This is a genomic window from Nocardia vinacea, assembly GCF_035920345.1.
GTDB classification, from domain to species: Bacteria; Actinomycetota; Actinomycetes; order Mycobacteriales; family Mycobacteriaceae; genus Nocardia; species Nocardia vinacea_A.
Map to the genome: position 1 here is coordinate 8781186 of NZ_CP109149.1, position 115343 is coordinate 8896528.

A 115343-nucleotide genomic window follows, 5' to 3' on the forward strand; every position below is an offset into this window, starting at 1 on the left:
TTCGACGTCCTCGCTCTCAACAGCGTCCTGAGATGAATGCCTCGACGAGAAGGCCTTCGACGTCTATTCATCGAGGTTCTGTCGTGGACACCATATACTGCCGTGTTGGGGGAGTACGTCGGCAAGCGTCCAGATTTCCTAGTTCTCGGGTTCGTCGAAATTTTCGGCTCGGAAACTGCGTGCATTGAATGATGGTGTCCCAGGCTCATGGAGTCGGGATGGATTGGATGAAGGATGATATATTCGACAAGGGCTTCATTCTCTGGTGACAGGAGTATAAGCGCCCCCGCGTCATGGTCTCAGCTTGGTATGTGGCGAACTATCTTGAAATCCCAGCCATACGATGGGTTCATGAATATGCGGTTCGCACTGCCAATCCCAAACGGATTGACCTATGAGGGTATAGTGCGGATACTCGTAGAGGTCGTCTCATGCCACGAGGCACTCCGAACAATTCACCCCACAACAACCGATGGAGAGCTGACTCAGGTCGTGGCGTCGCGTGGAGATCTGCAGTTAGAGATCATCGAAAATACGGTCGATGAAACGGCGCGTGAGCTCCTTGACGGATTTGTAAGCACGCCATTCAAATACGCAACTGAATGGCCTGTGCGCTTCGCAGTGTTGGTACGTGAAGGTCAGATCGATGGGCTGTTCGTCGTGCTATCGCCTCTCGCCATCGACTGGTATGCGGAGAACCTGCTGAAGCGGGAGCTCGCTTCGCGGCTGCGCGGATACCACTCCACGAAGGCAGAGGGGCTCCCACTACGACCCGTGGATCGAGCGCTCGAGGAACGCTCTCAGGCGGGCCGATCGCGTAACCGCCTCGCAGTGCAGCGGTGGTCCAGGTTCGTCGACGAGTTCGACGTGACCAACTTCCCGAGTCGGCGTGGCGATGACCGTGCTCCCCGGTGGACCAACGCCATACTTCGGTCCAGCGAGATGGTGGTCGCCGTCGGACAGCTGGCGGACCGCTGCCAGGTGAGTGTTCCAGCGGTCTATCACGCGGCCTCGGCTGTGATGATCTCTGCCTTGTCCGGGAAAGATATCGCCGTGATGCACAACATGGGTGCGAATCGGTTCTCGACAGCGGAGATGGCGTTTATAGGGCGACTCACGCAAGCATCCGCCGCGGCTGTGCGGGTGGCGAACTCTCCGTTCGAGGAGGTCATCCGGCGAGCCTCCGTGGCCGGCATTCGTAGCTATGCGATGGCTCACTACTCAACGGCAGACGTCGATGCGATCGTCGACGCGGACCTATTCGACTGTTTCCATAACAACCTCTTCGAAGACGGTGTAAGGCGGCCGACCCTCACCGCCCGCAGCCCTGAGTGCGGGCCCGCTGAGGCAACCTCGAAGATCGTCGACACCCAGACGGCGCCGTTCAGTACCCACCAATTCGCCGTTGAGGTGGCGCACCAAGGTAAACAGGCCGAGATGTCTCTGCTGGCCGATCATCGCTACCTGCCGATCTCGGACCCCAGCCGGCTCTTGATTGCGATGGATGCGCTCATTTTACGTGCGGCTGTTGATCCAATTGGGACGCCTGCAGTCGTGCTCGCGCACGAGACGCTTGGAGCGCAATCTGGCCGACTGGAAGCCGGTCGACAGCACATCGGGTGATCCTTCGGCATGAGGCGAGGGTGCCCGAGCGATGTCCAACCGGCGGGGATACCCAGTTGGACACGTCGGTCGAGGAGAACTTGTGGCAAGCCATTGAGACTGGCCCTCGAACCCGCATACGCCGCGTTGTGGTGTTCACCGTGTACTCCCGAATCTGCGGTGCCCAACCGAAGGAGCCGTCGCTTCCGCCCTGGTGCCTGTGCCCGACGGTCTGGTTAGGTGGCACGTGTTCATGGTTCTCGCCGACTCCCATAGGTATCCAAGGTCACCGCTCTCACCACTGATATCGATGGATTGAATTAGGTAGGAAACAATGTCGCAAAAGCCTCGAGATGCCACCGAGATAGAATTATGCTGCATCTGGCAGACAGTTTTGCGCGAGTATGTATCGGACATCGATCTGAACTTCTTTGTCGATCTCGGTGGAACCTCCGGCGCTGCAGTGCGGGTGATCATCGAAATCCAGCGGGTGTTCGGAGTTCACCTCAAGATCTCCGAGCTCGTGTCCGTGCCGACCATACGAATGCTGGCCAACAGATTGGCGGGGGAGGGACTCCAGGGCCGCAGCAGTCCGATCGTAAGCATCCAAAAGGGGGCCGACGAGACGCCGCTTTACCTCTTCCATCCGCTGCCCGGAACGCTCGTGAAGTACTGTGATCTAATTCGATCAATTGGATCGGCTCATACGATCTGGGGGCTCCAATCATTAGGGATCGAACAGGGTACCGTGCCGCTTGACACTATCGAGGAGATGGCGGATTCCTACGCCTCTCATATGCTCAAGGAGCATCCCGGTGGGCCTTGGCGGCTTGCCGGATACTCTATGGGCGGCAACCTTGCAGTTGAGGTTGCGAGACGGTTGAATCAGAAGGGGGAGGACATCGATCTTGTTTGCGTGCTGGACTCCGGCTTGTCAGCGGTTGACACCGATGTCGAGCCTGTCGACGTCGACCTCGTGAGGACCTGGTCGATATACCGGCTCGCGCATACAATGCTCGATCTCGATTTCGCCACAGAGGTTCTTGATGGTATGCCCTATCCCCGCCAGATCGAAGAAGTGGTCAAACGCGGACGGAACAGTGGGGCGCTTGCAAATGACTTCCATATCGAACAGTTCTTACGATTTGTCGATGTGCGGGTCCGAAACTATCTTGCAATAGTGCGATATCAACCTGAGGGCTTTTACCGTGGATCGATGGTCCTGATACGCTCGTCAGGGGCAGGCTCGCAGGACCAATTCAATGGATGGGCTGGGTCAGTCGGTAGCATCGAGTTGCATGAGATTCCGGGTGACCACTTCTCGATGATGTACCCTCCGGGCGTGCAGAGGGTAGCTGCGATAATCCGGAGCAAGTTGCTTCGCGAGGGCTTGTCTGATGTCTGAAGCTGATCCGTAGGAAGTCCGCGAACCGGGCAAGGGCGAAGTGGTGAGGCGATTACTGATCCAGGCGGGGATCGAGTGTTGTGATGAACACGTTTCACTGTAGGTAAGAGGTCACATGTCTAATGGTCATTGGGACAAAGTGCCACTATTTGCACACCTCGATGGGCCTGACTTCGGCTTGGGTATTGCTGATAGCGATGCTTCATCCATCGGAAATCGATCCCGCATAGTAATACTTGGAAAATGGGTAGGGTTCGTTAAGCGTGGGAGCGCTGAATCCGGCATTCTCGAGTCCTTCGGCCAAATAAAGAAAGCGAACCCCGGTACTCAGGTCTACTTCCCTTGGTCGGCATGTGACTACTTCCCGCGATTCTATGCCTCCATGTCGGGAAATCGGCAGTGTGAGGACTATGCACTCCGCATCAGGCGAGATGGGAAGCTGCATACTCCGACATCGGGTCATGCTGATGCATTGCTGTGGGATACGTCCAATCCTGAAATGCGCGAGTGGTGGGTAACGACGATAGCTGACGAGGTGCGGCGGGAGGGCTATGACGGAGTTTATGTCGACGGCATTAAACAGTTCGTGATGAGAAAGAACGAAGCGGCGCGGTACATCGGTGCTCGGTTGGCCCATGATCTCGCTGCCGGTGTCGATGAGATGATGGGAAAATTGCGGTGTGCGTTGATCCCGCTCGGTACCTCCATCCTTTATAATGGCGCTAAAACAAGTCCACAATGGCCGGACGGTGGGACACGATTCGCCGATAACGGTCTGGCGGACGGTGTGCTTTTGCAGTCGTTCGGAAGAAATTCTTCGCCCTCTCCAGAGCCGGCGGCGATGGCGGCGGACATGGATATTGTCGCGAGGCTCTCATGTCGTCGGCGAATTGTTGCTTTCACCGCAGGGCCGGACACGGTGCCGGAGTCTGCTGCCGCTCTGGAGTTCTCTCTCGCCTGTTTCCTGTGCTGTGCGGGCGAGGACGCCTATTTCCGATTTGCGGATCCGGGCCTAGACGTTCGCTCGTGTGCCATTTACGACCGCGAGTTGGGGCCGCCCGAATCAGGCGTTCAACTTATTGACGGCAAGATGCGATACGCGCGAAACTTTGAGAATGCGACGGTTGAAGCCGACCTCGTATCGCGCACGGCTCGCATCGTGTGGCGACACACCTAATACTGTATTTTCTGACAATCATCGACGAGAATGATAGAAGGCGCACCTGGAATTGCAGGTGACATGTGGCCGCCGCAACTCATCGCAGCTCCGGCCACCGCCGGTGACATAAAGTCATTCTGTTGCAACAGTTGTTCGACACCCTGAGAGAGATATTGCGATATGGTACACCTTGGCAGTCATGAGTCAGTGGCAAAACAGCGCGACACTCTCGCCATCCATGGTGGCACCCCAGTCCGTGCAACGAATCGGCGATGGCCGGCTTGGCCAATACCCCCGAAGCACGCCAGCGAGGCGCTTGCTGACGTACTCGCCAGCGGGAGATGGACTCTGACGAGTGCTGACGGCCACGAGCTCTTCGAACGCCGGTTCGCACGCATGTTCGCCGACTACGTCGACGTGCAGCACTGCATTCCGGTCGATCATGGGTCAAGTGCGCTTGTCGTTGCATTGGAGGCGCTCGGTCTTGACTACGGAACGCCTGTGTTGGTACCCGCGCTGACCTGGGTAGCCACTGCGAGCGCCGCGTTCCGCGCGGGGCTGCTGCCTGTGCTCGTCGATGTCGATATCGCCACTGGGTGTATCGGACCCGAGTCGATTGACCTTGACGTTGGTGCACGAGCGGTAGTACCTGTGCACCTGGCCTGTGTGATGGCCGACGTACCCGGAATTTCGGCGATAGCAGAGCAGCAGGGTATCGCGGTGATCGAGGACGCCGCCCAGGCGCACGGTGCTGAGTGGCTCGGTCGGCCCGCAGGGTCGCTCGGGCAACTCGGATGTTTCAGTATGCAGCAGTCGAAAGTCCTCGCCGCCGGTGAAGGTGGGGCCGTGGTCACCGACGACCCAGGGCTGGCACGGATTTTGGAAGAGCTGCGCGCTGATTCTCGGAGCTATCCGGCGGCGCCTCTGGGGGGCGGAAGGCTCGAACTCGTCGAAACGGCGACAACGATGGGTGCCAACTTCTGCCTAAACGAATTCAGCGCGGCGATCCTATGCGGTCAACTGCCAGAGCTGAACGCCCAGCACGCTAGGCGGAACAGCAACTATCGCCTGATCACGGACTTGCTGGCTCACGTCGATGGCGTCCGTGTGTTGCAGCCGCGCGCAGAGCAGACCCAGATGTCGATTTATCAGGGAGCCTTGATTTTTGATCCACTGCCATGCGGCATGTCGAACAGCCAGATTGCAGAGGCGCTTACAGCGGAGCTCGGTGTTCTCTTCCATGCCCCGAGGGACCCGCTTAACCGCAGTCGGCTATTGCAACCCTGGTCCAAGGCCGGAGTCGGACCACTCGCTCTCGAATTCCAGCAACTGCATAGAACTCGGGAATACCCGAATGCAGAGTACTTCGCCCGGCACGCAGTGCTAACGCATCACAGCTCCTTTCTTGGCGACGAAGAGGATATGGCGGATATCGCATCGGCGGTTGTGAAGGTGATCATGTCGAGCCGTCGCGCTTGACCGGTATCGAAGCACTCTATCGAGCAGGTGGTGAGGTATGCGCGAGGGAGCCCTGTTCCTTGCGAGCCAGGTACTAGCCTCGAATGGATAGTATCTATCTATATTGAAAGGCAAGTATGCGTATCGGTCATCTGCGTTCTTTCGGCCGATCGCAGATCTGAACCGAAAGTACAGGAGCTCAAGGTTTCAATGACTGACATCGACAGCGGAATCCCATCTCTTCCGGGAGAAGCATCCCTTATAAGCTATCGAGATGATTTCATGCGCCTTTCGGCGACTCGAACCGATAGTCAAGAGATAATCGTCAGCCGAGGTGTGCTGTCACCACATAATCGAGTATTGTCAGATCTTCTGGAGGGGCGCCGAAGTCTGTTTGTCGTCACGCCGTCTGTCGATAGATTCTACGGAGATGCACTTCGGCAATGCATCGATTCAGGACTATTCAATCGCGATAGCAAGGTTGTGTCACTGAATTCTACCGAGGCATCCAAAGACCTCGACGCGGTCGGTGACTTATGCAATCAGTTCAAGCACTTCGGGCTTGGCCGCAATGCGCCGGTAGTCGCCATGGGGGGAGGAGTCTGCCTCGACATCTCAGGGCTCAGCGCCGCGCTTTATCGCCGCGGTGTACCAAATATCAAGGTGCCTACGACCCTTATTGGTCTCGTCGACGCGGGGATAGGCACGAAGAATGCCGTGAATCACCGTGGCCACAAAAGCATGTTGGGTACATTCAGCACGCCCTTAGCATCGGTTCTGGACAGCACCTTCCTTGCGACGCTCCCGGCTCGGCACTTGCGGAACGGTTACGCGGAGATGCTGAAGATGGCTGTTATCGCTGATCACGCACTGTTCAAGATTCTGCGTGAGCACGGCCGCGAACTGATCCAGGGGAAGTTCCAAGGCTCTCATGGTTTGACAGACGAAGTCGTCATGAGATCGGTTGGTTCGATGCTTCAGGAGCTTTCACTCAACTTGTATGAAAGATCCGACTACAGACGTAAGGTGGACTTCGGTCACACGTTCTCGCCGTATATCGAGACTGCCTCTATGCATTCGATCCTTCACGGTGAGGCTGTAGCCATCGATATCGCGTTGTCGACGCAGCTTGCGTGGAATCTGGGCCTTCTGAATATCGCCGATCGGGACGCGATCTTGGAGTCCTTGAAGGCTGTCTCGCTTCCTTGTTTGTGGGAAGGCATTGACGTCGGTGGCATGTATTCATCGCTCCGGTCCATACGACAACATCGTGGCGGCAGCCTTCATCTAGTTGTTCCAGACGGGATCGGAAGCTGTGTCTTCATCGAAGACGAAGACTTCGATCCCCGTCTACTCGCTGCCTGCGTGGACCAATTGTCTAAGTCCGATCGCCGTTGATCATGAGAAGCTTTTGACGAGTGCAACGTGCCCGTCCGAACCTAGGATGTTACCCGTGTCTCATTCACTCTTTCATCACCCGTATTGGCTGTCGGCTACCGACTGCGACTTCGAAGAGTTCTGCTCCATTGTGGAGCGCCCGGTCGACATCAGCGAATTTCGGTTTGCTGACCGTGTTGAACGGCGAGTGCTGATTTATGGTGAGAAGTGTAATACTGGCGTGCTGACGGGACCGGATCGCTTGGCGATTCAGGCTGAGATCGCGAGGGCATTGGGCGACGGGCCCGGGATAGTCGTGTTCAAACATGCCTACGAACCTGCGGTATTGGATCGGGCATCGACATTATTCTTCGATCTAATCGACCGCCAGAAGACCCTCGACAGTGATGTAGGCGATCATTTCGGCAGCCCCGGTTCCAATGACCGGCTCTGGTCCGCTGTTGAGAAGCTCGCGGTTGAGGACGCCGAATTGTTCTGCGACTATTTCAGCAATGACGTAGTCGCCATGGTTTCTGCTGCCTGGCTTGGCCCGAACTATCAAATAGTATCCGAGCCGAACTCGGTCAACCCGGGGAGTCCACCACAGGTCGGGCACCGTGACTACCACCTTGGCCTGATGGACATCGAGTATGGATCGCGCTTTCCCGCCCATGTTCATCGGTTCTCGTCCGCACTGACACTGCAGGCAGCGGTTGCACATGTGGACATGCCTATCGAGACTGGGCCGACGAGATACCTTCCAAACTCCCAGAAGTTCGACGCAGGATTTCTCGCGATAAATCTTCCGGATTTCCGCCGCTATTTCGAGGATGAGAACACGCAGCTTTCTCTTGAGAAAGGTGACATTGTCTTTTTCAACCCGGCAGTCATCCATGGCGCGGGTGAGAATTCGACGACTGACGTCAAGCGAATGGCAAACTTGCTGCAGATATCATCGGGTTTTGCTCGAGCGGCGGCTACCGTCGACAACGAGAGCATTGTCTGCGCGATATACCCGGCATTGCGCAAACGGCGTGCAGCAGGCAATGACGTGAGAATGATAGATAATATTCTGGCCGCCGCGGCTGAGGGATATCCATTCCCCACGAATTTGGACCGCGACAGGCCTATCGGTTCTCTGTTTCCAGAGAGCCAACTCCTGCTCGTCAAGCGTGCGCTCGATGAAGACTGGGACGAGGCTCGACTCGTTGCCGAGCTAGCCGAGCAGGCATGGCGGAGGCGCAGCACGCTATCGAAGGACGACTCGCGTTGATTTCTGGACAGTCTCGCAGAGTTGCGATATTAATACTTCCACTCAAACTGGTCCTAACGATGAAAGGCAAATACAGTGCGGTTCGGAATAGTTGGGCTGGGGAGAATCGGCACCTTTCATGCAAATACGCTTCTGACGACACCGTCGGTCGGCGCACTGGTAGTCACTGACCTGGCGCCAGGGCGTGCCAAGCAGGCGGTGGAAAAGCTCGGCTCCGACCGCGTTGAGGTCGTTGATTCTATGGAGGCGCTGCTCGAAGCCGACGTCGATGGGATTGTCGTTTCAGCAAACACCGATTCGCACGCCGAATTGATTGCTGCGTGTGTCGATGCGGCGATTCCGGTGTTCTGCGAAAAGCCGCTGGCGAGCAGCTGCGCGGCCGGCGCCGTGCTCCAGAAACGTCTCGCAGGATCTGCCGTGCCGGTGCAGCTCGGGTTTCAACGGCGTCATGACATTGCCTTCGCCGCGGCGAGAACCGCAGTCAGGCAGGGCGAGCTGGGTTTCATCACCACCATCCGATCGACGACCCTGGACCCCGCACCGTATTCGCAGGAGTTCATTGAGTCCTCGGGTGGCATGTTCCGGGACTGCGGCGTTCACGACTTCGACGCCATCCGTTGGGTAAGCGGCCAGGAGGTGGTAGAGGTCTACGCAGTCGGCGCAAACCAGGGTGCTGCGTTCTTCAGCGATTACGGCGACGTCGACACGTCGGCGGTCGTTCTCACGCTGTCTGGAGGAACTCTGGCCCTGGTATCTAATACGCGCTACAACGGGCGCGGTTACGACGTGCGTCTCGAGGTGCACGGGTCGGAAGATAGTGTCGCTGCGGGAATCGATGACAAGTGGCCGATGCGGTCGACTGAGCCTGGTGCACGTTTCCCTGCAGAAGACCCTTATCCGTGGTACCTAGATCGTTTTCGCGACGCCTACCGAAGGGAAATCGAAGCCTTTGTGGATGTCGCAGCTGGAACTATTCCGTCGCCCTGCACGATCGACGATGGGCTCGAGGCCGACTGGATTGCCGAAGCATGCTTGACCTCCTATCGGGAGCGACGCCCGGTCCGGATCGACGAGGTGCGAATCTGAAGCCGGTGGGAGTTGCGCCTGTTCACCATCGCTCGAGTTGATTCCACGCCGTATTCAAATCTCTGACTGGTATATAAACTGAAGCCGGCACGGTGCTCGGACCCCCCAAATTTCCAGCATAGCCGCGGTTCGTTCGGAAAGATCGCATCCCCAGGTTCGTTTCGGGTATGTTGCGACACGTCATAGGAACTTCAATTTCATTGGATACCTCAATGCAAGAACAGCGGCTTGATACGTGCCTTCCACCCATCGTCTGTTGCATCGATGACCGTTATGTGCTTCCATTCTGCGTGTTGTTAGAGTCGCTGGCTCGCAGTAGCGCGCACTTCCATGGTGATCTTCAGATACTGGTTGTCCATGAGGTTCTGAGCGTTGATTCGAAGAAGCGAATCGACAGACATGCTAAAAGGCTCGGTCTGCGCGTAGAGTATTTTGCGGCGGATCCTGTAGACAACCGTTTCCCGACCGACGGTCCCCACCCGGGACAGTTCACGCATTCGGTCTATCTTCGACTGTTAATCGGTGACATGCTTCCCGCCGTGCCGCGTGCACTCTATCTGGATGCCGATCTTGTCGTATTGGGGGATATTCGGCCATTGCTCTTGAATCCTATGAAGGATCAGGCTATCGGCGCTGTTCAAGATCCAATCCAGTTGACTCTAGATCAGGGTTACGCCCTTCCAGGCTGGCAGGAAGAGGGAGTGCCCGGCGATCGCGAATATTTCAATTCGGGAGTGCTGCTCCTGAATCTTGAGGAGTGCCGCAGCCGCGGGCTGTTCGAGCGCGCGCTGAACTTTCTGGTTGACTTTCCCGAACGTGCCGCATGTTTAGACCAGGATGCATTGAACTGGGCATCGAACGATGAGTGGCTGCGCCTCGACCGTTGCTGGAACACGCTGAATTCCCAGACCTTCATTTCCTATTTCGGTAGTGACCATTTCGAGAATTCGGGTGCTGGAAGTGCTATCGAGTTGCTTCTGGAAGATGAACGGAAGGCCTCCATTCTTCACTTTGCCGGTCCACGCAAGCCGTGGAGTGCTGAATGCCCCGAGTCGGAAGCGGTATCTGTATATCGTCGTCTGCTACGCGTCGTGATGGAGAATGATCAGTGAACTCGGCGAATAATTCTCATGATCCAGCTGCTCCTCTGCGTTGGGGGATTCTCGGCGCCGCGCGGATCAACAAGGCCGGAATAGTCGAGCCTGCCCGGCTGGCCGGACATCGTCTCGTAGCCATAGCAGCTCGGGACCGCGTACGTGCGGAAGCGTTCGCGGGGTCCTTTGGTGTTGAACAGGTCTTTGACTCCTATGGCGCGGTTATCGACGCCGCGGAAGTTGATGCGATCTACAACCCATTGCCGAATGGGACCCATGGCTATTGGAATATGAAGGCCATTGCGGCCGGCAAGCACGTTCTGTCTGAAAAGCCGTTCGCCGCGAACGCCGTCGAAGCATCCGAGGTCGCCGCTCTGGCGCGTGCGAGCGGCACTATCGTCATGGAGGCGTTTCACTATTATTATCATCCGGTCGCGCGGCGGATGCGCGAACTACTCGCTTCGGGTGAGCTCGGCGAACTGCGCCACGTTGAAACGATTTTCGCGATCCCTGCGCCGAAGCCTGAGGATCCGAGATGGTCTTTGTCGCTGGCAGGCGGAGCAGCCATGGATCTCGGATGCTACTGTTTGCATGCGCAACGAATGTTGGCCGAGTGGGGTGGTGGCGAGCCAGTCTTGCTCGATGCCCGAGCTGGCTTGCGCGCCGGTCTCGTGGAAGTGGATGAATGGCTGGAAGCGGAGCTGCAATTCCCTTCTGGTGCCAGCGGCCGTGTCAAATGTGACATGGCAGGAACGCGGCGCCGCGCGACTTTTAAGATCGTAGGCTCGCTGGGATCGGCTGTTGCTTGCGAATTTGTTGAGCCGCATCTGGATGACAGGATCTTGGTTTCCAGTTCAGAAGGTGATCGTACAGAGCACCTGGGGACACGGGCGACCTACTCTTATCAGCTGGATGTGTTCATTGCAGCCGTGCGGGGATATGGCGATGTTCCGACGAATGTCGACGATGCAGTCGCCAATATGCGATTGATCGATCAATGCTACAGTGCGGCGGGAATGCGACCCAGACCTCGTTCGGAACCAGTAGTCGAGGGCTTGCGGGGCGCTTGATCGTGGATTTCAGGTCACAAACAGCGCTGTGCGCTGCCAGAGTTGAGAATCAGAAGCATTCTGGTCCAAATATTCACCGCCGAGAAATCAGATACCGCCGCTTACTCGTCGACTGCAACGGTTCGTGGCCTTACTCGACGCTCTGTAAGAGTCGGAATATTCGGCGGGTCTCGGGCCCGGGATGATGATGCGGACTGTACTAGATTGCAAGGTCCTGCGATATTCGATAAACTCTGAGGAGTTCGCAATGCCCATCACAGTCAGTATCCCGACGATTCTCCGTACGTACACCTCCGGTGAGAAGATCGTCGATGCTTGCGGCGTCACCCTGCGCGAAGTGATCGCAGATCTCGACGCTAACTATCGTGGTATTTCGGCCCGGCTGCTCGATGGCGGCCAGATAAATCGCTTTGTTCTAATTTTCGTCGATGACGAGGATGTTCGATTTTCGGGCGGCCTCGACACGGCTGTATCGGACGTTTCTGAGGTAGCGATTTTGTCTGCAGTTGCCGGTGGCGCTGTCGATGTCCGGAATCTTGCGGATTCCCTGCCTGCACACCTCCAGGGGGCTACCAGGGAGGATGAACGATGAGGTCCCTGCCGCCCTTGGTGGAGCCTGCGGCGGAGCTGACCCGGGACGAGGTCGCCCGCTACAGCCGCCATCTGATCATCCCGGACCTCGGTGTGGACGGGCAGAAACGTTTGAAGAACGCCAAGGTGCTGGTGATCGGCGCGGGCGGCCTCGGTTCGCCCGCGCTGCTGTATCTGGCCGCCGCCGGTGTCGGCACGCTCGGCATCGTGGAGTTCGACGAGGTGGACGCCTCCAACCTGCAGCGCCAGATCATTCACGGTGAGTCCGATATCGGTCGTTCCAAGGCCGACAGCGCGCGGGACTCGATTCTGGAGATCAACTCCGGAATCACGGTGGAGCTGCACAAGATTCGCCTGGAGCCCGACAATGCCGTCGACCTGTTCCGGCAGTACGACCTGATCGTCGACGGCACGGACAACTTCGCCACCCGCTACCTGGTCAACGATGCCGCCGTGCTGGCGGGCAAGCCGTACGTGTGGGGTTCCATCTACCGGTTCGAGGGCCAGGTCTCGGTCTTCTGGGAGGACGCCCCCAACGGTCGCGGCATCAACTACCGCGATCTCTACCCGGAGGCCCCGCCGCCGGGCATGGTCCCGTCCTGTGCCGAGGGCGGTGTGCTGGGCGTGCTGTGCGCGTCCATCGGCTCGATCATGGTGACCGAGGCGATCAAGCTGATCACCGGCATCGGCGACCCACTGCTGGGCCGGCTCATGGTCTACGACGCACTCGACATGAGCTACCGCACCATCAAGCTGCGCCGCGATCCCGAGCGGCAGCCGATCACCGAGCTCATCGACTACGACGCCTTCTGCGGCGTGGTGTCCGAGGAGGGCCAGGCCGCCGCGATCGGTTCCACCATCACCGCGCGTGAGCTCAAGGAGATGCTCGACGCGGGCAAGGACGTCGCCATCATCGATGTGCGCGAGCCGGTGGAATGGGACATCGTCCGCATCGAGGGCGCGACCCTGATTCCGAAGGACCGCATCCTCTCCGGCGAGGCCCTGGCCGAACTGTCGCAGAACACGCCGATCGTCTTGCACTGCAAGACCGGTATACGTTCGGCGGAGGCGCTGGCGGCGTTGAAGAACGCCGGCTTCTCCGATGCCACGCACTTGCAGGGCGGAATCATCGCCTGGGCCAACCAGGTTGACCCGTCACTGCCGGTCTACTGAGCGAGCAGATGCACCCACCTCATCGTCTCTGCGTATATCCGGCTTTGGCTATCGTCGGGTTGATACACACGCACAGTAGTCCGCTCTTGTTTCCCGGGAGATTGGACTGGCCGGAATTGATCGCGCGATTCGCGGGCGGTGGTCCCTTCGGGGCTCAACTGCGTGGCCGGGCTACGAATAGCGTTCCACGCCAAGAGGATCGATATCGCCGCATGCCTCCAAAGTAAGTCCGAGCGGCCCAACCTGAGTTTTATAGGCCGCCACCGCGCTGCGCTTCATCGCGAGGGAGTGTGCATCGAGTCGGCGATATCCTGACGGAGGAGTGGAAGAACAGCGAGACGCTAGTGCGAACCATTCTTCATCGATGCAATATGGCACCTCGGAATAGAACCTAAGGCTCCATTTGGTGTCATTTCTTGCTGCTAATATTCGGAGTGCTTCATTGACTGACCAATGGTCAGGATGGCGCGCCATGCCTGCTGGACCCCATACATGCGTTGCCGAATCTAGTAGAGGCTGGAGGATTTCGACGAACTCGGCAGAAGCTGCGGGCTTCTCTCGATACTGTGCTTCCAGAATATTCAGCCGGCCCGCCGACTGCGTACCGAGGAGGTCGAGTGCCTCGATGTCCTCGGTGATTCGTTCAGCGACACGCTCCGTGGAATCCTTAACCCCATTTTTCGCGTCCCACCAACCGATTGGGCTTCCAGGATCCGGGGCGCCCGCAAACACTGTCAGCACTTGGGCGGAATGATGGAGTATCGGCCAAGTTGACGATAAGACCGCGTCGTCCAGGTGTGGTGATACGACGATGTGCTTTTGGTGGGTTTCATCGAGCATAATGCCCTCCTCTGATCATTTCACATTGCCGTCGCGTCAAACACGGGCTTCAGGCAGTGTTCGAGATATGTGTATCGGTATTTCATGTTCAAGCAACCCTAGGTAGTCGTCTTGTGCAAGTCAATTATGTTTCCTTCATCTATCATGGATGGACGATTGGATGCTATTGGCATAATGTAATATGCGCCCGCTCGGTGTTGATAGTTATCACGCCGCGGTGGTAATGGCGCAATTGTCTGAGCATTGGAATTCGGGGACATCGATCGTGAGAGGGAAGCGGAATTGACGGCAGACAGAATGTTGGCGACCTGTTGGACAAGCGCCGGCAACACAGTGCCTGGAGGCGTCGACCAGCGCAGCCCCCTTCCACTGCTGGAACGGATCGAGGCCGCTGCCAGGGCGGGGTTCGTCGGCGTTGGTCTGCACTCGGTCGATCTCGATGAGATCGAGCGGACGTACGGACTGAACGGGACGCGGTCGCTGCTTAAGGATCACGGCATAGAAGTTGTGGAACTGGAGGGGATACCTGGTTGGTGGAGCGACGAACCGGCCTCAGATCGTATTCGCCGCCGAGTTCTCGACGCGGCTGAGACCTTGGGTGCTCAGCACATCAAAGTGACCCCGGACGATCGCGACCAGCCTTGGACTGTGGGCCTATGGGCGGATAAGTTCGCAAAGCTGGCCGCTCAAGCCGAAGGAGTGGGAGCTCGGTTGGGTATCGAATTCCTGCCATGGTCCAACATTAAGGATCTACATGCTGGCCTGCACTTCATCGATGAGGCAGGACATCGTAACGGCGGTTTGGTGATTGATATCTGGCACATGGAACGGAGTCACACCCCCGCGTCCGCGATCCTTGAGGTGCCACTGGCGCGCATCACGAGTGTTGAGCTGAGTGACGCGGCGGGCGACGTCGTGGGCTCGCTGTACGAGGACACGGTCCATCGGCGTCGCTATTGCGGCGAAGGGACCTTCCGTATCCATGAGTTCGTTCGTGCTCTCCGGCTCGTGGGTTGGCCGGGGCCATGGGGGATTGAGATCCTCTCAGAGGAGCATCGCGCCGCCCCGGTGCAGGCGGCGCTTGTCAGAGCATGCGAGACGGCTCGCCCGTTCGTCGAAGCACCGATCTGAGAAAGGTTGTCGGCTGCATGCTTGCTCCGGGCGTCGTGACACGTGCGTCGGATGTTGCCACGCCGGTGAGAAAGTAAGCGCAACAACGACCTTCGATGTTCCGCGGCATGCGACCAGCGAAAGCGCAGGCTAGCGCATCTTCCTCGCGCCCTGACGTCGTAACCGGTGCTGAGGGTAGGCCGACTGGGCTGGTCATCGGCCGAAAGGGCTATCGTGCACCGTGTTTCGGTGTTGCCAGGTGGCCGGTTCCGGTGACGTGCTTGGAGGCGGGTTGCCCTTGCGACGTTCGCTGCGTACCGGTTGGCTATGGGGTTTGATGCCGAGGACGAGTTGGCTTGCGAGCGTGTTGAGATAGGGCGTGCGAGGCAATGGGTCGCGTCACGGCCGAGCGCACCATGGCTGGTATCTGCGCTGAGGCCCGCAGGACTGCGGATCTGACCGTCAGGCCAGGTTTGGGCGCCGACTGGCGAGCGAATCGCCCTCCGCGCCAGTATCATTCCGATCCTGAGCCAGCGAGTTGTACATACCCTGGCGTTCGGGATACGTTCGAGTGGCCGTGGTTAAGGGGGATGCCGATGTGGCAGTTGTGCACTGGCAAGACGTCCGGGAACCCGTCGGTTGTCCGGCCTGGCGAGAGAATCTCCTGCCTCGCGCTGGCGGTTTGCAGACGTTGAGGTCAATGGTTGAGACCCATTCATCTAGCTCGCGTGTCCGTCTTTTCCAATCAATCCGATGAGCCTGGATCAGGCCCGATGCACGGGAGGCGTTCGACGAGCATGCGCGGAGTCCTCGGTTACCCAGGCGATCCCGACACAAGGGGGCCTTGGCGCTATTTTGTATGGCTGATCGCAGTGCAGTGGCAGCGGGTTCTGCTGGGAGTGACCCTCGTAAGCGCCTACATGATCTTGCTGACGCTACCGCCAAAGCTTGTCTCCCAAGCGATCGAGGGAATCCGGGAACGTGATACCACGGCGTTTCTTGGATACAGCGGGATCCTTCTCGGTATCGGAGTGCTGCTGTCTGTGCTATCGGTGCTTCAGTACCGGACGATGACGCTCGTTTGCGCTGACGCGTACATGCGGACCATCCGGCTGCTCACTCGCACTGTCACGCGGCTTGGACCTACGCTGCGCCAACAGATCGGAGCGGGTGAAGTCGTGGTCATTGGAAGCTCGGATGTTGAGCAGATCACCCAAACCCTGATGATCGCCGGTCCTGGCGTGGCGGGCGTCCTAGGCTACTGTGCGGTGGCGGTGGTCCTCGTGGGCATTTCTCCGATCCTCGGGGCTGTGGTGTTACTTGGTGTGCCATTGATGATGGTGCTGATGGGGCCATTGCTCCGGCGGTTGCAGCGAGCCGAGGTCACTTACCGCGACCATCAGGGGCGGTTAGCTGCGATGGCTGGCGATATCGTCGCGGGCCTGCGTGTGCTGTGTGGCATCGGTGGAAAGGAAGTATTTTCGGGACGGTACCGCATGCAATCCCAGCGGTTGCGCGATGAGGGATTTCGTGTTGCCGCTGTGACAAGCTGGATCGGTGCTGTTTCGCTGGCGCTGCCGATAATGTTCGTTGCTGTAGTGACCGGACTGGCCGCCCAGATGGCGGCGGCAGGTACGATCGGCGTCGGGGATATGGTCGCGGTGTACGGCTATGCCGTGACGCTGGCTGTACCGGTGAGATCTATCCTTCTCGGCGTCGATGATGTGGGGCGTTATCCTGTCCTGGCGCGAAGGTTGCTACGTGTCCTGACGTTGAAAAACACTGTCCCTGACGTTGGAGCCCAAGCATGGCCGGATGAGCCTGCCGAACTGTATGACTCCGTTTCCGGACTTCGAGTTCCAGAAAATGGCATGGTTGCCGTCGCTGCTGTGGACCGGGGCGATGTGGTTGCGTTGATGGAACGCCTCGCGCGGTTTAGTGACCCGGCAGCGATGTTGGGCTCGACGCCGCTGGAGGCCATACAGCTCGATGAGGTCCGAGAGCATATCGTACTGGTCGACAACAACGCATACCTTTTCACCGACTCGGTGCGTGAGATCATTTCCGGCTCGCGCGAAGTTGATGACTCGAGAATCGCTGCAGCTCTGAGGGTCGCCGCCGCGGAAGAGATAGTGGCAGGGTTACCGGATCGGGCGGCCACTGTACTCCCGGACCAGGCGACCACTCTGTCTGGTGGCCAGAGACAGAGACTCCGTCTCGCCCGTGGTGTTTATGCGGAGCCGGACATATTGCTGCTGATGGAACCTACCTCAGCAGTTGACGCTCACACTGAAACGTTGATCGCTACCCGGTTGTATGAAGCACGCCAAGGGAAGGTCACTTTGATTGCCACCACATCACCGATCCTGCTTGAGCGTGCCGATGTAGTGGTCTACCTTCCCCCAGACGGTTTCGCGATGGTCGGTGTCCACCATGAGTTGATCCGTGATCAGGCTGGGTATCGTGCCCTGGTATTGCGTGAAATGGCGGATGACGTGGCAGAAGCGACAATCAGGACACCGCAGTGACGGCGCGGTTGCCGATCGGCACTGCGGAGGCAGTTCGCACAGCAATCTTGCGGTTGATCCGGCGTGAACCCGGGGCTTTGACGGGCATTTTGCTCCTATACAGTGCCGCGGCGCTTGTTGGACTGGGCCCTCCGTGGCTGCTCGGATTGGTTGTGGACGGAATGCAGGCGGGGCGAGGGACCTCAGTGGGTTGGTTGCTTCCTGCGGTGCTCGGCTGTGCCTTGGCTCAGGTCGTGGTTACGCGATACGCGACCTACGCGGGACTCCGATTCGGTGAACGCACACTGGCGAGCCTGCGTGAGGATTTGCTCGACAGGGTGTTGGCGTTGCCGACGGCTGTGGTGGAGCAGGCCGGCAGCGGTGATCTCATGACTCGCACGACGACCGATGTGTCGCGGGTGGCCGTGGCGGTCCGCGATGCACTACCGGTGATGCTGATCGCAGTTGTGCGAGTCGCGTTTCTGATTGCTGCTGTGTTCCTGCTGGATCCGCTGCTCGGGTTAGGAGCGTTGACCGGCTTTCCATTGTTGTGGCTCGTCAGTCGTTGGTATCTGCGTCGTGCAAGGGCCGCGTATCTGGCAGAGGGCGCCGCAGCGACCGAGATCTCCGAGGCCTTGATGGCCACCACTACCGGGGCCCGGACTGTTACTGCGTTGCGACTGGAACAACAACGAATCAGCGTCGGCGACGCAAGCACAGCCTTGAGTCTCTCGGCTCAAATCCGCACGTTATGGCTGCGAACCTTTCTCTATTCGTTGAAAGATGTCGCCGGGGGTGTACCGGTAGCGGCAATTCTGATCGTTGGCGGGCTTTTGTTCCAAGCAGACGCCGTACCGCTCGGTGCGGTGGTCTCGGCCGCGCTTTACGTCCAGCAGCTTGCATCGCCTTTGGATACCATCGTCGGGCGCGCCGAGCAGCTACAGCGGGGCGGGGCGGCGATGGCACGATTGGTAGGCGTTCCGACTGCAGTTGCGCCTCAGCCGTTCGATGGTCGTGTCCCAGCAAACGATCTGGTGCAGTTGGAGGGGGTGCACTTCGCCTATCGGCCCGGACAAGACGTGTTGTCTAGGGTCAACTTTGACGTCACACCAGGGGAACGTGTCGCGGTGGTCGGACCGTCCGGTGCAGGGAAGACAACGCTGGCGCGCCTGCTGGCGGGAATAGAGCGGCCAACGGCGGGTGCCATCAGAGTAGGCGGGGTCAGTGTGTCAGACCTGTCGCCGGATGTGCTGCGTCGACAGGTCATGCTCGTCACACAGGAACATCACGTCTTCCTTGGATCGATTGAGGACAACCTCAATATTGCGGACCCGGCAGCGAGCGGCGATCGGTTGATGAACGCATTGATGGCGGTCGGCGCGGACTGGGTCGACGCGCTGCCCGACGGAATCCGCACCATGGTGGGACCCGGTGCTGTCGTGCTCGACGCGGCACAGGAACAGCAGCTCGCACTGGCCAGGATTATTCTGGCTGACCCTCGGATAGTACTTCTCGATGAGGCGACCTCGTTGCTAGATCCGCGCACCGCCCGGGAGGCCGAGAGGTCATTGGCGGCGGTACTCGCGGGTCGGACTGTTATTGCATTCGCCCATCGGTTGCATACGGCACGGGATTCGGATCGGGTTGTGGTCATTGAGAACGGGAAGGTAACAGAGATCGGCAGTCACGACGCTCTGTTGTCCGCCAACGGCGTATACGCGAGTCTTTGGCGAGCTCAGCACGGCACATGAGCTCGCTTGAGGTCGAACAGTTTGACACGATTTCGGCATTGGCGATCATCTCGTCGGGTGCCTAGGTCGAAGACCGCGCCAGAGTTGCGTACTACGCCTCGCGCTGAAAGCGGCGAGGGCCGGCCTCTTCCACGTAGGGTTGGAAGTCGATGTCAGCGAGGCACAAGACTTTGCGGATGCAGTAGGGCGAGCCGTGGATCTGGGCTGTCGTGGTGCCGCGGTTGCGCCTGCAGTGCTGATCGCGGTGCGGCGATCGGTCAGGTGCTCCTTTGCTGGAAGTCGTCCTTCCGGGCGCAGAATCATCCCGACCAGGTGTCTGTGATCGTGGTCGACAGCGAAAGATCTCTTCGTACAGTCGCATACACTTCCGAAGGTGCGTTCGCGAATTTCGGCACACTCGTAGCCATCGAACATATTCGATAATTCAGGAATAATCCGATGAAAGATTCCCGGCGGACGCTATTTTTCTGCTCATCTCGTGGGCCAATAATTGGTGATTTGAGCGAGAGTCAGCTAGGTAGGCGGTGTCGCAGCTATGTGACTCCTCGACAGTGTGCGCCCGCGCGAAGGCTGACTTCTGTCGTCTCGAGGCCAAGCGGTCAGATTGGCCCTTTCGCCACCAAGCGGTTCTTGGTCGATGTCGAGTGTGACGGCGCAACTTCATGCCATTGCGATTATCGGTCCGTCATTCATATGCTGATGACGGCGGTTCGCTAATCGAGCCGCAAGCCAAGGTGTCTGTGGTGCGGACAGGTACAGCTACGAACGGAGCTGCTTCAAATGTGCGACCGCTGACCTAGACGGTATATACCGGCGCCCTGCCATCGCGGTCATGAAGGGAATGTGATCACGATGCGTGCACCCGGGCGACGTTCCTGACACGAGCCTCGGGAGGCCGCAAGACTTGAGGACTTCCTTCCATGGAAGTGTCGATTGATGAGGAGGCGGATACTGATGCCCACGATAATCGAGCAGGTCCTTTCCAGCAGCCGAGGCACCGCTCTGATCGTCGACGATGTTCGCTGGTCAGGCGATGACCTGCTGGGCGCCGCCGGTGAGCTGACTGCTGCGATCTCACGCAGTCTCGGCGAAGCACAGATGCTGACTGTCGCCACGAGCAATGCTGCGCTGATCGTCACGGCTTTGACCGCAGCCGAATACCTGCAGGTCCCACTGCAGCTGGTTGACCCGGCTGCGACTTTAGGGTCGTCGGCATCTGTCGAGGATGTACTGATCGGTGAGAGCCTATCGTGCGGCACCGATGAGGCAGTGGCGATCAACGCCCAGCTCCGCTGTCACGTACAGCATCGAGAGAGCGCTCGTCGCCATTCGCTGCGCGGTCCGTCGTTACCGAGGGATGGCATTCTCTTTCAGACCTCCGGATCCACTGCGGCGCCGCGGGCAGTGGTGAAGCGGATCTCTGCCGTAATCCGGGACGGTGCTCGGATAGCAAATCATCTACACGGTGCTGAGTCTCCGCACGTCGTCTGCGCCGCGCCGGCTTTTCACTCCTACGGATTCACTCACGGTGTCCTGGCGGGATTGCTCACCGGGTCGGTGACCGCGTTCTGCCCGTCGTCGACGTTGCCACAGGCATTGGCGAAACTAGCGGCCCGAACTAACGCAGATACGATCATCGGGCTACCGATCCATGTCCATATGATCGCCGCAGCCAAGTCTCTCGATTTCGCTGGGTTGAAACAGATGGTCTCGTCCGGTTCACCACTGCGGGCCGATGCGGTGGCACGAATCCACCGTGACCACGAATTCCGCGTGCTCAATGCTTACGGTGCCTCGGAAGCGGGAACGATCTCCATTGCGACACTGCTCGAAGGATCGGCACCAAGCAGCATAGGCGAGCCATTGAGCGAGGTCGAGGTGCGCCTCGACCCTCAAGACGGCGAGCTGCTGGTCCGCAACGACTCGTTCGCAGTCGGCTATCTCACCGATGGCGAGCTGCGGTCCTTGCCGACAGTGGACGGTTGGTATCGCAGCGGAGATATGGTGGAACGCGATACAAACGGGCTCCGCATCACCGGCCGTCTGGGCGATGTGATCAATATCGCCGGGCGTAAGACACATCGTTCGCGTCTCGAGGCGGTCCTATCGCTGCACCCGGACATACTCGAAGTGCAGGTGATTACGGCCACGGACGAATTCCGCGGTGAGTACCCGGTCGCGCGGCTAGTGCTCAAACCCGGACACGCGCGGCCGGATATCCTGGACTGGAGCCGGGATAAGCTCGACGCTTTCGAAGTACCCCGACAGATTCAGTGGATGGATCGGCTACCGCGCACCGCAACGGGAAAGCTGATTTATGCGCCGACAGCGGACGATGTCGAAGGCTGACGAGGAATGGAACGGCATGCGTACGCGCGTTAGAATCTCAAGTTACGGCGCGCGTCGAAATGATCGATCTGTACGATACCAGTCGAGTTAAACTGCATTCCACGCGCCATCGTGAGATCGCCATGTCGGGCTATTGCCCGAAACGGTCGAAATTTTCCTTAGGATCGACGGATCGATCTATCGAGGGATAGGCTATCGGATATCGGACGCGGCATCTAACCCGATGGAGCCGGAAGAATTCATACGAGAAGATGCCGGTCGAGCTTGTTCGTTGAATACGTCTATGGTCCGATTCATGAAGTCGCATTTCGGGGTGACCGAACGATCGGGAGGGGTCAATGGGTGACATGGCGGAATTTGCTCGATATCTCAATGTACGGCGCCGGGAGTTGTCGGTGCCCGGCACCAGGCTTAGGGAGAAACTGACGAATCGTTCGGTGCTCGTGACTGGTGCGACAGGTTGTGTCGGAAGTATCTTGCTGGAGCAATTGTCAACGCTGAATCCAGCGGCACTGATCGGAGTCGGGCTAGACGAGCCAGTGACGCGTCAAGCGTACGTGGACTACGTGTTTGCCGATGTGCGCGCGGACTCGGAGATGGATCAGCTATTTGATCGATTCCGTCCTGATGTGGTGTTTCACCTCGCGGCTCAGCGAGATCCGGGGCTAGCCGAAAAAGACGTCGCCCGAACGGTGACAACGAACGTTCTGGGAACGGCAAACATCGTGGATAAGGCGCTAGCCTTCGGCGTGACGGATCTGGTGTACGCGTCGACCGGCAAGGCGATGCGTCCCTATACTCGTGACGTCTACGCGGCCAGCAAGAAGGTGGCCGAATGGGTCGTGTCGAGGGCGGGCGTAGAGGGCGGTCTATCGGTTACAGCGGCTCGATTCACACATATTGTGGACAACTCGATCGTGCTGGAAAAGTTCCGGGCGCTCTGCAGGAAGGGAAGTGTTCTGCCGGTCCACGATCCCAACGCTACCTTCTATGTGCAGAGTGCGATCGAATCAGCGCAACTATTGATGGCCAGCCTATTGGTCGGCCAGATGCATCGGCCGGCTGTCTGCGCAATCAACAACTTGGGTTGGCCTTTCCGTGTGCTCGACATCGCCGACGGCGTCATTCACGAAGTCGGCAATCGTGTTGCAGTGGACATTGTTGGCGAGGAACTTGGATACGAACAAGGCGTGTATCCAGGTTTGTTCGACAGCAAGTTGTCAGGCGACATCAGCCCTCTCATCAATGTGCTCGAGGCGAGATCACTGCTCGATGTGGGTCTACCCGAGATTGACGCCGCTCTGCTCCAGCCGCCATCTAGCTATATAATGGATAGTAACTTCGAGACGCTGCTCAAGTTATGCGCCGACAGCTCGTCAGACGATCTGATCAAAAAATGCATGGACGATCTGCTGTACGAGATGCTCGCGGCCACTCTGGCTTTGACACCTGATCACGTCATCAAACGGATGGTCAAGTTCTCGGCGCAGCCCCGTGGCAGCGCATCGACGCAATACTCCCATGCCCGGATCGACGAGCTTCTTCACGAGCGTGCCCGCGATTCGAAATCGGACCTAGTGACGCGGCGATGATACTTCTGGATCCGGAGCAGCCATCGACCGGGCCGCTAGAAGAACGTGCACTGCGTCGATATCAACCTCGACTATCAAGAAGACACGCGCAACCGTAGCTTGGCACCCGCGAGAGCGCATCCGCCTCGACGACCGCCGTCCTAGCCACCCAGAGATGCACATCTGAGCCGCCCGAGCCGCAGTCACCGCTTGGGTTGGCCGACAACGATGGCCCGCCGCTGGCCGTCGGACATCTTCCGCGTCCCCTGCGTCTCTAGTGATGGAACGACCGAGGCCTGCGGCTGAGCCCGCGTCACCGCGAGCCGAACCCTGTACGACTCACGACCGTCCGGCCGATCCACCGCTAACCTCCGACCGAACGTCATCTAGCACTCACTAAGCACTCAACCAGAAGCGAACGATCACCATCGCGAGTCATGAGTCATATGTGATATGTTTGTGGCACCGTCTTCGACTAGCAGTGGATGGCACACAGGAAAGTGTTCCGTCTGCCTCGAAACACCGCAGACGGTGAATGGCGCGCCAATCACACTGTATGCGTCTGAAGGGGACATCTACGGTGGCCGGCGCGACGAGATCCATTGTTCGGATTTGCAGTCAGATTTGGTACCAGGGTGGGGATGCTTGTGATAGATAGTCTGATGGGCGTGGGCGTGAGTCAACCAGCTCAAGAGCCAGATCCCTTCGCTCAGGGGAGCTCAGCGGCACTGGTCTGGCTGTCAGGGATACAGTCTGTACCAGTCGAGCAGACACCGATCAGCACAATTCGATCCGGCCTGCTCGTTCGCGAAGACGCGAGAACAAATACAGACCACGTTCAGGCCCTCGTGGAGTCGATAGCCGAGCTGCCCGCAATAATCGTGCATCGGCCGACAATGAACTTGATAGACGGTGCGCACCGCTTGGCGGCAGTCCGCGCGCTTGGCCGCGAATCGATCGGTGTTCGCTTCTTTGACGGCAGCGATGATGACGCCTATGCCCTGGCGGTCTGCTCGAATATCGGACACGGGCTGCCGTTATCGGTCAGCGAACGTAAGGCTGCGGCAATTCGGCTCATGGGTTCTCATCCGAGCTGGTCAGACCGCCTGATCGCTCGTACAGCCGGCCTGTCCCACAAGACTGTGGGTGTGCTGCGTCGGCGTACAAGTGGTGCCGGTACCCAGTCGGACAGTCGAGTCGGCAGTGATGGAAAAGTCCGTCCTATGGACGCAGACAAAGGTCGGCGAATAGCGGCAGACATTATCCGCGATCGTCCTGGCGCATCGCTACGGGAGGTATCCAAACTCGCTGGCATCTCGCCGAGCACCGTGGCGGACGTCCGTGAGCGTTTGAGCCGCGGCGATAGCCCGGTGGCAGCCGACGAGGGCACAGAAAGCGCGGCGGGCAGGATTCCAGCGAACGATCTGCCGCCAACGCAGAAGCCAGGGAGCAACTCGCAGGTTTCACCGACAACGCCATCCCAACCGGGGATGCGCCAACTCAGAGGTGCAGTGATAACGCTCCAGGGAAAGCTTCTCAAATCGCTGCAGAACGATCCGGCTCTTCGATTCAACGAAAAGGGAAGATCGATCCTTCGGCACGTGGCCGTGTCAGTTAACGAAATCGTAGCATGGCAGAAGTTCGCGGGCGATAGTCCGACGCACTGCAACGGAACACTGGCTCGAGTGGCACGCGCCAATGCCCAGTCGTGGACCGATCTTGCTGAGCATCTCGAGCGGTTGGAACGGGCCGATCGTGCCACCGGGTGATATCCGTTCAAATGGTTTCGGTATTCGACAGTTTTCTGCGCTGAGGCGAGATCGAATTGAGCGAGTAAGTCGTGCTGATCCGCGATTGATGTACTATTCTTTCCGGTCGCTCCCGCCGTATCTGTGTCACCATTAGGAGGGGAAATTTGTCTGCACGAATCGCTTCCATCGAGCGTCTAAATGGAGCGACTTCGCGCGCTATCCTGGGAATAGACTTCGCTGGGTTCAGATCAGGCGCTCAGCTAGAGGATCTGGCGGGTTTGATCAAGAGCAATGTGACACTCTACCGTTGTCAAACCGGAACCCACACTATGCTGTCGGCGGGCGACACACTCGATCGGACAGTCCGGGATATAGTCCAAACAGTTGCAGATTCGCTCTTGGACGTCCGCGCCATAGTTGGATACTGCTCTGGTGGGCATATCGCGGCGGAATTGGCCAAGGCATTCGAACAAACCCTTGGACGACGGGTGAAACTGATCACCCTCGATACCGTCTGGCTCGATCGGAGAATGCTAATCGATGAATTCCACAAAAGCCTCAACCTCGTCCGGCACTACGCCGATGAAGACGCTCTACTGAGAATTCGAATCGAAGACCTGGTCGCTGGCAAGGAACTGCACGAAGAGGGCGGAATTCTGATCGACGTTTACAGCGACATAGTCTCGAGAGTGGCGGAACGAGCATCGTTCAGTGCCCGAATCAAGAACGACATCATCGACATCTTTTCCGCCTATGTTATCTATCTAGTAATGGCAATCCATGCCCAGGGTCAGGCCGGCTTCGAGCGGGGAACGAATATCATATCCAAGGATTACGCCGAGCTGGGATACGCGGGATGTTTGTACTCCGAGAGCTCTCATGAGAATCTCATGGCATCTCGCGAAGTTGCCGAAATCGTACAGAACATCACCTTTTGACGAGGCCGAGAATTGGCCAACAATTTTAGTTTGAGCTTCTTTTGATGGGCGCAGGCGATTGACGGCCATCTACCTAGTCACCGATACGCTAAGCGCGTGCAGTCCAGCAGTCAGCCGCTGACATGCGCGTATTGGCGATCATCGGAGGGAAACGAACTTCTCGAGTGGCATATTGGTCCACTCGGGTACCGGAGACGAGAAATGGTAGAGGATGCAGACAGTTTCAAGAGCTCTGAACATTCTAAGGCTGCTTGCATCCGAGCCCCACGGGCTCTCACTCTCGGAGATATCGAGACGACTTAAGGTGGCACCTGCCAGTACTCATAGGATCGTCTCGGTGCTGGAGAAGGAGCTATATGTCACGAGATCCCACGTGACCAGAAGGATCTATCTCGGTCCGACCGCAAAGACTCTGACTGAGAGTTATCGCCCTCTCCACGCGGATAAGCTAGTGACACCCCATGCCTCGATCAGGCGCGCAAACGACGCCTGTGGTGAGACTGTATTTCTTTCTGAACGAGTTCAGAATCGTGTCATATGCCTCGCGATCGTCGAATCGCGGTTTGATACGAAGCCGGACATAAGAATCGGTCAGGAGCTATCCATCAACGAAACAGGGGCCGAGGCGATTCTTGCGTGGTGCGATGAACAGATCGTGCGGTCATTCGCTTCTGCAGAGTTTTCTTCTGAGACACAACCGATGACGGACTTCCTTCGCCGACTGGATGATGTGAGAAGACGAGGCTATGCGGTCGGTCCATTGGCCGCACACGCTCCATGGTCAGTGTCGGCACCTATAGTACGGTCAACGGGCACCGTGGTTGCATCGGTGACCATCACTGCTCCATATGCTCGAATGAGCGATACAAAGGGCCGGGAATGCGTGACGGAATCTGTACTGACGGCCGCTACAGAAATCGGATCCGATCTCGGTTGGACCGAGGAGTATCCAAATCCTTGATACCGTTGGATCCTCCGGCACTGCAATCCAAGATCAAGCATTCATCTACCTAATCGAGCTTGATGGGGTTTAGTCTGAGTCAATCGCAATCGGACGTCTGCTCATGATCCAGAAAAGGATCTGCTACGGTCCCGATCTATGCCTTGGATGAATTTCAAAGTCCAAGACGCGTTGTCTCAACAGTGATTCCTCCTTGTCAGTCCTGAGTGCGCATGATTAGCTTGGGAAATACTAGAAGAGGATTCACGGGCCTGAAAGGCGGTTGATGTGAAAGCGCTGATATCCGGGCAGCTCGACTTGATGGCCAGGCAGCACCCGGAACGCCCGGCAGTCGCCGAGGTAGGCGTCAAAATTGAAAATACATTGACGTGGCGTGATCTGGATCGGATTACCGCCGCACTCGCAGATCAGTATTTGCGAAGTATTGAGTTCGACGAAAAGTCGCTGATTATCGTCGAGGCGAGCAATCGCCTCGAGAGCGCAGCGGCGATCCTGGCGATACTTCGGGCGGGTATCGGGTGCGCTCCGATCAACGCTCGTTCTCCGCAGCCCGAGAGACATCGATTGTTCACCGCGGCAGCAAGAAGGTTTGCAAAAGTATATGAGCTGAACCCGCAGACCGGAGCGCTCGATTCTGCCTGTTTTGCCAGGGAGGACCGACCGAAGGCGTCAGAACCAAGTCCGGAGTACCTCTTGGCAGGCGGTGGAACGTCTGGAGTGCCAAGGCTAATCGATGGGTACATCGATGGTGGAGCGCTCGGGCCAATGGGAGGATATAGGCTTTTGCTTGAAGGGGCTGGCTGGACCCAGGGAATGCGGCAACTGATCGTAGGTCCGCTGTATCATTCGGCGCCCTTTAGGACCTTTCTGTCCGGAGTATTTGCCGGGCACACGATCATGCTACAGGGCACCTTCTCGGCGGAAAGAACATGGAACGTGCTCCAACGCGAAAGAATACAATGGGTCCAAGTCACACCTACACACATGAGGCGAATGATGGAGGGGGGCGCACCCCCGAAGAGTGCCGTGAGCGCACTACGAGGGCTTCTCCATACCGCTGCACCCTGCGATGTTAGAACAAAGAGATTCTGGCTCGACTATTTGGGGCCGGACCGACTATTCGAAGCCTACGGTGCGACCGAGCAAATAGGTATGACGCTATGCAATGGTCATGAATGGCTTGAGCGTCCAGGAACAGTTGGACGGGGCTTTCTCACTCAGGTACAGGTGCTCGGTGAGAATGGCACACCTGTGCCGCATGGTGAGCCGGGAACGGTTTACATGCGGACTGCGGCCGGCAAGGGCATGCGCCCCGCTCATCACGAAGCTGTTCAATATTCGCGATCGGGATTTCAGACGGTAGGTGACCAAGGCCGCCTCGACCGCGACGGCTATCTGTATCTCGACGGGCGGCGGACGGATGTCTTCTCAGTTGGCGGGGCAAATGTATATCCCGACGAAATTGAGGCGGCAATTCTTCGGGTCGGAGGAGTCGTGGACGTAGCTGTTTTCGCGGCAGAGGATCCTGCTTTCGGTGCCATCCCTCACGCGATGATCGTGATAGAAGGCGGTTCCTCGATACGGGCGCAAGAGATTCGTGAGTTCTGTCGGAGGGAGCTCTCGATTCACAAAGTACCGAAGAAGATCGAGATTGTAGATGCTATCCCACGCAACGAGGCCGGAAAGATTGAGCGGTCGAAGTTGTCGCTATCTAGTAAGATTCCGGAGAAAGGTCAACCGAAATGACGGTTGTTAGTGATGTTCTTGTTGGGATCAAAAGAGCCGCTATGTCGCATGAGGATGTCGCTGACGCCGAAGCGTTCGAGATCCTGAATCATGGTACTGTCGGTCTTGCTATCGTTCCAAAGTCCTTTGCGAACGCGGTAGAAATCCGCAACCATGTACTCGCGACGTCGAACGAAAATGAAGTGCTGACGACCGTTGCGCTTGTCGACAAGCTGCCCAGAGATACTCAGGGATATGCGAATCCTGAAGAAGTCGCGGCTATTGTAGGCCGTTTGCCTGAAACGTATCTTGCCGTCTACGAACCTGCATCGACGGATACCGAGAGCTCGATCATCTCCATGCTTGTGGCGGTGACGCGGACTCCGATTATCGGCATGAGGGACGACTTCGTTGACATCGGAGTCGACTCAGCCGCGGCGGTGCGACTCAGCTCTCTTCTGGAAGAGAAGTTCGGTATCGAACTACAACTCGGCGAAGTATTCCGCGCAGCTACAGCGAACGGACTGGCGTTTCTGATCGAGGACCATCGTCGGGCGCGCCCGTGTTAGCACAAGGTGCGGCAAGCGATACGGCGTTAGTGCTGCCGGACGGCACCCAGATCAAATACGGTGCACTCCGGGAGTCTGTCGATCGTGCGCTTCGGATGCTTGAATTCCTGCCTAAAAGATCGCTTATTGCAATAGGAGCAGAAGCCTCGGTCGATTTCGTTGTCCTGTATCTAGCGATACTGGAGTCGCAGCATGTAGCGCTACTTCTGCCGCCACGATTTACGGCCTCTCAGATTGCCGGCATAGCCAATGCGTTTGAACCGGAATTGTTTGCGCTGTCCTCCGCTTCTTCCGCAGTAGTGAGCGACTACCGTAACATCAGTGCTTTCGGACCCTTTGCGATTCTGAAGGGCCCGTTTGCCGACAAGAAATCGCTTCATCCGGATCTTTCCACCGTCCTGTTGACGTCTGGAAGTACCGGAAAGCCGCAGGGTGTGCGGCTGTCGTCAGCTAACATCCTCGCTAACGCCGAATCAATCTGTGAAGGCCTGCGTATCGATTCAGCCGACCGCGCGATTAACTCCTTGCCGTTGCATTACTGCTATGGGCTCTCTGTCCTGAACAGTCACCTCTTCGCCGGAGCGTCGGTGGTCATTACCGGCGATTCTCCAACCCAACCGGACTTTTGGCGCACGTTCTGTGAGCGGGATGCGACTTCGTTCGCAGGTGTACCGCTCGTCTACGATGCTGCGTGGCGTATGTTCAGCCGATCGTGGCCGGGCCGCCTCAAGACCCTGACACAGTCGGGAGGGCGCCTTCACGACGAGGTCGCTCGCCGCTACGTTGAGCTAGCCGATCGCCACGATGGTCGATTCATAGCGATGTATGGTCAAACGGAAGCGACTGCGCGTATCTCGTGTGTCGATATCGTCGAGCGGCCGGACCGTATCGGATCTGTTGGTAAGGCCATTCCGGGGGGATCGGTGACCGTAGGTCCCGCGCTGGACGGGATACGTGGTGGTGAAGTGATATATAGGGGTCCGAATGTCATGATGGGTTATGCATCGAGCCGAACGGATCTGGAAAAGGGGGACGAGCTCGGCGGTGTTCTACAGACTGGCGACCTCGGCGTAATTGAGGACGGTTTCCTCTATCTGACCGGACGTTTAAAGAGGATCTCGAAGATCCATGGCCGGCGTATATGTCTCGATGAAGTACAAGCTGCGCTAGCTATCGTCGGCGACGTGGCAGTTTCGGGCACCGACAATGAAATATTCGTGTTTCACGTCGCACCTTATGGTTCCAGACTCGCGAAGTCTATTGACGCTATTTGCGCGGCATTCAATATTTCGAGATCTGATATCCGCACTTCAATGATCGACTCGCTACCGGTAACGGCAAGCGGAAAGATTGATTATGGAACATTGCGGGATCGTGCGTCGATATTGCATATCGACCGTTCAAGAGCTCGATTGGATGACTAACCCTGATGGTGCTGAAGACGATTCCGGGACCGTCGGCCCGTCGGCTGCGTATATCGGACTTCTGCACGCGCCAGTCGTGCTTCGCGCCCAACCTATCCGTTTCACATTGTGATTGTGTCGACTGTCATGGGCAGATCTACACGGCGTGTAAGCACTATTCGGCGCGCGAAGGAGGCCTAGCCGATGCGTAACCGTGGTGAATCGTTCCCGGTAATCCGAGTGGGTCCATTGAGTCTCGCCCAACAACTTGTCTGGGTTGGACTACATTTTCGAGAGCAGGGCGAGCCCTTGCCCCCGCTTCATCAGAATTGGGACATCCCGGGCAGCCCACCTGTTGATGTCGTGCTTCGTGCCCTTGCGAACCAAGTGGGTCACCATGAAGTTCTCAGGACGGCCTTTGTGCAAGGCCCGGATGGAGTGCCTATCCAAGTGGTGTACGATGAGGAGTACTTTACACTACCTGTCTCAGTAGTCTCCTTGTCGGCTGTCGATGACTTCTCGCGAACTGCGACTATTCCCCTGGCGTCCGGTTCGATGTTCAACGGACCGTTATGGGATATCCGCATCTACGCAAAGAACGGTCTTGTACGCAGTATCGGGCTGCGATGCGAGCACATCGTCACAGACGGTCAGGGTCTACGCAATTGGCAGTCAGAATTGCTGGATCTATGTGCTGGCCGGAAAATTCCTAGTCCAACCCTGCAGCCGATTGACCGCGCGAATCGGGATGCTAAGCGCTCGACTGTTTGGAAAGCGTCCGAAGTAATGCCTCAGGCTGTTGTCCCTCAGATTGTCGTACCTCCAATCGATGTGGCGGATTCATCGAAGAGGTACGTGCTGATAAGAGCATACTTCGACGGGATTCTGCCGTTGGTTGACCACGCGGCGCGGGTACTTGCGATGTCGCGGGCTCAGTTGTTTCTGCTTATTTTCAGCTGGTTATTGAGCCGGTTTTCCGGCATGCCTTGGGTTTACTTTGCGGTGGTGCTTCACAATCGTTCGAAGGATGACCGCGGCATCGATTGTCAAATGCTACCTGTCGGTCTCGCGACTCATGTTCCTTCCGAGGGGACGATCCGAGAGGTGTCCGACAGCATCAAGCACAGTGTGACGGCTGCGTATCGGCGTCAGCGCGGATTCGATGCTGATGCGCAGTTCGGCACACAGATGAGCGCCTGCGCTGACAGAGGAATCGGGCGGCCGGTTCCGTTCATGTTCAATTTTCAAGGTGGACCGAATCCAGGCTTGGAGATCGCTACCGTTGATAGCCCGACTCCTCGGCTAAGATTCCAGCATTTAGACGACGCCGACGGTGCGCCGCAGCATAATTCGGTGTCGATCTACCTCGGTCCGGCAATCGGAAATGGCCGAGGAGATTGCATGGTCGAGGTAAATATCGATACCGCGCATATACCGGTTAGGACCGTCAACAGCATGGTAGACATCTTACCTCGTGTGCTCGCTCGGATTGTGAATAGCCCGGCTCTCACCATAGCGGAACTGGATGGAATGTTGCCGGCAGCGTTTCTGCGGCAGGACTGCGGGACGGCTACCGTTCGCAACTTGTGGGTACGACTGGAGGTGATTCAGGATATGGTCGATTCCTGCGTCGGCGTGAAATGGTCGAGGCTGGAAATACGGAACGATGAAGTTGTCGCTGTCGTCGAATTACATCCAGATTGGTCCCCGTTCGACGTGCACGAAATGCTTCTTTCGCGCCTGGCTGACAGAACGGACGTCTGTGCACCTCACCGATACAAACTGGTGAATAGACGCGACGACTCGCCTCTAAGCATGCAAGTTGTCGCCGAGTGGTGCCCCTCACAGGGCTGGCCGCAACTGACAGCGAGCACCCGAGGGGAGGTTGAGTTGTGCCGATCGCTGGAAAATGTGCATGGGGCGCCATTTGAGAACCTAGCGCTCACATATAGTCAGGCAGGTGGGCGACTTCTGTTGTGGCCTGCGGTCGTCGAGACTCTTCGTCGTCAGGGCCTGACCGGGTTGACTCCAGCACACGTTAGGAAGCCCTTGACACTGAGGCACATCGCTCGATGCCTGATTCATGTGTCATCTGACGAATAGATACCCGCAAAATTAAGCGCACGTGGTGGATGCGCAGCCCGACGGCCTCGAATCCTCGAAGTCGATCCGATATGTCGGGCTCGTGGATCTACCGGCGATCCTCGGCATTCAGTTCGACTCATCTCGATAACGGTGGGCACATGAGTCCTACTGGTGAGTCGATGCCGCAGTGTGAATGCCCTCGCCGGCCAGTGGCGGATGGTCGTTGGATAGGGCACTCGCAGGTAGAGTTGGCACTGTCGCGTTGATATGGGCGGCAAGACGGCTGGCTGAGGTAACAGGGTAATGGGGGAGAGAGTACTGTGCGTGCCTGATGAATCCGCTTAACCTTCAGCCTGTGAAATCTATGAAAGTTCTTTCGGCCCCTTCGTATCATCCAGCGTCTCGTATCGGTACGGTGGATATGTTACGAGGCTTCTCCCTCGGCGGAATCTATTTGGTCAATATCACCCAAATGAACGTTCCTTGGGGCCTGAGCGCAGGTCCGCTCGATAATACGCTGGTATTCGTATTCGTCGGAAAATTCTATCCTCTCTTTTCGTTCTTGTTCGGCTATTCGATTACACTGCAGATTCGTTCGGCGAACCGGGCCGGTGTTCCTGCGAAGTGGCGGATCATCCGGCGTTGCACGACGCTGGCGCTCATCGGCATCGCACACGCAGTGCTTCTGTTCACGGGGGACGTTCTCACTGTCTATGGCGCGGCTGGAGTGGTGTTACTGCTACTGAGCGCGATGCGGGCGCGTTTCGTATTGACGGTGGCGGGTCTGATGTATTCGGTGGTGATCGCTCTTTCTACGATCCTCGCTGTCCTCGGTGTATCTGCTGATGAGGGTCACCGTACAAAATCTGAAATGATCGGAATCATCCGCACAGGTGGTCTTCCTCTAATTCTCGCACGCTGGCAGGAGTTCACGTCTCATCCGTTCGCGCATCTTCAGTTCGCACTGCTCGTGTTGCCGCTATTCCTTGTTGGACTGGCGGCTGGCAAGATTCGGCTGCTGGAAGACCCGGTTCGATACCTCCCAATGCTTCCGCGCGCGCAGGTGATCGGTCTCGGACTCGGCGCGCCGTTGACGCTGGCGGCGATGCTGATCCACAAGCCTTGGGTCGTGGCGTTGTTCATGGTTGCTTCACCGTTACTCACCATGGCCTACGCGGCGACCCTGCTGCGCCTGGCACACTCGCGATATGCCCTGGTGACAATCTTCGCCCCAGCGGGCAGGGTTGCCGCGACGAACTACATTGCGCAGTCACTGATTGGTGCAATTCTCTTCACCGGGTATGGATTCGCTTTGGCAGGTCGGTTGCCCGAGGTTCTCCTGGTCGGCACCGCCGTCGTGATCTATGCGATCCAGCTCGGAGTTAGTGCGTGGTATGTCCGTCGATTCCAGCACGGGCCCATCGAGTGGGTTCTGAGATTGTTCACGTACGGCCTCGCCGGTGCGAAAGGCACTAGTGTCCCGACGGGGACAGGTCCTTCCTGACCTGCTCGTGTTCTCAATGGCGGCTGGTTTGAGAGCGTGCGTTCCACTGGCGACAGTCGAGTTGGCGGCGGAGCGGCGACGGGCATTGGTCACTGTGGTTGAGCGCATTCATTGCCCGCCCGGCGTCGTCGCCTCGCCACCGCGCGGCCCGCGTTGATGCTGTGCACTGAACAGATGCTGGCAGTTTGGATTCGATGTAGCCGTCGCACCGCGACCGATCTGGGCCTCACCAGCTGTTCCGGGCCACCCGCCGGGGCACAGCCTCCGGAAGAGCTGAAACGCGGTGACTCTGCCGACCGGCTCCTGTCCTCTCCCACCGCCCGCACGGGCCGTCTTCAGAATGGCCTTCGGCTACGACGAGAGGCAGGAAGAGGTCTCCCGCCTGTTCACGAACCCCGGCCGCGCCCGGAACTTTGACTATGAGCCCGATATCGATCGTCGCCGCAGCAACGTCATCTGCGGGGCAGGTGTGCTCGACATCCGGTTTGGCGGGGGGACGGCCGCTCGATGCAGAGGCAGTCACCACCCTATGAGAAGAGTCAAGAGAGTGTGGAAGCTGCATCGAGTGACCACCTCGACACGGGGCCGGGGCCAGCGCTGACCGGGCTCGACGTGCGTTGGCGAGTCGCTGATCGGGCTTCTCGTTCGAGCACTGCGGGTCCTCGAACGGCACCTGCCCGGCACCGGGCGCGGAGCAGAAGTCTGATTGCTGGCGCTGTACCGATTGCGGGCTGGCCCGGTGGTCGATGGTCATCACCGTGTTCGAGGCTCGGCGGGCGAACGTCTCAGGGGCTCGAACCGCAGATGCTCTCGAAAGTCTGTGCCGTCCCCGCACGTCAATCGTCCATATGGCGAGTAATGCGCCCCGCGCCTCAGCGGGAGGCGCCCACGTTGCCCCCGAGGGCACGCTGAATTGGGCTCAGTAAGCGAGTCGAACTCCGGCTCGCGACGGGTGCTCACGCCATGAGACAACACTGCTAAGGTCTCCTCGGTTTTCGTGCGGCGGAAAGAGACGCGGCGAAGATTTTCAGGACGACCAAGATGTAGGTGTGTTTCTTGTGCCTGGTGAAAAATAAGACCTCGCGCACAACATATGGCCCGAACGTTCTTCACCACTCAAACCGGGTCGTATAGCCTGGCTTTGGGGATTTACCCCGCCCGAAGTTTTCATTCGGGGGTGAAGTCGAAAGAGAGGTTGATTAACATGGGCGCAAACGTGAAGCGCGTGATGGAGGAACTGCGGGCAAGCGAGCGGGAGCATGCCTCCGATCCGACTATGGCGGACGAGATCCTCAAAACCGGCAAGGTTGCGTGGGTCCGGGCTTACGCGGTCGCAGTCTAATAGCCCTCTAAAAGGGTAGGCAGCCTGTCGACGCGAGTGCATGTAATGTCAGCCGACAGACTGCCTACTCATATAGGCGCCTTCGTTCACGTCGCGGGTCCGGCTGAATGCCCAGAACCCGCGCCTAGGCCTGAATCGAGACTGTTCCGTGAGTGACATCGTCGATAGAATTGAAGAGTGCTCTGATGGCAGCGGGGAGGTAAGCGATCAACAGCGCGAGAACAAAATCCTGTCTGGCGTGAGAGATCTGCTTGACGCGTACCTGAGCATTCGAGATGGTGACAGTTGCATTGTTGTGTACACGCCTCCCTGTCGAGAATATGCTGCATATCTGAAGATTGAGCTCGATAGTCGGGGCATTTCAAACGATGCCGTGGCTATGCGGCCGTACTCTGATCTGGGACTTCGAGAGGAGCTTGGGCGATTCCTTCCAGACTTGGCGCGGTCGCCGGGGAAGCTCTGTGTAATAACCCTCGAGGCCGAGGGTATCACGAATTCGGATGTATTCGAGGAGATCATTTCCGAATACGGAAAGAGCCGCGTCAAGCTTTTTCGTATTATCAGCGCATCGGACGAACTTTTCTATTACGGACTTAAATCGAGTCCCCAAGAAATCTCGCAGCGTAATGCCACACTGCTCGAGCTTTTTCGGTCCGAGAACGAGATCCGCGTCAGGAATACGGCAGGCACGGACGTTCTAATTGAATTCGATCACGACAGATACGATTGGGTGAGCGTACGGGGTGCCTGGCGGCCAGGAGTGTTCACCGTCCTCCCGGCCGGCGAACTGGCGACATATGCAAAAAGCGTCAATGGAAGAATAGTCGCTGACGGGGCAATGCGGGTCAATGTTGTCCATACACTGGATCCGAGACTCGAGGTCAACCCCATTTCTATTACCGTCGAGGACTCGCTAGCGACGCACCTAGAATGCGCTGACGACGATCTTCTCGAGTTGGCTCAAGCCTGCTTTCGCCGCCCACATGGAAACCGGGTTGGTGAGCTCGGGTTCGGCACGAATGCCGGGTGTACGACGTTCGCTGCACACAACTCGCATTTGAACGAACGCTTCCCCGGACTTCATATTGGATTTGGCAGTCACAATCAACCTTTCGAAATAGTTGACTATCTAACAGACATACATCTTGACGTAGTCACCAACGATGCCGAGGTGGAGCTGCCGCGTGCAGGTCGGACGATTAGGCTGTCGGAGCTCGCTCCGCGCCCGGGCATAATTCATCCCTTTATGACTCGTGATAACGATCTGGTCGGAGATTGCTGCAGCCGGGGCTGTCTTCCAACGCTGCAAAACGGCCTGCTTTTCAATGGTGCAACACCTTCCTGACATTAGATGGAGGGTTCTCCTTCCGACGGGCACCGCATAGTTGATAATATCCACATCTCCTATTGATTCGGAGTGGTTCGGTGAATAGAATATTGCGGCTATGTATCGAGAATCGCAAAGAATACGAAGGTGGGGTGCGCGGGTTGACGACTCATGCTCGTGACGACGCGGGGGGCCCTCCATGGTCTCTTGTTCACACATGGGAAGCGCCGGAGGGGCTTTCTATGTGTGATGAAGTTTAGCCCACCCCTCCGGGCTGCGGTTCTGGGCTTGTTACCGGCGAGCCTGTGACGCGTTGGTTCCGTTGTCGGGCAGGCCATTGCGAAACAGAGGATAGCGTATGAGATACGGGATAATTGGGCTCATCAGTTTATCGGCCATAACGGTGGTAGCAACAACCGATCTTCCGGGTATCGATCCCTTCGAAGCCGGTCCTGCGATTATCGCGATGCCGGATTCCCCGTGTCCTCCGTGTCTGCCCGACACCTCTCGGGATTAGTCTCTCGCTGGCATGGGGCCAATGGGACCTGTTCGGTCGCCGGCGCGATGCGTTGATGGAGTTGCGCGCAGCTTATCGATGTAGGGTCGCTGCTCGGACGGCGCGCTATTCGGTCTGGAAAAAAAATGTGTTCCTCGCCGACGTTTCGAGGAGACCTGTGGCGGGTCGTGAACGTACCATCCGTTCATGTTATACATTGAGTGATCTGGGGGAATGAGATGATATTCAGAGAATCTGGGATTTCCGCATGATAATTCGGCGTCCTAACATTATTGAACCAACTCCGGAATCTCCCAGAATTATCGGCGTGGGCTCCGCCGTCCCCGAAAATTCGTATTCACAAGATGAGATACTGGAGCTGTTCGGAATCGAAGATCCGCGAATTCGATCTATGTTTCATAACAGTGCGATCGAGCGACGCTTCCTTACCCTGCCTCCCGTTAGCTCGGACGGTAGACGACGGACGGAGACACAAGGGGAGCTGTTGGCGAAGCATCGTGCCCAGTGCCTCGACATGGGATCTCGGGCACTCGAGGAGTGCCTCAAGCAACTCGGCGCCAGCCTGTCTGATGTCCGATACCTATGCTGCGTGACCTCGACTGGCCTTCTCACCCCTGGGATCAGCGCGCTGCTGATCCGCGAAATGAACCTGAGTGCCGCTTGCGCCCGGTTGGACGTGGTCGGGATGGGATGCAATGCAGGTCTCAACGGTCTCGCGGCAGCTGCGAACTGGGCCAAGGCTCATCCCGGCGAACTGGCCATTCTGCTGTGTGTGGAGGCCTGTTCCGCCGCCTACGTGTTCGACGGCACGATGCGCACGTCGGTCGTTAACAGTCTCTTTGGGGACGGCGCTGCGGCCGCGGCAGTGGTGTCCGGACATGGCGACACCGACGCAGGCCCCGCGCTCGTCAAGTTCTCGAGCCTGGTGATTCCGGAGGCGATTGATGCGATGCGTTACGACTGGGACGACGAGCAGGGCAAATTCAGTTTTTTCCTCGATCGTGATGTGCCCTACGTAGTCGGAGCGAATGCCGAGACCGCGTTGGGGCAGCTTCTTGAGGCCACCGGGCTCGGCCTCCGTGACATCACTCACTGGTTGGTGCATTCCGGGGGCAAGAAGGTTATTGACGCCGTCAGCATCAACTTGGGTCTCACCGGTCATGACGTGCGACACACGACCGGCGTCCTACGGGACTTCGGGAACCTCTCCAGCGGCTCGTTCCTGTTCTCGTACATACGGCTGCTTGAAGAGGGCACGGCACGTCCGGGCGATTACAGCGTCCTCATGACTATGGGTCCCGGCTCCACGATCGAAGCCGCACTCGCGCGTTGGTAGCACTGGATATCGCAGATGGAGTTTGGCAGGACCATGCCCGTAGAAGAATCGGCCTCCCCTTTGAATCACGTCGTCGATCGGTGCCTCACAATCGATTGCACGGCCCCACTGTCTATCGCGCTCGTGGATCGGCTGAACGCGTTCTGCTCGTCGGCTGAGGGGACGGGCGCACCGCTCGTGTGCCTGATTCGCCTCACGGGAGCTGACACAGCGACCGCCGGTCAGTGGCCTGCCCCGGTTGAGATCCACCTGGTGAACAAGTGGGAGCTCGCATTGCGCCGCCTTGAGCGGCTCGATGCGGTGACTGTGGCCTTGGTCGAGGCGAACTGTGGGGGCCCGGCGTTCGATGTCGTGCTCGCCGTTGATTATCGGGTCGCCACTGCCGATGCCCGGCTGTACCCTCCTTCGCTCGCCGGCGACGTCTGGCCAGGCATGGGGCTCTACCGGTTGGCCAATCAGTTCGGAGTGGCGGCTGCTCGCAGGCTCCTGCTGTTCGCCGAGGAAATGACTTCTGCGGTCGCGGAGCGTATTGGTTTGATCGACGAGACGGGCGATCCGGTCAGCATCCTCGAGGCGCGGATACCGATCCTGCGTACACGGGCCGGTTCCGAGCTGGCCATCCGGCGGCGGCTGTTGCTCGATGCAACGTCCGTCAGTTTCGAGGACGCCCTCGGATCCCATCTGGCGGCTTGCTCCAGGGCATTGACACGTGGATCTGACAACTTGGGTGTGCTTTTTCCCCCATCAGCTGGCGAACCCGCCCGTCGTAGGTAGGCGACCGGTACCGGAACAAAGGAACTCACCAATGACCATTGGGAAGATCGGTCGATCCGACATCGAGCGGCATATCATGGCCCCTTTCATGTTCACAGGGGAATTCGACGCCGACACTGCTGCCGTCGGCACGCTCACCAGGGATGCCGATGCGCTGCTCGGACAGCTGCCGCGTAAGGCCCTTCGAACGCCGGAGGAACAATACACGGCCGAAGCCGTGCACCGGTCTGCCCGACTGGCTCGATCGGGCTTCCTCGCGCTGCACGCCGCAAAGGTTTATCAGCACCTGACCGAGGGAAACCGCATCTCGCTCCGATTGTCCGAGCTGGTGGCCAAGGCCGCCGAGGAGTTCCCCGGCCTCGTCCCCGACGAAGAACAGATGCGCGACGAGCAGACCAAGGCTCAACGCGACAAGGAGGGCCGGGAGATCGATCAGGCGATCTTCTTCCGCTCGGTCCTTACTTCACCTTTGGCGGGGCCGCACCTGATGGATGCCATGATGCGCCCGACCGACCGCGCACTAGCGCTAGTGCCAGAGTTCCGGCGCATCGGAAAGGTGGACCTGGGCGCGGTCCAGCTGGAACGCGCGGGTGCCGTCGCGCATCTGACGATACGCAATCTCCATTGTCTCAACGCCGAGGACACGCCGTCCGTTGCGGACATGGAGGCCGCTGTCGACCTCGCGCTCCTGGACGACCAGGTCCGGGTCTGTGTGCTGCGCGGCGATGTGATGATGCACCCGAAGTACCACGGCAGACGTGTCTTCAGCGCCGGTATCAACCTTCGCGATTTGAACGCGGGGCGCATCTCGTTCGTGGATTTCCTGCTCGGCCGCGAAATCGGCTACATCAACAAGATCTTCCGCGGCGTCCTGTTCGATAGCACAGCGAATTGGCCGGATCGAACGGTGCAAAAGCCCTGGCTGGCGGCCATAGACAGATTTGCTATCGGCGGCGGAATGCAGCTGGCGCTCGCTACGGATTATGTCATCGCCGCCTCCGACGCCTACTTCAGCCTGCCTGCGGCGAAGGAGGGGATCATCCCCGGCCTGGGCGGTTTACGCCTCGGCAGGCTGCTAGGGGCTCGGCTCTCGCGCCAGGTCATTCTGTCCGGAAGGCGGATCCATGCGCGCGACCCCGAAGCGAAACTGCTCTGTGATGACGTCGTGGAACCCGAGGCAATGGACGCCGCCGTGCTCGCAGCGGCCGAGCGTTTGTCTGAGCCAGCAGTGCTCGCCAACCGCAGGATGCTCAACCTCGCCGACGAACCGGCCTTGCATTTCCTCAGCTACCTGGGCGAGTTCGCACTGGCCCAGGCACTGCGCATCTATAGCTCGGACGTCCTCGACAAGGTTGGCGGTATCGACGCGTGAAAATAGAACCGCGCGTCCGGTATGAAAAACGGGATCACGTCGCGTACATGACGCTTAATCGACCGAATGCGCTCAATGCGATGGATCTCGCGATGCACAAGGAACTAGCCGAGATCTGGGACGACTTCGAGGCCGACGACAACCTATGGCTTGGTGTGCTCACCGGAGCAGGCGAGCGCGCCTTCTCAGTTGGTCAGGACCTCAAGGAACTCGACCGCCGCAATAGATCGGAAGAGGAGCCAAGCACATTCGGCAGCCGAGGCAGGCCGGGGTGGCCTCGACTGACCGAACGGTTCACGCTGGCCAAACCGCTGCTGGCTCGGGTGAACGGCTACGCACTCGGCGGGGGCTTCGAACTCGTCCTCGCCTGTGACATAGTCATCGCCGCCGACAACGCGGTGTTCGGGTTGCCCGAAGCGCGCCTCGGACTGGTGCCCGGGGCCGGTGGCGTATTCCGGTTGACACGGCAGATACCAATGCGGCAGGCACTCGGCTATCTACTCACCGGGCGACAGGTGACTGCGGCGCAAGCGTGGGGTGCTGGCCTGGTCAACGAAGTTGTGCCCGCCGATCAACTGGACGTCTGTGTCGACGGCTGGGTGCGGGACATCTTGAGCTGCGCTCCACTGGCGGTCCGCGCGATCAAGGAGGCCGCGTTCGCCTCTGCACACCTTTCGCTGGAAGAGGCGTTCGCCCATGAATACGTCTGGGAGGAACGCCGCCGCCGCAGCCGAGACGCCAAAGAAGGTCCGGCGGCATTCGCCGAGAAGCGCCCGCCCCGATGGCAAGGAGTCTGACCGAATTACAGCGACGCACAGTCTGGCTGACTTGGGGTGCCATGGTCTTGGGTCGGCCGCTATAGCGTTCGCCCGTAGCCTGTCGGCCCCGGAGAACTGCTTCGCGCAGATCCTAGGAGTTCGATCCGGTCGTGCTGTCGGAACCACGGGAACGCCGCCGCCGTCGATGTATTCAAACTCGTGCTGGCCGGATACACCGAGAAGCCGAAATCGAGACGACCGCCGCTGCCCAGAAGAACGGAGCAATCTCGTGAGCAACGAGACACAAACGAACGACGCAACCGCGATAGCGCGTCAATTGACCGCATGGGTCGTGGAACTGACCCCCGGATGCGACCTATCCGAGATCGACGACAACACCCCCCTCAAGCAATTCGCCGGATTCGACTCGATCGCCATTGTCCAGCTGCTCGCACGGGCTGAGGAGGAGTTCCACGTCGAACTGGCTGAGCTGGACCAAGCGATCGAAAGCGCAAGCTCGATCGGAGCCCTGACCGAGACCATCGTCATGCTGGGCGGCAGGCCTAGTTGACAGCAACCACGATGCGCGGACACGAAACCAGCATGAAGAACACAGCGGAGCTGATTCGGAACCGGTTCGCGTGTTCCTTGTCCCTGAACAGCGGTTTTGATGATAATTATCCCGAGCCGTCTGGCGCTTATAGGGCTGGACGGGGCTGTGCGCGAACTCTTGGCTCTGATATTCGGCGACCATCCTGCATCCACGTGGTCGCCAGCGAGCCCGACCTGGCGACCTTGCGAGGGGCAGCGAGTCTGTTCACCAACGCACCGCGCTTGGGCAGCTCCGGTGACGTCTGCTTGCTGGGACCGCGGCGCGATGTCATGGTCCTCCGCAGAGTCGCCGCGCCCGACGCGAGGCGCTTCGGTCGAGACGAAGCGCCGCAATTCTTGGCCGAATACGCGAGCTGGTTCGTCGGAACTCCCACCGTCGCAGGCTTACTCACAGGAAGCAATCCATGACGACTAGGCCCGATGTTCTTTCTTTCTCGGCGGGAAAGCCATACGCACGGCATACGACGGTCCGGGATGCGACTTTCGCGGTGTTGCGGCGGCTTGGCATCACGACGATCTTCGGCAACCCGGGGTCGACCGAGATACCGTTGTTAACCGACTTGCCAGAGAGTTTTCGCTACATACTTGCCCTGCATGAGGGATCGGTGGTGGGGATCGCAACCGGCTACGCTATGGGCAGGGGAGAGCCGGCGCTGGTTAATCTGCATACCGCGGCCGGTCTGGGTAATGCGATCAACGCAATCGCCAATGCCAGGGACTGTCGAGTGCCACTGGTGATAGTGGTCGGTCAGCAGGATCGTCGCCAGCTTGCGTTCGAGCCGTTCCTCACCGGGCGCGGGTTGGAGCGAATGGCCGAGGACTATCTTGTCTGGGCGAATTTCCCGGCGCGAGCCCAAGATCTGCCGGGTGCCATCGCGCGCGCCTACCACGAGGCCCGAAGCGGGCAGGGTCCCGCATTGGTCGTGGCTCCGATGGGAGATTGGGACGAGCATGCCGATGGCCTGGCCGCCGGCGCACCCGAGGTCGTGGTTCGCCCAACGGCGATTGGTGCCAAAGAGATGGCCCCGCTGCTGGAGTTGATTGCTTCATCATCGGCTCCCGCGATCGTAGTAGGAGCGGGCACCGCTGACCCGGAGACATGGGAGGCGCTGATCGAGTTAGTTGAGCGGGTGGAATGCCCGGTGTGGCAAGAGCCGTTGTTCAGCCGCGCTGGCTTCCCACACGACCACAGGCTGTTCGCCGGGCATCTGCCGTGGAAGCGGCGTTCGATGCGGGAGGCGTTGGCTGGACATGATCTGGTGCTTGCGGTAGGCACAAGCGCACTGCGCACTTACCTGTTCGATGAGCAAGCAGCGTTGCTGGAGCCGGGCACGGTGGTCGCCGTGCTTACGGATGACCCGGCTGAGGCGCATCGCAGCCCATGTCAGTTAGCCGTGGTGGCTCCGATCGCGCAAGCCTGCGGCGCACTATCCCGAAGCCTGCTTACCCGCGCCGCGAGGTCCGTTCCGCCCCGCGTTCCTACTGTTATGTCCGACGCAAGCAGTCCCGTCGACGCGTTGCGCGTAGGCCAGGTGTTCGCCGAGCTGGCCTCACGTCTGCCGGATGATGTGGTGCTGGTGGAGGAGTCCCCATCAAGCCGGCCGGAGCTGCTCGCGCACCTGCCTGCCCGCACGCCTCTAGGGTTTGTCGCTAACGGCGGCGGCGGACTTGGATTCGGTTTGACCGGTGCGATCGGACTGCGGTTCGCGTTGCACGATCGGCCGGTTGTGGCTGTACTGGGAGATGGCTCAGCGATGTATACGATCCAGGCACTGTGGACTGCAGCCCACTACGACATCGGGGTGCTGCTGATCGTGATGGCCAACGGCCGTTATGCAGTGATGGACGAACTGGCGCGCACTCGTGGCGGCGTCGGCTGCTGGCCGGCATTCGAGGCGGTCGATGTCGCTTGTGTCGCTGAGGGACTCGGCTGCGTGTCGCTGTCCGTTCGAACCCACGACGAGCTGGTCCGCGTGCTGAACGAGGTCGCACCGACCCTCCGTGGACGTCAACAGCCACTACTTCTGCAAGTCGAGGTCGAGTAGATTCTGGCAAGAGAGCTTGGTCCGCGTGGCATCATCGTGAATTCCGTTGCGCGGCGATACCTCACTGCCTAGCTGAATCATGGACTTGGCGAATCAGCGCGACCAAATCTGTCGCCGCACGCCGCTGGGTCGATTGGGGCGCCGTCCGATGTATTTCGCAGCCGTCCAGTTCCTGGCCTCCGAGTTTGCCTCGTTCATCACCGACCACGTTGCTCCGTCGAATGTGAAGTCGGTCGATTCAGAAGCGGTACTGCGGCATCTCGCCTCGAACGGTGACCCACTGCGACTCGGTGAAGGCTTCGAGGTTGGCTGACTGGCCGCCAAGGCGGGAACCGTTGCCGGAAGCACCGACACCACCGAACGGGATCGTGGGCTCGTCATTTACGGTCTGGTCGTTGATGTGGACAAGTCCGCTGGGAATGCGCTCGGCCAAGGTCATGGCCCTGGCTACATCGCGGGACAGGATCCCCAACGATAGCCCGTACCCGGTGTCGGAAGCCAAAGATGCGGCCTGGTCGAGGTCGTCGAAAGACACCACCGGGGCGACCGGGCCGAAGATCTCCTCTCCATAGGCGCGCGCGGTGAGTGGCACATCCGCCAGCACCGTGGGACGGTAGAACAGTCCGTCGTAGGTGCCGCCTGCAGCCAGGTGAGCACCCGCGTCGAGGCTGTCCGTGACCATCTGGTGGATGCGATCGCGCTGCCCTGCGTCGATAACCGGGCCGATGGCTACGTTCTCGCGGGCGGGGTCTCCGACGGGCAGCGCTCGGGCATGTTCCGCCAGCCGAGCGACATAGTCGTGGACGATCGAACTGTGCACGAGGTGTCGGCTACTAGCCATACAGATCTGGCCCGCGTGATGGAAAGACCCGAAGGCTCCGGCTGATACAGCTTTCTCCAGATCCGCATCGTCCAAAACGATCAACGCGGAGTTGCCACCAAGCTCCAGATGAACTCGCTTGAAGCTCTGCGCCGCGGAAGTGGCGATCGCGCGTCCTGTCGCTGACGAGCCAGTAAACGCGATAACCGGTACCTGCGGGTGGTCCACGATAGCAGCGCCCACCTTTGGACCGCCTGGCAGCATGTGCAGCAGGCCCGGCGGAAGCCCAGCTTCCTGGAAGATGCGGGCCAACAGAACGCCACCACAAATCGCCGTGCGGAGGTCAGGTTTGAGCACTACCGCGTTGCCCAACGCCAGTGCAGGGGCGACAGCACGGATAGCGAGCGTAACCGGTGCGTTGAACGGCGAAATGACGCCGACGACTCCCACCGGTAGTCGTCGTGAGAAGGACAGTCGGTGCTGCTGGGAGCGGAGTAGCTGTCCATAGGGCGCGGCAGAGAGTGCCGCCGCTTCGTAGCATTCCCCGGTGCCATCGCTGCGGGTTTGGTGTGTGGCGAAGGCCCGGATCGCCCCAGACTCTCGAATGATCCAGTCTTCGATCTCCTTGTGGTGCTTCTCGAACAGCTCTCCGGCCCGCCGCAGCACGCAAGCGCGCTCGATGTACGGAAGCGCCGCCCAATCCTGTTGCGCCTGCGTCGCTTGTTCGACGGCTGCCTTCACGTCATCTGCTGTGGCTGAGCCGACCAGACCGAGCGACTTCCCTGTGGCCGGCTCGGTTGCCTGGTAGTGCTCGCCTGAGCCGACGAACCACTCGCCCGAGAATATCCGGCCTTCCCAGGTAGAAGGGTCCAAAAGAGTCATAATGTCCACGTTTCTAGTCATTACGGTCGGCTCATAGCTCCCAGCTCAGAACCGGCTGAGCGCGCCAGCTCGGCTTTGACCACCTGGCACCTACGCCGTGTTGGGGACAATCTGGTGAGCTTGATTGTATTGATTCCACTGGTGATGAACGGATCTCCCACCGGCAACTGAATCCCCCGGCTTTGGTACACAACGGTTTATCTGTCTCCAGACGGTTGCTGGGCCAGGTACGCATAGTAGTCCGCCCCTGGGCTAACTGGCTCGCATAACTTGCATACCTTGTTGATGCCCGATGGATCCGGGTGCAGCTCGCTGGATCTGCTCGTGCTGCTGCACCTCACCGGCAGTCGAACCTCCGCCAAAACTGTCCTCCTGCAACATCTCTCAGTGAGCGGGAGTTGAGGTAAAGTGCGGCAGGTCCATTATCTTGATCAGAGGGAGGGGGAGGACAGTCATGACAGGCAGTATGAATGTCGATCTGGATCGAATTCGTGTACTGGCTTCTCAATTCAGCGACCACGTTGAGACTCTGGACGGGCTCGGTGGACACGATTCGGCAGACCATCTCGCGACGGGGCTCTCCGACACGGGAGTCGGATCAGCTTGCGGTGCAGCCGCTGATGCGACTCAGTGCCTGTGAACAAACTGCTCATTTTCGGGTGCGAGCCAGTCGCCGGGACATGAGGATGATCATGGACCAGGTGACCATGGCTTCGTGGTGTTCGGGGAGACGTTCGTAGTCGCGGACGCATCGTCGGCGTCTGGTGATCCAGGCCAGGGTGCGTTCGACGACCCAACGTCGTGGTAGGACAACGAATCCCGTGGTGTCGTCGCTGCGTTTGACGATCTCGAGGGTGAGGGCGAGTTGCTGGCGGGCCCAGTCGACGAGTTTGCCGGAGTAGGCGCCATCGGCCCAGACCAAGGCCAGGGTGGTGAAGAGTTCCCGCAGCTGCTGCAGGGCCGGGGCGGGCGCCGTCGCGGTCTTGGACGCCCGCAGCGGTGACGTGCACGATGAGCAGTAGCCCGAGGGTGTCGACGACGATGTGGCGTTTGAACCGTCTGTGAGTGTTTGTGGTGGCCGGCCTGGGGTTGGCTGGCAGGGTGGTGCTGGTCCTTCGGGCCGGGCGTGACTCGTGAACCGTCTGACCCTCTTTTGGGGTGTCATTCCCGGGAGTTGTCCGTTCGGTCTGGAGGCCGGCATGGACCCGGCCCACCACGATGGCTTGATCAGAAGCCTGCCCGACCGAAATCGGTTGTGGCTCCTTACAGATTTGCCTCGTAGTGATCTGCACCCGGGCCGACGCCGGTCACGACGTCCGCTTATCGACAGGAGACATCGCATTGTCCATCGTGGCAGATCACTACCGATTCGTCGTCGGTGTCGACACCCACGCCGCCACACACAGTTACGCGATCATCGAATGCCCCTCGGGGCGAGTCACCGATGAATCAACGTTCCCGACCAACAGCACCGGGCTCGAACGCGCGATCGGATGGCTGGCCCGCCGCACCGACGGTGACGTGGACGGTGTCCTGATCGCGGCCGAGGGCACCGGTTCCTACGGGGCGATCCTGGCCGAGGATCGCGCGAATCCGGGCCACTGGGAAGGTGACCTCATCATCGGCACCGACCGCTCCGCGATCGGCACCCTTGTCGATCGGTCCACCCGGTTCACCGTGCTTGTCCACCTGCCGCGCGAGCACGGATGGAGGAAGTCGGCGCCGGTCAAGAACGGCCCTGCTCTCAGCGGGTACGGGGCGGAATCGATGAACAACGCTCTGTCGGTGGCGTTGAAAAAACTCCCGGCCCAGATGCTGAAGTCCCTGACCTGGGACCGGGGAAAGGAGATGTCGGCACACGCGGCGTTGACATCGAGCACCGGTGTCCCGGTCTTCTTCGCCGACCCGCACAGCCCTTGGCAGCGCGGAACCAACGAGAACACGTATTGGTGAATAGTGGCTGCTGCCGGGCAGTTTCGACGGGAGCTGCTCGGCGGGGTGTCGGGTGACTCTGAGAATACGTGCCACGTAATGGCTTTCCGTTGATGTGTCCACGACGCCCACCAGGGCGGGAGCCCTGGCCGAGAGTGACTTGATAGAAGCCTGCTGAGCCGTCAACTCGCAATAGGTCTGTCCCTCGACCGAGGCCCTCGCGCGTCCCGTCGTCGCAAAGGGAAGAGAGGACAACCTCGATGGTGACAGTAGGCATCGACCCGCACAAGCATGTTCACATCGCAGTGGCGGTCGACGCCGCAGGGCGGCAGGTCGGCAAACCGCTGACAATGAAGAACGATGCGACGCTGATGACGGTGGTGCTCAAGTGGATCCGCTCGATCACCCAAAGCGAGGCAGGTACTACGGTGGGCTATCGAAGACGCCCGCGGTCATGCTCGCCGTTTGGCCGATGGGCTGCTGATGGCCGGCTACGACGTCGTGTGGGTGCCGGCTCGGCTCACAGCCGGGCACCGGAAGCTTGCACGCCGCCACCGGCTCCAAATCCGACACCATCGACGCCGTCGCCGTCGCCCATGCCGCGATCGCCAACCCGGACCTGGCCCGTCATCGTATCGACGACCAGGTACGCCAACTGCGGATGCTGGTCGATCATCGAGGCGATGTCATCAAGCGCCGAACCATGCTGATCAATCAGCTCAAAGCGCAACTGCACCTGTGGTGCAATCACACCCCCGGCGACCTGAGTCGGACCAGGACCGTCTCCTCGTCCACGGCCATCGTGCAGGCGGCGCGACTGGACACTCACGTCCGTCTGGTACTCGACGACATGCTCGCCGAGCTCACCGGACTCAACCGCCGTGTCCATGACCTCGATTCCACCATCAAACAGCTCGTCACCCCACTGGCACCCACACTGATGAAAATCACTGGCATCAGCCATAACTCGGCGGCTGTTCTGATCGCCGAGATCGGCGACATCACCCGGTTCCCCACCTCGGCCAAGCTCGCCCGCTACACCGGCGCTGCACCGATCCCGGTCTTCTCCGCCGACAAACAACGACGCCGCCTCCATCGAGGCGGAAATCGCAGGCTCAACAGCGTTCTCTACACCGCCGCCATCGTCCAGAAACGATTCAATCCCGCCGCCGGTGAACTGCTACAACGCCACGAACCAACCAAAGGCCCCAAAGGCGCCCGGCGAATTCTGCAACGCCACCTCGTCGACGTCATTCACCGCGCCATGCTCATCAACCAAGCCACATGGCCACACCACATCACCCGGCACACCACGGCGGCTTGACATAGAAGCATCAATGGGCTTCTTCGACAGTACTTCCCGAAAGGAACAGACCTATCACGTTGGACCGTAAAGGATCTCGCTGCAGTCGCGTACACCCTCAATACACGACCGCGGAAGGCACTCGGATGGCGCACTCCGGTCGAAGCGGTGGAGCATCACCTACAATCGCTCCAGCAGAGAAATGTTGCGACGACCAGTTGAATCCGCCTTGCGACCCGGCGTCGCTGTGGTGGATCAGTCCGGGCTCGATCGGGTGCCCGTAGTGGTCGCGCCGCCACACGGCCATGTTGAGTGCCTTGGACGCCAGCGAGGTCGTTTTCGTGGCGGCCGTAGTCCAACCGACGATCGCCCGGGAGTAGGCATCGAACACGAACGCCACATACGCCCATCCGGCCCAGGTCGACACATAGGTGAAATCGGCGACCCACACCAGATTCGGTGCGGCGGCGGTGAAGTCGCGATTGAGCATGTCACCGGCCCGCACGCCGTCCTTGGCCGGAATCGTGGTCCGCAGCTTGCGGCCTCTCACCACCCCGTTCATGCCCAATTCGCCCCGCCGAGGACCGGATGCGGCGATTCGTCGCCGACGCATCCCACGAACTACGCACGCCACTGACAACCCTGCGTGGATACTCGGCCCTGTACTGGTCCGACGGGCCCGTCGATACGGACGGGGTTCAAGACGCGATGCGCCGAATCAACGACGAGGCCCGTCGAATGGCGGGCATCGTGGAGGCATTGCTGGACCTGAACGATCTGGACGAGCACGGCATTGCAGATCGTGAGCTGGTCGACGTCGTGCCCCTGGTCGCTGCCGTCGTCGACGATCTGCATGTCATCCGGCCCGAGCGTTGCATTCGTGTCGAAATGCCATCATCCATTTGCGCCGCAGCGGTTTCGGATCGGGTGGTCCAAGCGGTGCTGTCGTTGGCTACGAACGCGCTGCGGCACACTCCCAGCGATGCCACGATAACCATCCGCGTTATCGGAATCGGCGATTCGGTTCGGATCTCGGTCGATGACACCGGGCCGGGCATCGCGCGCCCGAGCATCTTCCGCACCTGTTCGACAGGTTCTATCGAGCCGACAGTGGCCGTGCGCGCAGTCGGGGCGGCAATGGTCTGGGCGATCATGCACGCGCACAACGGCTCTTTGGCGTCGACGCCCGGTCGGGTCGCGGTAGCAGCTTCTGGATCGAGTTCCCTCGAAGTAACCACGGGAATCGGTGGTGTCGCTCATCGTGGTCGTTCGACGCGCACCAGACCTGACTGAAGCGCGATGCGATCATCATTCGCCTACTCGGTGACCGTGTCGAAAGTCTGCTGCACGATACGCATGGCGGAAAGTGCGGCGGGGGCACCGCAATATCCGGCGGTGTGGATGATCGCCTCGACGATCTCTTCGCGCGTGAGGCCATTGGCGAGTGCGCCACGCACATGGCCGGCGAGCTCCTCGTGCGCTCGCAGCGCAGTCAGCATCCCGAGATTGAGCAGACTGCGGCTGCGTCGGTCCAGGCCGGGGCGAGTCCATACCGCACCCCAGACGTGTTCGGTGACGAACCGCTGCAGTTCGGCCGACTCGGTTCCTTCGGTACGTGCCAGCGCCAGGTCGACGAACGAATCGCCCATCACCTCCCGGCGGACCGACATGCCCGCCTCCCACGAAACGGATTCGTGCTGGGGGCTATCGGGAAACGAGACTGCTACCTCCTGGTGGCGTAGGTACAGTCCTCAGCCGAGGACTGTACCGATGGTCAGTGGTGTTCCGGTGGCGCGGCGCACCTGCTCGACGCTCACACCGGGCGCGGTCTCGCGCAGGATCACCTGGTCGTCGGCGATATCGAGGACAGCGAGGTCGGTGATGACCCGCTGCACAACGGCCTGGCCGGTGAGCGGCAGGGTGCACGTATCGACGATCTTGGGTGAGCCGTCGCGGGTGGTGTGCTCCATCAGCACGATCACCCGGCGGGCTCCGTGGACGAGGTCCATCGCGCCGCCCATGCCTTTGACCATCGCGCCGGGCACCATCCAGTTCGCCAGATCACCGTGACGCGAGACCTGCATCCCGCCCAGTACCGCGGTGTCGATGTGTCCGCCCCTGATCATGCCGAACGAGAGCGCCGAGTCGAAGAACGAGGCACCGGGTTCGACCGTCACCGTCTCTTTGCCCGCGTTGATCAGGTCGGGGTCGACCTCGTCGTCCTGCGGGTAGGGGCCGGTGCCGAGGATGCCGTTCTCGCTGTGCAGGACCACCGCTACGTCATCGGGTAGGTGGTTCGGGATCAGGGTGGGCAGGCCGATGCCGAGGTTGACGTACTCCCCGGGCGAGAGTTCCTGTGCCGCGCGGGCGGCCATTTCTGTGCGGGTCCAGCTCATCGGCTGGCCTCCTGTCGAACGGTCCGCTTCTCGATGCGTTTGTCCTGGGCGCCGGTGTGCACGATGCGCTGGACGAACACCCCTGGCAGATGAACGTGTGCTGGGTCGAGTTCACCGGCCGGGACGAGCCGTTCGACCTGGGCGATGGTGATCCGCCCGGCCATCGCGACCAGTGGGTTGAAGTTCAGGGCCGACTTCTCGAAGACCAGGTTTCCCTCGGTGTCGCCGACGGCGGCGTGAACGAGGGCGAAATCGGCGACGATGCTTTCTTCGAGGACGTAGCGGCGGTGTCCGAACTCCCGGACTTCCTTCGGTGGTGAGGCCAGCGCCACCGACCCGTCCGGTGTGTAACGCCAGGGGAGGCCGCCGTCGCTGATCGGGGTCCCGACGCCAGCTGGGGTGTAGAAGGCGGGTATGCCCGCGCCGCCGGCGCGAAGTCGCTCGGCGAGGGTTCCCTGCGGGATCAGTTCCACCTCGAGTTCACCGCCGAGGTACTGGCGCGCGAACTCCTTGTTCTCACCCACATACGAGGCGGTCACCCGTGTGATCCGCCCGGCCGACAACAAGATCCCCAACCCGTAGTCGTCGACGCCGCAGTTGTTGGAGAACACTTCGAAGTCGGTGGCCCCGCCCTCGGTGATCGCCGCGATCAGCGCATCCGGGACACCGCACAACCCGAACCCGCCGACTGCCAACGTCGCCCCCGAGCCGATATCGGCTACGGCGGCGACTGCCGTATCCACCACTTTCGAGTTCATCCGTGACTTACCTTTCGTGTGACCGTTCATTCATTGGACGCCTGCTTCCGTCGTGCTCACAGAACACTCCAGCGGCTCATACTGGCAAGATAGACAAGATAGATATGAATGAGAAGTGAAATTGCTCGGCACGTGGACAGGTTGGGGCTATGTCGTCCATTGAGTGGACGTAGGATGCGGGCGTGAGTGGAGAGTTGAATCCATCTGTGCTCGGGCGTGCGGCGTCGCTGCTGCGTGCGGTCGCCGCCGGCGGTGATGTGGGAGTGTCGACCAGTGATCTGGCACGTCGGACCGATCTCGCCAGGCCTACCGCGCATCGGTTGCTCTCTTCGTTGGCCGAGGAGGGTTTTCTCGACCGCGACGCGGGCTCTGGTCTGTGGTTTCTCGGACCGGAACTGTTCCTCATGGGTTCGCTCGCGGCCGAGCGCTACGACATCACCGATGTAGCTCGCCCTGTACTGCGCGAGCTCGCCCGCGAGACCGGGGAGAGTGCGTTCCTGTCCGCCCGGCGTGGCGACGAGACGGTGTGCCTGGCGGGCGAGGAAGGCAGCTTTCCGCTGCGCTCGCACGTGCTGCACGTCGGCATCCGCTTCCCACTCGGTGTCGCCTCAGCGGGCCTGGCGATCCTCGCCCACCTACCCGACCGCGACATCGAGGACTATCTCGGCCGCACTGACCTGAGTGCGCAATGGGGTGCGAGTCATACCCGTGACGAGCTCGTGCCGCGTATGGACGCGACCCGAGAAACCGGCTGGTGCGTGAATCCGGGCCTGCTTGTCGAGGGAAGCTGGGGGATGGCGGCGGCGGTGTTCGACCGCTGCGACGAGCCGCGGTGGGCCTTGAGCCTGACCGGGGTCGAGAGCCGATTCCGGGCCGAGCGTCACGATGTGCTGGGTACGCTGTTGCTCCGCCACGCCCACGAACTCTCCCTGGCGCTGTCCCGCCGCGGCCCGTAGGGGAGTGGCTGGAAGCGCCCGCTAGAAACTCCACACTTTTAGCCGGAATCAGTGCGAACTCGCCGGACGATCGCCCTGTCCTCGACTGTGCTTCATCACTACCGGAACTGGCGACCGGCAAGCTAGCATCGACGCTTTCTACGCCGCGTTCTCCGAATCTGGTGTGGAGACAACTCATCTGAGCTTGTTCGATAAGCCGAACGTCGCCGACATGTCTGCGCATCTACTCAGCCAGGATGTGATCTGGGTTGATCGCGGCAGTGTCGTGAATGTGCTGGCTGTGTGGCTACGGTGGTGGTGACCATGCCGTCTGTCGGCGCGGTGATCGGGCGCCGCGCGGGCCGGATCCGGCTGCTACCCGCGGTCCTGCTCGCTCTGACCACCGTGCTCCGGGTGGTGGCCGGCCGCTGGTCTTCGTCTCGAAACCAAGGAATCGAGACATGAGCACGATTGGTCAGCCATCGCTGGAATCATCTGGGGTGGCGTGAATTTCACCGACTTCGATCCGATCCGCCGAACTCGTCGTATCTGACTGCCGCGAACCGGGATACATCCTATGCCGCGATCAGGGTGGTGAATCGGCCGCCGTACGAGGTCATCGTGGAGGTATGGGTACCTCGACCGATATCGACGTCGCCTTCGCCGGTGACGATCTCGTGCTGCGGCTGGCCTGCGCGCCATACCTCGCCCGCTACACCGGGAACTCCCGCATCCACTGCACCTCGGACCTGCGTCTGTATTTCCGATGGTGTACCGAGCACCAGCTCACGCCACTGGCCATGATGCGGCCGGAGGTGGAACGGTATGTGCGGTGGATGCAGGAGACGCGCCGGTTCAGACCCTCCACCGTCGCTCGCCGCACTGCCGTGCTCAGTGGGTTCTACCGCACGTGTGTCATCGACGGCGTCCTGGAGCACTCGCCCGCGGAGTATGTGCGCCGGCCGCGGGTATCGAATGAGTCTCCGACGCTGAGGCTTTCGCATCTGCAGTTAGAGGGGCTGCTCGCGGTGGCTCGGGATTCGGCCCACGCCAGCGATTTCGCGTTGGTGACGATGCTGGGGTTGCTGGGGTTGCGGATCTTCGAAGCCTGCGGATCCGATATCGACGATCTCGGGGAAGAACACGGGCATCGAGTCCTGCGAGTTGTCGGCAAGGGCGCCAAGGTCGTTCTGGTGCCGCTGCCGCCGGCAGTGGGTCGGGCGATCGACCGATCGTGCGGTGACCGGGTGGGCGGCCCCATTCTGCTGAACACGCGCGGCCGACGCATGGACCGTCATTGCGCAACCCGCCGCCTACGGATGTTGGCACACGCCACCGGGATGCGTTTACCGCGGATGCATCCGCACATGCTGCGGCACACATTCGTGACCACCATGCTCGACGCGGGAGTCGGCTTGCGTGATGTTCAGATCGCCGCACGCCATGCCGACCCGCGCACGACCATGCGCTACGACCGAGCCCGAACGAACCTCGACCGGCACCCGAACTACATCCTCTGCGCTTACATGGCCTCGGGCACATGACATCTCAACCGCGCACTACTTTGCCGATTACGGGATGCTCACTGATCGAGGTGTCATTGCACCTCGCCGACGCGAGAAACGATTGCCACGTCGGGTTAGAGACGCAGGCTACTCCGGGACAAGGAACGAGTCGGGCGGCGCATCGTGGCGCGGACGTCCCAGAGCCCAAGTTCGGCTATTTCGGCGTCCAGGCCAGGGTCCGGACCAGGGATGCGGTTGTCGTACACGGTAGTCAGGATCTGGCCTGTCGCGGCGTCGTAGAGCATACCGAAGCCGCGGGCGACTTGGAGCTGGTGTTTCTTCGCTTGCAGGTATCGGAGCAGCTCGCCGCGCGCGGCTTCCAACGACGTGGGGGCAACCAGATTCATCCAGACCAGCAGGAAGCTGTCGGCGAGTGTGGACCCGCCAGGGATAGCGATCCGGTGCGACTTACCGTCACGGACGGTCTCCTCCGCGAGTTTGGTGGCGATCGTGCCGAATCGATGCTGGGTGGCGGTGTCGCCGCTAAGGATCGTGGTGGATATCGCAAGCCAGCCCGGTTCGCGGCGGGAACCGAGTTCGTCGACGAGGGTAAGCGCGGCGGGGTCGGCGCGAAGGTGAGGTTTTTCGCTCGTGCTTCCAGAAGCGGAGTGCTGGCCAGCCTGATACCAGGCGTCGACCTGCCCGGTACGACCCTCAAGGAATTCGACCGTCTTGCGCTGCTGTCGGTACCGTCGCTGTTGCTCTCGGGAAGGGACTCCCAAAGTGGGTAGTTCCCTGCGGGTTCGGCCAGGGTCGGGTTCGGCGTACAGCTGTGCGTCGAGGAAGTGCACGAAATAGTCGAGCTCGTCGGCGGCTCGAAGCCGTTTGGTCAGTTCGACCTCGGTACGGCGTCGAACGTACAGCAACAACTCGGAGGGACGCTCGATCAGCTCACTGATGACCCGCAAGTCATAAACGGAAACCACCCATGGCAGGTTCTCGTCGGTCAGTAGACCGGCGTCGATGAGTTCGTGTGTAATTGTCGCGATCCCCGACAAGTCGTCCAGAGTCACTGCCACCGTGTGAACCTCACGGATGTAGCTCAGATCGAGCCAGGTTCCGTCAACCAAGCGCAGGCCACCGTCCGTGAGGATGCGCTCGCGCATCCGATGGCCCTGCTCGGCGGCGTCGGTGACCATGCGCCGTAGATCGTGCCAGAGCGGGCCGGACCTACCGGTGCGGGAGGGTGCGCGCATTGCCACAGCCTTGGCTTCGACGACGCAAGCCACGTCGTCGAGAATGAGCAATCCGTCGCCTTCGACCTTCTTGGTGAAGTCCTGAGGGTTCTGCTCGGCATCGTTTTCGGGGACGAGATAGTCGAATCCGCTATGTACCGTGTAGCCGGGCAGATGCGCTGCGAGCAATTGGAGGCAGGATGCTTCGAGGTATTCACCGCGGTGTTTCTGGTAGGCGTTCCACGCCGCGTTATCAGACTTGAGCTCGGCCTCTACCCGTTCACGGATGGCATGGATGAACAGTGCGTCGTGAGCGAGAGCGTAGGAGCCGTCTTCTGCCCGCAGAAGCGGTCGCATGCGCAGCGGAGACCCGCCGCGGAAGAATTCCAGGGCCACATGTGCAGGCGGATCGGTCGGTAAGGAAACGGTGAAAAGATCAAGCACCGTTTGCACCGTCTCGATCGCGAGACCAGACTGCGCCGCGACGGTTACGGCGGAGGTAAGTGGGTAGGCGCTGCGGTCTTCGGCCAGTGTGTGCAGGTGGGAGTCGATGTCGAGAGCCTGGTCTACATCGGCGGCTTCGGCTACTTCATTGGCCAGGGCGGTCCAGGTATGGACCCGGTCTGTCCAGACCTGGCGGTAGATATCGCCGATGGCGGCGTGAACAGCCCGGATCTGAGACGCAGTCACACCGAGCACACGCTGGCAATGGCTTTCTACGACCGGTTCATCGAACAATGCGGTCAGAGAGTCGTCGACCATGTGGGGGTAGGCCAAATTTCGGACGAACACCTCGCGCAGCACCGAGCCGAAACTCAGCCGGCGCGCCGAGGACGTGTCACGAGTGGTGGTGACCAGCATCAGCACGGCACCGGCGCTGATCAACTCATCCACTGCGGCAACGATGGCTTCGATGCCCTCGGCGTAATCGACAGGGACGCCAAACTCGGGTTGCTCTGGTGAATCCTGCTGGTTATGGACCAACAAAATGAGCGTAACCAGTTCCATTGCGGCCGCGCTCCCGAGGCCAGCTGGCTCTTCAGTGGCCTCGCTCTGCTCGAATCGGAAGCGCAGTAGTGCCACAAGCTCGAAAATGTCGTAGGGCGCAGCCAGTTCGAGCAGCCGCAGCGCGGTGGCAGTGACTGCTTGTTCCGCTGATTCCACGCTGCCCAGTGGATCGTCAATGACAGCCCCCGGGCTCTGTGCGCCTTGATGGGGTTTGGCGGCAGAACGCCGGCTGCGGCGCTTGCGTTTTTCGCCTCTCTTGCTGGACACCGGCCCACGGTACGCCGCGAAGCGCCACGCCCGCAGTGACAAGTCAGTCGCCGCAGAAGGGATGTCAAGACCTATGGAGAGAACTGCCGAAACCTGTGGTTCGGCCTGTTTCAGGCGACCTCCGTTCGGATGGTGTCGGTGGGGTCGGCTGAGGACGCGCCGTGATTTCGCGAGGTCGTTCGATGAGCTCTCGATTGCCGCACGCTGGTAGGCGGAGACAACATCGACCTTTCCCAACACCGGGTTCGAGACCGGTTGAGCCGAAACAAACTTCGAACCCGATCACACCTCACGACAGGCAAGCGACCTTGCGGAACCGGGTGAGGACGAAGTCCGGTATGCCGCAATCCGCACGGTCCGATTGACCGCCCGGACCGACCGCAAATCTGCGCACCGGAATCGATCCGGGCTGTCCGTCTGTGGCCAGTTTTGGAACACCGGTTACCGGTTTACCCCGATACCGGTTTGGGCGCGAACTTGCTCGACACCGCAAACGTTCATACCTAGGCTCAGCAGGTGCCTGATCGGTTTGGCGTGCCCGACAACATGTTTGGCCCGATGCCTGAAGACTTCTATTCAGCGGTCGGCCGCGTCGTGTTGATTGCCGCACTGCTCGAGGTCAAGCTCGTTGACTTGCTCAATACCCTAGATCGTGTCCCGCAGACGACACACGCTAGGCAAGCATGGCGCAGAACTCGTCAAGTCCGCGCTGAAGTCCCTTGAGTCCACCAACCCCGCGCTCCGCGACCAGGGCAAGACTGTGCTGGTAGAAGCACGCGACGCGAGGTGTTGTTCGGAATCGGTGACGGTCTCCTCGGGATCGTCGTCCAACTCGTCGGGGATCCATCCGGCTTCGCCGGAGAGCACGTCGATCTTGCCGCCATAGCTACCAGGGTCGGCGGTGTTGTGCAGACTTGAGAACGCGCCATCCTCGACCAAATGGCTTGCGACTGTGGACTTTCCAAGTCAAAACCACAGCGCAACGGTTCTATCTACGGCACAGCTTCATCGAGGCCGAGCGGACCGACGGCATGCACAACGAAGAACGCGAGCCGGACATCCGCCCGATATGGCAGCCGCCACGCTGATCCACAAACCTTGACGACATCTCGGGCTCCGGTAGTTGCGGCAGCAAACAACCTGGAGTTCGGATGGGTCGAACGCGGCCGGGAGCTGACCAACCGTTTGCTTGCTGCCGGGCTGGCAACTGTGCCGTCAGGGATGGATCGAAGCATTTTGGGGCGCCGCGCCTGATAGTCGTCGATAATTGTTCGTATGAAGATCCTCACGGAGGTCGCGCTGGAGAGCAGATGATCGACGAGAGTGGCGCCCTGGAGAGCTTGGATTCGGCCCGGGCGCGGCTTCGGACTATCCAGGGTCACTGGGCCGACTTGATCCTTGCGCGAACGCCCGGGGGTCGGATCGGCATGCGAGATGACGTCTCCGAGTATCGAATCGCGCGGAAGGTTCAACGTGATCTCGTGCGTCGGGCAATATATAATGCCGACGAAGTGCGCGTCGGCCCATTCGTGTACGACCGCAGCGTAGAACATTCGCGGTGGGACCGGACGTTACAGATAATCGAGCGGGTAAACCCTGGTCCGTTCGAGGATGGCGGATTGTTCCACGCTCTGGCGCGGCAGGCGGCGACGATCGAGATGTTTCTACTACAGGAAGTTGGACAGAAAATATCGAGCGAATTCGATCGGATTTTGCTCGGAACGACCGCGGAAATGACGAGTCAGGCGCACACCACGCGTTCGAAGAGCGGGCGAGAATCCATCATATTGCTATCGGCCGGCTTAATCGATCTGACCTATCAGGTATCGAAAGCCGTTGCGCATTCATGGGTGCCCGCAAAACCGAGCCGCCGCGGCTGGTTGGTCGGCCTCAAGATGGGAATCGACGAAGTTCGAAATAAACTCTCGACCGATGATGCACCGGTCGATCTCGTCTACGGTACAATTCGAAATTGGTTGCTTGAGGGTCGTGCACGGCCTGCTGACTCTAAATTGGCGCCTGCGTATTTCGGGCCGACTGTGAGTGCACTCCTGAACTACGCCGAGAGGTTCATAGTCGGTCACGAGTACACGCATGCGCTGATCGATAACTTCGGTGTTTCGCTTCCATGGGTGGATGGCCGGTTCGAGGTGGCGTCCGACGCAGACCGACACCTCCGCGCCGACGCTGTCTCGGCTGTATTGGTGGCGGAAAGCGCCCGCGCATTCGATCGTTTTCCGCGAGAGATTGCGCTCCAAGGCGCAATCCTAGCTTTGAGAGTACAAGATATCGCCGATAGAGCGATCGACCTTTCCTCTGGAGGCGACGGTGAGCCGACATGGACATCGACAACACATCCGCCGATCGACGTGAGAATGGAGAGCCTTCGAGAAGTATATAACTCCTGGATCCGACAACCTGATGATTCCGTGAACGCTGTGCGCGCCTTGGAACCGGTGATCTATACCGTGGATCTACTATGGGAGCAGATACGCGAGCGACTTTGCACAGAAGTTTCCGCTGGCCACGTGCTTCACTGGAGCTGGTATGACAAGGGATGACTTTCTTAGAAGGGAAACGACATGGTCGATTCCGACCGGCGAGAAGTAACGGTTGTTGCTGCACCTGTCGAACTTGCTGGTATTCGCGACTTTGCGGCAAACAACGGCATCGTTATCGAGGAGATGGATCATGAGGGCTTTGCCGACCCGATCAGCGTAATGCTGATCCTGTCCGGTTCGGCTTTCGCATTGGCCTCATTCGCAGATTATCGCGAGCGACAACGAGGCGGTCAGGTATTCGACTTGCGCGAGGGCTCCAGGTTCGCATATCGAACACCGGACATCGCGTACGGCCTTATTGCTGTCCGCGGTTATGACGGTTCAGTGACCATCGAGGTAAAACAACCGAAATCGATGCTGGCTGAGGTCACTTCCGCCGTCATGAACACAATCAGTGAACTCGGCGACAAAACCGTCGAGCATATTGCAAAAGCTCTCGAAGTAGTGGTTGGAGATCGATCCGAAATAACTGAAAAGAAATTGGACGATCCTGACACTTGATCTACGGCTCGGCGATCTCGGCGGAGCGCACCGCGAAGCACCGGTTGGGTTCGCGGTGTTCCAGGGCAGTGTTGAACAGCATGGCGGCGACGAATGCGGTTTCGTCGCCGATCGGCGCTGCGCGGTCGTAGCGGGCGAGGGTCTTGGCGGGTCCGGTAGCCGTGCTGGAGCTAGGGAATCACTCATGGTGTCGCGGGCGAACTGCTCGGCAGCCTGGGCGGGTTCTGTCGTCGGGGTGGCTACCTCGTCTAGGCGCGTCGATCCCAGAGCGACGATGACTCCGCACGCGACTGGGCGTCCGGAGTGGCCGTTGACCGGGAGTCTGAATACCCGCCTCGGCCGTAGTCGTCCTTGTCCTTGGACACCACGATCGATCGCCCGATGACGCTGTCAGGGCCGAACAGCGTGACTTGGCTGTCTTCGTAATTGATCGCGGCGATGCCGTCACGGGACCGCCTGGATGTTCCCCCGGTCGCCCGACCTGCCTCTCGTCGTCTACCGCGGAACCATGATCCTTGCGGTGCGAGTTGTTGTGCAGACCCAACACCACGGGGCGCCCTTATCTTTCAACGAGGTAGCCCCAAACCGCGGCGAGAATCGGGAACGGACTCGTTGTGTGCCCGTCGGCTGCCTCATCCCGGACCTCGAACTGAAGTCGATCCGGCGCCCCGCGCTGCCGAAGTGCCCACCGAGAGCTCCAGCTCGTGCTCGATGGTGACGTCGTTGTCGACGCCCGCGTCGGACCATACATTCCAGATGAGCTCGTGGAACTCGTCCTCATCGCAATACCGGAAATCGCTGCGGTCCTCGACGAACGGATCCACCAGCGGCTTGATGTAGGTGTTCCAAACCGGCGAGTCGTTCACCTCGCCCGGCCGCATGCAGACATGATGCACGAAGTGCTTGTTGACGTAGTCCAGCCCATCCTCGTCCGCTGTATCCCACATAGCACTGCCCCCTGTTTGTCGATGCGTTACGGCAACAGGATGACCTGGGGCACCGACAAATTCGGCCGTCCACCTGCTGCTAGTAGCTATCTGCCTCGAGGTAGGCCAGGAAGAGAGACACAGCTAGGCCAATGCCGGCGCCAACGAGAATTGATCCAAGGAGTGCGCCTGTGAAGGCGGTCCCGAGGAGTCCGATCACTCCGGCACCGATGGGTACAGCCAACAACTTCCGCGGTTTCTTAAATAGAGCCTGGACTATGTCCATCGTCCAGGCGAAAACCAAGCAGATGATGCACCCGATTCCCAGGACAGCGATGATTCCAAGGGCTACCCCTTGGGCGTCCGCAGCCAAGAACATGAACTCAGGTTAGAGCGTCGCCCTTTCTCTCCCAGTAAGTTTCGCAATCTTGGGCCGCAGATCGAGACCGCGTTCCGACTCGCCTACCTCGGCGTCACCGAACACGACGACGGCATCGACGTCGCAGTCCGGCCGCCGAGCTCGGGAACTTGAGGTTCTTGCCGGATTTCTTGTCCGCGAAGACCTCCTGGCGTCCGGCGACGGTGAGCGCATGCAGCTGGCGGTCGAGCAGCTGCCCGGTCGTCGAGAACGAGCGCCCGGCGCCGCGCCGGAGGTGTCGGTCATGGGCGTGACTGTACGAGAATGTTCCGCAGGACTTGTTGAACACCAACCGTTTTCGACACGTTTGTCGAACAGCGATTCGAGCCAGTCGTGTCTGGTGTGACTGTCGTTGTTCGAAGTCGTGTTCAGCGATGCTCGAAGTGCCTTTTCAGCAGGGCTTATAGCTGATCAAGCAAGTGGGCGCGCCGCTGGTGTATAAGGTCGCAGGAAATGCCGATGTGTGCGGGCGCAAGACGGGGAGCTCCGACAGTCATGAACCGCTATCTCTGAATGGACGCGAACTCCTCAACGATGCACTGAATGCGCTGGGTGAGCATCTTTTCGAGGTTCCAGGCGTACCACATCTCAGCAACGCTCGACAGCCCAGTTGACCCCGCGTTGTTGTAGTGCACGAGAACCGGCATGCCGTCGTCGAAGACACCGAAGCTGAGCCCGCCGCGCCGCGGCATTTGCGGTCGCAGCTTCGGGGAGTCTGAGACGAAGGTGTAGCCCGCGGGTCCTTCTTGTTCCGCTGGTACTGCTTGGTGCGCACGGCGTTTGAGAAGCCGGATTCGAAAAACGCCTTCTCGCGGTCCCACGCGTGGGCGCGTTCGTCGTGACGCTCCCACCCCTCATAGGTGAGCAAAAGAAGCTGGTCGGGGTCCGGCTGCAGCATCGACGTGGAGCCCGAAGGAATCTCGAAGTACAGAGCACCGGCTGGAAGGCCGAGACTCAGGAGCTATCGCCATTCCGCATCCTGGGCCGCGGCGACCTCGGCGAGCATCCTGCGGTGGTCGGTCCGCTTGTTCCAGGCCGCGTACTCAGCGGTGGTCCAGCCGACAACCAGCGGCATGTGCGGGAAGTGTGGCAAACCGCCTGTGGTGGTTGGGGTTTCAGGGTAGCTTGCGCGGGTGGTTTGAAAGGTTTGGCATTGTCGGTTTCTGCGGGAGTCGTAGCCAACAAGAGAGAAAAGTCCGAAGTGGCGAGGGGAAACCGTGCCAGACTTGTTCTACTACCCGAAGATCAACGCGCCGCAGTCGGTGATCTACCAGGCGTTGCTGTACTGGGATCGCTTGGTCACAGTGGCACCGGCCGGACCACTGGAGGCGTTCCTTAGCCCTCAGATGCGCCAAGTGCACGATGCTGGTTTGTACGTCCGATTGCCGGCACAGCACTGGCCGTTGGGGACCGCCGACCTGGAGCGGGCGCTGTGGACGCTGACGCGTCTGCTGGGCGAGATCCCCGCGGATGACCTGATACCGCACAGTGGCCCGGACAACTATGTCCACTTGGGGAAGCTGTCTTCGGCGATCATCAGGGAGTTGCGCCACCGGGGATTGCTGGAATGGGGCAGCGACAGACTCCATGTCTGTGTGTCGGCCGCAACCCAGCTGTGTCTGATCAGTGTCGCGGCACGGGACCTCGCCGCGAGGTACAGGGGCATCGTCCGCTCTGATTGCCTCCTCACCGACAGCCTCTACCCCTACACCGACAGCCCCGCCGCCCACCACTTCGCTCACTCACCCCTCGCGTTCGACCACTATGCACCGGGCGCCGAGGAAGACCCGCGCTCATTAGTCTTTTCACCCCGCTTTCCGAATGCCCGGACGATGCCCTGCTGGGAGATAGAGATCGGCGGACTCCTACCGGTTCCCGGCCATGAGGTACGCATTCAGGACCTGATCGCGTTCCGTGAGAGGTACAGCGACGAACGGCGTCGCCTGATCATGGCGGTCGACCGCCTCGTGCGCGGGCTTCAACGCGACTACGACCACCCTCGAGACGTGCTGCACGCGGTGCAGCGTGAACTGGAAGAAGCCCTGGCCGACCTGAAGCACGCAGGTCGCGCCGCCCGCATCACTTGGGTCCAGCGATCGCTCACGTTGTCGATCGCCTTGGCCGCCGGATATGCCGGGCAGAAGCTCCTTCCTGAGGCAGGGTGGATCCTTGGGGTGATCGGCGGTACAGCGATCAATGTCGCGACGAATTCAACGAGGTCGCCCACGATAGAGATGGCGGACGACATCAGCTACCTGCACCGCGTGCAGTCCGCCCTGGGTGACCACCACTCATAGGGCCAACTCAACGCTGACGCGGCACGAACGGCACCCCTTCCACGCGCACGCAACTTCGAACATTCGCGCAGCAGACTTCGGACGTCGACATGCGTCTCATCAACGAACGTTCGCGAGACACCCTGCGGCGCAGATTGTTTCCGCAGGTCGGTTCTGTAACGGTTGCCGTGTACGCGGCAATGTCAACCTGTCGGGAGTTCGCAATACACCGCGCGACCGGCATCGAGAAAACTGTCAAAAACCTCTCCCGCTACCGCAGCTCTACAGCCGCGTCGGGTTCGCCCACCACTATCGGCCCCTGTCCGGCGAGGAACTCACCTTCGTGCTGGTCCGGCATTGGCACAAACTCGGCCTCGAACTCGACTCCGATGACTTCACCGACGCGCAGGCCGTTGCCGCCGTCGACCGCATCACCAGCGGCAGCTTCCGTCTCCTGCAACGACTGTTCGCGCAGATCCACCGTGTCATGAAGATAAACGAACTCCACACGGCCACCGCCGACGTCGTCGAAACCGCCCGCAGCACCCTCGTGATCGGCGCCACCTGGCGCTGCAAGAACACTGTCATCGTTCGCTGCGAGTCACAGCCATCCTGGCGGTTTGTCGATGTCCGAAGTCGACTGCACGGATGTCGGAAGTCCTATGCACGCAAGTCATGGTGCGGCACAGCATGATCGGACCTCCGACGGGATACCGCTAGCTGACCCCGGCGAGAACAGCGGTTCGGCCATTCGTGCAGTCGACTTCGACCAGGGACAGTGATGGTGCCGCTCATGGCCACCTTGTAGGCGCTTCACAGCTCGTCGGTGAGCGGGAGCGGCTGCTGGTGGCGAGTGTGGTCGATCTCGGACTCCGGCGGGCGTCGACACGCCGTTGCGCCGGCATCCGCGGCGACTTCTTTGTCGCTCAGGTCCGAGGGATGATCGATCACGCTGCAGTGTGATCAGGATCAGGATCAGGATCAGGATCAGGATCTGATGTGCAGTGTCTGCCTAGTCTGTGTGGGCGAAGTTCATGGTTCTCTCCGTTCTTGTGTTGGTTCAATCACTTTCGCTCCGTGTCGGGCGAGCGAGGTGAGTACTGCGGTACCCCATTTGCAGTGCACGCAGAGCGTGCAGACCCAGAAATTCGCCTAAGAATCCGCTCCGTCGCATTGGCTGGCCCTCTGGCGCTGGTCTCGGCCATCACGGAGCGGCGTGGTCGCCGCGGATCGTGCGGTGCGGTGTCGCTGCGCGGCTCCGAGGGCCGATTGGGGTAGTCGATTACTTCTTCGACCGCTGCTGCCCGGGTCAACACTCGAACTCGACCGGCACTTGTCGGCTACCGCGACTGGGGGCGATTTCCCCAGGAAGATTGGACAGGAGAAATATTATGCGACGCAACATGATTCGCGCAGGGTTGGCTTCGTTGGTGGCGGCTGGGGCCGTTGCGGCGTTGCCGGGCATCGCATCGGCGGCAGATGTGACACCGGACCTGATCGGGGGCAGGGAGCGGGTGAAGGTGACCGTCATCTCCACCGCACCCACGTCGCTGAACTGCGACGTCTACATCGACGGACCGAACGGACAGCCCCAGGCCTCGTTCCCGGTCGTGACCGGCGGAAAGCAGAGCATCGTGATCTCACAGGTTGCCCCTGGGATGCGCTCCGTGAGAGTGCTGTGCCTTGCTGTGCCTCCCGCGCTACCTCCCGCGCCCCCCGCGCTAGATGTGACGCGCCAAGTGTCGGTCGATTTGGCGAATCCCGCGTTGGACGCCATTGATTCGGTGTTCATCAGCGCGGGCAGCAGCGCGTTGGCCACCGACGCGGCCTTGCGGTGATCCCGACACGCCATTGAGGGGCGGATGTCCGGGCGGGGTGACCACAGCCACACACCGTCCGGACACCAGCGGGTGCCATGTCGCTGCCTTTGTACGCGTGTCGCGTGTTGACGTGACTGCTCGGATGGTCGCTTCCTGCGATTCATCCCTAGTTCGGGGGCGGCGATGGATTGGGGTAGCGAGTTACTGCACGTCGACGGGTGCTGGTTGGGAACGGTGGTTGTTGTGAGTGATGACGAGCAGTGGCAACGGGCGGTGGATCGGTTGCCGTTTCCGTATGCGGAGGCGTTGCGGTTGCGGGCCGCTGGTGTCAGCGACGAGGTGATCGCGGAAGTCCTCAGCATCGAAGTCGATGCGGTGGGGCCGTTGATGCGGATGGCGGAAACGAAGCTGGCCACGATCCGGGACGGCGACCGGCGATGACCACGCAGTTGCTCTACTCGATACCGTCGCGGGCTGTCGCTGGCTACTACGCTGGAGGGATGGTGGCCGAGTGGCCGCTAGTCGGGCGGGCGGAAGAACTCAACTGGGTGTCGGGGTCCACGACACCCACAAATCTCGGCGTGGTGCTGGCTGGCCCTGCGGGGGTCGGGAAGACCCGGCTGGTCGGCGAGATCCTCGCTCGTTGGCGAGCCCACGGCCGCGACTGCCGCTGGTTCGTGGCCACCCGTTCGGCGCAGTCGGTGCCCTTGGGGGTTTTCGCTGCGATCGCTGAAACCAGCGCGATCGATCCGCTGCGCCGGATCCGGGATGTGGTCGCCACGCTGACCAAGACCACCTCAACGCAACCGGTGCTGTTGGGGATCGATGACGCGCATCTGCTGGACGAGCAGTCCGCACTCGTGCTGAACCAGATAGTGCGCCACCAGCGGGCGAGCGTGCTGATCACGGTGCGCAGCGGCGACACCTCGCCAGACGCCATCCGCGGACTGTGGAAAGACCACCTGCTCGACCGACTGGACCTGCAACCCCTCTCCGAGGAGGAGACCGCCGAGTTGGTCACCCGAGTTCTGGGTGGGCCGGTCGAATCCTCGGCCGCGGCAGCATTGTGGCGCTATACACGCGGGAACGTGCTGCACCTGCGCCACCTGGTCGACGGCGAACGATCCGCCTGTCGGCTTGTTCTGCGGTCGGGGGTGTGGGTGTGGCGGGGCCGTCCACAGGTGTCAGCACCGTTGGCCGAACTCATCGAGGCCAGCATCGCCCGCCAACCCGCCCCCGTGCTGGGTGTGGTGGACATGCTGTCGGTCGCTGATCCCCTTGAGGTCGACGTCCTGGCCTCCCTCACCGACCCCGGCGCCGTCGAATCCGCCGTGCAGGCCGGGCTGATCAGTCTCGACACCGCAACCACCCCACCGGTGGCGCGGTTGATCCACCCACTACTCGGGGAAGTGCGTCGAGCCCACACCATCCCTTCGCGGTTACAGGCGTTGCGCGGCAAGATCGCCACCGCGCTGGAGACCTCTTGCACGGACACTGGTCTCATCCAGTGTGTGCGTCGCGCGGTGCTGGTGTGCGATTCGGATCTGGCCCCAGATGCCCAGCTGTGCACGAACGCGGCCGTAGCGGCGTTGAAACTCGCCGACCCTGTTACCGCCGAACGGCTCGCACGCCGAGCTGTCGAGGCCGGTGGAGGCCGCAGCGCGCGCCTGCTGCACGTCGCCACGCTTACGCACTGCACCCGACTGGATGACGCCCTTGCGGTGAACTTGGCACTGCGACAGAGCGACTGCTCCGAACGGGACCGCGTCTTCCTCATTCTGAACCGCGTGGCGATATTGACCGGCAAACCAGACTTGTCTACTGCCTTGCGCGAACTGGCCGGGGTCGAAACCGCTGCCGCCGCCTGTGGTTTGCGGCGCCCGTTCGACGCGCTCATGGGATGGGTTGCCAGCTTCAACAATCCCACCTTCGCGGTCGAGGCCGCGACCGCAGCCTTGAATGCGCCGGGTTGGTTCAGCGAGTTCTTCGAACTGTTCGCTCTGACCGCCCTCGTCAGAGCCAATACGGCCTTGGGCCGTTACGACGAGATGTCTGCAGCCGCCGACCGGGGCTACGCCCTCGCACAAGAATCGGTCAACGCGGCCACCTTCTATTTCGTCATCGGCATCCATCATCTCGACGGATACCACCTGGGCGGCTACCTCGACGACGCCGCCCAGGTGACCGAGCGCCTCCATCAAGCGCCCGGGGATTTCCCTATCGCTTTCGTCTATCGCGCCGTATCCGCGGCCATTATGGCCTTGGCCTGCGGCAACCTGCCCACAGCGTGTGCACGCTCGCGCGAAGCGCTCGCCATCGCCGTTCCTCGAGACCCTGCCGGGTTGCCGGGCACGGCTCACCTGATCTTGGCCACTGCCTCCGCCATGAGCGGTGACACGAGAGCCGCGACGGCGCTGCTCAACGATTTCCAGCGGCGCGGCACGGAGGACACGCTCCTAACTCAGATGCATGCCCTCGCCTGTGCCTGGGCCGGCGCCGCAGCTGGGGTGACCAGCCACGCCATCACCTTGGCCACTGAGGCCGCCACGATCGCGCAAGCCCAGCACAGGCCAGCTTATGAAGTCACGGCGCGACAAGCCGCGACCCAGTTCGGCGACCGTAGCCACGCCGACCGCCTTACCGAACTCACCACCCTCGTGCAAGGCCCTCGTGTCACCGCCGCCGCCTGGCACGCGACCGCATTACGCGACAACGATCCAGATGGTCTGTGCGAGGCAGCAAGTAAGTACGAATCGTTCGGTGACCGTATCGCGGCCGCCGACGCCGCGGCCCAAGCAGCTGACCTGTTCCGCCGCAACGGGCACCGCGGCGCGGCGCTCACCGCCAGCGTGACCGCTCGCCGACTCGCCGCCCAGACCGGCGCCGACACCCCCGCACTACGTGCGAACACCACCCCCAACCCGCTCACCGGCCGGCAACGCGAAGTCATCGCCCTCGTCGCGGCAGGACTGACCAACCGGCAGATCGCCGACCGGCTCGTCATGTCCGTGCGCACCGTCGAAGGACATCTATTCCGCGCCTCCCAGAAAACCGGAATCAACACCCGAGAAGGGCTCGCCACCGCCCTCGACCCCACACGAGACTGAACCCAACCCCGACTTCGTTCCCTTCCCTCGCACTGCGTTGAGACACAGTCACTACCGCCTGCGGACGGGTTCAGACGTGGCAGGACAGAATGGGGTCGCCGCACCCAGACCGAGCCGGTCAAATCATTTCTGCGCGACCGTAATTCGGCATAGGAATTAGGCAACCCTACTGTCGTGAACCCGAGTACGAGCAAAAAGCACCGTACTGCACACGAGTTCGGGACACACCGATGTTCGAAGTCCCGGTCATTCTCCCCCGAGTCCGCAGGTCAGTGTCGACCACGACTTTGGACATCGACACCCAGCGTCGAGGGCTCGGTGTCGATAAACGAACTTGGGCCCAAGTGGTCAATGCATCACCACGTGGATGATCATGTTGCGCGGAGGGTGTGGCGCGGGATTACGGGTGCGAGAACCCACGCATCGAGTGCAGATGTCTTCGGACATCTCTGCTGTTGGCAGCGTTGTTCGGCGGCTCTGCGGTTTGACACACGGCTCGCGGCCTGCCTGCACCGGACACGGCACCCGGACTCTCAAAAAACTGACTGATCGATTCCCGAACCTGGCATAGGTCTTCTTACCGCGCTTCTTCGGCATTTCTGCCCGAATGGTACCGACCGATTGGCGTAGTCCACTACCCCAGCTGTCGATCCAGCCGCGCAGTAACGTCTGCCGCATGTTCCTTCTGGCGCCGCCGGGGAAATGTCAAGAAAGGTCATAGGAAAATGACGAAAACAATTCAGCTGCGCACGATTCGCTGCCTGGAAGAAGTAAACGAAAATTCTGCCTCAGAAGAAATATATGTACTCATTTCGGCCGTGGACATGCGCCCACCGAACCTTCCGATTCCGGTTCCGCCGGTGCCGAATTTCGAAGTATTTCGCCATGGCATTTTCAAAGACTTCGACGCTGGCGAGGTACGCACCGTAAACGATCCTCCCTGCTGGGGGCCCAGCAGAACACCGCTGGAGATTGCAAGTCCGGACCATGCGGCAATCATCGTCTGGTAATGGAACAAGACAATGGTTCCCCGGAGCAATACCAGGCACTTGTCCGAACCACGATTCCTCTGTCTCTCGCCGCGTCGCTGGGTGAAACGAATCAGGCTGTCAGGACGACCCGTTTAACCGACACTATTCGTGACAATCTGAACGGCATCGACCTGCCCATACCGTTCGCCCTCGATGATGATCACATAGGAACGCAGCAATTGATTCTCGACCGCTCGGACATCTTCGTTCAGGGTGCCAAAAACAAGGTGATGATTTTCGACACCTCGGAAGGAAGGTACGAACTGGTCTTCCGGGTGGCAGGCGAGACGGGCTGGTCGGGTTGGGAGAGTCTGGGCGGCACCATCACCACCGCGCCGGTCCCGGTTTCGTGGGGGCCGGGTCACCTTGATGTCTTCGCACGCGGCGGCGACAACGCGCTTTGGCACAAATGGTGGACCGGCAAGACCTGGTCGGGTTGGGAGAGTCTGGGCGGCACCATCACCACCGCGCCGGTCCCGGTTTCGTGGGGGCCGGGTCACCTTGATGTCTTCGCACGCGGCGGCGACAACGCGCTTTGGCACAAATGGTGGACCGGCAAGACCTGGTCGGGTTGGGAGAGTCTGGGCGGCACCATCACCACCGCGCCGGTCCCGGTTTCGTGGGGGCCGGGTCACCTTGATGTCTTCGCACGCGGCGGCGACAACGCGCTTTGGCACAAATGGTGGACCGGCAAGACCTGGTCGGGTTGGGAGAGTCTGGGCGGCACCATCACCACCGCGCCGGTCCCGGTTTCGTGGGGGCCGGGTCACCTTGATGTCTTCGCACGCGGCGGCGACAACGCACTCTGGCATCGGTTTTGGAGGGGGCTCTAGTAGGACTTTGTTAGGTGGGGAAGGTGTGGTGGCAGAGTGGGCAGGTGCCGATCCAGATGGCAAGGGCGCGTTGGATTATGCGGAGGATGCCGTAGAGGGGCAGTCCTGCCCGCTGGCCTTTGGGGTGTAGAGCCGGAGGGTGGTGAGGAACAGGTGGGCGGCGGTGACGAGGGTGGCGTGGTGGTGCCAGCCGAGCCGGGATCGGCCTTCGAAGTGGTCCAGACTGAGGGCGTGTTTGAGTTCGCAGTAGTCGTGTTCGATGCGCCAGCGGATCTTCGCCAGCCGGACGAGTTCTTCGATGGGGGTGTCGGTGCGGAGGGTGGAGATTCTAGTAGTCGGTGGGTTCGGGTGCGCCGGTGGGCCATTCGGCGATCAGCCAGGCCTGGTGCAGGGTGCCGTCGCAGGCGCGGGTGATGGTGCGGTTGGCCGGGCGCACCCGGATCGCGGTGAAGCGGGAACGCATCTCGGCCGCCGGGTTGGCGGGGCCGGTCTTGGTGCCCTGGTGCCAGGGCACCTCGGACAGCGCTGTTTCCCCGGCGGTCAGGACGAGGTCTTTGCAGGTGGTCGGTGGGTCCGGGTAGATCTGGAACCTGCTGATCGCCGCCAAGGTCATCTAGACCTCGGCATGTTCCGGCCGGGCCACACCGACCGGAACATGCCGAAATGACTCGTCGCCACGTGTTCTCGACCGCGGACCATCTCGGCCACAAGCCCTCACATACTCCATACAGCCGATAAGGTCACGCACTCATCGGCTACCGGGTGTTCGAGATTGTCCGGTTGTGGCCCGACTGATGGACATCTGCTCCCTCTGCACGGAAGCGATTGATTAGTGATGAGCCGTTGCGATGAGGCGTCGCAGTGCGGCATGGGCGGGTGGGGCCCATGTGCGCTTGCTGCTGGGGCAGCCGTGGGCGCCGGCGTCTGCTTGACATGCGTGGCTGACGCTCCCCCCGGCGGGTGGTCCCGCCACGAGTGGAATTGAACCTCTTCGCCGAGGTCTGGGTATGCGCGAGCAGCCACGTCGGCGCCGGTGCCACCATGCCTGCCATGTATCGCGCGATACGGCAGAAGTGTGCCCACCCTCGCCGAGTCGGGGAGGTCGCCGCCGAGTTGGGGGTGTCGCCTGCAACGGCGCGGACGCTGATAGACGATATGGCCGAGCTTGGGCTGATGATTATCCATACGCCTGGCGGATGCGGTCGGCGAGGCACCGGGTCGGCGAACAAGGCAATGCCGAATCTTGTGAACGTTGACCGCCGTGAATTTCGCCTGCGGGTTTCTGTTCAGGGCGCTGGACCAGTTGACGGGGCAAAGACATCCTGCAAGATCATCATCGCTGGGGCAGTGGCGTGGGTAAGACGACTCTTGTCATTACTTCCGTGTCGGACCAGGTGTACCTCGCGGGTGACGCCGATGTCGGTGCCGATGATCGTGGCGGGTCTTCGTCAAACGGTGAAGTGGAATGCGGGCCGCATAGAGGAATGCGGCCGCATAGATTTGCCCCATAATCTGGTCTTGTATCTGTTCTCGACACCAGGTAGTCAGGGGCTTGCGCCGGTCTACGACGAATTGATGCGCGGCGGCATCGGTGCGCTGGTCCTGGTCGAGCCCTCACGTCTCGAGGACAGCTCCACCACCCTCAATTACCTCCAAAGCCGCAATGTCCCGTTTGCGGTGGCGGTCAATAAGTTCGACGAGTCGGCGCGCGATCTCATCGAGAAGGTTCGCAAGGGTCTCGGTGTCAGTCACGAGGTGCCGGTACTGCCGGTGGACGCGCGATGCGCGAGGTCAGTGAGGCAAGCTTTGGTGAAGCTCACCGAGCGCGCGCTGGACATGACACGTTGTGCAGCCGTCGCGGATGAGGCTGCGGTTGTGCAAACGCAGGCGCGAGTGCTGGTTTCCCTGAAAGGAGCCGGCTACTGAGACCTCCCTGAACGCAGGATGCGACCCCGGCCGATTATTTGCCGGGGAAGTGGAACACGATCGGCCACACCGACTCACTGACCGCCGGACGCACATCTACCACTCCCCACCGATACTGAACTGAGATATCGCGGCCTGGCCAAAACAAACCAGCCACAAGGTTTTTCATGAATATGGCCTGCGGCGACGTGAGCACCTCGCACCAGGCGTGCGGTCGGTTTATGCATGCGGGGCATGCTGTTTTTCCTTTGTGCACCAGGCGGTAGCCCGCAAAACCGTGTGTTCGGGAGGTGAGGAATCGGTCATGCTTTACCGAATACAGGAATTCCACCAGCGAGAGGGCGCCTGATTTGTCGAGGAAGAAGCACGGACGGAAGAACCCGAATCGGCCGCCGAAGCCTCCGCGTCCCCCGAAGAAACAGCGGCAACCACTGCCGGAGCTGCAGGTTGAGCCGAGACGAAGAAGTGGTGACACGCTCGTGACCAACTGGATCACACACCAGGATTCGATCTTGCCTGTGCCTCTGAAGTTCAAGCCACCGCTGATCGAACGAGCTACCGATCCGTCGACTTTCGAATACAACTGGCAGCATCTCACCTACGCCTTCGACCTACCTGACCCAGCCGAGTTTCCGGCGTTTACGCATCCAGCCGAACAGGCGGATCTACGGAACCTGATGCGATTCGTCCAGGTCTGCGAGAAGACCTCGACCTACAGCGTCGTCAGCCACAAAGGCGGCATGACACTGTCCATGGAGGGCGGCGATACGAATCTGACCTTCGAACGCGTCGAGGACGAGGTGGCGGTTGGGTTCTCCGTGAGGTTCCGGCAGCTGCACAGCTCAAGTGCCGGCGATCCCGATTTCTCGAACGTGGCGAACATTCTCGCCAAGTACGCAAAGCAGGAGACCGGGGTTGATGCCGAGAAGCGTATGGCGATCATCGCGGAGTGGCGACGAGCTCGTGGCCAGCTGATGAACCGACCTCTCCTGAACATCGTGTGCCGGATGGTCCTCGAGAAGAACGGCTACCGACCGGACCAGATCGAGAAGCACGAGATGTACGGGGATGTGAACCCGACCGACATCATCAACCTGTTCAACTACGGCGAACTTATTCACTTCGGCAAACGAAGCGAAGACTACGACGAGCTTGCCGACGATCCCGACCAGGAAGGCATCCAGCACCACAACTTCATGGTTTCGATGCTCGGCCTGGTCCACCTGTACTTCGGGTTCTCGCGGGTAATCCTCGCCGCGCTCGGAACAGGCGCGTCCTCCTCGTGACACCAGCGATAGAGCCGATTGGTAACTCCATGTACTCGCATCGAAATAGGGTGCGATGGGTGTCGTTGTCAAGAGCTGGCAACGTTGGGTGTCGTTGGTTCAGAGAGCCTCTGAGCTGCGGATGCATTGAAATTCTGCCCAGTTTTGGCTGTGATATCGATTACTAGCGTTGGCGTGCGTGGGTTTCGTTGGTTGACGTCAGCCATTAAATGGCGGGTTTGATGACAAGCCACGACGGCTGGCCAGCAACCATGCCGGACATGAGCGACCGGACGAGAGTGCAGTTTTGCCATCGCATGGGCGTCGATCCCCTGCAGTTGGCCCTGTCGTAGGTTCGTGCCCTGGGCAGGACACGCAAAACATGGGCAACTGGAAAACGCCTGGTCATCGTGGGTTCCTATCCGATCTGACGATCGCGGTCTGTCGATACGGATAGGTCTCTGGTCCCATCTTCGATGTGCCCACGGGGTGATCATCATCCGTTTCGAACGGAACAAGTACTCGACTACTCGTGCCATCGGCGAATCCCACCGCAAGACTTTATTTCATGCGTGGCGCACGTCTCGTCGGTGCAGCGGTCCATCGCAGTTCAGGAGGTTCTCCATGCCTTGGGATCCGGAACCCATAAATTCGCAGATCCTGTCAGTTCATGCGGCGCTCGTGCCGGGAGGCATGAAAGGCAAGGTGGTGATGCTCGGCGGTTCCGAGCACAACCCAGAACAGGGAGGTACCGACGATCAGCCTGCTGACCCCGACAATGTCGACCGAACGGTAATCTACGACGTCGCCGCCCGCGGCGATGCCGTCAAGATCGATTCTCCAACCACCGACGTGTTCTGCTCCGGTCATGCCTTCACTGCCGACGGCAGGCTGCTCATCGCAGGGGGAACCGAGTCGTGGGGCGCGGACGGGGGCGACGTAGGCGGACCCGGCGGCGGGCATGGGCATGTACACGGCAACTTCGGCGGCCACCAAGCGTGTTGGATGTTCAATCAGGATCGCGAAACCTGGGATCGTGTCGCCGACCTCGGTTTCCAGGTGGGTCCCGGCAAGGGCGGTGGTCGTTGGTACCCGACGATCCTCACGTTGCCGTCCGGAGACCTCGTTGCGTTCGGTGGGCATCCGAGTCGACGCTCGGAGGACTGGCACGAGAACGAACTTCCGGAGCGGTACTGGTCGCAGGCGAATACCTGGACGTGGTATCCGACCCCGATCCATTTCGAGCACCCGACACTACGCGGGAACTGGTACCCGCGGGCCACGCTCGTCACCGGCGGGCTGATCTTCTTCACGACCAAGCACAACAACGAGTGTCGGCTGTTCGATCCGAATACGGGCGCTCTCACCGGGCCGGTCATGGACCCGCCCGGTGGGATGTACGACGCAGGATGGGACTACTCGGTCATCGGGCTGCCACTGGTCCCAGGCGACGGCTACCGAACCAGGGTGATGGCGGTCAACGACGTCACTCCCCGCTTCATCGAACTCGACCTCAGCGCGGGAGCGAGCACTCCCGAGTGGGCAGACGCAGGAGATCGAACCGGCACCGCCGAGGGTAAGCGCCGGGTGTTCTCGTGTCCGGTGTACCTGCCCACCGGCCAGATCTTCGTGTCCGGCGGGATCAACGACGATCTGACACCGAGTGGGCGCGACGACGACAACGCCGTCAAAGAACCCGAATTGTTCACGCCGAACATCGACTGGTCGAACCTCGAGTACCGGGCCGGGGCCGTGGGAGAGTGGGACACGATCGAAGAGCCGGCACAGAAGGCGCGCAACTACCACAGCGTTGCGCTCTTGCTCCCGGACGGCAGCGTCCTCGTTTCCGGTTCCAACATAGACGGACAGAATGGAGAGCCCGACGAAACAAGGGCACAGCTCAACATCGAACTCTACTTCCCCGACTACTTCGACGATCCCGGCCGACCGACGATCGCCACCGCACCATCGCTGCTCACCCTCGACGAGGCCGACTTCACCTTCACGATGGGATCTGCTGCCGAAGCGGCATCGATCCGCCAGGTCGCCCTCATTCGGTGCGGTTCTGTTACTCACGCAGCGGACTTCGACCAGCGGTTCGTAGCTCTTCCGTTCGACGTGACGGCCGGAACGGCGACAATCACAGCGGACCTACCCAGGGATGCATCCGTGCTACCACCCGGCTACTACATGCTCTGGGCCGTCACCGAAGAAGGCCTGCCGTGTGAGACCGCACAGATTGTCCGCGTCGCGCACGTTTCGTGCGACGTCGTGCTCGATCGAAGCAGATTTTCAGAGGAAGAGGTGCTCTCCTTCGCGCCGGCTGACGCCGACTTCCCGTTCGCCATCTACGCGATGTTCGACGGATACCTGGCGGGCGAGCTTCCCACCAGCCTGATCCCAGAACTGGAATGGGCCGACACCAACACTCCGGTTGCCATGTCGGACATCGCGCTCACCCAAGAAGGGGGTCGCTGGCTGGAACACCTGGGACGGCCCGAAGCCGCCCAGCGGGTCACCTACCCGTTCACAGTCGAGATCCGCAACCCCGACATCTTCGACACCTTCGCCGACAAACGGACCATCCGGGTCACCTTCCGGCATGAAACTACTTCCTGCACTGCGAGGTTCGACCTGGTGAAGAGTCCGAATCCGTACATGGTCGACATCGATCCGGTGGCGCGGAATCCACATTGGTTGAGCACCGACATCCGAACCTTCCGGGTGCGCGCCGGTCAGATGTTACTCGGCGACTACGACCTCACCCAAGGAACCGGTGCGGGCGCTCCGGAGACGTTCGCGAAGGCGCTCATCGACAAGTTCAGGGAGCTGCCGAACGACAGAGCCCATCCGTTTTACGACCTCCCGACGGAGGGCGACGCAGCGGCCGTGGACCTCGCGCCGTTCGAGGGCTCCGCTCGTGTGTACAACTACGCGGTCGCCAAGGTCCGATACCGAGCCGTCACCACCGAAGCGACACACGTGAAGGTGTTCTTCCGACTGTGCACGACGGCGGCGACCGGCCTGGAGTACAACACCGACGGTGTGTACCGGAATACAGGAACGAGTGCTGACCCGGTTCCCGCTCTCGGCCTGGCCGGCGACGAGGTCGCGAGCATTCCATTCTTCCTCAGCCAGCGAAAGAACACCGTGAATGGCCAGGCCGGCGCAACGACGATGGCAGACCAGGAACTGGCGGAGCACTATGAGTTCCAAGACATCGACCCGACAGCCGGCCAGGAAGTTACTGCCTATTTCGCGTGTTGGCTCGACATCAACGAGCCCGACGTCAAACGTTTCCCGCTCACGCCGGGCACCGAGCACGGGCCGTGGGCCGATGCATCGGCTCAACCGATCCAGGAGTTCTTCCGGAGCCCACACCAGTGCCTCGTCGCGGAGATCTTCTTCGCTGACGACGAGACCAACACCGGTGACACACCAGGGAACTCGGACAACCTGTCGCAGCGCAATCTGGTCCTGCTGCACTCTGACAACCCGGGTGCCCCGTTCTCGCACCACGTCGTGCATCCCTTCGAGGTCAAGCCGTCGGCGTTCCGGACGTTCCCCGACAGGGTCAGGCCTGATGAGCTCATCGTCAACTGGCACAACCTGCCACGCGCCAGCGAGGTGACTCTGTACTTCTCGAATATCGACACCAGGGACATTGCCGGTTTGGCGGCGTTCTTCCGCAACAGTCCGGCGCCTTTCACGGTCCTCGACGACAAGACGCTGAAATGCACGGTAGCCAATCACACCTGGATCCCGATTCCGGGTGGAACCGGAACCAACATCCCGGCCCTGCTCAGCGTCCACCTACCGGACACGGTGCAGTCAGGCGAGCTTTACAGGATCAGCATCCACCAGGTCGAGGGTGCAAGCCGTCGCGTGATCGGGTCGATCGCCTTCGACATCCCGGTGTCGAAGGCGGAGCTACTGCTCGATCGCGAACTTCGCACGCTGTCGATCATGAAACACATCGGGCAGACGATTCCCAGTACCAATCGGTGGTACCCGATCTTCCTCCGATACCTTGCCTTCCTGGCGGCTCGAGTCGACGGCCTCGGCGGCGACTCGACCACAGTGCATGCCAACCCGGACGGCAGCGGCAGACCCGTCCGCCCCAAACATCCGGAACATCCTTGCTTCGATGGCGATCAGCTCACCGACACGTTCGCGAAATGCTGTACAAGCATCGCGAAGGTCCTTTGCAGCATCCCGCCCGCCTGCGTCGTGTCGAGGTTGTGTCGCCGGCGGAAACGGGAGAGCTGTCAAACCAGGCCAGGTTGATCCTGGAGTCGATCAGCATTCTCGATGATTGCGACCAGGATCGGGAGATCGAGGCGTGCTCATGCACAGCGCCGACGACGACGGCTAGGAACCGATAGCTGACTCCCGCAGAACCGAGCGGGGACATGCATCCGTTTACGCGTCCACTCAGCGTAAACGCGCGTGCAGACGACTTCGGGTATCTGTGCAATCGATTTCGAACATCGACAACCACCAGGACGACCGTGCCAGCATGGTGTTCAACAAACGTGTCGAAAACGGTTGGTGTTCAACAAGTCCTGTCGGACCTTTTCTCTTACAGCCACGGCCATGACCGCGACGACCGACCAACCTGATGCGCTCGCGCTCGACGGCGACGCCCTCGATCCGATCGGCGGAGGCGGCGGCCACGTCGGCTACGGACGAGTGTCGACCAAAGGCCAGCTGCTCGACCGCCAGATCGCCGCCCTCACCGCGGCCGGATGCCAGCGGATCTTCACCGACAAGAAGTCCGGCAAGAACGCCGAGCGAGAGGAACTGTGGGCGTGCCTGGACTACCTGCGCCCCGGCGACATCTTGGTAGTGCCATCCCTGGATCGGCTCGGCCGCTCGCTGCAGCAGGTCAGGCAGCTGATTCGGGAAGGTGCCGTGCGGCGTACCAACGCAGGACTGCGTGTAGGGCTGTGGCTTGCTGTTTTGCCAGAGCTTCGCCGTCGGGTCCGTCTGCAGTCTCGATCTCGTAGGCTGCGTCGAGTGGCTGACGCTGAGGTCGTGCTCGGGTTGGGGAATTCTCGTCTGGTTGTGCGATGTCATCGGTCATGCTTGTGTGTCCCACTCCTCGGAGTGGATTGCACGTAGATCGCGCCGATCGAAGTTGGAGGGTCGTCGGCTCTGAGCTAGCACCCCAGGGCACGAACCTGCGACCCGTGACCTGGGGTTTCTTGTGTGTCCCGGTTTTCACCTCTTGTCAAAATGGCCCTGACCTGCGCAAATGATGCGCAGGTTGGCGCCCCCGGCGGGGCGTGTCGAACATGGGAACGGGGATGACCTGCGGTTTTCGGGTGGGCGGCTGGTGATCGAAGCCGATTATCAGTTATAGGCGGTTGGTTCCGCCGTCTTGCTGGGCCGCTTGCCATCATGCGATCTCGAGGAAGACGTTGGCCTGCTGCTGGGCGAGTGCCGCGCCCTCGGCTTTGTCTTGGTGGTCGCGTCTCCGCGACAACCTCGAAGCCCGCATCATCGAGGCCAAGCGCGAGGGTTGGGCCGCTGTCGAGGTTCCTGTCCGACGTCAGTCGTTCAGGCAATGGTGCACGGTAGCTCCGACATTGAAAGGCGGTTTCACGGCCGCCGCTCGGGTTCGGGATTTGCTGCGATCTCAGTAGATCGACATTCCGCCGCCCACCCATCCGTATGCGTCGACCATGGACCACTGGGAGTTGTCGAAGATCATTTCGATCGCCGACTGCGGAAGTGGAAACTCTGAGTCCGAGGATCTGGCCGCCCACAGCGACGCGAACAAAGGTTGCCTCGCCGAGCGCGGACAGGTGGGGGCTGATCGTTTCAGCTACGTCAACGATCAGCTTCTGGAACAGCTCCTGGCCGCCCTCATCATCGAGATCGATGTCAACGTGCAGCTCGTCGATATCCTTCCCGTCCTCTTCGGATTCGGAGTGATTGGGGGTGATCTCGTACACTTCCGCCAGCTTGCCGCCCAGCCAGGCAGCGTCGATCAACGGTTGGTCGCCGATAGCCGTACTCACGGCATATCGCCAGTCGTGCTCATGTCCCTCATCGAAGGCCTTGGCGAAGAACGTGCGCGTGATCGCCCAGAGTGCGACAGCGTGGACTGCCGCTTCGTTGTGGGCCTCGTCATTGTCGGCCGCTATGAGACCTGCAGGTTCCAGCACATTCCATGCGTACCGATACCATCCGCGTTCGCCGCGGTTCTCATACCAAGCCCAGCCGAGCTCGTCCAGGACCGGCTCGATCTGCTCGAAGGAAACGCTAGTGGCCAATGAAACATGTGTACTTGATGCGGACGAACACGGCGTTGCATCGGTGTGCCCGATCCGGCGCGGGCGACGCATGATTGTGAACATGGCATTCGCGCTGAGCTGAGCGCGGCGGTGTCGCACGAGACGATGGACTCTGTGGTCGGCGCCAGGGGCCGAGTGAAGGGGAGCAGACCGGTGCAACGCCTCGAATTGAGTTCTGTGGACGGTATCCGGCTGGATTTCGCGGTCCACCACTGCACGGTCGAGCCCCCACTGGGAGTGGTGCTGTTGGTGCACGGCATCACGGTGGACATGGACGAGGGCGGGGGCATGTTCGTCCGGTTGGCGCAGCAGTTGGTGTCGCAGGGGTTCGATGTCGTGCGGTTCTCTTTCCGAGGGCACGGTGCGAGCGGTGGAACTCAGCAGGGGGTGACGATCGCCGGTGAATGCCTGGATCTGCAGACCGCAGTGACCGCGGTCCGCGAGCGATTCGCTGGGCAGCGAATGTCGATTGTGGCGGCGAGCTTCGGTGCCGTGTCGACGGCACTGTCGCTGTCGCGGCTTGACGATCTCTATCGGCTGGTGCTGTGGAACCCGGTGCTGGATCTGCGGCGCACTTTTCTGGTTCCGGAGTTGGCGTGGGGCGAGGAGAATTTCGGTGCGATTGGGCAAAAATATCTGGCCGACAACGGTTTTCTGCTCGTCGATGGTGAGTTCCAGCTCGGTCGTGTCCTGTTCACCGAGTTCGCGCGTTACCAGCCGCTGGATGACTTCCATGCCGCCGACGTGCCGACGCTGATCGTGCACGGCGACCACGACACGGCAGTGTCGTATGACGTCGCTGCCCAGGCCGCGCGATCACGATCACACACCACGCTGCAAACGATTGCCGGGTCGGACCACGGATTCGACTCCCGGGCACGCGAAGACCAAGCGATCAGACGACCGTTGACTGGCTGCTCGAACAGTCGATGTTGTGACGGGGGTGAAGCTCTCGCAACTGTATGCTCCGATCCGACTCGGCGAATCCGTGATCGTCGGGGAGCATTGCACGCTCGGGTATCCGAAGGAATCCCGTATCGAGACGCGCAACGCGGGCAGCACACGATCGGTGAACCTGTCGTGATCGGAGACCGCAGCCTGTTGTTCAACTAGGTGGTAGTGAACGAAGGCACCACGCTGGGGGCGGACTGCGTGGTGGAGGATCGTTCCCGGATCGGCTACGGCTGCGTGATCGGTGACCGGACGAGAGTGGTGCAGCCCCTCCGACAAAGTCGGAATGATCTCAGTGCGTCCGGATTACGCGATTGTTGCGCGCATCCCCAGGAACTGCTTCACCTCTGCAACTGCGGCATGCGGCCGTACCGCAGTCGCGATTGCATCCAACTTGCGTTGTAATCGAGCGGGCCCAACCGCGCTGATGCTGTTGAAGTTCGCCGTAAGCAGCGCACAGCCGTAGGCAGCATCGCCAGCCTTGATGTGGGTGTGGGCAAGCTCCAACTGCCACACGCTTCGCTCACGGGGCCATTGCGCTGTACCGGCAATAGCCTCCTGCAGATAAGCCACGGCCTGGTTGTAGTGACCGGCTCCCAGGTACGAAATGCCGGTCAGCCCGTTGAACTCCGCTTCGGGCAGCCATACCCAATCGGGGTCATATCCTCGTCCGGACTCGTACGCGCGGTGTGCCCGGCTAAGCGCTTTCTCCATCGCTGGCTTGTCAGAAGCGGCACCCAGAGCTTGTGCCTCGCGAAGAGTGGTCAGTGCGCGCACCTTCGGGCCACCGCTGCGACGAGCGGCATCCTGCGCGGCCTGGGTCAGATGTACTGAGTCCTGCGGACGTGGCTGGCGGCCGGGAAGTCCTTCCAGCCCGTCGGTATCCAGGTCGATAATGCTGGCGTTGAGCAACGCGTGCGATGTGGCGATCCCGTCGCCTGTTGCAGCCGAAGTCTGGGCTGCGTCGGCATAGTAGCGGCGGGCGGCGTTTCTACGATCCGCGTCGTAGTGCACCCATCCTGCGGCGGTCATCATCTCGGCCGTGGCCGTGGCCAGCGCTTTGCCGGTGTCCTCGTTGTAGCTGCCGCTGTCGAGCAGCTGCTGGACGTAGCGGGCCTGGCCAGCCGCCAGATGGCACAGCCGGTCACCGCCAACAACGAGATCCAACTCGTGAATCTGGTTGATACTGTCCGTGATTTGAGCGATGTCGCTGGCACCGACTTTTATCCCTGATGACGCAGCGTGGGCTGGCACGTTCGCCGCGACCATGGCGGCGCCTGCGCCCCCGAGTGCCCCTGCTCTGAAGAAGTTGCGACGGTCCACGTCTGCCTCCTCGTCGAGTCGCAGGACACGGACGTCGTGTGAGGCGGGGCCGCCGCGCTCCAAGCCCGAGATTGCGGGCTGAGAGAAGTTCAGCAACTCTCCCAGCTCCGCCTGGGTCATCCCGATAGATTTCCTAATCCGGCGGATGACTTCGCCGGTTGTCATATACATATCCAGCGTCCCCAATTGTCGGCTGATTTGCCCAAGCTGTCTACCTGAAAACCGTTCCCCCGCAGAATATATGGGTTTTCGTATAAACAAAACGGAAACCTAAATTTTCGCGCCCACCCGGCGTTTTAGCGGCTTTATGGTCGGTTTCGGTGCCCGGCACCGGGCAGACGCCGTTATCCCCTCGGGCGGCGCATTGGCCCCTGTGAGCCGGGGCCGGTGGCGAAAGCCCTCGGTGCCGGGCACCGCTTCACCTTTACCGACCGTTATTTGACCGGAAAGAAGCGATGCCCGATGCCCACGAATTCCCTTGCCATGTACCAACTCATCGCCCTGTGCGACGCAGGCGCCCATCAGGCACCGATGCTGCCGTTCACGATCGCCCAAGCGCACGAGGTCATGCAGATCCACCTTGCCTGCCGAGCGAAGCAGTGCCCGCGCAAGGCTGCCGCACAGCAGATCCTGGTCGACGCCGGCTGGATCGTGCTCGCAGCGGATAAACCGCGGTGATGGTGGTGACGACACATCAGTCGCATATCGCAACTCCACCGCGCCGAATTCGCCACATCCACATCGAATCCGGAGCGCTGAACTTGGATTACCAAGCCAGTGCCGAACAAGCCCAAAACGTGGCCGATGAACTGGCCCAGGGCTTTCCCGAATTCGTTGTCACGGTCGATGACGATGTGCGCCTCGATCTGCCGCCTTTGCCGTGCGGCGAACTTTGGGACTGACCGCACCGGCCAACTATCGAGCACCAGTTGTCTGCGAAATGTGAAGGGACGCTCCACTGTGACATCTGACCATCAACCACCAGATCATTTTGTACTCGGGCTCTTACCGAACAGACCGGCGTTGTTTTCAGCCCCACCGATTGAGGCTCGGCCCGACCAGCCACTGCCGGATGCCGGGCCGTTCCTCCGGGTGTTCGCGAGCGTAGACGAACCCGGCACGGTGCTCATGCGTTGTGCCCAGCAGTACATCGGCATCTGGCGCCACGTCTACGAGCATGGCCGCAACACGGGGCGCCCCAGCCGAGGAGCACCTTTCACTGCTGACGTGGCTGATAGACCGCGAAGCGGGCGGGCACGTCAGCGGGATTACGGTCGACGCTGACGCACCGACGAATCCGTCGTCGTATGGCGAGATGGTGGCCTGGCTGGGCTGGAAGTACCTGCTGGCGGCGCTGCGGCAGAACCAACCCGCTCACGCCGAACACGATGCGGCGGAACTGAATCGGCAGATCGAAGCGCTCGACCGGTTGGTCGCGGATGTGCGGGCTGGACGGGTGCGGTTGCCGGACAAGGCCGGGGGTGTGTTTCCGCCGAAGACGATTCGGCCGGAAGGGTCAACCAGCGACGAGTCTGACAGACCGCAGGCGAATGGGTCGCCCGATGAGGCAGAGTGCTGATGACGAACTCCTTCAGCCACAGGACATTCGTTCAAGCCGAGGGAGTGCTCGCGGAGTACATGTGTCAGGTGCACCTGATGGAACTCACCCCTGAGCGTGCTCGCCAGCTCCTCGAGATCCACCGCTACCACCATCCGGATGACTGCGTGGTGCATGCGGAGGCGGCATATCTGCTCGTGTGCAAGGACGAATCCTGAACAATGCCACCGCTGCTCGTCGCCATCCCGTGGAGCGGCTCAGTCGTCTTCACAGCGGTCCTGTGCTTCCGGCTGGGCTACTGGTGGAAGACAACCGAGCTGCAGGGGCGGCACGCGGTAGGGAATGTATCGAGAAGGGACGATCCGTGGGAGTACGACGAGAACGAGCTCGGCGACGAACTATCGACGAGTGCATCGCCGCTGGCGAGGCCGCGGCGGTGGTGGAGCGAAGATGACGACACCGAGGTAATTCCGGTGATCGAAGACGCCGCTGATGACCAGTAGCTCGAACGTGCGCCATCAACCTAGCCCGCTCCGTTTCAGGAGCGGGCTGTTGACGTTCTTTCGACTTCGGTTTCGTCCCTCTGCGCGGCCGAATTGCCGGTGCCCGTTCAGATCTCCCGGTACCGCGACAGAACCTGCTTTACAGCATCGGTGACCGGTGGTTCTTCGGTCAGACTGGTCCACGTGTAAGTGTCGTGCTCAGTCAGCTCGACCGAATCGGCACTAGCAATCTCGACAGTGAAGTTGAACTGGCGGCTCTTCTTGCCGCTGCCGGACTGGTAGTCGAACTCGCCGAGGTAGTTCGTGATGGCGGTGACGTCGAGGCCGGTCTCCTCTTTGACTTCCCGGATCAGGGCTTGGTCGATGGATTCGCCGGGATCGACTTTGCCGCTGGGAAGTTCCCAGATCCCACCCATGAAATCATCAGCGGGGCGTTGCAACAGCAGAATCTTGCCGCCGTGTTCGACGACCGCCCCCACGACGAGTTGTTGCACCTCGTCACGGTCGGCTTCCCGCGTCAACTTCTCCAGCAGTGTTGTCTCGATCATCGAGTTCTACCCTTTCAAATCGGCGTGGTGAGTGATGACTTTGTAGAGCGCTTCGATGTAGTGGTCGACGAGCGGCAGGTCCTCATCTCGATGCCAAACAGGGAGCTTGAGCGTGGCATGGTGGAGCTCTTCGGCCCGTGGATAGTCACCTGGGGCGTAAGCCAGCTTGCCAGTGAAGGCGGGAAACAATGGACCTGGTTCTTGGAAAAGCGGCAGCAGGTTCAGCGGGCAGGTCGATCCTGGTCGGTCGAATTCGTGGCAGCCCTCGGCCTGCAACGCGGCGTGGAAGCGCTCGCCCGGCACGTCATCGAAGAATTCACCGTCGTAGAGAATCGTGAGTCCGTACCAGGCTGGCCGGGTGTGTGGTTCGTGCCAGGTGATGGTCAGGCCCGGCTCTAGCTGGAGTTCGTCGTGGATGTGCTCGGCGATGCGCTGTCGCCCGGCGAGGTAGTCATCCAGATGTGAAAGCTGTTGCAGCGCAATGGCTGCGGCCAGTGGGTGGATGCGATGTTTGAGTCCCATACCTGTAACGGCGTATCGGCTGAGGTCGGAACGCGTTGGGATTTCGTTTCGGCACCGCTTGTTGTACTGGCCATGTAGCAAGACGCGGTGATACACCTGCTCGTCATCGGTGAGGATGAAGCCGCCTTCCCCGGCAGACAGCGGTTTTGGTCCATTCATGCTGAAAGCGGCGGCTCGCCCGAACGTGCCGAGCTTCTTCTCACCGATGCTCGCCCCGTGAGCGTGGGACGCGTCTTCGAGCAGTAACAAGCCGTGAGCGTCCGCCAGTGTGCGCAGACGTTGGACTTGTGCGGGCATCCCCCACATATGCGTTACCACAATGGCTTTGGTGCGTTCGGTGATACGTCGCGGCACGTCGACCGGATCGAGGTTGCCACTCGTGTCGCAGTCGGCCAGGACGGGGGTCGCGCCCAGGTGCAAGAGCGGTGTGGCGGTGGCGAAGAACGTATACGCAGGCACGATCACTTCATCGCCTGGCCCGATGCCGCAGGCGGCGTACATCGAATACAGCGCAGATGTGCCTGAGCTGGTGAGGATGGCGTGGCGGACACCGAAGTAGTGCTGAAGTGCATCTTCCAGTCGGGCGATGACACCCGAGCGATCGTAGATCGAGATGCCTTGGTCGAGCTGATCGAGGACGGCGATGCTGGTGGCCTCGGTCAGTGGCGGCCATGAAAAGTGCCGCGCCACTCCAGATATGACAGGCGGGCCGCCGAGCAGGGCGAGTGGTGAGGTCACAACAGTTCCTTGGGATTGAGGTGGATGTGGGTGCGCGCAGCCTCGTAGCAGGAGGCGACAAAGGCCATGTGCGCGAGGTTTTCGGCTGGACCGCTGAGGTTCGGTCGTGTGCCGTCGATGACGCGGTGAAAGTAGTCGATCTGGCAGGCTGCGGCCGAGGGCCAGGCTTGTTCACGATGCAGTGACTCGATGACCTCGCCGCTGTTCGTTAGTCGGCGGATGCGGCCACGCTCCAGATGCACGACACCCTCAGACCCGACGAGCCGGATCTCTTCGGTCTTCGGCCCGAGGAACCGCGACAGGAGCAACGAACCGTAGAGGCCACTCTCGTACGAAAAGTGAACGAGCGCAGTGTCCTCGGCGTCGTAACGCCGGTCCGGCCGCGCACCGACCGACAGCTCAGCAGCGATGCTATCGGGCAACCCGAAATACCACAGGAGCAAGTCGATGAGGTGGTAACCCATGTCGATCACGCAGCCGCCACCCGCCTTGGCAGTCTGCCCACGCCAGCCCTCCGACGGGTCATCGACATGCACGGTGTAGCGCGCGTCGATCAGAAACGGCGCGCCGATCTGATCAGCGAGCTGCGGAAAGCTCGTATAGATCGGATTGAATCGCCGTTGCAGCGTGACCATCAGCTCGATGCCGGATCGTTCGCACAAATCCGCCAGTTCGATGGCCTCCAACAGGTCGGTGGCAAACGGCTTCTCCTTCAGCACGTGCACCCGATGCTTTGCGGCACACTCGATCACCGCCCGACCAACATCGTGCGGCACGCAAACCACTACGAGGTCGAGCACCTCGGCCTCGAACATTTCGAGGTAATCGGTGAAACCGGGCACCTGATGCAATGTTTGCTGCTCGCGCACGACGCTCGCGTCCGCATCACAGACGGCAACCAGGTCGACATGCTGTGACGCCACCAGCGCTGGAAGGTGATCGTTGATTGCCTGACGCCCGAGGCCCACCACAGCGGCGCGCAGTGTTGTGCCGCGGTCAGCGACACGGCGCGAAGTGCGCCACCCGGATTCAACGTCCGAACAGGCGATGCGCGACGCCGGTGCCGCACCGAGAGCGCCTCGGACCGATGCACATGGTCTCATTGGATCCCCCAACTGATCACGTTGTGCATGACGTCCCCGCTAGATCGGAGCCGTTGTTCCAGCCTCACGTACGCGGCGCTTTTAAAAGAGGGCAAGTTACGGGGCAGACAATCCGCTCCAGCTCCGCGTCGGTGCCGGTGGATAGACTTGACCAACCGATACCGGCAAGGGACGCATGCAACCGAACGTGCAACTCCAGCAGCGACGGGAAGCCACACCGTCGCGGGTGACTTCTGGTCAGGTAATGGGCCGCGCCGAGCTGGCCGAGGCCGTCAATGCCTACATCTGGCGCCAGCACGGTCAGCGGCGCGAACTCGATGCCCGCACCATCGCCCGCTACGAGCGCGGCACTGTCCGCTGGCCCAACGAGCTCTACCGGGAAGCGTTCCGCACCATCCTGCACGCCACCGATAACGAGCTGGGCTTCATACCGAATCGTCGGCGACGCGAAGCGGCGCTACAGCCGGACGGCACGCTAGCGATAAACCTGTTCAGCCCTTTCGATCCAGGCATCGGTCCTGCCCACTATTTCGGCCCGAACGCCGACGACAAGCCGATCCGCCGTGTCGGCACGACCGAGGTCATCGACGTCCAAACGGCCACGCGCACAATCGCTTCGGCGGAAAACCTGCGTGGCGGCGGCTCGATCAGCCTTGTCGCGGGCAGACAACTTGGCCGCTTCGCGCGACTACTCGATGCGAAAGCGTCGCCGACCACCCGCCGGGCCCTGCTCGAAGCGATCGGCAACTTCGGCAGCGTCGCCGGATACGCCGCCTTCGACATCGGCGATCACACAGCGGCCGAGCGCAGATTCCGGCTCGCACTCTGGTGCGCCGACACAGCCGGATCGTGGGAGCTGCGCGCCAGCACGCTCGCCGACATGGCACGCAAGATGGCCTATATCGGCAACGCTGATGGCGGATTGTCGCTCATCGAGCTGGCCCAAGTGCGATCCGACCGACTCTCCGCCACAACACGCGCCATGCTCAGCGCCCTACGCGCCCAATACCTGGCCGCTACAGCACGACCCGACGAAGCACTCTCCGAAGTGGCACACGCCGACGAATACTTTGCCCAACGCACCCCCGCCACCGACGCCCCCTGGCTGTGCTTCTACGACGAGGCGGAGCACCTCGGCAGCACCGGCAAAGCCCTGATCCCGATCGCACAAGCTCGACACCGAATCGAGCTGGCGGCTCCTAGGATTCAGCGAGCCGTCGAACTTCAAGCCGCGGAATACCCCCGCTCCCAGACGTTCTCGCTCACGCGCCTGGCTACCCTGACCATGCAGCTCGGCGACCCGAAAGAAGCAGTAGCTCTTGGGCTCCGTGCCGCCACACAGGCCGGCCAGCTCGACTCTCATCGCATCCACAACGAACTGCAGCGATTGGCTGCTGCTTCGTCACGTCACCGGCGAATGAGGGACGTCGTGGAACTGCGCGAAGTCATCACCCGCCGATCTGCGGCGAAAGCAGCGTTATGACCGCAGCAACATCATCCGAGGAAATACTGGCGAAGGCCGCTCAACGAGCCGACCTCAACCTGAATGAGCACGAGGTGATCCGCGAAGGATCCCACGCCATCTATCGGGTCGGTGACATCGTGGCGCGGATCGGGAGACCCGGCAGCCTGAAGGATGCCGAGCGGGAGCTGCGGGTGTCGCAGTGGCTCAACAGGTCTGGTGTCCCGACCGTGGCAGCGGTATCGGAACTGCCTCAACCGATCGTTGTCGCCGACCGACCCGTCACCTGGTGGCATCTCATCCCGGACCATCGGCCAGCAACGCCTGCCGAGCTCGGAGCAATGCTCCGAGCACTCCATTCCTTGGCACCACCGGCCGATCCGGAGCTGCCGACATACGATCCGCTTGGTGATCTTCGCACCCGGTTGGCAACTGCGGGCACGGTGAACGACGATGACCGAACGTGGCTGCTGGCGCGCTACGACGAGCTACGCCAGCAATATGACACGCTGCCGGATCCGCTACGGCACTCGGTGATTCATGGTGATGCCTGGCAAGGCAATCTGGCCGTGCCGCCATCGGGTGTTCCGACAGTGCTGGATCTCGACAAGGTGTCGGTTGGCCGACCAGAATGGGATCTTGTTCAGCTCGCTGTCGACTACACGGACTTCGCGCGGATTCCCGAGACTGACTACCTGTCGTTCGTGGACACTTATGGCGGCCAGGACATCACACGGTGGTCGGACTTCAGAATCTTCGCCGATATCCAAGAGCTACGTTGGGTGGGATTCGCGCTGGAGCGCGCTGCAGCTAATGAGGTTGCGGCGCAACAAGCGAAGCATCGAATTGCTTGCTTGCGTGGGTACGTACCGAAGCCGTGGGAGTGGAAGGCACTCTAAGAGATCAGTTCAGAATGAGGCGGCGTGTCGGTTTGGTGTGCCGTGCAACGTCTTTGGGGCTCTTGCTGTGGTTGATGAAGTGGTGGCCGATGCGTTGTGGGCGAGGCTGGAGCGATTGATTCCGGTTCGGTAGCCGTGATTTCGGTATCCCGGCCGTCGGTGGACCGGCGACCGCGCGGCGTTGGAAGGCATCCTGTTCGTGGCCCGCACCGGTATCGGCTGGAACCAGCTGCCGACCGGACTGTTCGGAGCCTTCGGCGCGACCTGCTGGCGGCGGCTGGCCGAATGGCACGAAGCGGGCGTGTGGCAGCGGGCTGCATGAACACAGCTACTGAGCGAACTGCGCGCCGCCGGGCAGCTGGAGCTGTCGAACGCGCTTGTCGACTCCTCGCAGCTGCGGGCTCTCGAAGGGGGACCACACCGGCCACAGCCCCATCGACCGAGGCAAGCCCGGCTCCAAGCACCACCTGATCACCGACGCAGGCGGAACACCCCTTGCCGTCACACTGACCGGAACCGCAACGACGTCACCCAGCTCATCCCGCTGCTGGATGCCCTTGCCCGTCATCGGTGGGCGGGTCGGCCGCCCCTGGCGGCGTCCCCGATGGCTCTACGCCGACCGCGGCTACGACCACGACAAATACCGCAGGCTGGTCCGCGCTCGCGGCATCACATCGGTCATCGCCCGCCGCGGCACCACCCACGGTTCCGGACTCGGCAACGTCGCCTGGCCGGTAGAACGGACCTTCGCGTGGCTGCACGCATTCAAACGCCTCAGGACCTGCTACGAACGCTGCGCCGACATCCACCACGCCCTACATCTGCCTCGCCTGCTCGGTCATCTGCCTCCGAAAACTCATTCTGAACTGAGTTTTTAGCGCGTTGAAACGCTGGTTTCATCGAGGATGTGCCGCGCGATCCGGACCGGCACACAGCCAGCCGGTTGGTGTCTTGCGTCAGCCTTCTGGCAGGAACTGGCTGGTCATAAGGTTGATGCCATGAGTCGTGTCTCGCATAGCCGTCTTGTGGGCGGGGTGTGGTAGTTCCGCTTACATCATGTGCAGGCCGCTCGTACGTCAGGGTTGCGGACTCTGCTGGCCAGGCCGAGGCGATTGCTTGGTTGTCGGGTGGACAGCCCTCGAAGGGCCCCGACGCACCCACTTGATGATCTTGTTCTGGCGATCGGCAGTACTGCTTCATTTCCGTACCGCCACCACATCACCGCAGGTAGGATTTTCGCCGGGGGTTCGAGTCTGTGGGGTATTCGGGGGGTTGGGGGTATCTGCTGCGGGAGGGCACCACGCAGTGGTGCCCTCCCAGCACTTGCAATACACCGTCGTTCTACGAGAACTCGAGAAGAGGGAGGCTTCCATGAGCACAGCAGCTATCGCTACCGGGGCCGTTACCACGGTGGCAGGTACCGGCGCCTTTGGCTACGACGGCGATAACAAGCTCGCCATCTTCGCTGACCTCGGCAACCCGAGCGGTGTGGCGATGGACGGGGCGGGCAACCTCTACATCGCCGACGACGTCAACCATCGGGTGCGGAGGGTGGATCATGTCACCGGGCGCATCACCACGGTGGCGGGTACCGGCACCGAGGGCTACAACGGCGACGACCAGCTCGCCGTCAACGCCGACCTCAACTACCCGAGCGGTGTGGCGGTGGACGGGGCGGGCAACCTCTACATCGCCGATTTCGCCAACGATCGGGTGCGGAGGGTGGATCTTGCCACCGGGCGCATCACCACGGTGGCGGGTACCAGCCCCGACGGCCTCGCCGACGACGGCCTCGCCATCCACGCCTTACTCCGCGAGCCGCAGGGTGTGGCGGTGGATGGGGCGGGCAATTTCTACATCGCCGACTGCGACAACGGTCGGGTGCGGAGGGTGGATCCTGACGGGGTCATCACCACGGTCGCGGGTACCGGCATCTGGGGCTACAACGGCGACAACAAGCCCGCCATCGACGCCGAACTGCGCCAGCCGACCGATGTGGCGGTGGACGGGGCGGGCAACCTCTACATCGCCGACACCAATAACAACCGGGTGCGGAGGGTAGATCCAGCCGGGGTCATCACCACGGTGGCGGGCACCGGCACCGCGGGCTACGACAGCGACAACAAGCCCGCCATCAACGCCGAACTCAACGAGCCGACCGGTGTGGCGGTGGACGGGGCGGGCAACCTCTACATCGCCGACAACACAAACCAGCGGGTGCGGAGGGTGGATCCTGACGGGGTCATCACCACGGTGGCCGGTACCGGCACCCAGGGCTACAACGGCGACAACCAGCCCGCCATCGACGCCGAACTCCGCGAGCCGGAGGGTGTGGCGGTGGACGGGGCGGGCAACCTCTACATCGCCGACAGCAGCAACAATCGAGTGCGGAGGGTGGAGCCTGTCTTCACCGTCGTGCAGGACCCACCGGATCCGGTGGTGATGACCGCAGGGGTGAGCACGCAACTGAAGTTCACGCTGTCGGCGAACACTACGGTTCCCGCCGGTCGGAGTATCGTCCTCGGTTTCCCCTCCGGGGTGGGCCTGGCGCCCGGCGGCGTCGTCCGCTACCACTGCACCGACACCGACACTCCGCTGCCGGTCACGGTCGGCGCCGACGGGTCGGTGAGTGTCACCGCCGAGGAGATCACTGCCTCGACGGGATGCTTCTACTCCGTAGACGTCTGGGCCCCGGTCTTCATCGAGGATGTGCCCGAGGGCACCATCTCCATCGGCGGCACTACCCAGCCGATCCGTTTCCGCGTTCAGGAGCCTGTCTTCACCGTCGTTCAGGATGCCCCGGATCCGGTGGTGATGACCGCAGGGGTGACCACGCAGCTGGCATTCTCCGTGTCGGCGAACTGCACGGTTCCCACCGGTCAGAAAATCACCCTCGGTTTCCCCGCAGGCGTCGGTCTGGCACCGGGCGGCGTCGTCCGCTACCGCTGCCCGGACACCGGTATCGACACCCCACTGCCGGTCACGACCAGCCCCAACGGATCCGTCAGCGTCACCGCGAACGAGATCACCACCTCCACGACGTGCTTCTACTCCGCCGACGTCCAGGCCCCGGCGATCCCTGGGGGCACCGTCTGCGTCGGCGGCACCACCCAGCCGATCCACTTCAGTGTCGAAGCGGTGCCCTTACAGACACTTGCAACACACCGTCGTTATACGGAACTCGAGAAGAGGGAGGCTTCCAAGAGCACAGCAGCTATCGCTATCGGGGCCATTACCACGGTGGCAGGTACCGACGCCTCCGGCTACAACGGCGACAACCAGCCCGCCATCAACGCCGAACTCAACAGCCCGAGCGGTGTGGCGGTGGACGGGGCGGGCAACCTCTACATCGCCGACACCAATAACAACCGGGTGCGGAGGGTGGATCATGCCACCGGGCGCATCACCACGGTGGCGGGAACCGGCACCAACGGCTACAACGGCGATAACCAGCCCGCCATCAACGCCGGACTCGGCCCGTTCGATGTGGCCGTGGACGGGGCGGGCAACCTCTACATCGCCGACCTCGTAAACCAGCGGGTGCGGAGGGTAGATCCAGCCGGGGTAATCACCACGGTGGCGGGTACCGGCACCGCGGGTTACAACGGCGACAACCAGCCCGCCATCAACGCCAAACTCAACGAGCCGAACGGTGTGGCGGTGGACGGGGCGGGCAACCTCTACATCGCCGACCTCATAAACCAGCGGGTGCGGAGGGTAGATCATGCCACCGGGGTCATCACCACGGTGGCCGGTACCGGCACCCAGGGCTACAACGGCGACAACCAGCCCGCCATCCACGCCGAACTCTACCTCCCGCGTAATGTGGCGGTAGATGGGGCGGGCAACCTCTACATTGGGGACGAAGTCAACGATCGGGTGCGGAGAGTGGATCCCGCCGGGGTCATCACCACCGTGGCTGGTTGCGGCACCCAGGGCTACAACGGCGACAACCAGCCCGCCATCAGCACCATCCTCGACGGCCCGTGTGGTGTGGCGGTGGAGGGGGCGGGCAACCTCTACATCGCCGACCGCGGGGACCAGCGGGCGCGGAGGGTGGATCATGCCACCGGGCGCATCACCACGGTGGCGGGTACCGGCACCGCGGGCTACAACGGCGACAACCAGCCAGCCATCAACGCCGAACTCAGCTGGCCGCAGAGTGTGGCGGTGGACGGGATGGGCAACCTCTACATCGTCGACACCGGCAATGCGCGGGTCAGGAAGGTGGAGCATGCCGTGTTCACGGTCGTTCAGGATCCACCGGATCCGGTGGTGATGACGCCGGGGGTGACCACGCAGCTGAAGTTCACGGTGTCTGCGAACGCCACGATTCCCGCCGGTCAGACGACCATCACGCTCGATTTCCCCGCAGGCGTGGGCCTGGCCCCGGGCGGCGTCGTCCGCTACGTCTGCCCGGACACCGGCACCGACACCGAACTGCCCGTCACAGTCGGCCCCGACGGGTCCGTCAGCGTCACGGCCGAGGAGATCACAGCCTCGACAGCATGCTTCTACACCGCCGACGTCCAGGCCTCGACGATCCCCGAGGGCACCGTCTGCGTCGGCGGCACTACCCAGCCGACCAACTTCCGCATCAACCTGTAGACACATCTGGTGTAAGCGGTGCGGGGCGCGGAGGGGAGGATCACGATCATCGGGCCGACCCAGCCGGGCAGAGTCCTGAAGACAACGACCAATCCGGCTGCGGGCTGGTGTGACATCGAGGGCGGTCGCGTCTATGCCGCGACCGCCCTTCACCCTGAAGACCTCGCGCCTCATCAATAGCCAGGACCGGCACGGACGGGGACACTCCGAATCCAACCACCTCACCCCGACGGCGGAGTCGACCGCGCCTTGAGGAGCAAGGACGGCACCCACCGGCGACTGGACGACATCGACGCCCGCCGCAGGATCTGGACGCCCGGCGAGGACGACCCCGCGGCCCGGCTCTTCAACGCCGAGGCGCTCGACTGACTCGGCTCATCCCGGGATTTCGTGTGGTCAGCGCCGGGTTCGGGCGAGCGGCGCCAGGCATCGGCCCGCGTGACGATTTCCTCAATCGTCACAAACTCTGATCAGACAGATTGGGTCCTGGATGGCCCTGCGGTCAGCGCGGGACATCCCGTTGCTGTCCATGATCCGGGGCGAAAGGGGGGCCTTCAGTGGACAACGGATTGGGGCCGCTGCCGGATATCGCGACCGTGATGAGAGTGTTCGTGCGGACCGCAGACCGGGCGTCTCCTGGTGCCGGTCACTTCCATCGCGTCGAGGTCCGCGATATCGTGCCGCCCACCGGTCGCCTTTCGACCGCGATCAGCGAATCGTCGGGATCTGTCCGGGTGTGCGCGGCGAGTCGCAGAAACTTGCGTAGCTGTCTACCAGCAAACCAGACTTATCCAGTTTCAGCGGCACTCGTCCAGGACCAGAGATTGTTGCTAACAAGTGTGTGATTGCTGACGCTGCTCGAGTTGCTGGCCTGGCTCGGATTCGCGTGCGCCGCTGATGGTTTCGTGTCGTCGTGGGTGCAGCGAATGTCGATTGATGGGGTGATCTGCGCGCCGGTGCGACACCACGGTCTTAGCGTGTCTCACCGGCGTGTCGATGATTGTTTTCAGATGTCGGTGGGGTCGGGTCCGGAGTAGGGCTGGCGGATGGCGGTGACGAGTTGGACGTGTTGGTTCTGGGTCAGGTCGGCGATGCTGATGCGGTAGGAGGCCAGGTCGTGGGTGTCGGGGTCGCGTCGGTGCAGCAGGTCGTTGACGTGGCGGCCGTAGGCGACGTAGGTGCTGGAGTTCCAGAGGCGCTGGACGTCTCGGTTGGGGCGAAGTTGCCGTATCAGGTCGCGGGCTTGTTCGGAGTCGCGGTAGAGCGCCAATGCCGCCTTGACGACGGCGACGGTGCGCTTGGCTTCGTAGCGCCAGTCGGTCAGGACTTCGCGGGCGTGCGGGGTGAACAGCCATGCCCGCACATTCCCGTCTTCACCGATACCTGTGAGCCATGATCGGAATCCGTCGGTCGAGGCCAGGATGTTCCACAGCGGGTCGACATACGCTGCGAAAAGATCACGTCTGTCGAGGTAGCGCAGGTATGTCATGAGGCCGACGTTGTCGTGCACACACCGGCGAAGGCTGTCCGCGGTGGGCAGCTGCTCGGCGGGAGAGCGTAGCTCGCGCAGGTATTTCGTGCGCATGGGATCGAGTTCGTAACCGGCGATGAGCTTTTCGAGGGTTTCGGGTTTTGGTGTGGTGCGGTCGGTTTCGATGTCGGCCAGATAGCTGGTACTGATCCCGTGACGTTGCTGGGCAACCGCGCGCGAGAGCCCCAACTCGTTGCGGATATGGAAGCAGGTGCTGCCCAGGGTCGGGATGTGCGGCAGTGACCCACCTCGTGTGTGGTCGTGTGCACGGTGTGCAGGATTCTGGCTCATGTGCAGAGCCCCCCTCTTCTAGAGTCTTCCACTACAGATCTAGCAAGGTTATGGTGATTGGTTGCCCCCGAGATGATGTTCTTGTTCCTACCAGACGGTCTCTGATGCGACAAGGTCTTTGCACCGGGAGATCGCAATGAGGTAGCTCACCAACGAGCCGTCGGTGGTCGTGCCCCACCACGAATCAGTATGCCGCGCAGAAGATTCAGCAAAAAAGTTTCATTGACGTTCCCAGCGTCAATTCGTCAGCAAACCCGCTGGATATGCCCAGAATAGCAATTTGACGCTCTGAGCATTACCGCAAAATAGGTGAGCGTAAACCCTGGTATTCCACGAGGTTTCACGGTTTGGATAGAACCGCAAGTCCAAACCGATTGAAAGGAAACCGATGTGGATCCCATCCAGATCCTGAACGACGGCCTGATCGTGGCATCCAACGCCTTGAACGTGGTGTGGCAGGCGCTGTCGATCATCTTCATGTTCGTGTGACCTGAACACCTGAGAAGCGGCCTCCCAGAAGCACTTTCGCCTCTGGGAGGGCCGCGATAACACGCGCCCGCCCCCGCGTATTCACCATTCTTTCTCATTTATCGCCCTGACCGATGAAGGGTTTATTCGGCATGTCCAAAACACGGAAATCCCCCCGTACCCGTCTGGTTCAGCACTGTGTATTCGGCGATGTGCGCCGAAACCGTGTGCACGCCACTGTGTCTCGCGGCGGCAGGACGGTTGTCGGCGGTGCGGTGCCTATCGTGATGTTGCTGTCGGCGGCGACCGCGAGCGCGACCGGTGCGCCTGCGGCGATCACTGATCAGCCCGGTGTGACCAGCCCCGCGCAGCCCGGCACTTCCACCCCAGCTCCGCCGCCGGAACCCGTACCGCCCCCGCCGGTGTACTACTCCCAGCCCCCCGAGATCCGCAACGGATCCGGGTTACGTCCGGCACCGTCGGTGGACCTACCTGTGGAGCCGATCGCGATCGAGGACCTGCATTTGCCCGAACCGGTGGCACCGGTAGCCCCGATCGAGCCGCCGGAGAACACGATTCGCGTCGGGCAGTGGGAAGCACCGCGCCCGGACTGGCTACCCCCGGAGTGCGCCGACGCCATCAACGACGCCGCGGCAGGCGCTGAGGCGCAGGTCGCGACCGCGCTGGATTCGGTCGGCATCCCCGCCGGACGATCCGATCGAGTCAGCGGAGCCACGCTGGGAGGGGCAGTGCTCGGCGGTGCTGGTGGCGCGGTTGTTGCCGGAGCACCGGCCGCAACCCTCGGCGCGGTCGTGGGCGGTCTCATCGGCGGCACCATCGGCGGAATCGCCGGTGCCGCACTGGGCACCGTGGTGGCGGTACCGGTCATCGGAACGATCACCTCCGGTGTGGCCGGTACCGCGTTAGGGGCGGCGGTGGGCGCTGCCGTGGGTGCGGTCGTGGCTGGATTTCCCGCCGCTGTTGTGGGTGCGGTGGCCGGTGGCACGGTGGGGGCGGGGTTCGGTGCCGGTGTGGGGGTGGGCCAGCCATGACCGGCACGACGAAGAATCGTGCGCGCGTCCTCGCGGCGGTCGCGATGGCGACCGCGTTCGGCGCAGCCGGCGCGATGAGCGCGACGACCCCGAGCGTGCAAGCGGACCCGATCAATGGGTGCCCGGCACTGTATTTGCTAGGAGTGCAGGGCACTGGGCAGTCCTCACCCGAGGCGGATCCGCTGGCCGATACCGGGATGCTCGGCGCGTTGCTCGGTCCGGTGGTGGCCGCTGTGCCGGATCTGGTGCAGCGCAGCTACATTGCCTATCCGGCCGGGTTTGGGGGCGCGGTGGGCACCGGCGGCGGCTCCGATGCCTACGCGGACTCGGTGCGCGAGGGCCTGGCCGCGCTCGGGGCTGCCGCTGACCAGATTTCCGCCGCGTGCCCGGACACCGCTTTGGCCGGGGTCGGGTATTCCCAAGGCGCGCAGGTGGTCTCGGAATTCGCGCGAGCTGTCGGCGCGGGCGAGGGACCGGTCGGACCCGAGAAGATCGCGGGTATCGCTCTCTATTCCGATCCTGATCGCGCTCCCGGATCGCCTGTGATCCCCGGTCGCCCTGGCCAACTCACCCCCGACCCGGCCCCCGGCACAGCGGGGGCGGCGGTGTCGGGGGTGGCGATCACCACCGCCCCCGCATCCGGCAGCGGGATCGCCGCCGACGGCGTCAGCTACGGCGCGCTGACCGGCCGTGTGGCCGAGATCTGTGTCGAGGGTGACTTGAGTTGTGCGGCACCCGATCACGCCGCGTTGTTGCGGGTGGCCGCCGAGATCGCCGCCCAGGCCGACCTGCGTGATCCCCTAGCAGCGCTCGGCTCGATCCAGGCACTGCTCTCGGGCGTGCTCGGTGACGCCTGGACCACCGTGGTGAACCGCGACTTCCACCTCGGCCCTGGCGTCGTCGACTATGTGCCCGGGGCCAGTCTCGCCGAGCGGCTCACCACTGCCGCCGATCCCCGCACCCCACCTCCGACCCCGGAGGAGACGGCCGCCGCGACGGCACGGTGGGCGCAGATCGCCGGGGTCGTGGCCTCGGATCCGGTCGGGCAGTTGCCGAAACTGGCCGCCCGGTTGTCGGGCGCGTGGGGGCAGTTGGTCGCCGACAACGCCGATCTGATGAATCCGGCTGTGTGGCTTCGATACTCCGACCTGGTCGGCCGCCACACCGGTTACGCCGCCGCCGGACAGCTCGCCAGTGGGATCGCGTGGATGATCGCACTCGCCCACGACCTCGCCGGGAGGCACCGGTGAACACCGAGTTCTACGACATCCCGACCCTCGACGGCCGCCATGCCGGGGACCTGGTGCGGACGCGGCCGGTGTTCGTGCCGCAACTGACTGCGGTGGCGGGAGCGTGGCAGATCATCTACGTCTCCACCAATTCCCGCTCCGAACTCATCCCCGCTTCGGGGATCGTGCTGATCCCCGAGGCGGTCGCCGCCCCTGGTGCCACCGCGATCCTGGTGCATTGCCCGGAGTTTCGCGGACTGGGCGGGGTGTGCGCGCCCTCGAAGCTGCTGGCGATCGGCGCAGAGCCCGACACCACGGGGATCGAGGCGGCCTTGCGGCGGGGGTGGGTGGTGGCGATACCCGACGGCGAGGGACTCGGCCTCACTGGTGCCGGGCCGCATACCTTCCTCGCCGCCCGCGCCGGGGGCCGTATCGTGCTCGATCTCGCGCGCGCGTTCTATCGCGGTGCGGACCTCGGTGCTCCGGTCGCGCCGGTGGTGGCCTGGGGATACGCCGACGGTGGGCGAGCGGTCGCCGCCGCCGGTGAACTGCACCCCTGGTACGCGCCCGAGCTGGATCTACGCGGCATCGCCGCCGGAGCCGTCGCCTCCGACCTCGCAGCGATGGCACCGGCTTTCAGCCAGGGCGCGGGCGCGGCAGTGGGACTGGCCGCTTTGATCGGACTCTCCCGAGCCTACGAGCATATCCCGCTGCGCCACGTCCTGAACGAGGACGGAGTGCAGGCTGTGGCCGAAGCCGAACATCTCACGAGCACCGAACTGCTGCAACGGTTTCCGCAACCCTTGGCGCATTGGTGCCGACGGCCCGACCCCTGGAACGACGTGTGGTGGCGGCGGGTGCTGGCGTTGGAAACCCTCGCCCACACCAAGCCCATGATGCCGCTGCACTTGTATCACGGCAGTGCCGACGCGATCGTTCCCGTGCAGGCCGGGCGTCGCACACTCATCGCCTACCGGCAGCAATGTCAGGCGGGCGGCCAGGAGTCTGCCCAGTGCGGAGGGCGGATGGACCAGGAGCTGTTCGCGGCTGCGGCGGCCGGTCAGCAGGACGCGCTGGCCGATGAGGAGGCTGACTCGGCGTCGTTGCCGGAACGGGATGCGGAAATAGCCGTCGCCGGTGACGCGTACCTGACCGTCGGGAGACGGGCCGACAAGTAGAACGTCGTCGACAGGCTGTATCTGCAGCTTCGTTCCCGGCGACCAGTCGAGCGCTGCCATGACATACCGGTCGAGGACTCTGCCGGCCTCGCCGAGCGTTGATATGCCGCACAGGATGTCGTCGTCGGGGATGGACGCCGGTTCCGGCGGGCCCGGCAGCGGACCGCGGATCAGCTGTTCCAGTGGTGCCTGCGGGAGAACGAGCGGGGGAATCATCGGCGGCCCCGATCGTTTCCCGCCGCCGGCCCGGCAGGGTCATCGATGGTCGATCCTGGCGGATCTGTCAGAAGTTGTCGCAGGTGGGTGCGCATTTTCCCTGGTCACCTCCGTGTGTTCGAGTGCGCTCGAACACACGGCACGCAAATCCGGCAAATCTGCCGGGAATCTGTGCGCGAGAGGGGACTTGAACCCCTACGTCCGTGGACACCAGAACCTAAATCTGGCGCGTCTGCCAATTTCGCCACTCGCGCTTGATGGTACGACCGTCCAAACTCTACCGGGCTTGACCGACATCGCGAAGCGCAGCCCCGGCATGTCGTACTCGCCGGTAACCCCACCTGGTATTATAACGATTCGGTAACGGTCAACATGAGGAGTGCTCATGTTTCGTACGCGTTGGTAACCGGGTAGACCAGCGAGTTTGAACATGAGGGAGGGTCATGTTTCTGAGCATTCTGGTACGGGGGTACGGGAATACTCGGCGGTAAGCGCGAATTCTAAGAGCAAACGTGAGGATTTCCTCATGATTTTCTGGAATCCTTGCGGTCATCAGGGCTCATTGGTGAGGAACACCTGCGCACCGGAGGGAGCGGCGTGTCTTGAACGGCATGTCGCCAGGAGAAGGAAGTCGAAGCGTCTTGACGATCAATGAGAGCACTGCGGCCGGAACCGGACAGAGCCCGAAAGTGGTTGGGGCGCCACAGCAGGGGGGTTCGCGGGCTCCGCTGCTGGATCGACTGCTGGGCGGAACGCCCTATGCGCTTGCCTTCGGTGGGCAGGGTGCGCGTTGGCTCGGTGAGTTGGAGGAGATCGGGCGCGACGCCGCACTGGAGCCCGAACTGACCGCATTGGTCAATGAAGCGGCGACGCTGCTGGAACCCGTTGCGGCGCAACTACTTGTGGTGCGACCGGTCGGTTTCGACCCGATCGGCTGGATGCTCGAGAACGAGCTCGCCGACGGTGACGAGGCGGAGGTTTCCGCTGCGCCTTCGGAGCAGGTGCTCCGCTCGGCTGTGGTGTCGATGCCGGGCGTATTCCTGACGCAGGTGGCCGCCGTGCGCGCGCTGCGGCTGCAGGGTCTGGATGCCAACGAGCACGCGCCGGTCGCGGTCGTCGGCCACTCGCAGGGGCGCCTCGCCGCGACCTCGGTGCAGGCCGGTGGACAGCGTGACGCCGAACTGCTCGCCATCGCCCAAATGATCGGCGCCGCAGCGGGTTTGGTTGCCCGACGGCGCGGTCTCATGCCGGTGGGCGAGCGTTCGTCGATGGTCGCGGTATCGAATGTCGATCCCGAGCATCTGCGCACGGTGGTGGCCGAGGTGTCCGCGGGCGTGGACCCTGCCGCGGCCGCGGTGGTTTCGATTCGTAACGGTCGGCGGCGCGTGGTGCTTTCCGGTACGCCGACCCAGTTGGAGCGGGTGCGTCAGCGTTGCACCCAGATCCATGACGAGCAGACTCGCGAACGCGATGCGAAGTCGCGCGGTGGCGCGGTGTTCGCGCCGGTCTTCGAGGACCTGGCCGTCGATGTCGCCTTCCATCACCCCGCGCTCGCCGACACGGTCGACATCGTGAGCGGCTGGGCGTCCCAGTGCGGTCTGGACGCGGAGCTTGCGGGTTCGCTCGCCAAGGAGATCCTCGTCGACCCGATCGACTGGGTCGAGGAGGTCGACGGCGTCGTCGCCGCGGGCGCGCAGTGGATTCTCGATCTGGGCCCCGGCGATCTGCTCAGTCGGCTCACCAGCGGCTCGCTCAAGGGCACCGGTGTCGGCATCCTCGCGGCCGCGACCCGCGCGGGTCAGCGCAGCCTGCTGACCCCCGGCGCCTCGCCCGAGGTGGCTCAGCCGTGGTCGGCCTTCGCGCCGCGCCCGGTGCGCCTGCCGAGCGGACGCATCGTGGTCGAGACCTCGTTCACCAAGCTGACGGGTCGCTCGCCGATCCTGCTCGCGGGCATGACCCCGACCACCGTCGACGCGAAAATCGTTGCGGCAGCGGCGAATGCGGGCCACTGGGCGGAGCTGGCCGGTGGCGGTCAGGTCACCGAGCAGATCTTTGCCGACCGGGTCGCCGAGCTGAAGACGCTGCTGCATCCGGGCCGCGCGGTGCAGTTCAACTCGCTGTTCCTCGACCCGTACCTGTGGAAGCTGCAGCTCGGCGGTAAGCGCCTGGTGCAGAAGGCCCGTATGGCGGGTGCGCCGTTCGACGGTGTAATCGTCACCGCGGGCATTCCGGAGCTGGAAGAGGCCGTCGCGCTGATCGCGGAGCTGACCGAGGTCGGTATCACGCATGTGGCGTTCAAGCCGGGCACCGTCGCCCAGATCCGCGCGGTGCTGCGCATCGCCGACGAGGTACCGAACTATCCGGTGATCATGCACATCGAGGGCGGCCGGGCCGGTGGACACCACTCCTGGGAGGACCTGGACGACCTGCTGCTGGAGACCTACGCCGAGCTGCGCAACCGCGACAATGTGGTGGTCTGCGTCGGCGGTGGCATCGGTACCCCGGAGCGTGCGACCGAATACCTGACCGGTGAATGGGCTGTGCCGCACGGCTATCCGGTGATGCCGCTCGATGGCGTGCTGGTCGGCACCGCCGCCATGGCGACGCTCGAGGCCACCACCGCACCCGAGGTCAAGCAGTTGCTCGTCGACACCCCCGGTACCCCGGACTGGGTCGGCGCGGGCACCGCGACCGGCGGAATGGCTTCCGGCCGTAGCCAATTGGGCGCCGATATCCATGAGATCGACAATGCGGCCTCGCGCACCGGCCGCCTGCTCGACGAGGTCGCCGGTGACGCCGACGCGGTCGCCGAGCGTCGCGACGAGATCATCGCCGCGCTGAATGCCACCGCCAAGCCGTACTTCGGCGATGTCACGACCATGACCTACCTCGAGTGGCTCGAACGCTACGTCGAGCTGGCTGTCGGCCTGGACCGCCGCAAGGACTTCGACTGCGGCAGTGACCTCGGCGACGCCATCCTGGACGCCACCCGTTCGGTCTGGCTCGACATCACGTGGCGTGACCGGTTCGCGGAGATGATGCGCCGCACCGAATCCCGGCTGCATTCGGCCGACCGCGGCGAGATTCCGACACTGTTCGAATCCGACGCGGTCTTCGAGAACCCGGTCGAGGCGCTGTGCACGCTGAAGCAGCAGTACCCGGCCGCCGAGCAGACCCTGCTGCACCCGGCGGATGTGCCGTTCTTCGTCAGCCTCTGCAAGACCCCGGGTAAGCCGGTGAACTTCGTGCCCGTGGTGGACCGCGACGTGCGCCGCTGGTGGCGTTCGGATTCGCTGTGGCAGGCCCATGATCCGCGTTACTCGGCCGATCAGGTCTGTGTCATTCCTGGCACGGTCTCGGTCGCCGGTATCACCCGCGTCGACGAGCCGGTCGGCGAATTGCTCGATCGCTTCGAGCAGGACGCGGCGTACGCGCTGGTTCGCGCCGGTGTGTCGCCGGTCGCGGTCGACGCGCGCCGCTCCGCCGGTGTCACCGAGGGACCGGTCGACGCGGTGCTGGCCGCGCCGGATGTCGAATGGTCCGGCCGCACCACGGTCAACCCGATCCACCGCCTCGGCGACCTCGCCGAATGGACCGTCGACGACAAGGGCGCCGTCCATCCGCCGACCGGTGCGACGATCACCGAAACCACCGGCCCGGACGCCGATCATGCCTACGTCGAGCTCGCGGTGCCGCTGTTCGGCGGTGATGCTGTGCGCATCCGCCTGCGCATCACCGTCCCGACCTCTCTCTACAACGGCGGCGCACCGGTCATCACCGAAACCGATGCCGACACCGCCATGTCCGCACTGCTCGCGGTCGCCGCGGGCCAGGCGCTGCCGGAGGTGAAGGGCAAGATCGCACACCTCAATGTCGCCTGGACCCCGGACCTCATCGCCGATCACGCGGGCGTCACCGGTTCGGGCCTCCCCGGCGCACTGAGCACGCTCGGACGCAGCGTGCCCGATGTGCTCGTCGGTGCGTGCTGGCCCGCCGTCTTCGCGGTACTCGGTGCCGCGCGCAGCGCCGACGGCGACAGTGTCATCGAGGGCATGCTGGATCTGGTCCATCTCGATCACCAGATCGCACTCGAGCGTGACCTGCCGCACGACACCAGCATTCTCGTTGTCCGCGCCGAATCGGGCGACGTTGTCGACACCGACCTGGGACGCGTCGTCGAGGTGCGGGTGTCCGTCGGTGAGATGCGGGATCAGGGCCTCGACGTGGTGCCGCTGGCGACGCTGACCGAACGCTTCGCCATCCGCGGCCGCAACGGCGCGGGCGAGCTGACCGATCCGCCGCGCGCGGCGGGTGTGGTCTCGGATGCGGCCACCGACACCCAGCGTCGCCGCCGTCGCGACGTCACCATCCTGGCGCCGCGCACGATGCGTGCCTTCGCCGCGGTCTCCGGTGACTACAACCCGATCCACACCAGCGATTCGGCCGCCAAGCTGGCCGGACTCGGTAGCCCGATCGTGCACGGCATGTGGCTCTCGGCCGCCGCGCAGCATGTGGTGTCCGCAGTGGATCCCGAAAGCTCCACTCCGGCACGGACTTTGACCGCGTGGACCACCCGCTTCCTCGGCATGGTCCGCCCGGGCGCGGAGATCGATGTGCGCGTCGAGCGGATCGCGGTCGACGCGGGTAGCGAGATCGTCGAGGTCTCCTGCCGCGCCGACGGGGATCTGGTGATGACCGCAACCGGTCGCACCGCTGCCCCGAAGACCGTCTACGCCTTCCCGGGCCAGGGCATTCAGCGCAAGGGTATGGGCCTGGACGCCCGTGCTCGCTCCAAGGCTGCCAAGGAGATCTGGGAGCGTGCCGATAAGCACACCCGTGCGGCACTTGGCTTTTCGATCCTGGCCGTGGTCCGGGACAACCCGACCTACCTCAAGGCGCGCGGCGTCGAACACCGGCACCCGGACGGCGTGCTGCACCTGACCCAGTTCACCCAGGTCGCCATGGCGGTGCTCGGTGTGGCGCAGGTCGCCGAGTTGCGCGAGGCCGGCGCCTACGTCGAGGGCGCCATGCTGGCCGGACATTCGGTCGGTGAGTACAACGCGCTCGCGGCTGTCGCCGGTGTGCTGCCGCTGGAGGCGGTGCTGGAGGTCGTCTTCCAGCGCGGTTCCGCCATGCACGAGCTGGTGCCCCGGGATGCGCAGGGCCGCAGTGACTACCGGATGGCGGCTATCCGTCCGTCGCAGATCGGTCTGCCCGATGACGAGGTCATCGACTTCGTCAAGGGTGTCGGCGAGAGCGTCGGGGAATTCCTCGAGGTCGTCAACCTGAACCTGCGCGGTTCGCAGTACGCGATCGCGGGCACGGTCAAGGGCCTCGAGGCGCTGGAGACCGAAATCGACCGCCGCCGTGCCGAATTCGGCGGTAAGCGGGCATTCATTCTGGTCCCCGGCATCGATGTGCCGTTCCACTCCACCGTGCTGCGCGAGGGTGTGCCGGAGTTCCGGCAGAAGCTCGAACAGCTGCTGCCCGCGGACCTGCACCCGGAAATCCTGGTCGGACGCTACATTCCGAACCTGGTGCCCAAGCCGTTCTCGCTGGAGCGCGCGTTCATCCAGGAGATCGCCGATCTGGTGCCCTCGGAGCCGCTGGCCACCGTGCTCGCCGACTTCGACAACTGGGCCGCACGCCCGACCGAACTGTGCCGCGTGGTGCTGATCGAGCTGCTGGCCTGGCAGTTCGCCAGCCCGGTGCGCTGGATCGAGACCCAGGATCTGCTGTTCACCGATGCCGCCCACGGCGGACTCGGCGTGCAGCGTTTCGTCGAAATCGGTTTGGGCGCAACGCCGACCGTGGCGAACCTGGCCAGCCAGACGCTGAAGCTGCCCGCTTTCGGCACGGTCACCGTCGAGGTGCTGAATATCGAGCGCGAGGCCGCGATCGTCTACTCGACCGATACCGATCCCGCCCCGGTCGACGAGCCCGCCGACGAGCCGGTCGAAACCGCTTCGGCCGCAGCGCCGGTCGCGGCGGCAACGGTGGCCGCTCCGGTCGCGAGCTCGGGTGGTCCGCGTCCGGATGACATCGCGTTCACCGCCGCCGACGCCACCCGCGTACTCATCGCGCTGTGGACCAAGCTGCGGCTGGATCAGATCGGCCCGGTCGACACCATCGAGGGCCTCTGCGACGGCGTCTCGTCGCGGCGCAATCAGCTGCTCGTCGACCTCGGCTCCGAGCTGTCGCTCGGTGCGATCGACGGTGCCGCCGACGCCGATATGGGTGCGCTCTCGGCCACCGTCGAGCGACTTGCCCGTACCTACAAGCCTTTTGGTTCGGTGCTCTCCGATGCCATCGGCGATCACCTGCGCAAGGTCTTCGGTCCGTCCGGCAAGCGGCCCGCCGCGATCGCCGAGCGGGTCAAGAAGGTCTGGGAGCTGGGCGACGGCTGGGCCCACCATGTCACCGCCGAGGTTTCGCTCGGCACCCGCGAGGGTGTCAGCGTGCGCGGTGGCGATCTCGGCGGACTGGTCGCGAGTGTGAGCGACGCCGCCTCGGTCGATGCGGCCATCGACGCCGCCGTGCAGGCCGTCGCAGCCCGTCGCGGTGTCGCGGTATCGCTGCCGAGCGCGGGCGGCGGTGGCGGCGCCACCGTGGACGCCGCGGCGCTGGGTGAGTTCACCGAACAGATCACCGGTCGCGACGGCGTGCTCGCCACGGCCGCCCGCGTGGTGCTCGAACAGCTCGGGCTGACCGAGCAGGCCTCCGCGCCGGAGGCCTCGGACGACACCCTGGTCGATCTTGTCTCGGCCGAATTGGGTTCGGACTGGCCGCGTTTGGTCGCGCCCGCCTTCGACGGCCGCAAAGCCGTGCTGATCGACGACCGCTGGGCGACCGCACGCGAGGATCTGGCCAAGCTCTGGCTGCTCGACGACATCGGTTCCGGCGAGGAGTCGGTGGACGGCTTCCTCGGTGCTGGCGAAGCCGTTGCGGCACAGGCGAACTGGTGGCGTGAGAAGGCCAAGCACGAGGCCCGCTCGGTGCTTGCCGGGTTATACGAGCGCATCGCCGAGGCGGCGCTGAACACCGAAGAGTCCGGCCTGTGGTCCTCGGACATCGCCGTGATCACCGGTGCCAGTAAGGGTTCCATCGCGGCGGCCGCCACCGGTCGACTGCTCGGCGGCGGCGCCACGGTGGTGGTCACCACCTCGAGCCTCAACGACGAGCGGCTCGGCTTCTACCGCAAGCTCTACCGCGAGAATGCGCGCCATGGTGCCGCGCTGTGGGTCGTCCCCGCGAATATGGCGTCTTACCGGGACGTCGACGCGCTGATCGATTGGGTCGGCAGCGAGCAGGTCGACAATGCGGGCGGTGCGAAGGTCAAGATCAAGGACGCGATGACCCCGACACTGCTGCTGCCGTTCGCGGCACCGCGGGTCGCCGGTGATCTCGCCGACGCCGGCGCCCGCGCCGAAATGGAGATGCGGGTCCTGCTCTGGTCGGTCGAGCGGCTGATCGGTGGGCTGTCCAAGATCGGCGTCGATCACGATGTCGACGCGAAACTGCATGTGGTGCTTCCGGGTTCGCCCAACCGCGGCATGTTCGGCGGCGACGGCGCCTACGGTGAGTCCAAGGCCGCACTCGACGCGGTGGTCGCCAAGTGGCGGGCCGAGAAGTCGTGGTCGAGTCGAGTCACCCTGGTACACGCCCTCATCGGCTGGGTTCGCGGCACCGGGCTCATGGGCCACAACGATCCGATGGTGACCGCGGTCGAGAAGGCCGGTGTGCACACCTGGTCCACCGCCGAGATGGCCGATGAGCTGCTCAAGTGGTGCACCTCGCGGGCCCGTCAGGTGACCGCCACCGGACCGCAGCAGATCGACCTCACCGGCGGACTCGCCAGGGTCAAGCTCGATCTGCCCGCACTGGCCAAGCAGGCTCAGGAGGCCGCCGCAGCCGAGACCGAGGAAGCCGTTGCGGCGGGGACGATTTCGGCGCTGCCCACACCGCCGACCATGAGCTCGGCGCTGCCGGTGCCCGAATGGGGTTCGGTGACCGCCGATCTCGCCGATATGGTCGTCATCGTCGGTGCCGGTGAGCTCGGCCCGTACGGTTCGGCGCGCACCCGGTTCGAGATGGAGGTCTCCGACGAGCTCTCGGCCGCTGGTGTGCTCGAACTCGCCTGGACCACCGGCCTGGTCGTCTGGGAGAACGATCCCAAGCCCGGCTGGTACGACACCGAATCCGGTGACTACGTCCCCGAACACGAGCTGGCCGAGAAGTATCACGATGCGGTCGTCGCGCGCTGCGGTGTGCGCCGCTACGAGGACGACGGCGCCATGATCGACAATGCCGCACCGCTGATGACCTCGGTCTTCCTGGACCAGGATCTGACCTTCACGGTCGGCGGCGAGGCCGAGGCGCGCGCCTTCTACGCATCCGATCCGGAGCGCACGGTGATCACGCCAGTCCCGGATTCCGCTGACTGGCAGGTGATCCGCAAGGCGGGCACCGAGATTCGGGTGCCGCGCAAAGCCAAGCTGTCGCGCACCGTCGGCGGTCAGATCCCGACCGGCTGGGATCCCACCATTTGGGGCATCTCCGCCGACATGGCCGCCTCGGTGGACCGGGTCGCGCTGTGGAACATCGTCTGCACAGTGGACGCGTTCATCAGCTCCGGGTTCAGCCCGGCCGAGCTCATGAGCTGGGTGCACCCGAGCCTGGTCGCCAACACCCAGGGCACCGGCCTGGGCGGCATGACCTCGATGCGCACGCTCTACGTCGACAACCTGCTCGGTGAGCCGCGCCCGAACGACATCCTGCAGGAGGCGCTGCCGAACGTCGCGCTCGCGCATGTGGTGCAGTCCTACGTCGGCAGCTACGGTGCGATGGTGCATCCGGTGGCGGCCTGCGCGACGGCCGCGGTGTCGGTCGAGGAGGGCGTCGACAAGATCCGTTTGGGCAAGGCCGAATTGGTGGTCGCCGGTGGTTTCGACGATCTCGGTATCGAGGGCATCGTCGGCTTCGGTGATATGTCGGCCACCGCGGATTCCGCGGCCATGAGCGCCAAGGGCATCAGCGATCGGTACTTCTCCCGCGCCAACGACCGCCGTCGCGGCGGCTTCGTGGAATCGCAGGGTGGTGGCACCGTCCTGCTGGCGCGCGGTGACGTGGCGGTGGAAATGGGCCTGCCGGTGCTCGGTGTGGTTGCCTTCGCGCAGTCCTTCGCCGACGGCGTGCACACCTCCATCCCGGCGCCGGGCCTGGGCGCGCTCGGTGCGGGACGGGGCGGTCGCGAATCCAAATTCGCAGCCGAACTGCGCAAACTCGGTGTGGCGCCGGACGATATCGCGGTCATCTCCAAGCACGACACCTCGACCGCGGCCAATGATCCGAACGAGTCCGAACTGCACGAGCGGTTGGCCACGGCCGTCGGACGATCCGAAGGGGCGCCGCTGTTCGTGGTTTCGCAGAAGAGCCTGACCGGACATGCCAAGGGCGGCGCGGCCGCCTTCCAGCTCATCGGCCTGTGCCAGGTGCTGGAAAACGGTGTGGTGCCGCCGAATCGGAGCCTGGACTGTGTCGACGACAAGATGCAGGCCTACCCGCATCTGGTCTGGGCGCGCGAACCGCTGCGCTTCGGTGAGCGGTTCCCGCTCAAGGCCGGTCTGCTGACCTCGCTGGGCTTCGGCCACGTCTCGGGTCTGCTCGCGGTGGTGCATCCGGAGGCGTTCATCCAGGCGATCGAGCCGGGTCGGCGCGAGGAGTACCAGCGCCGGGCGCAGCAGCGTCAGCTCGCCGGACGGCAGCGGTTCACCGAGGCCATGTGCGGTGGCGCCCCGCTGTACGAGCGGCCGGCGGATCGGCGCCTCGGTGCCGACGGCACGCCGTCGGAGCAGAAGCGTCAGCTGGAGGCCGACGTGCTGCTCTCGCCGGAGGCACGGCTGTCCGGCGACGGCACCTACCGGGCCGACGGCGCGGGTTGTGGCACCGGGGCAGTGATTCTCGGGCAACTCGATGCCGGTGGCTCTATGGCATAGCGGCTTCGGCCATTACCGTGCAGAGTGCGGTCGCTACGGCGGCCGCACTCTGACTTTTTCATTGAGCTCGAAGGCTGAGGAGCGGCGACGCATTGACCATCCTGGGTATCGGCTTGGACTTGGTGACCATCTCCGAGTTCGCCGAACAGTTGCAACGGTCCGGAACCACCATGCTCCGGGAGAGTTTCACCGCCGGTGAGCGGCGCTACTGTCAGAGCAAGGGCACCGACCCGGCACGTAGTTACGCGGCACGCTGGGCGGCCAAAGAAGCGGTGTTGAAGGCATGGGCGTCTTCGCGTTTCGCGCGCCGCCCGCAGATCGGCGACAATCCGTACCCCCTCATCGAGGTGGTCAACGACGCCTGGGGTCGCCCGAGCATCAAACTGCACGGCTTGGCCGCCGAATTCCTGCCCCGCGCAAGGGTTCACCTGTCCCTGACGCACGACGGCGACACCGCTGCCGCCATGGTCGTCCTCGAGGATCCGGGTGAACTCGCCGACCTCATCGAAGGTCGCGAAGCGCAGTAGCCGAATCCCATATTCGAGCCGGGCACCCTGGAAACAGGGTGCCCGGCTCGAACATGGGTTGCTGAAGGTTAGCGCTCGCCGCCGGTTCGGGATTCCTTTTCGGCAACCATGAGGTACGCGACCATCAGCCGTTTGAGTTCGGAGACCGCTTCGGTGTTGCTCTGGTCGTCTTGCACGGAGAAGTTCAGCATCGAGTAGACGACGTGCACCAGGACTTCGGCCATCATGGTGCGGCGCGCGCGGGGGGTGCGCGGGGTCAGTGGGCGCAGCATTTGCGAGACGACCTCGGCGAATTCCTTTTCGTGGATCGCACCGGTGGCTCGGGTGGACGGGGTGGACTGCATTGCCAGCCACACTTCGCGCCGGGACGGGTCGGTCATCCACAGATTCGCCAGATGGTCGACGAACTGGTTCATATGCCGCAACCAGTCCAATGACGGAATCTCGCCGTGGAAATCGGCGAGTTCCTGGGAAACCGCAACCAGGTCTTGGCGATTCAGCTCGCAGACGATGACGTATTTGTTGGCGAAGAACTGATACAGCGTGCCGATCGGCACTTCCGCCCGCGCCGCCACCTCTTCACAGGTGAACGATTCGAACCCGACCTCGACGAGCAATTCCCGGGACGCCTGCAAGAGGGCATCGAACTTGCGTTTACTGCGTTCCTGAGTCGGCCTGCGCCGCGGCATGAGCTCCTGCGGGTCGTCCTGCAGGTCCAACGCAGGGTCCAGACGTCGCTGCTTCGACCTGGCCTCCGTGCGTACATCCACGTATCAAGGCTAGCGGTATCGGCACACGTGCGACACGCGCACCGTATCTGCGTGTTAAGGACTGTCACATTTCATCACCCATCCAAGCCCGAGATGGCGCCGAACACATAACCGAGCGTGCGTGCATCTCAACGCACGTTTCGTGCCGGGGAATCCAAGGGGCTCAGGGGTTTCGGCAAGCTCGTGAGCTCGGTAATTGCACTGGGAAGGCGTGATCAGTGGGAGCTCGATCCGTGGTAACTCTAGGCGTTTCCACCGAACGCGGCGCCGTTCACGCGGTAGCCCTCGTCGACGGCGGCGAGCAGCTATCCGAGCGGGTGCTGCTGCAGCGGGTGGTGAAAACTCGAGGCGATTCGAAGGCGGACCTGGCGGTTGCGGTCCAGACGGCGATGGACACACTAGCGGCGGAGTTGGAGTCCGAGCGGGATATCGTGGGTGCGGCGGTCACCTACCGCGATGCCGTTGAGCGGCGTGCCATCGTCACCAAATTGGCGTCCGGCCCGTGGCATACTGCCTCGCTGGTATCGGCCAAGTCTGCACATCTGAGTGTGGCCGGGGTCATGACCTGGCTCGATGAATTCGACGATCTGCTCATCTGCGAAGTGGTCCCAGGGCATCAGGCGTTCACACTGATCGACCGCAAGCGCAGTCGGGTGCTGGCCGCGACGAGTCAGTCCGGTAGTGCGACGGCCGAGGCGCTCGACGCCGCGGTTTCGGATGCGTGGGACCAGTTCGAGGCCGCCATGGTTCGGCCGGATGCGGTGGTGCTGATCGGCTCGGCCGCGGACGGGTCGGTGGTGGCCACCGCGATGGACGGCTTCGGTGCCCCGGTGCTGTCGTGCAAGATCGCGACCTCCGCCTCGGCGGTCGGTGCGGCGCTGTTCGCGATGAGCGATGCGACGGGTGTGAGCGAGCCGGTCGAGCGAGTACGAAGTACGCGTGGTCACACGGCCATGTTCGCCGCGGCCAGTGTGCTGGCGGGCGGGCTGGTCGCGGGCGGCTTGTACGTCACAACGCGTACGGGGGCAGTCGTCGCTGACGCGCGGGTCACCGCGGATGCCCGCGTGGTCGACGGTGATACCGGATCGGCGAGCGGCTCCACCGCGGGCTCCTCGGTGCAGCCGAATATCAACCCGTTCAATCGTCCGGAGGCCCGGCAACCCGCGGCCGCCGGAAACACCGCCGACTCGACGGTGACTGAGTTCGATCTGGACAATCTTCCGCAGTACAACGAACACTGGGGCGCTGAGCCACCCGTATTGGTCTCTCCGGATGCACACGAGCACGGAAACGAGGCGGCCGGATCGCCTCAGCAGCTCCCGGGCACCGGAACCCCGGGGCCGACTACCAAAGTCGGTGCTCCGAACGACGCCATGCTCTTCCCGGGTGAGGCTCCGCCGCCGGCGGCCTTCACACCCGAGTTCTATCACTGGTGGGATAACCACGTCCGCATGCTCGCGCAATGGGCGGCCCAGCAGTTGCAGCCCACCTAGGAGAAATCTTCGAGAGGTCCGGTGCCCCAGTGGCTCCGGACCTTTCGCTTTATGCACCTTCGACCTGGACGAAACCCGTTGGAGGGGAACCCGATCTGCGCTTCGGTCTACACCGACAGGTCGCGACGAAGTTTGGCTACGTGGCCGGTGGCGCGGACGTTGTATTGCGCCACTTCGATTTCGCCTTTTTCGTCGACCAGGAATGTGGAGCGGATAACGCCGGTGACGGTCTTGCCGTACATGGTCTTCTCGCCGAACGCACCCCATGCGGTGAGGACGGATTTGTCCGGATCCGAGAGCAGCGGGAAGGTGAGCTTTTCGTGGTCGCGGAACTTGGCCAATTTGGCGGGCTTATCGGGCGATATGCCGATGACCTCGATGCCCGCACCTTCGAGGTCGGCGAGGTTGTCGCGGAAATCGCAGGCCTGTTTGGTGCAGCCGGGGGTGCTCGCGGCGGGGTAGAAGTAGACGATCACCTTGCGGCCGCGGTAGTCGGACAATGACACGTCTTTGCCGTCGGCGTCGGGCAGGGTGAAATCGGGGGCGGCATCGCCGGGGGAGAGTCGTTGGTTGTCGGTCACCTCTTGCACGGTAATCGAATGCCCCGACAACGCGGCCGCACCGACGCAGCCCGGCTGGCTAGACTCGTCGGCAGCGCGGTTCGCGGCATATTGAACACAGGAGGATATACGTGGCTAGGGATACCGAGCGGATCGAGCGGGAGATCGAGGCCGCACGGACACGGCTCGCGAGCACGCTCGACGAAATCGCCGTACGGGCCGATCCGCAGCGCATCGCCGATGACACCAAGCACATGGTGCTGGCGAAGCTCAACCAGCCGAAGGTGAAGTACAGCCTGATCGGCGCGGCCGCGGTGGTCGTCGGGTTGGTACTGGTGAAGATCTTCCGCTGAGCCGAAAACGTAGAACACCCGGTGTGGCCAGCCACACCGGGTGTTCTACGTTCAGGACTATCAGACCGTCGGGCAGGCGAAACCGTCGCCGTCCGGATCCAAATGCGGGCCGTAGCCCGGTTCCCCGCGGAACAGCGGTGCCCGACCGGCCGCGCGGGCCTCGTCGCAGTTGGCGAATGCGCCACCGGCCGAGCCGGTCTGGGACATGCCTGCCGAACCGGTCGCGGCCGATCCGGTATCGATGGCGGATGAGCCCGTTCCTGCGGAACCGGTGGGGACGTCGGCCAGAGCTGCGGGTGCCGCTAGGAAGGCGAGTCCTGCGGCGGCAATGCTGACGGTGAGCCGGCGAACGTTCATAAATTCCTCTGTTTGTGTGCTGCGGTGGAGTAGCGTCCAGGGGGAGACGCCGCATCCACTGTTGTGACGGGCCGCGTACTTGTCAACCGCGCAGCAAAACAATTAGGGGCATTAGGGGACAACACCCCTTCGTTCGTTATTCGCCCAAACGCCTACCCGCCAGATGTTCGGCCGGGATATTGCCCATGCGTCCGGCCTGGTAATCCGCCATGGCCTGGATAATTTCGGCGCGGGTGTTCATGACGAACGGACCGTATTGCACCACAGGCTCTTTGATCGGCAGGCCGCCGAGCAGCAGCACCTCCAGGTCGCCGGTTCTGTTGTGTTGCAATGCATCCGCGGCGACGGTGATCGAGTCACCGGGGCCGAATACCGCGAGTTGGCCTTCGCTGATCGCCCGACGCTCGGCGCCCACTGTTCCGCTGCCGGACAGTACGTATGCCATCGCGGTAAACCGTTGCGGCCATGGGGTTTCCAGCTGGCTACCCGGAGCGAGGGAGGCGTGTGCGTAGGCGATCGGGGTATAGGTCGAACCCGGACCCTCGAAGCCGCCCATCTCGCCCGCGATTATGCGCACCAATGCGCCACCGTCGTGCGAACTGACCAGCGTCAATTCACTGCCGCGCAGATCCTGATAGCGCGGTGCGGCCATCTTCTGTGCGCGCG

At 61.9% G+C, this 115343-nt stretch carries 89 protein-coding genes, 1 tRNA gene and 7 pseudogenes (1 of these 97 only partly in view); 73 read left to right on the forward strand and 24 right to left on the reverse strand.

Translation table 11 applies throughout. The features are described from left to right. The first annotated feature begins 234 nt into the window (after window positions 1-234). The 11 genes and pseudogenes from OIE68_RS39735 to moeZ all read left to right on the forward strand — a co-directional run bounded on the left by OIE68_RS39735 (window position 235) and on the right by moeZ (window position 13288). On the forward strand, window positions 235-1623 hold the full coding sequence (locus tag OIE68_RS39735) for a condensation domain-containing protein (RefSeq protein WP_327096040.1): 1389 nt from the start codon (window positions 235-237) through the stop codon (window positions 1621-1623). A gap of 313 nt (window positions 1624-1936) precedes the next feature. Continuing rightward, window positions 1937-3007, forward strand: coding sequence for a thioesterase domain-containing protein (locus OIE68_RS39740; protein ID WP_327096041.1), 1071 nt, complete (start codon window positions 1937-1939; stop codon window positions 3005-3007). Window positions 3008-3122: 115 nt separating this feature from the next. Next, the gene (locus tag OIE68_RS39745; RefSeq protein ID WP_327096042.1) at window positions 3123-4184 is read left to right on the forward strand and encodes a putative glycoside hydrolase; all 1062 of its coding nucleotides are present in this window, start codon (window positions 3123-3125) and stop codon (window positions 4182-4184) included. Window positions 4185-4346: 162 nt separating this feature from the next. Next, window positions 4347-5645, forward strand: coding sequence for a DegT/DnrJ/EryC1/StrS family aminotransferase (locus tag OIE68_RS39750; protein WP_327096043.1), 1299 nt, complete (start codon window positions 4347-4349; stop codon window positions 5643-5645). A 189-nt stretch (window positions 5646-5834) separates the two neighbouring features. Beyond that, a complete protein-coding gene (locus OIE68_RS39755; RefSeq protein ID WP_327096044.1) occupies window positions 5835-7022 on the forward strand; it encodes a sedoheptulose 7-phosphate cyclase in 1188 nt (395 codons plus the stop codon). Between the two features lie 55 nt (window positions 7023-7077). Beyond that, a complete protein-coding gene (locus OIE68_RS39760) occupies window positions 7078-8274 on the forward strand; it encodes a phytanoyl-CoA dioxygenase family protein (protein WP_327096045.1) in 1197 nt (398 codons plus the stop codon). Window positions 8275-8349: 75 nt separating this feature from the next. Then, window positions 8350-9360 (forward strand): Gfo/Idh/MocA family oxidoreductase, encoded by a 1011-nt coding sequence (locus OIE68_RS39765; RefSeq protein ID WP_327096046.1) that lies wholly within the window; start codon window positions 8350-8352, stop codon window positions 9358-9360. A 212-nt stretch (window positions 9361-9572) separates the two neighbouring features. Next, window positions 9573-10472, forward strand: a complete 900-nt coding sequence (locus OIE68_RS39770; protein ID WP_327096047.1) for a glycosyltransferase family 8 protein — start codon at window positions 9573-9575, stop codon at window positions 10470-10472. Continuing rightward, window positions 10469-11524, forward strand: coding sequence for a Gfo/Idh/MocA family oxidoreductase (locus tag OIE68_RS39775; protein WP_327096048.1), 1056 nt, complete (start codon window positions 10469-10471; stop codon window positions 11522-11524). Before OIE68_RS39770 ends, OIE68_RS39775 begins: the two co-directional genes overlap by 4 nt. A 247-nt stretch (window positions 11525-11771) precedes the next feature. Then, window positions 11772-12041 (forward strand): annotated as a pseudogene (locus tag OIE68_RS39780) (MoaD/ThiS family protein); the annotation flags it as partial. A 71-nt stretch (window positions 12042-12112) separates the two neighbouring features. After that, a complete protein-coding gene (gene moeZ, locus OIE68_RS39785) occupies window positions 12113-13288 on the forward strand; it encodes an adenylyltransferase/sulfurtransferase MoeZ (protein WP_327096049.1) in 1176 nt (391 codons plus the stop codon). Window positions 13289-13459: 171 nt separating this feature from the next. Here the strand turns inward: moeZ and OIE68_RS39790 are convergent, their stop codons facing one another. Beyond that, window positions 13460-14128, reverse strand: coding sequence for a PIG-L deacetylase family protein (locus tag OIE68_RS39790; protein WP_327096050.1), 669 nt, complete (start codon window positions 14126-14128; stop codon window positions 13460-13462). 243 nt (window positions 14129-14371) lie between these two features. On the opposite strand from OIE68_RS39790, the gene OIE68_RS39795 reads away from it, so the two are divergent. The 21 genes from OIE68_RS39795 (at window position 14372) to OIE68_RS39890 (ending at window position 44435) form a co-directional block, all read left to right on the forward strand. Then, entirely contained in the window at window positions 14372-15259 is an 888-nt protein-coding gene (locus tag OIE68_RS39795; protein ID WP_327096051.1) for a sugar phosphate isomerase/epimerase, read from the forward strand. An 899-nt stretch (window positions 15260-16158) separates the two neighbouring features. Next, window positions 16159-17766: an ABC transporter ATP-binding protein gene (locus tag OIE68_RS39800; RefSeq protein ID WP_327096052.1), complete on the forward strand. Its 1608-nt coding sequence runs from the start codon at window positions 16159-16161 to the stop codon at window positions 17764-17766. Beyond that, a complete protein-coding gene (locus OIE68_RS39805; protein ID WP_327096053.1) occupies window positions 17763-19496 on the forward strand; it encodes an ABC transporter ATP-binding protein in 1734 nt (577 codons plus the stop codon). The genes OIE68_RS39800 and OIE68_RS39805 overlap by 4 nt, the downstream gene beginning before the upstream one ends. A 954-nt stretch (window positions 19497-20450) precedes the next feature. Next, entirely contained in the window at window positions 20451-21845 is a 1395-nt protein-coding gene (locus OIE68_RS39810) for a fatty acid--CoA ligase family protein (RefSeq protein ID WP_327096054.1), read from the forward strand. A 338-nt stretch (window positions 21846-22183) separates the two neighbouring features. After that, window positions 22184-23437: a polysaccharide biosynthesis protein gene (locus tag OIE68_RS39815; protein ID WP_327096055.1), complete on the forward strand. Its 1254-nt coding sequence runs from the start codon at window positions 22184-22186 to the stop codon at window positions 23435-23437. A gap of 641 nt (window positions 23438-24078) precedes the next feature. Beyond that, entirely contained in the window at window positions 24079-25185 is a 1107-nt protein-coding gene (locus OIE68_RS39820; RefSeq protein ID WP_327101982.1) for a ParB/RepB/Spo0J family partition protein, read from the forward strand. A 146-nt stretch (window positions 25186-25331) separates the two neighbouring features. Next, on the forward strand, window positions 25332-26105 hold the full coding sequence (locus OIE68_RS39825) for a hypothetical protein (RefSeq protein WP_327096056.1): 774 nt from the start codon (window positions 25332-25334) through the stop codon (window positions 26103-26105). A gap of 211 nt (window positions 26106-26316) precedes the next feature. Then, a complete protein-coding gene (locus OIE68_RS47290; RefSeq protein ID WP_419150631.1) occupies window positions 26317-27066 on the forward strand; it encodes an IclR family transcriptional regulator in 750 nt (249 codons plus the stop codon). 267 nt (window positions 27067-27333) lie between these two features. Then, window positions 27334-28812 carry an AMP-binding protein gene (locus tag OIE68_RS39830; protein WP_327096057.1) on the forward strand — a complete coding sequence of 493 codons (1479 nt, stop codon included), beginning with the start codon at window positions 27334-27336 and terminating at the stop codon, window positions 28810-28812. After that, a complete protein-coding gene (locus tag OIE68_RS39835; RefSeq protein WP_327096058.1) occupies window positions 28809-29360 on the forward strand; it encodes a phosphopantetheine-binding protein in 552 nt (183 codons plus the stop codon). The genes OIE68_RS39830 and OIE68_RS39835 overlap by 4 nt, the downstream gene beginning before the upstream one ends. Beyond that, window positions 29354-30784 carry an AMP-binding protein gene (locus tag OIE68_RS39840; RefSeq protein ID WP_327096059.1) on the forward strand — a complete coding sequence of 477 codons (1431 nt, stop codon included), beginning with the start codon at window positions 29354-29356 and terminating at the stop codon, window positions 30782-30784. Before OIE68_RS39835 ends, OIE68_RS39840 begins: the two co-directional genes overlap by 7 nt. 183 nt (window positions 30785-30967) lie before the next feature. Next, complete coding sequence (locus OIE68_RS39845; RefSeq protein WP_327096060.1) at window positions 30968-32866, forward strand: hypothetical protein; 1899 nt, start codon at window positions 30968-30970, stop codon at window positions 32864-32866. 346 nt (window positions 32867-33212) lie between these two features. Beyond that, window positions 33213-34352 (forward strand): DUF418 domain-containing protein, encoded by a 1140-nt coding sequence (locus OIE68_RS39850; protein ID WP_327101983.1) that lies wholly within the window; start codon window positions 33213-33215, stop codon window positions 34350-34352. A 1204-nt stretch (window positions 34353-35556) separates the two neighbouring features. Beyond that, window positions 35557-35694: a hypothetical protein gene (locus tag OIE68_RS39855; RefSeq protein ID WP_327096061.1), complete on the forward strand. Its 138-nt coding sequence runs from the start codon at window positions 35557-35559 to the stop codon at window positions 35692-35694. 148 nt (window positions 35695-35842) lie between these two features. Continuing rightward, window positions 35843-37039 (forward strand): hypothetical protein, encoded by a 1197-nt coding sequence (locus tag OIE68_RS39860; RefSeq protein WP_327096062.1) that lies wholly within the window; start codon window positions 35843-35845, stop codon window positions 37037-37039. A gap of 746 nt (window positions 37040-37785) precedes the next feature. Continuing rightward, window positions 37786-38874, forward strand: coding sequence for a 3,5-dihydroxyphenylacetyl-CoA synthase DpgA (dpgA, locus tag OIE68_RS39865; protein WP_327096063.1), 1089 nt, complete (start codon window positions 37786-37788; stop codon window positions 38872-38874). Between the two features lie 33 nt (window positions 38875-38907). Beyond that, on the forward strand, window positions 38908-39648 hold the full coding sequence (dpgB, locus tag OIE68_RS39870) for an enoyl-CoA-hydratase DpgB (RefSeq protein ID WP_327096064.1): 741 nt from the start codon (window positions 38908-38910) through the stop codon (window positions 39646-39648). A gap of 31 nt (window positions 39649-39679) precedes the next feature. After that, window positions 39680-41020, forward strand: coding sequence for a (3,5-dihydroxyphenyl)acetyl-CoA 1,2-dioxygenase DpgC (dpgC, locus tag OIE68_RS39875; RefSeq protein WP_327096065.1), 1341 nt, complete (start codon window positions 39680-39682; stop codon window positions 41018-41020). After that, window positions 41017-41817, forward strand: a complete 801-nt coding sequence (gene dpgD / locus OIE68_RS39880; RefSeq protein WP_327096066.1) for an enoyl-CoA-hydratase DpgD — start codon at window positions 41017-41019, stop codon at window positions 41815-41817. Before dpgC ends, dpgD begins: the two co-directional genes overlap by 4 nt. Window positions 41818-42067: 250 nt before the next feature. After that, window positions 42068-42349 (forward strand): acyl carrier protein, encoded by a 282-nt coding sequence (locus tag OIE68_RS39885; RefSeq protein ID WP_327096067.1) that lies wholly within the window; start codon window positions 42068-42070, stop codon window positions 42347-42349. Window positions 42350-42794: 445 nt separating this feature from the next. Further along, entirely contained in the window at window positions 42795-44435 is a 1641-nt protein-coding gene (locus OIE68_RS39890) for a thiamine pyrophosphate-binding protein (protein ID WP_327096068.1), read from the forward strand. Between the two features lie 238 nt (window positions 44436-44673). Here the strand turns inward: OIE68_RS39890 and OIE68_RS39895 are convergent, their stop codons facing one another. Both OIE68_RS39895 and OIE68_RS39900 read right to left on the reverse strand, forming a co-directional pair. Then, entirely contained in the window at window positions 44674-46158 is a 1485-nt protein-coding gene (locus tag OIE68_RS39895; protein ID WP_327096069.1) for a benzaldehyde dehydrogenase, read from the reverse strand. A gap of 628 nt (window positions 46159-46786) precedes the next feature. Then, entirely contained in the window at window positions 46787-47059 is a 273-nt protein-coding gene (locus tag OIE68_RS39900) for a transposase (protein ID WP_327096070.1), read from the reverse strand. A 656-nt stretch (window positions 47060-47715) separates the two neighbouring features. Here OIE68_RS39900 and OIE68_RS39905 point away from each other — a divergent pair. The 4 genes and pseudogenes from OIE68_RS39905 to OIE68_RS39920 all read left to right on the forward strand — a co-directional run. Next, window positions 47716-48081 (forward strand): annotated as a pseudogene (locus tag OIE68_RS39905) (IS30 family transposase); the annotation flags it as partial. A 529-nt stretch (window positions 48082-48610) separates the two neighbouring features. After that, window positions 48611-48745: pseudogene (locus OIE68_RS39910) on the forward strand (IS110 family transposase); the annotation flags it as partial. A 174-nt stretch (window positions 48746-48919) separates the two neighbouring features. Further along, window positions 48920-49393 carry an IS110 family transposase gene (locus OIE68_RS39915; protein WP_327101984.1) on the forward strand — a complete coding sequence of 158 codons (474 nt, stop codon included), beginning with the start codon at window positions 48920-48922 and terminating at the stop codon, window positions 49391-49393. Further along, window positions 49394-49594, forward strand: a pseudogene (locus OIE68_RS39920) (IS30 family transposase); the annotation flags it as partial. Window positions 49595-49613: 19 nt separating this feature from the next. Here OIE68_RS39920 and OIE68_RS39925 read toward each other — a convergent pair. After that, window positions 49614-49985, reverse strand: a pseudogene (locus OIE68_RS39925) (DDE-type integrase/transposase/recombinase); the annotation flags it as partial. On the opposite strand from OIE68_RS39925, the gene OIE68_RS39930 reads away from it, so the two are divergent. Next, complete coding sequence (locus tag OIE68_RS39930) at window positions 49961-50665, forward strand: sensor histidine kinase (RefSeq protein ID WP_327096071.1); 705 nt, start codon at window positions 49961-49963, stop codon at window positions 50663-50665. The pseudogene OIE68_RS39925 and the gene OIE68_RS39930 overlap by 25 nt on opposite strands. A gap of 23 nt (window positions 50666-50688) precedes the next feature. Here the strand turns inward: OIE68_RS39930 and OIE68_RS39935 are convergent, their stop codons facing one another. The 3 genes from OIE68_RS39935 to OIE68_RS39945 form a co-directional block, all read right to left on the reverse strand. Next, a complete protein-coding gene (locus tag OIE68_RS39935; protein ID WP_280250505.1) occupies window positions 50689-51042 on the reverse strand; it encodes a carboxymuconolactone decarboxylase family protein in 354 nt (117 codons plus the stop codon). Between the two features lie 81 nt (window positions 51043-51123). Further along, complete coding sequence (locus tag OIE68_RS39940) at window positions 51124-51768, reverse strand: CoA transferase subunit B (RefSeq protein WP_327096072.1); 645 nt, start codon at window positions 51766-51768, stop codon at window positions 51124-51126. Continuing rightward, window positions 51765-52526 (reverse strand): CoA transferase subunit A, encoded by a 762-nt coding sequence (locus tag OIE68_RS39945; protein WP_280250503.1) that lies wholly within the window; start codon window positions 52524-52526, stop codon window positions 51765-51767. Before OIE68_RS39945 ends, OIE68_RS39940 begins: the two co-directional genes overlap by 4 nt. A gap of 182 nt (window positions 52527-52708) precedes the next feature. Between OIE68_RS39945 and OIE68_RS39950 the strand changes: the two genes are divergently transcribed. The 4 genes from OIE68_RS39950 (at window position 52709) to OIE68_RS39965 (ending at window position 55005) form a co-directional block, all read left to right on the forward strand. After that, complete coding sequence (locus OIE68_RS39950; protein WP_327096073.1) at window positions 52709-53482, forward strand: IclR family transcriptional regulator; 774 nt, start codon at window positions 52709-52711, stop codon at window positions 53480-53482. A gap of 85 nt (window positions 53483-53567) precedes the next feature. After that, window positions 53568-53783: a hypothetical protein gene (locus OIE68_RS39955; protein ID WP_327101985.1), complete on the forward strand. Its 216-nt coding sequence runs from the start codon at window positions 53568-53570 to the stop codon at window positions 53781-53783. Beyond that, window positions 53780-53926 carry a hypothetical protein gene (locus tag OIE68_RS39960; RefSeq protein ID WP_327096074.1) on the forward strand — a complete coding sequence of 49 codons (147 nt, stop codon included), beginning with the start codon at window positions 53780-53782 and terminating at the stop codon, window positions 53924-53926. The genes OIE68_RS39955 and OIE68_RS39960 overlap by 4 nt, the downstream gene beginning before the upstream one ends. A gap of 164 nt (window positions 53927-54090) precedes the next feature. Next, window positions 54091-55005 carry a tyrosine-type recombinase/integrase gene (locus OIE68_RS39965; RefSeq protein ID WP_327096075.1) on the forward strand — a complete coding sequence of 305 codons (915 nt, stop codon included), beginning with the start codon at window positions 54091-54093 and terminating at the stop codon, window positions 55003-55005. A gap of 95 nt (window positions 55006-55100) precedes the next feature. Here the strand turns inward: OIE68_RS39965 and OIE68_RS39970 are convergent, their stop codons facing one another. Beyond that, the gene (locus OIE68_RS39970; protein WP_327096076.1) at window positions 55101-57476 is read right to left on the reverse strand and encodes a hypothetical protein; all 2376 of its coding nucleotides are present in this window, start codon (window positions 57474-57476) and stop codon (window positions 55101-55103) included. A gap of 1310 nt (window positions 57477-58786) precedes the next feature. Between OIE68_RS39970 and OIE68_RS39975 the strand changes: the two genes are divergently transcribed. Next, window positions 58787-60037 (forward strand): hypothetical protein, encoded by a 1251-nt coding sequence (locus OIE68_RS39975; RefSeq protein ID WP_327096077.1) that lies wholly within the window; start codon window positions 58787-58789, stop codon window positions 60035-60037. Between the two features lie 21 nt (window positions 60038-60058). Next, window positions 60059-60538: a hypothetical protein gene (locus OIE68_RS39980; RefSeq protein WP_327096078.1), complete on the forward strand. Its 480-nt coding sequence runs from the start codon at window positions 60059-60061 to the stop codon at window positions 60536-60538. A gap of 248 nt (window positions 60539-60786) precedes the next feature. Here OIE68_RS39980 and OIE68_RS47295 read toward each other — a convergent pair whose 3' ends face one another. From OIE68_RS47295 to OIE68_RS39990, 3 genes are all read right to left on the reverse strand, one after another. After that, complete coding sequence (locus tag OIE68_RS47295; RefSeq protein ID WP_419150844.1) at window positions 60787-61101, reverse strand: superoxide dismutase family protein; 315 nt, start codon at window positions 61099-61101, stop codon at window positions 60787-60789. Window positions 61102-61170: 69 nt separating this feature from the next. After that, window positions 61171-61485: a hypothetical protein gene (locus tag OIE68_RS39985; protein ID WP_327096079.1), complete on the reverse strand. Its 315-nt coding sequence runs from the start codon at window positions 61483-61485 to the stop codon at window positions 61171-61173. A 79-nt stretch (window positions 61486-61564) separates the two neighbouring features. Next, window positions 61565-61843: a hypothetical protein gene (locus OIE68_RS39990; RefSeq protein WP_327096080.1), complete on the reverse strand. Its 279-nt coding sequence runs from the start codon at window positions 61841-61843 to the stop codon at window positions 61565-61567. Between the two features lie 1256 nt (window positions 61844-63099). Here OIE68_RS39990 and OIE68_RS39995 point away from each other — a divergent pair. From OIE68_RS39995 to OIE68_RS40025, 7 genes and pseudogenes are all read left to right on the forward strand, one after another. Then, complete coding sequence (locus OIE68_RS39995; protein WP_327096081.1) at window positions 63100-64179, forward strand: DUF6236 family protein; 1080 nt, start codon at window positions 63100-63102, stop codon at window positions 64177-64179. Window positions 64180-64432: 253 nt separating this feature from the next. Then, window positions 64433-64723 (forward strand): annotated as a pseudogene (locus tag OIE68_RS47300) (ATP-binding protein); the annotation flags it as partial. A gap of 826 nt (window positions 64724-65549) precedes the next feature. Next, complete coding sequence (locus OIE68_RS40005) at window positions 65550-65996, forward strand: hypothetical protein (RefSeq protein WP_327096083.1); 447 nt, start codon at window positions 65550-65552, stop codon at window positions 65994-65996. Window positions 65997-66221: 225 nt separating this feature from the next. Further along, window positions 66222-66419: a hypothetical protein gene (locus tag OIE68_RS40010; protein ID WP_327096084.1), complete on the forward strand. Its 198-nt coding sequence runs from the start codon at window positions 66222-66224 to the stop codon at window positions 66417-66419. Continuing rightward, the gene (locus OIE68_RS40015) at window positions 66416-69085 is read left to right on the forward strand and encodes a LuxR family transcriptional regulator (protein ID WP_327096085.1); all 2670 of its coding nucleotides are present in this window, start codon (window positions 66416-66418) and stop codon (window positions 69083-69085) included. The genes OIE68_RS40010 and OIE68_RS40015 overlap by 4 nt, the downstream gene beginning before the upstream one ends. A 725-nt stretch (window positions 69086-69810) precedes the next feature. After that, window positions 69811-70095, forward strand: a complete 285-nt coding sequence (locus OIE68_RS40020; protein ID WP_327096086.1) for a hypothetical protein — start codon at window positions 69811-69813, stop codon at window positions 70093-70095. Next, the gene (locus OIE68_RS40025) at window positions 70095-70949 is read left to right on the forward strand and encodes a hypothetical protein (protein WP_327096087.1); all 855 of its coding nucleotides are present in this window, start codon (window positions 70095-70097) and stop codon (window positions 70947-70949) included. Before OIE68_RS40020 ends, OIE68_RS40025 begins: the two co-directional genes overlap by 1 nt. A gap of 210 nt (window positions 70950-71159) precedes the next feature. Here the strand turns inward: OIE68_RS40025 and OIE68_RS47305 are convergent. Together OIE68_RS47305 and OIE68_RS47310 are read right to left on the reverse strand one after the other, a co-directional pair. Next, a pseudogene (locus OIE68_RS47305) lies at window positions 71160-71276 on the reverse strand (hypothetical protein); the annotation flags it as partial. A 1-nt stretch (window position 71277) separates the two neighbouring features. Continuing rightward, a complete protein-coding gene (locus tag OIE68_RS47310) occupies window positions 71278-71562 on the reverse strand; it encodes a hypothetical protein (RefSeq protein ID WP_419150632.1) in 285 nt (94 codons plus the stop codon). Window positions 71563-72356: 794 nt separating this feature from the next. Here OIE68_RS47310 and OIE68_RS40035 point away from each other — a divergent pair. From OIE68_RS40035 to OIE68_RS40060, 6 genes are all read left to right on the forward strand, one after another. Next, window positions 72357-72875, forward strand: coding sequence for a hypothetical protein (locus tag OIE68_RS40035; RefSeq protein ID WP_327096088.1), 519 nt, complete (start codon window positions 72357-72359; stop codon window positions 72873-72875). Window positions 72876-73165: 290 nt separating this feature from the next. Continuing rightward, the gene (locus OIE68_RS40040) at window positions 73166-74161 is read left to right on the forward strand and encodes a hypothetical protein (RefSeq protein WP_327096089.1); all 996 of its coding nucleotides are present in this window, start codon (window positions 73166-73168) and stop codon (window positions 74159-74161) included. A gap of 603 nt (window positions 74162-74764) precedes the next feature. After that, window positions 74765-78427 carry a galactose oxidase early set domain-containing protein gene (locus OIE68_RS40045; RefSeq protein WP_327096090.1) on the forward strand — a complete coding sequence of 1221 codons (3663 nt, stop codon included), beginning with the start codon at window positions 74765-74767 and terminating at the stop codon, window positions 78425-78427. 309 nt (window positions 78428-78736) lie between these two features. Continuing rightward, entirely contained in the window at window positions 78737-79264 is a 528-nt protein-coding gene (locus tag OIE68_RS40050) for a recombinase family protein (RefSeq protein WP_327096091.1), read from the forward strand. Window positions 79265-79827: 563 nt separating this feature from the next. Beyond that, complete coding sequence (locus OIE68_RS40055; protein WP_327096092.1) at window positions 79828-80424, forward strand: hypothetical protein; 597 nt, start codon at window positions 79828-79830, stop codon at window positions 80422-80424. 171 nt (window positions 80425-80595) lie between these two features. Further along, window positions 80596-81555: an alpha/beta hydrolase gene (locus OIE68_RS40060; RefSeq protein ID WP_327096093.1), complete on the forward strand. Its 960-nt coding sequence runs from the start codon at window positions 80596-80598 to the stop codon at window positions 81553-81555. A gap of 144 nt (window positions 81556-81699) precedes the next feature. Here OIE68_RS40060 and OIE68_RS40065 read toward each other — a convergent pair whose 3' ends face one another. Further along, window positions 81700-82887, reverse strand: a complete 1188-nt coding sequence (locus tag OIE68_RS40065) for a helix-turn-helix transcriptional regulator (protein WP_327096094.1) — start codon at window positions 82885-82887, stop codon at window positions 81700-81702. Between the two features lie 291 nt (window positions 82888-83178). Here OIE68_RS40065 and OIE68_RS40070 point away from each other — a divergent pair, with 291 nt between their 5' ends. Continuing rightward, window positions 83179-83394, forward strand: a complete 216-nt coding sequence (locus OIE68_RS40070) for a hypothetical protein (RefSeq protein ID WP_327096095.1) — start codon at window positions 83179-83181, stop codon at window positions 83392-83394. Window positions 83395-83399: 5 nt separating this feature from the next. After that, complete coding sequence (locus OIE68_RS40075) at window positions 83400-83618, forward strand: hypothetical protein (protein WP_327096096.1); 219 nt, start codon at window positions 83400-83402, stop codon at window positions 83616-83618. Window positions 83619-83745: 127 nt separating this feature from the next. Here OIE68_RS40075 and OIE68_RS40080 read toward each other — a convergent pair whose 3' ends face one another. Next, window positions 83746-83883, reverse strand: a complete 138-nt coding sequence (locus OIE68_RS40080) for a hypothetical protein (RefSeq protein ID WP_327096097.1) — start codon at window positions 83881-83883, stop codon at window positions 83746-83748. A gap of 10 nt (window positions 83884-83893) precedes the next feature. On the opposite strand from OIE68_RS40080, the gene OIE68_RS40085 reads away from it, so the two are divergent. The 3 genes from OIE68_RS40085 to OIE68_RS40095 are packed head-to-tail and all read left to right on the forward strand — an operon-like array spanning window position 83894 to window position 84777. Further along, a complete protein-coding gene (locus OIE68_RS40085) occupies window positions 83894-84295 on the forward strand; it encodes a hypothetical protein (RefSeq protein ID WP_327096098.1) in 402 nt (133 codons plus the stop codon). After that, entirely contained in the window at window positions 84295-84492 is a 198-nt protein-coding gene (locus tag OIE68_RS40090; RefSeq protein ID WP_327096099.1) for a hypothetical protein, read from the forward strand. The genes OIE68_RS40085 and OIE68_RS40090 overlap by 1 nt, the downstream gene beginning before the upstream one ends. A gap of 3 nt (window positions 84493-84495) precedes the next feature. After that, on the forward strand, window positions 84496-84777 hold the full coding sequence (locus OIE68_RS40095; protein ID WP_327096100.1) for a hypothetical protein: 282 nt from the start codon (window positions 84496-84498) through the stop codon (window positions 84775-84777). A 107-nt stretch (window positions 84778-84884) separates the two neighbouring features. Here OIE68_RS40095 and OIE68_RS40100 read toward each other — a convergent pair whose 3' ends face one another. The 3 genes from OIE68_RS40100 to OIE68_RS40110 are packed head-to-tail and all read right to left on the reverse strand — an operon-like array spanning window position 84885 to window position 87556. Next, window positions 84885-85325 carry an NUDIX domain-containing protein gene (locus tag OIE68_RS40100; protein WP_327096101.1) on the reverse strand — a complete coding sequence of 147 codons (441 nt, stop codon included), beginning with the start codon at window positions 85323-85325 and terminating at the stop codon, window positions 84885-84887. Between the two features lie 6 nt (window positions 85326-85331). Then, the gene (locus OIE68_RS40105) at window positions 85332-86585 is read right to left on the reverse strand and encodes a DegT/DnrJ/EryC1/StrS family aminotransferase (protein ID WP_327096102.1); all 1254 of its coding nucleotides are present in this window, start codon (window positions 86583-86585) and stop codon (window positions 85332-85334) included. After that, entirely contained in the window at window positions 86582-87556 is a 975-nt protein-coding gene (locus OIE68_RS40110; RefSeq protein ID WP_327096103.1) for a Gfo/Idh/MocA family oxidoreductase, read from the reverse strand. The genes OIE68_RS40105 and OIE68_RS40110 overlap by 4 nt, the downstream gene beginning before the upstream one ends. Window positions 87557-87914: 358 nt before the next feature. Here OIE68_RS40110 and OIE68_RS40115 point away from each other — a divergent pair, with 358 nt between their 5' ends. The 5 genes from OIE68_RS40115 (at window position 87915) to OIE68_RS40135 (ending at window position 94657) form a co-directional block, all read left to right on the forward strand. After that, entirely contained in the window at window positions 87915-89171 is a 1257-nt protein-coding gene (locus OIE68_RS40115) for an XRE family transcriptional regulator (protein ID WP_327096104.1), read from the forward strand. Further along, the gene (locus OIE68_RS40120; protein ID WP_327096105.1) at window positions 89168-90049 is read left to right on the forward strand and encodes an aminoglycoside phosphotransferase family protein; all 882 of its coding nucleotides are present in this window, start codon (window positions 89168-89170) and stop codon (window positions 90047-90049) included. The genes OIE68_RS40115 and OIE68_RS40120 overlap by 4 nt, the downstream gene beginning before the upstream one ends. Before the next feature lie 181 nt (window positions 90050-90230). Next, the gene (locus OIE68_RS40125; RefSeq protein WP_327096106.1) at window positions 90231-90371 is read left to right on the forward strand and encodes a transposase; all 141 of its coding nucleotides are present in this window, start codon (window positions 90231-90233) and stop codon (window positions 90369-90371) included. A 55-nt stretch (window positions 90372-90426) separates the two neighbouring features. Then, entirely contained in the window at window positions 90427-90927 is a 501-nt protein-coding gene (locus OIE68_RS40130) for a transposase (RefSeq protein ID WP_327096107.1), read from the forward strand. A 493-nt stretch (window positions 90928-91420) separates the two neighbouring features. Continuing rightward, entirely contained in the window at window positions 91421-94657 is a 3237-nt protein-coding gene (locus OIE68_RS40135; protein ID WP_327096108.1) for a hypothetical protein, read from the forward strand. A gap of 1006 nt (window positions 94658-95663) precedes the next feature. On the opposite strand, the gene OIE68_RS40140 is transcribed toward OIE68_RS40135, so the two are convergent. Beyond that, on the reverse strand, window positions 95664-96479 hold the full coding sequence (locus tag OIE68_RS40140) for a helix-turn-helix domain-containing protein (RefSeq protein WP_327096109.1): 816 nt from the start codon (window positions 96477-96479) through the stop codon (window positions 95664-95666). 752 nt (window positions 96480-97231) lie between these two features. Between OIE68_RS40140 and OIE68_RS40145 the strand changes: the two genes are divergently transcribed. Genes OIE68_RS40145 through OIE68_RS40155 form a run of 3 tightly spaced genes read left to right on the forward strand, consistent with a single transcriptional unit; the run spans window position 97232 to window position 100406 of the window. Beyond that, on the forward strand, window positions 97232-97999 hold the full coding sequence (locus OIE68_RS40145; protein ID WP_327096110.1) for a hypothetical protein: 768 nt from the start codon (window positions 97232-97234) through the stop codon (window positions 97997-97999). Next, the gene (locus OIE68_RS40150) at window positions 97996-99249 is read left to right on the forward strand and encodes a cutinase family protein (RefSeq protein WP_327096111.1); all 1254 of its coding nucleotides are present in this window, start codon (window positions 97996-97998) and stop codon (window positions 99247-99249) included. Before OIE68_RS40145 ends, OIE68_RS40150 begins: the two co-directional genes overlap by 4 nt. Beyond that, window positions 99246-100406: a lipase family protein gene (locus OIE68_RS40155; protein ID WP_327096112.1), complete on the forward strand. Its 1161-nt coding sequence runs from the start codon at window positions 99246-99248 to the stop codon at window positions 100404-100406. Before OIE68_RS40150 ends, OIE68_RS40155 begins: the two co-directional genes overlap by 4 nt. A 388-nt stretch (window positions 100407-100794) precedes the next feature. Here the strand turns inward: OIE68_RS40155 and OIE68_RS40160 are convergent. Further along, a tRNA-Leu gene (locus OIE68_RS40160) sits at window positions 100795-100876 on the reverse strand. Window positions 100877-101263: 387 nt separating this feature from the next. Between OIE68_RS40160 and OIE68_RS40165 the strand changes: the two genes are divergently transcribed. Next, entirely contained in the window at window positions 101264-110617 is a 9354-nt protein-coding gene (locus tag OIE68_RS40165; protein WP_327096113.1) for a polyketide synthase, read from the forward strand. Window positions 110618-110709: 92 nt separating this feature from the next. After that, window positions 110710-111144: a holo-ACP synthase gene (locus OIE68_RS40170; protein WP_040687506.1), complete on the forward strand. Its 435-nt coding sequence runs from the start codon at window positions 110710-110712 to the stop codon at window positions 111142-111144. A 68-nt stretch (window positions 111145-111212) separates the two neighbouring features. Here the strand turns inward: OIE68_RS40170 and OIE68_RS40175 are convergent, their stop codons facing one another. Beyond that, on the reverse strand, window positions 111213-111833 hold the full coding sequence (locus OIE68_RS40175) for a TetR/AcrR family transcriptional regulator (RefSeq protein ID WP_245567053.1): 621 nt from the start codon (window positions 111831-111833) through the stop codon (window positions 111213-111215). 314 nt (window positions 111834-112147) lie between these two features. On the opposite strand from OIE68_RS40175, the gene OIE68_RS40180 reads away from it, so the two are divergent. Then, a complete protein-coding gene (locus tag OIE68_RS40180) occupies window positions 112148-113407 on the forward strand; it encodes a hypothetical protein (RefSeq protein ID WP_327096114.1) in 1260 nt (419 codons plus the stop codon). A 107-nt stretch (window positions 113408-113514) separates the two neighbouring features. Here the strand turns inward: OIE68_RS40180 and bcp are convergent, their stop codons facing one another. Further along, window positions 113515-113988, reverse strand: coding sequence for a thioredoxin-dependent thiol peroxidase (gene bcp / locus OIE68_RS40185; RefSeq protein WP_327096115.1), 474 nt, complete (start codon window positions 113986-113988; stop codon window positions 113515-113517). A gap of 110 nt (window positions 113989-114098) precedes the next feature. Between bcp and OIE68_RS40190 the strand changes: the two genes are divergently transcribed. Beyond that, window positions 114099-114320: a DUF3618 domain-containing protein gene (locus OIE68_RS40190; RefSeq protein ID WP_040687513.1), complete on the forward strand. Its 222-nt coding sequence runs from the start codon at window positions 114099-114101 to the stop codon at window positions 114318-114320. Window positions 114321-114380: 60 nt separating this feature from the next. Here OIE68_RS40190 and OIE68_RS40195 read toward each other — a convergent pair whose 3' ends face one another. Beyond that, window positions 114381-114677: an excalibur calcium-binding domain-containing protein gene (locus OIE68_RS40195; RefSeq protein WP_327096116.1), complete on the reverse strand. Its 297-nt coding sequence runs from the start codon at window positions 114675-114677 to the stop codon at window positions 114381-114383. A 136-nt stretch (window positions 114678-114813) separates the two neighbouring features. Then, window positions 114814-115343, reverse strand: the 3' portion of a protein-coding gene (locus OIE68_RS40200) for a pirin family protein (protein WP_327096117.1). Its footprint extends 448 nt past the window's final position; 530 of the gene's 978 nt are visible here — the last part of the coding sequence; its start codon lies off the right edge, out of view; it ends in the stop codon at window positions 114814-114816.

Bases quoted from the DNA above. Each gene is read 5' to 3' on its own strand.
- OIE68_RS39835 (WP_327096058.1), top strand. From the start codon at position 28,809: ATGACGGTTGTTAGTGATGTTCTTGTTGGGATCAAAAGAGCCGCTATG.
- OIE68_RS40120 (WP_327096105.1), top strand. From the start codon at position 89,168: ATGACCGCAGCAACATCATCCGAGGAAATACTGGCGAAGGCCGCTCAA.
- OIE68_RS39890 (WP_327096068.1), top strand. From the start codon at position 42,795: ATGACGACTAGGCCCGATGTTCTTTCTTTCTCGGCGGGAAAGCCATAC.
- OIE68_RS47310 (WP_419150632.1), bottom strand. From the start codon at position 71,562: ATGACCTTGGCGGCGATCAGCAGGTTCCAGATCTACCCGGACCCACCG.
- OIE68_RS40015 (WP_327096085.1), top strand. From the start codon at position 66,416: ATGACCACGCAGTTGCTCTACTCGATACCGTCGCGGGCTGTCGCTGGC.
- OIE68_RS39750 (WP_327096043.1), top strand. From the start codon at position 4,347: ATGGTACACCTTGGCAGTCATGAGTCAGTGGCAAAACAGCGCGACACT.
- OIE68_RS47290 (WP_419150631.1), top strand. From the start codon at position 26,317: ATGCAGACAGTTTCAAGAGCTCTGAACATTCTAAGGCTGCTTGCATCC.
- OIE68_RS39930 (WP_327096071.1), top strand. From the start codon at position 49,961: ATGCGGCGATTCGTCGCCGACGCATCCCACGAACTACGCACGCCACTG.
- OIE68_RS39855 (WP_327096061.1), top strand. From the start codon at position 35,557: ATGGGCGCAAACGTGAAGCGCGTGATGGAGGAACTGCGGGCAAGCGAG.
- OIE68_RS40150 (WP_327096111.1), top strand. From the start codon at position 97,996: ATGACCGGCACGACGAAGAATCGTGCGCGCGTCCTCGCGGCGGTCGCG.
- OIE68_RS39965 (WP_327096075.1), top strand. From the start codon at position 54,091: ATGGGTACCTCGACCGATATCGACGTCGCCTTCGCCGGTGACGATCTC.
- OIE68_RS39790 (WP_327096050.1), bottom strand. From the start codon at position 14,128: ATGCTCGATGAAACCCACCAAAAGCACATCGTCGTATCACCACACCTG.
- OIE68_RS39980 (WP_327096078.1), top strand. From the start codon at position 60,059: ATGGTCGATTCCGACCGGCGAGAAGTAACGGTTGTTGCTGCACCTGTC.
- OIE68_RS39735 (WP_327096040.1), top strand. From the start codon at position 235: ATGATATATTCGACAAGGGCTTCATTCTCTGGTGACAGGAGTATAAGC.
- OIE68_RS40055 (WP_327096092.1), top strand. From the start codon at position 79,828: ATGGACCACTGGGAGTTGTCGAAGATCATTTCGATCGCCGACTGCGGA.
- OIE68_RS39990 (WP_327096080.1), bottom strand. From the start codon at position 61,843: ATGTTCTTGGCTGCGGACGCCCAAGGGGTAGCCCTTGGAATCATCGCT.
- OIE68_RS40070 (WP_327096095.1), top strand. From the start codon at position 83,179: ATGCCCACGAATTCCCTTGCCATGTACCAACTCATCGCCCTGTGCGAC.
- OIE68_RS40025 (WP_327096087.1), top strand. From the start codon at position 70,095: ATGGAACAAGACAATGGTTCCCCGGAGCAATACCAGGCACTTGTCCGA.
- OIE68_RS39895 (WP_327096069.1), bottom strand. From the start codon at position 46,158: ATGACTAGAAACGTGGACATTATGACTCTTTTGGACCCTTCTACCTGG.
- OIE68_RS40065 (WP_327096094.1), bottom strand. From the start codon at position 82,887: ATGTATATGACAACCGGCGAAGTCATCCGCCGGATTAGGAAATCTATC.
- OIE68_RS40005 (WP_327096083.1), top strand. From the start codon at position 65,550: ATGCGACGCAACATGATTCGCGCAGGGTTGGCTTCGTTGGTGGCGGCT.
- OIE68_RS39745 (WP_327096042.1), top strand. From the start codon at position 3,123: ATGTCTAATGGTCATTGGGACAAAGTGCCACTATTTGCACACCTCGAT.
- OIE68_RS40085 (WP_327096098.1), top strand. From the start codon at position 83,894: ATGGCCGCAACACGGGGCGCCCCAGCCGAGGAGCACCTTTCACTGCTG.
- OIE68_RS40100 (WP_327096101.1), bottom strand. From the start codon at position 85,325: ATGATCGAGACAACACTGCTGGAGAAGTTGACGCGGGAAGCCGACCGT.
- OIE68_RS39935 (WP_280250505.1), bottom strand. From the start codon at position 51,042: ATGTCGGTCCGCCGGGAGGTGATGGGCGATTCGTTCGTCGACCTGGCG.
- OIE68_RS40140 (WP_327096109.1), bottom strand. From the start codon at position 96,479: ATGAGCCAGAATCCTGCACACCGTGCACACGACCACACACGAGGTGGG.
- dpgC (WP_327096065.1), top strand. From the start codon at position 39,680: ATGACCATTGGGAAGATCGGTCGATCCGACATCGAGCGGCATATCATG.
- OIE68_RS40045 (WP_327096090.1), top strand. From the start codon at position 74,765: ATGCCTTGGGATCCGGAACCCATAAATTCGCAGATCCTGTCAGTTCAT.
- OIE68_RS39845 (WP_327096060.1), top strand. From the start codon at position 30,968: ATGCGTAACCGTGGTGAATCGTTCCCGGTAATCCGAGTGGGTCCATTG.
- dpgA (WP_327096063.1), top strand. From the start codon at position 37,786: ATGATAATTCGGCGTCCTAACATTATTGAACCAACTCCGGAATCTCCC.
- OIE68_RS40020 (WP_327096086.1), top strand. From the start codon at position 69,811: ATGACGAAAACAATTCAGCTGCGCACGATTCGCTGCCTGGAAGAAGTA.
- OIE68_RS39810 (WP_327096054.1), top strand. From the start codon at position 20,451: ATGCCCACGATAATCGAGCAGGTCCTTTCCAGCAGCCGAGGCACCGCT.
- OIE68_RS40050 (WP_327096091.1), top strand. From the start codon at position 78,737: ATGACCGCGACGACCGACCAACCTGATGCGCTCGCGCTCGACGGCGAC.
- OIE68_RS39985 (WP_327096079.1), bottom strand. From the start codon at position 61,485: ATGTGGGATACAGCGGACGAGGATGGGCTGGACTACGTCAACAAGCAC.
- OIE68_RS40175 (WP_245567053.1), bottom strand. From the start codon at position 111,833: ATGCCGCGGCGCAGGCCGACTCAGGAACGCAGTAAACGCAAGTTCGAT.
- OIE68_RS39755 (WP_327096044.1), top strand. From the start codon at position 5,835: ATGACTGACATCGACAGCGGAATCCCATCTCTTCCGGGAGAAGCATCC.
- OIE68_RS39975 (WP_327096077.1), top strand. From the start codon at position 58,787: ATGATCGACGAGAGTGGCGCCCTGGAGAGCTTGGATTCGGCCCGGGCG.
- dpgB (WP_327096064.1), top strand. From the start codon at position 38,908: ATGCCCGTAGAAGAATCGGCCTCCCCTTTGAATCACGTCGTCGATCGG.
- OIE68_RS39820 (WP_327101982.1), top strand. From the start codon at position 24,079: ATGGGCGTGGGCGTGAGTCAACCAGCTCAAGAGCCAGATCCCTTCGCT.
- OIE68_RS40095 (WP_327096100.1), top strand. From the start codon at position 84,496: ATGCCACCGCTGCTCGTCGCCATCCCGTGGAGCGGCTCAGTCGTCTTC.
- OIE68_RS40090 (WP_327096099.1), top strand. From the start codon at position 84,295: ATGACGAACTCCTTCAGCCACAGGACATTCGTTCAAGCCGAGGGAGTG.
- OIE68_RS39915 (WP_327101984.1), top strand. From the start codon at position 48,920: ATGCTCGCCGAGCTCACCGGACTCAACCGCCGTGTCCATGACCTCGAT.
- OIE68_RS39945 (WP_280250503.1), bottom strand. From the start codon at position 52,526: ATGAACTCGAAAGTGGTGGATACGGCAGTCGCCGCCGTAGCCGATATC.
- moeZ (WP_327096049.1), top strand. From the start codon at position 12,113: ATGAGGTCCCTGCCGCCCTTGGTGGAGCCTGCGGCGGAGCTGACCCGG.
- OIE68_RS39800 (WP_327096052.1), top strand. From the start codon at position 16,159: ATGATCTTGCTGACGCTACCGCCAAAGCTTGTCTCCCAAGCGATCGAG.
- OIE68_RS39940 (WP_327096072.1), bottom strand. From the start codon at position 51,768: ATGAGCTGGACCCGCACAGAAATGGCCGCCCGCGCGGCACAGGAACTC.
- OIE68_RS40195 (WP_327096116.1), bottom strand. From the start codon at position 114,677: ATGAACGTTCGCCGGCTCACCGTCAGCATTGCCGCCGCAGGACTCGCC.
- OIE68_RS40135 (WP_327096108.1), top strand. From the start codon at position 91,421: ATGAGCACAGCAGCTATCGCTACCGGGGCCGTTACCACGGTGGCAGGT.
- OIE68_RS39850 (WP_327101983.1), top strand. From the start codon at position 33,213: ATGAAAGTTCTTTCGGCCCCTTCGTATCATCCAGCGTCTCGTATCGGT.
- OIE68_RS39815 (WP_327096055.1), top strand. From the start codon at position 22,184: ATGGGTGACATGGCGGAATTTGCTCGATATCTCAATGTACGGCGCCGG.
- OIE68_RS39740 (WP_327096041.1), top strand. From the start codon at position 1,937: ATGTCGCAAAAGCCTCGAGATGCCACCGAGATAGAATTATGCTGCATC.
- OIE68_RS39770 (WP_327096047.1), top strand. From the start codon at position 9,573: ATGCAAGAACAGCGGCTTGATACGTGCCTTCCACCCATCGTCTGTTGC.